Source organism: Romboutsia sp. D33t1_170424_H2, from assembly GCF_015669105.1.
Lineage (GTDB): Bacteria > Bacillota > Clostridia > Peptostreptococcales > Peptostreptococcaceae > Romboutsia_C > Romboutsia_C hominis.
The window spans coordinates 1-115,343 of the sequence record NZ_JADOZQ010000006.1; the positions used below are offsets into that span (position 1 = coordinate 1).

General features: G+C 29.4%; 105 protein-coding genes, 1 tRNA gene, 1 rRNA gene, 3 riboswitches and 1 other annotated feature (1 of these 111 running past the window's edge). Of the genes, 17 read left to right on the plus strand and 90 right to left on the minus strand.

The annotated features are described in order from the left end of the window. A 16S ribosomal RNA gene (locus I4U66_RS08460) occupies positions 1 to 404 on the minus strand; the annotation flags it as partial. A gap of 581 nt (positions 405 to 985) precedes the next feature. Between I4U66_RS08460 and I4U66_RS08465 the strand changes: the two genes are divergently transcribed. Beyond that, the gene (locus I4U66_RS08465) at positions 986 to 1,774 is read left to right on the plus strand and encodes a threonine/serine exporter family protein (protein WP_092923813.1); all 789 of its coding nucleotides are present in this window, start codon (positions 986 to 988) and stop codon (positions 1,772 to 1,774) included. Further along, entirely contained in the window at positions 1,774 to 2,250 is a 477-nt protein-coding gene (locus tag I4U66_RS08470) for a threonine/serine exporter family protein (RefSeq protein ID WP_092923811.1), read from the plus strand. The genes I4U66_RS08465 and I4U66_RS08470 overlap by 1 nt, the downstream gene beginning before the upstream one ends. Before the next feature lie 106 nt (positions 2,251 to 2,356). Here I4U66_RS08470 and I4U66_RS08475 read toward each other — a convergent pair whose 3' ends face one another. Both I4U66_RS08475 and I4U66_RS08480 read right to left on the minus strand, forming a co-directional pair. Continuing rightward, positions 2,357 to 2,806, minus strand: a complete 450-nt coding sequence (locus I4U66_RS08475) for a SoxR reducing system RseC family protein (protein WP_092923808.1) — start codon at positions 2,804 to 2,806, stop codon at positions 2,357 to 2,359. 10 nt (positions 2,807 to 2,816) lie between these two features. Continuing rightward, entirely contained in the window at positions 2,817 to 3,107 is a 291-nt protein-coding gene (locus tag I4U66_RS08480; protein ID WP_092923805.1) for a metal-sensitive transcriptional regulator, read from the minus strand. Between the two features lie 303 nt (positions 3,108 to 3,410). On the opposite strand from I4U66_RS08480, the gene I4U66_RS08485 reads away from it, so the two are divergent. Then, positions 3,411 to 3,683: a hypothetical protein gene (locus I4U66_RS08485; protein WP_092923802.1), complete on the plus strand. Its 273-nt coding sequence runs from the start codon at positions 3,411 to 3,413 to the stop codon at positions 3,681 to 3,683. A gap of 131 nt (positions 3,684 to 3,814) precedes the next feature. Here I4U66_RS08485 and aspS read toward each other — a convergent pair whose 3' ends face one another. From aspS to I4U66_RS08590, 21 genes are all read right to left on the minus strand, one after another. Beyond that, on the minus strand, positions 3,815 to 5,599 hold the full coding sequence (aspS, locus tag I4U66_RS08490; protein ID WP_092923800.1) for an aspartate--tRNA ligase: 1,785 nt from the start codon (positions 5,597 to 5,599) through the stop codon (positions 3,815 to 3,817). A gap of 244 nt (positions 5,600 to 5,843) precedes the next feature. After that, a complete protein-coding gene (hisS, locus tag I4U66_RS08495; RefSeq protein WP_092923797.1) occupies positions 5,844 to 7,106 on the minus strand; it encodes a histidine--tRNA ligase in 1,263 nt (420 codons plus the stop codon). Then, positions 7,096 to 8,568 (minus strand): coproporphyrinogen dehydrogenase HemZ, encoded by a 1,473-nt coding sequence (gene hemZ, locus I4U66_RS08500; RefSeq protein ID WP_092923794.1) that lies wholly within the window; start codon positions 8,566 to 8,568, stop codon positions 7,096 to 7,098. Before hemZ ends, hisS begins: the two co-directional genes overlap by 11 nt. Before the next feature lie 130 nt (positions 8,569 to 8,698). Then, the gene (locus tag I4U66_RS08505; RefSeq protein WP_092923791.1) at positions 8,699 to 9,322 is read right to left on the minus strand and encodes an MBL fold metallo-hydrolase; all 624 of its coding nucleotides are present in this window, start codon (positions 9,320 to 9,322) and stop codon (positions 8,699 to 8,701) included. 12 nt (positions 9,323 to 9,334) lie between these two features. Continuing rightward, positions 9,335 to 9,784, minus strand: a complete 450-nt coding sequence (gene dtd, locus I4U66_RS08510) for a D-aminoacyl-tRNA deacylase (protein ID WP_092923788.1) — start codon at positions 9,782 to 9,784, stop codon at positions 9,335 to 9,337. Between the two features lie 11 nt (positions 9,785 to 9,795). Beyond that, the gene (locus tag I4U66_RS08515; protein ID WP_092923785.1) at positions 9,796 to 12,006 is read right to left on the minus strand and encodes a RelA/SpoT family protein; all 2,211 of its coding nucleotides are present in this window, start codon (positions 12,004 to 12,006) and stop codon (positions 9,796 to 9,798) included. 192 nt (positions 12,007 to 12,198) lie between these two features. Then, a complete protein-coding gene (locus tag I4U66_RS08520; RefSeq protein WP_092923782.1) occupies positions 12,199 to 12,711 on the minus strand; it encodes an adenine phosphoribosyltransferase in 513 nt (170 codons plus the stop codon). 14 nt (positions 12,712 to 12,725) lie between these two features. Further along, on the minus strand, positions 12,726 to 15,233 hold the full coding sequence (recJ, locus tag I4U66_RS08525) for a single-stranded-DNA-specific exonuclease RecJ (protein WP_195928757.1): 2,508 nt from the start codon (positions 15,231 to 15,233) through the stop codon (positions 12,726 to 12,728). Between the two features lie 13 nt (positions 15,234 to 15,246). Then, positions 15,247 to 16,911: an ABC1 kinase family protein gene (locus tag I4U66_RS08530; protein ID WP_092923776.1), complete on the minus strand. Its 1,665-nt coding sequence runs from the start codon at positions 16,909 to 16,911 to the stop codon at positions 15,247 to 15,249. A 74-nt stretch (positions 16,912 to 16,985) separates the two neighbouring features. Then, the gene (locus I4U66_RS08535) at positions 16,986 to 17,486 is read right to left on the minus strand and encodes a gamma carbonic anhydrase family protein (protein ID WP_092923773.1); all 501 of its coding nucleotides are present in this window, start codon (positions 17,484 to 17,486) and stop codon (positions 16,986 to 16,988) included. 1 nt (position 17,487) lies between these two features. Next, positions 17,488 to 18,861 carry a thioether cross-link-forming SCIFF peptide maturase gene (gene scfB, locus I4U66_RS08540; protein WP_092923770.1) on the minus strand — a complete coding sequence of 458 codons (1,374 nt, stop codon included), beginning with the start codon at positions 18,859 to 18,861 and terminating at the stop codon, positions 17,488 to 17,490. Positions 18,862 to 19,105: 244 nt separating this feature from the next. Beyond that, positions 19,106 to 19,249: a six-cysteine ranthipeptide SCIFF gene (gene scfA, locus I4U66_RS08545; protein WP_092923767.1), complete on the minus strand. Its 144-nt coding sequence runs from the start codon at positions 19,247 to 19,249 to the stop codon at positions 19,106 to 19,108. A gap of 64 nt (positions 19,250 to 19,313) precedes the next feature. Next, a complete protein-coding gene (locus I4U66_RS08550; RefSeq protein WP_092923764.1) occupies positions 19,314 to 19,676 on the minus strand; it encodes a TIGR04086 family membrane protein in 363 nt (120 codons plus the stop codon). A 66-nt stretch (positions 19,677 to 19,742) separates the two neighbouring features. Beyond that, on the minus strand, positions 19,743 to 20,021 hold the full coding sequence (gene yajC / locus I4U66_RS08555; protein ID WP_092923761.1) for a preprotein translocase subunit YajC: 279 nt from the start codon (positions 20,019 to 20,021) through the stop codon (positions 19,743 to 19,745). A 183-nt stretch (positions 20,022 to 20,204) separates the two neighbouring features. Beyond that, on the minus strand, positions 20,205 to 21,326 hold the full coding sequence (tgt, locus tag I4U66_RS08560) for a tRNA guanosine(34) transglycosylase Tgt (protein WP_092923758.1): 1,122 nt from the start codon (positions 21,324 to 21,326) through the stop codon (positions 20,205 to 20,207). Between the two features lie 28 nt (positions 21,327 to 21,354). Continuing rightward, positions 21,355 to 21,852, minus strand: a complete 498-nt coding sequence (locus I4U66_RS08565) for a phosphate-starvation-inducible PsiE family protein (protein ID WP_092923755.1) — start codon at positions 21,850 to 21,852, stop codon at positions 21,355 to 21,357. Positions 21,853 to 21,862: 10 nt separating this feature from the next. Next, on the minus strand, positions 21,863 to 22,888 hold the full coding sequence (queA, locus tag I4U66_RS08570; RefSeq protein WP_092923752.1) for a tRNA preQ1(34) S-adenosylmethionine ribosyltransferase-isomerase QueA: 1,026 nt from the start codon (positions 22,886 to 22,888) through the stop codon (positions 21,863 to 21,865). A gap of 192 nt (positions 22,889 to 23,080) precedes the next feature. After that, a complete protein-coding gene (gene ruvB / locus I4U66_RS08575) occupies positions 23,081 to 24,097 on the minus strand; it encodes a Holliday junction branch migration DNA helicase RuvB (protein WP_092923749.1) in 1,017 nt (338 codons plus the stop codon). A 160-nt stretch (positions 24,098 to 24,257) separates the two neighbouring features. Beyond that, complete coding sequence (ruvA, locus tag I4U66_RS08580; RefSeq protein ID WP_092923746.1) at positions 24,258 to 24,860, minus strand: Holliday junction branch migration protein RuvA; 603 nt, start codon at positions 24,858 to 24,860, stop codon at positions 24,258 to 24,260. Beyond that, on the minus strand, positions 24,853 to 25,362 hold the full coding sequence (gene ruvC / locus I4U66_RS08585) for a crossover junction endodeoxyribonuclease RuvC (protein ID WP_092923743.1): 510 nt from the start codon (positions 25,360 to 25,362) through the stop codon (positions 24,853 to 24,855). The genes ruvA and ruvC overlap by 8 nt, the downstream gene beginning before the upstream one ends. Before the next feature lie 124 nt (positions 25,363 to 25,486). Further along, the gene (locus tag I4U66_RS08590) at positions 25,487 to 26,086 is read right to left on the minus strand and encodes a hypothetical protein (protein ID WP_092923740.1); all 600 of its coding nucleotides are present in this window, start codon (positions 26,084 to 26,086) and stop codon (positions 25,487 to 25,489) included. A 161-nt stretch (positions 26,087 to 26,247) separates the two neighbouring features. Here I4U66_RS08590 and I4U66_RS08595 point away from each other — a divergent pair, with 161 nt between their 5' ends. Together I4U66_RS08595 and I4U66_RS08600 are read left to right on the plus strand one after the other, a co-directional pair. Continuing rightward, positions 26,248 to 26,568 carry a hypothetical protein gene (locus I4U66_RS08595; RefSeq protein WP_092923737.1) on the plus strand — a complete coding sequence of 107 codons (321 nt, stop codon included), beginning with the start codon at positions 26,248 to 26,250 and terminating at the stop codon, positions 26,566 to 26,568. A gap of 92 nt (positions 26,569 to 26,660) precedes the next feature. Beyond that, positions 26,661 to 26,975, plus strand: coding sequence for a DUF1540 domain-containing protein (locus tag I4U66_RS08600; protein ID WP_092923734.1), 315 nt, complete (start codon positions 26,661 to 26,663; stop codon positions 26,973 to 26,975). Between the two features lie 53 nt (positions 26,976 to 27,028). On the opposite strand, the gene I4U66_RS08605 is transcribed toward I4U66_RS08600, so the two are convergent. The 3 genes from I4U66_RS08605 to I4U66_RS08615 all read right to left on the minus strand — a co-directional run bounded on the left by I4U66_RS08605 (position 27,029) and on the right by I4U66_RS08615 (position 28,968). Continuing rightward, the gene (locus I4U66_RS08605; RefSeq protein WP_092923731.1) at positions 27,029 to 27,751 is read right to left on the minus strand and encodes a YebC/PmpR family DNA-binding transcriptional regulator; all 723 of its coding nucleotides are present in this window, start codon (positions 27,749 to 27,751) and stop codon (positions 27,029 to 27,031) included. A 133-nt stretch (positions 27,752 to 27,884) separates the two neighbouring features. Then, entirely contained in the window at positions 27,885 to 28,640 is a 756-nt protein-coding gene (gene nadE / locus I4U66_RS08610) for an NAD(+) synthase (RefSeq protein ID WP_195581635.1), read from the minus strand. A gap of 139 nt (positions 28,641 to 28,779) precedes the next feature. After that, entirely contained in the window at positions 28,780 to 28,968 is a 189-nt protein-coding gene (locus I4U66_RS08615; protein ID WP_092923725.1) for a ferredoxin, read from the minus strand. Positions 28,969 to 29,166: 198 nt separating this feature from the next. Between I4U66_RS08615 and I4U66_RS08620 the strand changes: the two genes are divergently transcribed. Further along, on the plus strand, positions 29,167 to 29,535 hold the full coding sequence (locus I4U66_RS08620) for a sulfite exporter TauE/SafE family protein (protein WP_195238293.1): 369 nt from the start codon (positions 29,167 to 29,169) through the stop codon (positions 29,533 to 29,535). Between the two features lies 1 nt (position 29,536). Next, a complete protein-coding gene (locus I4U66_RS08625; RefSeq protein ID WP_166505991.1) occupies positions 29,537 to 29,929 on the plus strand; it encodes a sulfite exporter TauE/SafE family protein in 393 nt (130 codons plus the stop codon). A 29-nt stretch (positions 29,930 to 29,958) separates the two neighbouring features. Here I4U66_RS08625 and I4U66_RS08630 read toward each other — a convergent pair whose 3' ends face one another. From I4U66_RS08630 to hflX, 5 genes are all read right to left on the minus strand, one after another. Continuing rightward, a complete protein-coding gene (locus I4U66_RS08630) occupies positions 29,959 to 30,873 on the minus strand; it encodes a DUF2935 domain-containing protein (protein WP_195581634.1) in 915 nt (304 codons plus the stop codon). A 424-nt stretch (positions 30,874 to 31,297) separates the two neighbouring features. Next, positions 31,298 to 31,942 (minus strand): YigZ family protein, encoded by a 645-nt coding sequence (locus I4U66_RS08635; protein ID WP_092923713.1) that lies wholly within the window; start codon positions 31,940 to 31,942, stop codon positions 31,298 to 31,300. A 141-nt stretch (positions 31,943 to 32,083) separates the two neighbouring features. Next, on the minus strand, positions 32,084 to 32,521 hold the full coding sequence (locus I4U66_RS08640; RefSeq protein WP_092923710.1) for an NUDIX domain-containing protein: 438 nt from the start codon (positions 32,519 to 32,521) through the stop codon (positions 32,084 to 32,086). 173 nt (positions 32,522 to 32,694) lie between these two features. Then, a complete protein-coding gene (locus I4U66_RS08645) occupies positions 32,695 to 33,360 on the minus strand; it encodes a HEAT repeat domain-containing protein (protein ID WP_166505993.1) in 666 nt (221 codons plus the stop codon). A gap of 8 nt (positions 33,361 to 33,368) precedes the next feature. Next, complete coding sequence (gene hflX, locus I4U66_RS08650; RefSeq protein ID WP_092923704.1) at positions 33,369 to 34,664, minus strand: GTPase HflX; 1,296 nt, start codon at positions 34,662 to 34,664, stop codon at positions 33,369 to 33,371. 113 nt (positions 34,665 to 34,777) lie between these two features. On the opposite strand from hflX, the gene I4U66_RS08655 reads away from it, so the two are divergent. Next, positions 34,778 to 35,041, plus strand: a complete 264-nt coding sequence (locus I4U66_RS08655) for a cysteine-rich small domain-containing protein (protein ID WP_092923702.1) — start codon at positions 34,778 to 34,780, stop codon at positions 35,039 to 35,041. A 23-nt stretch (positions 35,042 to 35,064) separates the two neighbouring features. On the opposite strand, the gene I4U66_RS08660 is transcribed toward I4U66_RS08655, so the two are convergent. The 4 genes from I4U66_RS08660 to I4U66_RS08675 form a co-directional block, all read right to left on the minus strand. Continuing rightward, on the minus strand, positions 35,065 to 35,700 hold the full coding sequence (locus tag I4U66_RS08660; protein WP_195928759.1) for a TIGR01906 family membrane protein: 636 nt from the start codon (positions 35,698 to 35,700) through the stop codon (positions 35,065 to 35,067). Positions 35,701 to 35,750: 50 nt separating this feature from the next. Continuing rightward, a complete protein-coding gene (locus I4U66_RS08665; protein ID WP_166505995.1) occupies positions 35,751 to 37,301 on the minus strand; it encodes an ABC-F family ATP-binding cassette domain-containing protein in 1,551 nt (516 codons plus the stop codon). 148 nt (positions 37,302 to 37,449) lie between these two features. After that, positions 37,450 to 38,160 (minus strand): zinc dependent phospholipase C family protein, encoded by a 711-nt coding sequence (locus I4U66_RS08670; protein WP_195928761.1) that lies wholly within the window; start codon positions 38,158 to 38,160, stop codon positions 37,450 to 37,452. Positions 38,161 to 38,174: 14 nt separating this feature from the next. Further along, complete coding sequence (locus I4U66_RS08675) at positions 38,175 to 39,011, minus strand: N-acetylmuramoyl-L-alanine amidase (protein ID WP_092923690.1); 837 nt, start codon at positions 39,009 to 39,011, stop codon at positions 38,175 to 38,177. A gap of 203 nt (positions 39,012 to 39,214) precedes the next feature. Here I4U66_RS08675 and I4U66_RS08680 point away from each other — a divergent pair, with 203 nt between their 5' ends. Next, positions 39,215 to 39,541 (plus strand): hypothetical protein, encoded by a 327-nt coding sequence (locus tag I4U66_RS08680; RefSeq protein WP_092923687.1) that lies wholly within the window; start codon positions 39,215 to 39,217, stop codon positions 39,539 to 39,541. 314 nt (positions 39,542 to 39,855) lie between these two features. Further along, entirely contained in the window at positions 39,856 to 40,839 is a 984-nt protein-coding gene (locus tag I4U66_RS08685) for a SpoIVB peptidase S55 domain-containing protein (protein ID WP_195581631.1), read from the plus strand. A gap of 40 nt (positions 40,840 to 40,879) precedes the next feature. On the opposite strand, the gene yunB is transcribed toward I4U66_RS08685, so the two are convergent. Beyond that, entirely contained in the window at positions 40,880 to 41,554 is a 675-nt protein-coding gene (yunB, locus tag I4U66_RS08690; protein WP_207741720.1) for a sporulation protein YunB, read from the minus strand. Positions 41,555 to 41,792: 238 nt separating this feature from the next. Here yunB and I4U66_RS08695 point away from each other — a divergent pair, with 238 nt between their 5' ends. Further along, positions 41,793 to 44,573 carry a transglycosylase domain-containing protein gene (locus I4U66_RS08695; protein ID WP_195581630.1) on the plus strand — a complete coding sequence of 927 codons (2,781 nt, stop codon included), beginning with the start codon at positions 41,793 to 41,795 and terminating at the stop codon, positions 44,571 to 44,573. A 115-nt stretch (positions 44,574 to 44,688) separates the two neighbouring features. On the opposite strand, the gene spoVAE is transcribed toward I4U66_RS08695, so the two are convergent. From spoVAE to I4U66_RS08745, 10 genes are all read right to left on the minus strand, one after another. Continuing rightward, positions 44,689 to 45,051, minus strand: a complete 363-nt coding sequence (spoVAE, locus tag I4U66_RS08700; RefSeq protein ID WP_166505999.1) for a stage V sporulation protein AE — start codon at positions 45,049 to 45,051, stop codon at positions 44,689 to 44,691. Positions 45,052 to 45,057: 6 nt separating this feature from the next. After that, positions 45,058 to 46,074, minus strand: a complete 1,017-nt coding sequence (gene spoVAD, locus I4U66_RS08705; RefSeq protein ID WP_092923672.1) for a stage V sporulation protein AD — start codon at positions 46,072 to 46,074, stop codon at positions 45,058 to 45,060. A 12-nt stretch (positions 46,075 to 46,086) separates the two neighbouring features. Then, positions 46,087 to 46,527, minus strand: coding sequence for a stage V sporulation protein AC (spoVAC, locus tag I4U66_RS08710; RefSeq protein ID WP_092923668.1), 441 nt, complete (start codon positions 46,525 to 46,527; stop codon positions 46,087 to 46,089). A gap of 3 nt (positions 46,528 to 46,530) precedes the next feature. Then, positions 46,531 to 46,947, minus strand: a complete 417-nt coding sequence (locus tag I4U66_RS08715) for a stage V sporulation protein AB (protein ID WP_092923665.1) — start codon at positions 46,945 to 46,947, stop codon at positions 46,531 to 46,533. 8 nt (positions 46,948 to 46,955) lie between these two features. Then, positions 46,956 to 47,543: a stage V sporulation protein AA gene (locus I4U66_RS08720; RefSeq protein WP_092923662.1), complete on the minus strand. Its 588-nt coding sequence runs from the start codon at positions 47,541 to 47,543 to the stop codon at positions 46,956 to 46,958. 176 nt (positions 47,544 to 47,719) lie between these two features. Continuing rightward, the gene (sigF, locus tag I4U66_RS08725) at positions 47,720 to 48,484 is read right to left on the minus strand and encodes an RNA polymerase sporulation sigma factor SigF (protein WP_092923659.1); all 765 of its coding nucleotides are present in this window, start codon (positions 48,482 to 48,484) and stop codon (positions 47,720 to 47,722) included. A 25-nt stretch (positions 48,485 to 48,509) separates the two neighbouring features. Continuing rightward, positions 48,510 to 48,938: an anti-sigma F factor gene (gene spoIIAB / locus I4U66_RS08730; protein ID WP_092923656.1), complete on the minus strand. Its 429-nt coding sequence runs from the start codon at positions 48,936 to 48,938 to the stop codon at positions 48,510 to 48,512. Between the two features lie 13 nt (positions 48,939 to 48,951). Continuing rightward, positions 48,952 to 49,284, minus strand: coding sequence for an anti-sigma F factor antagonist (spoIIAA, locus tag I4U66_RS08735; protein WP_092923653.1), 333 nt, complete (start codon positions 49,282 to 49,284; stop codon positions 48,952 to 48,954). Between the two features lie 288 nt (positions 49,285 to 49,572). Beyond that, on the minus strand, positions 49,573 to 51,192 hold the full coding sequence (locus I4U66_RS08740; RefSeq protein ID WP_092923650.1) for a DEAD/DEAH box helicase: 1,620 nt from the start codon (positions 51,190 to 51,192) through the stop codon (positions 49,573 to 49,575). A 130-nt stretch (positions 51,193 to 51,322) separates the two neighbouring features. Next, the gene (locus I4U66_RS08745) at positions 51,323 to 52,282 is read right to left on the minus strand and encodes a calcium/sodium antiporter (RefSeq protein WP_092923647.1); all 960 of its coding nucleotides are present in this window, start codon (positions 52,280 to 52,282) and stop codon (positions 51,323 to 51,325) included. Between the two features lie 342 nt (positions 52,283 to 52,624). Here I4U66_RS08745 and pflB point away from each other — a divergent pair, with 342 nt between their 5' ends. After that, the gene (gene pflB / locus I4U66_RS08750) at positions 52,625 to 54,856 is read left to right on the plus strand and encodes a formate C-acetyltransferase (RefSeq protein ID WP_092923644.1); all 2,232 of its coding nucleotides are present in this window, start codon (positions 52,625 to 52,627) and stop codon (positions 54,854 to 54,856) included. Between the two features lie 326 nt (positions 54,857 to 55,182). Next, the gene (gene pflA, locus I4U66_RS08755; protein ID WP_092923641.1) at positions 55,183 to 55,917 is read left to right on the plus strand and encodes a pyruvate formate-lyase-activating protein; all 735 of its coding nucleotides are present in this window, start codon (positions 55,183 to 55,185) and stop codon (positions 55,915 to 55,917) included. A gap of 80 nt (positions 55,918 to 55,997) precedes the next feature. Here pflA and thiI read toward each other — a convergent pair whose 3' ends face one another. Together thiI and I4U66_RS08765 are read right to left on the minus strand one after the other, a co-directional pair. After that, entirely contained in the window at positions 55,998 to 57,170 is a 1,173-nt protein-coding gene (gene thiI / locus I4U66_RS08760; protein ID WP_092923638.1) for a tRNA uracil 4-sulfurtransferase ThiI, read from the minus strand. Between the two features lie 52 nt (positions 57,171 to 57,222). After that, positions 57,223 to 58,374, minus strand: coding sequence for a cysteine desulfurase family protein (locus I4U66_RS08765; protein ID WP_092923635.1), 1,152 nt, complete (start codon positions 58,372 to 58,374; stop codon positions 57,223 to 57,225). Between the two features lie 972 nt (positions 58,375 to 59,346). Here I4U66_RS08765 and I4U66_RS08775 point away from each other — a divergent pair. Next, the gene (locus I4U66_RS08775) at positions 59,347 to 60,342 is read left to right on the plus strand and encodes an asparaginase (RefSeq protein ID WP_092923629.1); all 996 of its coding nucleotides are present in this window, start codon (positions 59,347 to 59,349) and stop codon (positions 60,340 to 60,342) included. Positions 60,343 to 60,358: 16 nt separating this feature from the next. Here the strand turns inward: I4U66_RS08775 and I4U66_RS08780 are convergent, their stop codons facing one another. Together I4U66_RS08780 and I4U66_RS08785 are read right to left on the minus strand one after the other, a co-directional pair. After that, on the minus strand, positions 60,359 to 60,814 hold the full coding sequence (locus I4U66_RS08780; protein ID WP_092923626.1) for a hypothetical protein: 456 nt from the start codon (positions 60,812 to 60,814) through the stop codon (positions 60,359 to 60,361). 99 nt (positions 60,815 to 60,913) lie between these two features. Next, positions 60,914 to 62,956: an ATP-dependent helicase gene (locus I4U66_RS08785; RefSeq protein ID WP_195581627.1), complete on the minus strand. Its 2,043-nt coding sequence runs from the start codon at positions 62,954 to 62,956 to the stop codon at positions 60,914 to 60,916. Positions 62,957 to 63,069: 113 nt separating this feature from the next. Here I4U66_RS08785 and I4U66_RS08790 point away from each other — a divergent pair, with 113 nt between their 5' ends. Then, positions 63,070 to 63,984: a ribonuclease H-like domain-containing protein gene (locus tag I4U66_RS08790; protein WP_092923621.1), complete on the plus strand. Its 915-nt coding sequence runs from the start codon at positions 63,070 to 63,072 to the stop codon at positions 63,982 to 63,984. Between the two features lie 76 nt (positions 63,985 to 64,060). On the opposite strand, the gene I4U66_RS08795 is transcribed toward I4U66_RS08790, so the two are convergent. The 24 genes from I4U66_RS08795 to I4U66_RS08910 all read right to left on the minus strand — a co-directional run bounded on the left by I4U66_RS08795 (position 64,061) and on the right by I4U66_RS08910 (position 93,903). Beyond that, positions 64,061 to 65,626 (minus strand): ClC family H(+)/Cl(-) exchange transporter, encoded by a 1,566-nt coding sequence (locus I4U66_RS08795; RefSeq protein WP_092923618.1) that lies wholly within the window; start codon positions 65,624 to 65,626, stop codon positions 64,061 to 64,063. 78 nt (positions 65,627 to 65,704) lie between these two features. Continuing rightward, positions 65,705 to 65,795, minus strand: a tRNA-Ser gene (locus tag I4U66_RS08800). A 265-nt stretch (positions 65,796 to 66,060) separates the two neighbouring features. Beyond that, positions 66,061 to 66,366, minus strand: a complete 306-nt coding sequence (locus I4U66_RS08805; RefSeq protein ID WP_092923615.1) for a zinc transporter — start codon at positions 66,364 to 66,366, stop codon at positions 66,061 to 66,063. 12 nt (positions 66,367 to 66,378) lie between these two features. Continuing rightward, a complete protein-coding gene (locus I4U66_RS08810; RefSeq protein ID WP_092923612.1) occupies positions 66,379 to 66,798 on the minus strand; it encodes a DUF3842 family protein in 420 nt (139 codons plus the stop codon). Positions 66,799 to 66,831: 33 nt separating this feature from the next. Then, positions 66,832 to 67,017 carry a CooT family nickel-binding protein gene (locus I4U66_RS08815; RefSeq protein ID WP_092923609.1) on the minus strand — a complete coding sequence of 62 codons (186 nt, stop codon included), beginning with the start codon at positions 67,015 to 67,017 and terminating at the stop codon, positions 66,832 to 66,834. 222 nt (positions 67,018 to 67,239) lie between these two features. Next, a complete protein-coding gene (gene acsV, locus I4U66_RS08820; protein ID WP_195928763.1) occupies positions 67,240 to 69,180 on the minus strand; it encodes a corrinoid activation/regeneration protein AcsV in 1,941 nt (646 codons plus the stop codon). A 225-nt stretch (positions 69,181 to 69,405) separates the two neighbouring features. Next, a complete protein-coding gene (gene gcvH, locus I4U66_RS08825; RefSeq protein WP_092923603.1) occupies positions 69,406 to 69,780 on the minus strand; it encodes a glycine cleavage system protein GcvH in 375 nt (124 codons plus the stop codon). Between the two features lie 24 nt (positions 69,781 to 69,804). Beyond that, positions 69,805 to 71,931, minus strand: coding sequence for an acetyl-CoA decarbonylase/synthase complex subunit alpha/beta (gene acsB, locus I4U66_RS08830; protein ID WP_092923600.1), 2,127 nt, complete (start codon positions 71,929 to 71,931; stop codon positions 69,805 to 69,807). Between the two features lie 41 nt (positions 71,932 to 71,972). Further along, the gene (gene acsE, locus I4U66_RS08835; protein ID WP_166506006.1) at positions 71,973 to 72,785 is read right to left on the minus strand and encodes a carbon monoxide dehydrogenase/acetyl-CoA synthase methytransferase subunit; all 813 of its coding nucleotides are present in this window, start codon (positions 72,783 to 72,785) and stop codon (positions 71,973 to 71,975) included. A gap of 126 nt (positions 72,786 to 72,911) precedes the next feature. Continuing rightward, positions 72,912 to 74,288, minus strand: coding sequence for an acetyl-CoA decarbonylase/synthase complex subunit gamma (gene acsC / locus I4U66_RS08840; protein ID WP_166506007.1), 1,377 nt, complete (start codon positions 74,286 to 74,288; stop codon positions 72,912 to 72,914). 28 nt (positions 74,289 to 74,316) lie between these two features. Further along, positions 74,317 to 75,261, minus strand: coding sequence for an acetyl-CoA decarbonylase/synthase complex subunit delta (gene acsD / locus I4U66_RS08845; RefSeq protein WP_092923591.1), 945 nt, complete (start codon positions 75,259 to 75,261; stop codon positions 74,317 to 74,319). A 19-nt stretch (positions 75,262 to 75,280) separates the two neighbouring features. Next, positions 75,281 to 76,051 (minus strand): ATP-binding protein, encoded by a 771-nt coding sequence (locus I4U66_RS08850; RefSeq protein ID WP_092923588.1) that lies wholly within the window; start codon positions 76,049 to 76,051, stop codon positions 75,281 to 75,283. A 60-nt stretch (positions 76,052 to 76,111) separates the two neighbouring features. Beyond that, on the minus strand, positions 76,112 to 77,503 hold the full coding sequence (lpdA, locus tag I4U66_RS08855; protein WP_166506008.1) for a dihydrolipoyl dehydrogenase: 1,392 nt from the start codon (positions 77,501 to 77,503) through the stop codon (positions 76,112 to 76,114). Positions 77,504 to 77,596: 93 nt separating this feature from the next. Then, positions 77,597 to 78,478, minus strand: coding sequence for a methylenetetrahydrofolate reductase (locus I4U66_RS08860; protein WP_166506009.1), 882 nt, complete (start codon positions 78,476 to 78,478; stop codon positions 77,597 to 77,599). 32 nt (positions 78,479 to 78,510) lie between these two features. Further along, a complete protein-coding gene (locus I4U66_RS08865; RefSeq protein ID WP_092923580.1) occupies positions 78,511 to 79,188 on the minus strand; it encodes a methylenetetrahydrofolate reductase C-terminal domain-containing protein in 678 nt (225 codons plus the stop codon). Positions 79,189 to 79,212: 24 nt separating this feature from the next. Beyond that, entirely contained in the window at positions 79,213 to 80,085 is an 873-nt protein-coding gene (locus I4U66_RS08870) for a bifunctional 5,10-methylenetetrahydrofolate dehydrogenase/5,10-methenyltetrahydrofolate cyclohydrolase (RefSeq protein WP_092923577.1), read from the minus strand. A gap of 67 nt (positions 80,086 to 80,152) precedes the next feature. Then, positions 80,153 to 80,785, minus strand: a complete 633-nt coding sequence (locus I4U66_RS08875; RefSeq protein ID WP_092923574.1) for a cyclodeaminase/cyclohydrolase family protein — start codon at positions 80,783 to 80,785, stop codon at positions 80,153 to 80,155. A gap of 87 nt (positions 80,786 to 80,872) precedes the next feature. Beyond that, entirely contained in the window at positions 80,873 to 82,549 is a 1,677-nt protein-coding gene (locus I4U66_RS08880; protein WP_092923570.1) for a formate--tetrahydrofolate ligase, read from the minus strand. Between the two features lie 136 nt (positions 82,550 to 82,685). Further along, complete coding sequence (locus I4U66_RS08885; RefSeq protein ID WP_092923567.1) at positions 82,686 to 83,465, minus strand: ATP-binding protein; 780 nt, start codon at positions 83,463 to 83,465, stop codon at positions 82,686 to 82,688. Positions 83,466 to 83,680: 215 nt separating this feature from the next. Next, positions 83,681 to 85,603 (minus strand): anaerobic carbon-monoxide dehydrogenase catalytic subunit, encoded by a 1,923-nt coding sequence (cooS, locus tag I4U66_RS08890; RefSeq protein ID WP_092923564.1) that lies wholly within the window; start codon positions 85,601 to 85,603, stop codon positions 83,681 to 83,683. A 343-nt stretch (positions 85,604 to 85,946) separates the two neighbouring features. Beyond that, positions 85,947 to 86,858: a bifunctional enoyl-CoA hydratase/phosphate acetyltransferase gene (locus I4U66_RS08895; RefSeq protein ID WP_195928765.1), complete on the minus strand. Its 912-nt coding sequence runs from the start codon at positions 86,856 to 86,858 to the stop codon at positions 85,947 to 85,949. A gap of 136 nt (positions 86,859 to 86,994) precedes the next feature. Beyond that, on the minus strand, positions 86,995 to 90,162 hold the full coding sequence (locus tag I4U66_RS08900) for a SpaA isopeptide-forming pilin-related protein (RefSeq protein WP_195928767.1): 3,168 nt from the start codon (positions 90,160 to 90,162) through the stop codon (positions 86,995 to 86,997). 72 nt (positions 90,163 to 90,234) lie between these two features. Then, a riboswitch (cyclic di-GMP riboswitch) is annotated at positions 90,235 to 90,318 on the minus strand. Between the two features lie 149 nt (positions 90,319 to 90,467). Further along, positions 90,468 to 90,551, minus strand: a riboswitch (cyclic di-GMP riboswitch). Positions 90,552 to 90,700: 149 nt separating this feature from the next. Continuing rightward, a riboswitch (cyclic di-GMP riboswitch) is annotated at positions 90,701 to 90,783 on the minus strand. 97 nt (positions 90,784 to 90,880) lie between these two features. Continuing rightward, a complete protein-coding gene (locus tag I4U66_RS08905) occupies positions 90,881 to 92,023 on the minus strand; it encodes a tetratricopeptide repeat protein (protein WP_092923555.1) in 1,143 nt (380 codons plus the stop codon). Between the two features lie 122 nt (positions 92,024 to 92,145). After that, positions 92,146 to 93,903, minus strand: coding sequence for a B12-binding domain-containing radical SAM protein (locus I4U66_RS08910; protein WP_195928769.1), 1,758 nt, complete (start codon positions 93,901 to 93,903; stop codon positions 92,146 to 92,148). A gap of 163 nt (positions 93,904 to 94,066) precedes the next feature. Between I4U66_RS08910 and I4U66_RS08915 the strand changes: the two genes are divergently transcribed. After that, positions 94,067 to 94,267: a hypothetical protein gene (locus tag I4U66_RS08915; protein ID WP_092923549.1), complete on the plus strand. Its 201-nt coding sequence runs from the start codon at positions 94,067 to 94,069 to the stop codon at positions 94,265 to 94,267. Here I4U66_RS08915 and I4U66_RS08920 read toward each other — a convergent pair. The 4 genes from I4U66_RS08920 to I4U66_RS08935 all read right to left on the minus strand — a co-directional run bounded on the left by I4U66_RS08920 (position 94,264) and on the right by I4U66_RS08935 (position 100,275). Beyond that, entirely contained in the window at positions 94,264 to 95,220 is a 957-nt protein-coding gene (locus I4U66_RS08920; protein WP_240294285.1) for a hypothetical protein, read from the minus strand. The genes I4U66_RS08915 and I4U66_RS08920 overlap by 4 nt on opposite strands. Before the next feature lie 267 nt (positions 95,221 to 95,487). Next, positions 95,488 to 97,188, minus strand: coding sequence for an arginine--tRNA ligase (argS, locus tag I4U66_RS08925; RefSeq protein WP_195928771.1), 1,701 nt, complete (start codon positions 97,186 to 97,188; stop codon positions 95,488 to 95,490). 167 nt (positions 97,189 to 97,355) lie between these two features. Beyond that, positions 97,356 to 97,799 carry a DUF523 domain-containing protein gene (locus I4U66_RS08930; protein ID WP_092923543.1) on the minus strand — a complete coding sequence of 148 codons (444 nt, stop codon included), beginning with the start codon at positions 97,797 to 97,799 and terminating at the stop codon, positions 97,356 to 97,358. A 97-nt stretch (positions 97,800 to 97,896) separates the two neighbouring features. Next, positions 97,897 to 100,275, minus strand: coding sequence for an endonuclease MutS2 (locus I4U66_RS08935; RefSeq protein ID WP_195928773.1), 2,379 nt, complete (start codon positions 100,273 to 100,275; stop codon positions 97,897 to 97,899). Positions 100,276 to 100,557: 282 nt separating this feature from the next. Here I4U66_RS08935 and I4U66_RS08940 point away from each other — a divergent pair, with 282 nt between their 5' ends. Next, positions 100,558 to 102,012: an aminoacyl-histidine dipeptidase gene (locus I4U66_RS08940; protein WP_092923536.1), complete on the plus strand. Its 1,455-nt coding sequence runs from the start codon at positions 100,558 to 100,560 to the stop codon at positions 102,010 to 102,012. Positions 102,013 to 102,193: 181 nt separating this feature from the next. On the opposite strand, the gene I4U66_RS14645 is transcribed toward I4U66_RS08940, so the two are convergent. From I4U66_RS14645 to I4U66_RS08995, 11 genes are all read right to left on the minus strand, one after another. Further along, complete coding sequence (locus tag I4U66_RS14645) at positions 102,194 to 102,973, minus strand: hypothetical protein (protein ID WP_207743625.1); 780 nt, start codon at positions 102,971 to 102,973, stop codon at positions 102,194 to 102,196. 73 nt (positions 102,974 to 103,046) lie between these two features. Then, entirely contained in the window at positions 103,047 to 103,439 is a 393-nt protein-coding gene (locus I4U66_RS08950) for a DUF3887 domain-containing protein (protein ID WP_195928775.1), read from the minus strand. Between the two features lie 327 nt (positions 103,440 to 103,766). Beyond that, positions 103,767 to 105,200 carry a potassium/proton antiporter gene (locus I4U66_RS08955; RefSeq protein WP_092923521.1) on the minus strand — a complete coding sequence of 478 codons (1,434 nt, stop codon included), beginning with the start codon at positions 105,198 to 105,200 and terminating at the stop codon, positions 103,767 to 103,769. A 367-nt stretch (positions 105,201 to 105,567) separates the two neighbouring features. Continuing rightward, on the minus strand, positions 105,568 to 106,695 hold the full coding sequence (locus tag I4U66_RS08960; protein ID WP_195928777.1) for an XRE family transcriptional regulator: 1,128 nt from the start codon (positions 106,693 to 106,695) through the stop codon (positions 105,568 to 105,570). A 266-nt stretch (positions 106,696 to 106,961) separates the two neighbouring features. After that, the gene (locus I4U66_RS08965; protein WP_092923509.1) at positions 106,962 to 107,531 is read right to left on the minus strand and encodes an HD domain-containing protein; all 570 of its coding nucleotides are present in this window, start codon (positions 107,529 to 107,531) and stop codon (positions 106,962 to 106,964) included. 100 nt (positions 107,532 to 107,631) lie between these two features. Continuing rightward, entirely contained in the window at positions 107,632 to 110,043 is a 2,412-nt protein-coding gene (locus tag I4U66_RS08970) for a DUF3656 domain-containing U32 family peptidase (protein ID WP_195238323.1), read from the minus strand. Positions 110,044 to 110,150: 107 nt separating this feature from the next. Then, positions 110,151 to 110,750 carry a cell division protein ZapA gene (gene zapA / locus I4U66_RS08975; protein WP_092923503.1) on the minus strand — a complete coding sequence of 200 codons (600 nt, stop codon included), beginning with the start codon at positions 110,748 to 110,750 and terminating at the stop codon, positions 110,151 to 110,153. Between the two features lie 18 nt (positions 110,751 to 110,768). After that, a complete protein-coding gene (pheT, locus tag I4U66_RS08980) occupies positions 110,769 to 113,159 on the minus strand; it encodes a phenylalanine--tRNA ligase subunit beta (RefSeq protein ID WP_195581623.1) in 2,391 nt (796 codons plus the stop codon). Positions 113,160 to 113,174: 15 nt separating this feature from the next. Further along, on the minus strand, positions 113,175 to 114,194 hold the full coding sequence (gene pheS / locus I4U66_RS08985; RefSeq protein WP_195581622.1) for a phenylalanine--tRNA ligase subunit alpha: 1,020 nt from the start codon (positions 114,192 to 114,194) through the stop codon (positions 113,175 to 113,177). Positions 114,195 to 114,248: 54 nt separating this feature from the next. Then, positions 114,249 to 114,479: a binding site (T-box leader), on the minus strand. 54 nt (positions 114,480 to 114,533) lie between these two features. Next, positions 114,534 to 115,331: a TrmH family RNA methyltransferase gene (locus tag I4U66_RS08990; protein WP_166506022.1), complete on the minus strand. Its 798-nt coding sequence runs from the start codon at positions 115,329 to 115,331 to the stop codon at positions 114,534 to 114,536. A gap of 2 nt (positions 115,332 to 115,333) precedes the next feature. Beyond that, positions 115,334 to 115,343, minus strand: partial view of a potassium channel family protein gene (locus tag I4U66_RS08995; protein WP_166506023.1) — the final stretch only. The gene runs 662 nt beyond the window's last position; only the last 10 of its 672 coding nucleotides appear in the window; its start codon lies beyond the right edge, outside the window; its stop codon occupies positions 115,334 to 115,336.

The window sequence follows — 115,343 nt, forward strand, 5'->3', positions numbered from 1 at the left end:
CCTTCATCGCTCACGCGGCGTTGCTGCATCAGGCTTTCGCCCATTGTGCAATATTCCCCACTGCTGCCTCCCGTAGGAGTTTGGACCGTGTCTCAGTTCCAATGTGGCCGATCACCCTCTCAGGTCGGCTACTGATCGTCGCCTTGGTAAGCCGTTACCTTACCAACTAGCTAATCAGACGCGGGTCCATCCTGTACCGCGAAAACTTTGATATTTTTACCATGCGATAAAATCATATTATCTCGTATTAGCATACCTTTCGGTATGTTATCCGTGTGTACAGGGCAGGTTACCCACGCGTTACTCACCCGTCCGCCGCTCTTCTCCGAAGAGAATCGCTCGACTTGCATGTGTTAGGCACGCCGCCAGCGTTCATCCTGAGCCAGGATCAAACTCTCAAAATAAATTCTTCGAATTTATATCGCCAACGAAATTGTTTCACATACGTTCAACAACATCCGTTGCTAAAATAAATTTGACTACCTGCTCAGACTATCATTATCTGAATATCTGGCTTGGTTTGTTTTCGATTCTTTAAGAATCAGTTATATAAATTAACCTACTGTTTAATTTTCAAAGTTCTTACTGTCCTCTCTTGGACAAGTACTACTATATCATCTTATTTTTATATGGTCAACACTTTTTTTAAACTTTTTTATTTTTTTCATTTTTTCTCAATATTTTGTATCAATATTTTTTATAAAAAGCAAGTAATAATCTAGATTTAGGTTATTTTTATTATATTATGTATTAATAAAATTTTTTAAAAATATTTTTATTTGTATTTTTAAATTCTATAAGTTTTTTAATATAAATAAAAGATGAGTATTTTGACAAAATAGATATAATAATTATTATTATTTAATCTATATAATGTATAAATTTAAAGCTTTATTTTAAATTCATATATTTAACTATAGTTTTGTAAACATATGTCAAAAAAGATGTTATAATGCTTATAATAGGTTAGTTAGGAGGGAATTTTATGTATAACGACAGCAATCAAGAATACAAAAAAGACGTACTTAGGTTAGCTTTATTTCTTGGTGAACTTATGCTAATAAATGGGGCTGAAACTTATCGTGTAGAGGATAGCGTTATTAGAGTTTGTAAGTCGAGGGGTTTTAATCATATTAGCGTATTTGCAACTCCTACCGCTATCATCATATCAGATGATAGATTTGATGGTTTATCCTTCATGAAAACGATTAGAAACCGTGGAATAAACTTAAACAAAATTTCTCTACTTAATAATTTTTCTAGAGAGTTTGTTAATGCAAAGGATATGCCTATAAAAGATGCTTTAGCAGAGCTTAAAGTTCTTGGGGAGACTCCTGAACATCCGCCTAAATTAGTTTACATAGCCACAGGTTTAGCATCTGCTTCTTTTGCTTGTGTTGTTGGGGGTAATAATTTAATTAATTTCATATTTACAACTATAATATCTATACTAGCAGTTATATGTTATAAAAAAATTATGAAGATAAGTAATATACCAGCCTTTTCTAGTTTAATAGCTTCAGTATTTATAGCTTTAACTGGGGTTTTAATAACAGAACTTGGTTTCTTAGCAACACCTAAAACCCTAATAGTTGGTTCTATAATGCCACTACTTCCTGGAGTATCTTTTATAAAAGGTATACGTGATTTAATTGCAGGGGATTTAATTTCAGGAGTAGCACGTGCTTTTGATGCAGGCTTAACTGCTATTTCTATAGCTTGTGGTGTTGGTCTTGTTCTAGATTTATGGCTTAAGTTTGGAGGTGCATTCTAATGACTGATATGAGTTTAGTTTGGCATTTTATATTTTCAGCATTTTCTACTGTTGGATTTGCTGTATTTTTAAATGGACCTATATCTACACTAGTTCCAGCAGGAATTACTGGAGGTATAGGGTGGACAATGTATTATTATTTAATGGGAATTACTTCTAATGCAATAATTTCAAACTTCATAGCTACTCTAATTGTTGCTTTTATAAGTGAAATGCTTGCTAGGAAATTAAAACATCCTGCAATATTATTTGTAATACCAGGTATAATACCTTTAGTTCCTGGACTTGGAATGTATAATACTATGCTTTATCTAGTTCAAAGAGATTATGATATGGCTGTATCAGTTGGTACAGATGTATTATTTTCTGGGGCCGCTATAGCACTTGGAATATTAGTTATGACTTCTTTTGTTAGAACTATAAATATATTCAAACTAAAGAAAATGGCAGCATTAATTCAAAAGGTTAATAAATAATTGCTTAGATTTTAATTATAAAACCTTTATAAAAAAGCTATGAAAATAGAGTTTAATTCTATATTCATAGCCTTTTTATTAATATATGAGCATGATTGACTATATACTATAAAGAAATATCTTTTCCACTTGATACTATATCCGTAATTATAGGTATATACTCTCTGCTCTCTCTAAATTTTTTATCTCTTTTTTTAAGTATAAAAAAAACAATCATCATAGTAGTAATACCCACTATAAAACTTATAACTTCTATACTACTTGTCATACTTATGCTATTTAATATAAAATATGTAGCTATTGTTCCAATCAAAAGACCTGCTAATGGAGTAAGATATACTAAAAAGGCTGCTTTTAATACATTTACACCATCCATATTTACTTTTACCCTATCTCCAACTTTAGCACCTATGTTATTATCAACTTCTACCACTATGTCTTTTGATTCTGAACTAGTAACACATTTTCCACAAGCTGCACAAGCAGAATGCCTTTGCATTTTTAGCTTAGCAGTATTTTTATCTAAAATCTCTATTATATACCCTTGTTGTTCCACAAAACCACCCCTATTTTGTAAACTTAGTTATAGTACCCATTAATTCATTTATAACATCTTCTGTAACTTCTTCATTACCGCTTTTTATGGTGTGAGAAACACATCCTTTTATATGATTTTCAAGCACTATTGTACCCACTTTGTTTATAGCAGATCTAATTGCCGATATTTGGACCAATATATCTACACAATACCTTTCTTCTTCTATCATATTTTGAATACCTTTAACTTGTCCCTCTATTCTTTTAAGTCTTTTTATAAGAGCTTCTTTATCATTTGACTCAGCTAATTTTCTTTCCATATGTTCACCTCTTTTATTGATATATATATTATAGCTTATTTTTATTTTTTCGATGTGGATTTAATTCAAACTATCTAATACTTTATACGAATTTTTTAGAAAATATAGCCTACTAATCATTTTTAATTACAAAATAAATAGTTTTTAATAATGATTAGTAATTATATTATATAATATAATTATTAAATTCTAAATATTTTTCATATTTATATCTTAATTATAATACTATTTTACTCTTTTAAGTATAGTTTTAGCTTATTATGTTGATTATATTAATAGATTACTTTTAAAGGAGATTCTAATATGGATACTAATTCTAAATCAAATGCTAAAAAAGCTTTAAATAACTTAAGAATGGAAGTTTCATCTGAACTTGATTATTACGATAGCTCAGATAATAAAACAACTAATAAATATTCACAAGATACTTTAGATGATCATGCTAAAAATTTATTATCTGGAGATAAAGCATATAACATGGAGGGTACTAAACCTTATGCGGGTGGAGAAAGATCCGTTGAAGGTGGAGAAAAGATGCTTGTAAGCAAGTACTATTCTCAAAATAATATTAAATAGTCAAACTTAAATTATAATTTTTATGTATCCACTAGGTTTATACCTTGCTCAAAAATAAATAAATAAAGAAAGTGCCTCTTAATAATCTATCTTGAGGCACTTTCTTTGCTATAATATACAAAATTTGTATATTACTTGTTTATTTCAACTTTTATATTTAATTCTTTTAATTGCGCTTCTTCAGCTACTGCTGGAGCATTAGTCATTGGACATACTGCACTTTGGTTTTTAGGGAATGCTATAACATCTTTTATGTTAGTAGTTCCTGCAAGTATCATAACTAATCTATCAAGTCCAAATGCAATTCCTGCATGAGGAGGAGTTCCATACTTAAATGCATCTAATAAGAATCCAAATTTCTCTCTAGCTTCTTCTTCAGTAAATCCTAATGCTTTAAACATTTTTTGTTGAACGTCAGCGTTAAATATTCTAACACTTCCTCCACCAACTTCGTATCCGTTTATAACTATATCGTAAGCCTTAGCTCTTAAAGATGCTTTGTCATCTCCTTCAAGCTTTTCTATATCTTCATCCATTGGAGAAGTGAATGGATGATGTTTAGCTACCATTCTTCCAGTTTCTTCATCTTCTTCAAATACAGGGAATTCAGTTACCCATAACATTTTGTATTCATTGTTGTCTAATAAGTTAAGTCTTCTAGCAACTTCAAGTCTAACTTGACCTAATGCATCAAATACTACAGAGTTTTTATCAGCAACGAATAATAATAAGTCGCCTTCTTTAGCATTCATTCTGTCAAGTATAGCTGTTAATTCTTCTTCTGTGAAGAACTTAGCTATTGGAGAAGTAACCTCTCTGTTAGCTCCTATTCTCATCCAAGCAAGACCTTTAGCTCTGTAAGTCTTAGCATGGTCTTCTATTTTACTTAATTGCTTTTTACTTATTTCATCAGATTTACCTTCAACATTTATACCTCTAACGCTCATTCCATCTTTAGTAGCATTAGCAAATACTCCAAATCCACAGTTTTCTACTAAATCAGATATATTAGTTAATTCGTATCCAAATCTAGTATCAGGCTTATCACTTCCGTATCTTTCCATAGCTTCAGCATATGTCATAACTGGAAGTGGTAATGCTACATCTACATTTAATATTTCTTTAAATATAGTTTGCACCATTTTTTCCATTATTGCCATAACATCTTCTTGTTCAACAAAAGACATTTCACAGTCTATTTGAGTAAACTCAGGTTGTCTGTCTGCTCTTAAGTCTTCATCTCTAAAGCACTTAACTATTTGGAAGTATCTATCCATACCACTTACCATTAATAATTGTTTGAATAATTGTGGTGATTGTGGTAAAGCATAGAATTTACCTTCATTAACTCTACTTGGTACAAGATAATCTCTAGCACCTTCTGGAGTTGGCTTTATTAAGAAAGGTGTTTCTATTTCACAGAAGTTATTTTCTGTTAAGTAGTTTCTTACTATATTTGCAACCTTACTTCTTAACATTAAAGTCTTTTGCATAGATGGCTTTCTTAAATCTAAGTATCTATACTTAAGTCTTAATTCTTCTGATACATTATCATCATCTTTTATATATATTGGTGGTGTTTGAGATTCATTAAGTATTCTAAGTTCAGTAGCAAATACTTCTATATCACCAGTTGGCATGTTAGGGTTTTTAGATGATCTTTCACAAACTTTTCCCTTAACAGCTATAACATATTCAGAACCTAACTTTTCAGCCTTAGCAAAAGCTTCAGCATTAACGTCAGTATCAAATATTATTTGGCATAATCCACTTCTATCTCTTAAGTCAACAAATACTAATCCACCTAAGTTTCTTTTCTTTTGAACCCATCCCATAAGGACAACTTCTTCATTTATATTGTTTTCTCTTAAGTCCCCACAATAGTGAGTTCTCTTTAATCCGTTTAGAGTTTCCATTATTTACCCTCCAGGCTTTCTTTAAATTTCCTATAGCACATAATAAACTATATTTATTTAAAAATTATTGATATATAATCTTTGTATATGTGCTTCAAAAGTCTTTCTTTAAGACCTTTTGTATAAGACTTATTATAATTTAATATTTTATCATTACTGCAATTTACTTGTCCATTTAAAATTGGCTTTCTATAATTTATGATATATCATTTATTATATTTAAAATTGTATAGTAATTTATAAATTATAATCTTTCCTTTAATTCTTTAACTATATCACTTAGTTTTATAGTAGTTTGCTCTGATGTAGCCATATTCTTAAGTGTAGCACTATCATTTTCTAACTCATCATCACCTATAACTATAGTGAATTTTGCATTTATTTTATCTGAGTACTTAAATTGTGCCTTAACGCTTCTATCTAAGTGGTCATTTTCAGCACTTATATGTTCACTTCTTAAATCTTTTAATATTTTAAAGCTCTTAGTTTTAGCTTTATCTCCTATTGTTACTATGAATATATCCATAGCATGTGGATTTTCGATTTCTATATTATTATTTTCTAAAGTTAATAATAATCTTTCAACTCCTAGACCAAATCCTATACCACTAACTCCTTTAGGTCCTCCAATTTGTTCTACTAGTCCGTCGTATCTTCCTCCACCACAAACTGTACTTTGAGCACCAATATCATTTGATATTATCTCAAAAGCAGTTTTCTTGTAGTAATCAAGTCCTCTAACAATTTTTTTGTCAACTACATAGTTTATTTCCATTTCACTTAAGTACTCTTGTACTTTTGCAAAGTGTTCTCTACAATCATCACATAAGTGATCTACCATAAAAGGTACATCTTGTAAGTTTTCTTGACATGTAGGATTCTTACAGTCTATAACTCTCATTGGGTTTTTATCTTTTCTTTCTAAGCAAGTTTCGCATAATACATCTGCTTTTGAATCTAAGTATGCTTTTAGTATTTCGTTGTATTTAGCTCTACAAGTTGGACATCCAACAGAGTTTATGCTAACCACTAAATCTTTAAGACCAACTTCATTGAAAAATTGAACAGCTAAAGCTATTACTTCTGCATCTAATGATGGTTTGTCACTTCCTAAAGCTTCTATTCCAAATTGGTGGAATTGTCTTTGTCTTCCTGCTTGTGGTCTTTCATATCTAAAACAAGGTGTCATATAAAATAACTTTGTTGGTTGAGTTTCTGCATATAATTTATTTTCTATAAATGCTCTAACTACACCAGCAGTTCCCTCTGGCTTTAAAGTTATATCTCTTTTACCTTTATCTTCAAAAGAATACATTTCCTTTTGTACTATGTCAGTTGTATCTCCAACACTTCTTTTGAATAATTCTGTATGTTCAAATATTGGAGTTCTCATTTCTTCGTATCCAAATAATGCACATACCTCTCTAAATTTATTTTCAACATAATTCCATTTGTAAGCATCTTTTGGAGTTATGTCCTTAGTTCCTCTTGGAGCTTTAGTTAACATTTTTGTATATCTCCTTTCTCTTTCTTTCTATCATTTCATCAACTCTGTCTATATATTGCTCTACATTTTTAACATTGTCAACTCTTTCTATTCTATCTTCATCAACATATACAAATTTTGATATAGATCCAGCACCTACTGCATAGTTACTTTGCTTTTCTTCCATTATTTGAATGTTATATATACATTCATAACCTTCTTTAGCATATCCTATGTTTTCTAGATTTCCTAACATATGCTTTTGACGGTACATATAATATGGATTAAGTCCCATATCACGAGCATATTCCATTGATAAATCTATCATTTTTATCATTTCTTCATATCTTGTAAGTTCGTATTTATCTAGATTTTCTTTTAGATTAGATGCTCTTTTTACAGCTAATGTATGTACTGTTAAACTTTCTGGTGAAAGTTTTTTGATTTCTTCTAAAGTATTTCTAACCATATCTAAATCTTCATCTACAAGACCTAATATGATATCCATATTTATATTATCAAATCCTATTGCTCTTGCCATATTAAAACAATCTACTATATCAGCTACAGTATGGTCTCTACCTATTTTAGCTAATGTTTCATCATTCATAGTTTGAGGATTTATACTTATTCTATCTACATTATGCTTTTTAAGAACTTCTAATTTTTCTCTAGTTATAGTATCAGGTCTTCCTGCTTCTACTGTAAATTCTTTTATTGTACTTAAATCTAACTCTTTAAATAAAGCAGTTATTAAAGTATCTAACTCTTCTTTTTCTAAAGCTGTTGGAGTTCCTCCGCCAATATATAGTGTTTCTATTTCTTTATTAGTGTCTTTTAATATTTTAGAAAGTCCCTTTATTTCTTCTATAAGCTTATCTACATATTCTTTTCTTAAATGTCCAAATTGCTTTAATGGATTTGCTGGGAATGAACAATAATAACATCTTGTTGGACAGAATGGTATACCTACATATAAAGAAATTTTATTTTTATCTATTGGATATATAAATATTCTTTCTCTCTTTGCAATTTCTAAGCTTAAGTCTATTTTTTCATCCATTATATAGTATTTTTCTTTTAATATTTTTCTTATAGACTCTTCATCTACACCTTGATCTAATAGAGTGTGTACTATCTTAACAGGTCTTATACCTGTTAGTATCCCCCAAGGTACATATGAGTTTAATCTATTTTTTAAAACTTTAAATATACTTCTTTTTATAGTTTCTTTTGTAGCTTTTTTTATTTCTTGTTCATTTAATCCACTTATGTTTATATGGTCTCTAAACTCATACTTTAAATCATAATTTTCATAGTATTCAGTTTTAGCGATTATTGTATCATTATATTTTAATAATGTATTTGTTAATATTCTTCCGAAGCTTTTTCTTTCTACAAATTCAAAATCCGTAGTAAATAGTTTTATTAATTCAGCTACTTCGTATTTATAATCATGTCCTTTTAAAACTACACCTATCATTTTCTTGCTCCTTCTTAACATAATAGTTAAATTTACTTTAAGTTACTTAAATGCCTAAAAGATAGCTAATATAGCTATCTTTTAAAACTTTAGTTATATATTATCCATAAGTTATTGGAGCAATTATTTTTTATCTGCTCATATATGGATTGCTCGTCTTTTCTATTCCTAAAGTAGAACTTGGTCCATGACCTGGATAAATTTTAACGTCATTTTCATATTTTGATAATTTCTTAAGAGATTTTTCTAACTCTTTATAACTTCCTCCAATAAAATCTGTTCTACCTATACTTCCTGCAAATAAAGTATCTCCAGTAAACATATCATCATTGACTCTTATACACATTCCACCTTTTGTATGTCCTGGTGTATGTATAAATGATAGTTTTAAATTACCTAATGTTAATTTCTCTTTATCATTTACATATATGTCAGCATCTAATTCTTGTGGTCCGCAATGAGGCATCATACAACTTAAATTTTTTCTATTATCATTTAATAGCTCTTTTTCATCAGTATGTGCAACTACCTTAGCACCTGTCTTTTCTCTTATAGATTTTACTGCACCTATATGATCTCCATGTCCATGAGTTAATAATATATACTCAAGTGTTAAACCATTATTTTTTATATAATTTAATATCTTATCTTCTGCTCCACCTGGGTCTACTACTGCACATTTTTTAGTTTCTTCATCTACTAATATATACATATTTTCACCAAAGCTTGGTTCAAGTATTTTTTCTATTTTCATTTTTAAATCCCCCTAGAAAGCTTTATTTGACTCTAATAATATTGTAACTGGTCCATCATTAGTTAAATCTACCATCATATGAGCACCAAACTCACCAGTTCCAACTACTATATCATTATTCTTTGCTTTTTGTACAAACTCTTCATAAAGTTTAGTTGCAACATCTGGTCTTGCTGCATTTGTAAAGCTTGGTCTTTTTCCTTTTCTACAATCACCATATAAGGTAAATTGTGAAACCACTAAAAGTTCTCCACCTACATCTTTAAGAGATAAGTTCATTTTTTCATTTTCATCTTCAAAAATTCTTAGGTTTAGTATTTTATCTATCATGTAATCAACATCTTTTGATGTATCTTCATGAGTCACTCCAAGTAAAACAAGTAGTCCCTTGTTTATTTGGCCTGTAACACGATCACCTACTGTAACTTTAGATGATGATACTCTTTGTACAACTGCTCTCATAGTCCTTCCTCCTAGTTTATTACTCTATATACATCTTCTATTCCTGGTATAGATTTTATCTTTTTCATTAATAAATTTAGCTCATCTATATTATCAACTTCAATAAGTAGATTAACATTTATAATACCTTCTTTTCCTTTTCTGGCATTTATACCATTAAATCCTACTTTTTCAACTGCTACAGCATGAGTTATATCATTAATTATACCTTTTCTATCTACACCTTTTATTTGAATTTCTGCTTCAAATCTACTACTTTCCGAGTTACACCATTCAACTTCTAATAATCTATTTTTAAAGAAGTCTCCATTTACATTTGCATTAGGACAGTCTTTTCTATGAACAGCTACACCTCTACCTTTTGTAACATATCCTACTATTTCATCACCTGGAAGTGGATTACAACATTTTGCAAATCTAACTAATATATTATCAAGTCCTTTTACTGTTACTCCTTGAGATGTATTCTTTCTCTTTTTCTTATATTCAGAATCTGTTAAATTGTGATTCTTTAAGTCCTCTACAGCATTTGCTTCTTGTTCTTTTTTAGTTTTTTTGACTTCTTTTTCGTATAATTCTCTTACCTTTGGAACAACTTGTGATGCCATTATTCCACCATAACCAATAGTAGCTATTAAATCCTCTACAGTTTGTTGATTGAATTTTTTAGCCACTTGACCTAGGTACTTTTCTATACAAGCTTCTTTTGCTGGTATATTATATTTTTTAAATTCTTTTTCAAGTATTAAATTTCCACGTTCAATATTTTCTTCTCTTCTTTCCTTTTTAAACCACTGTCTTATTCTACTTTTAGCATTTGGTGTTTTTACTATATTAATCCAGTCTCTACTTGGTCCATTTGAATTTGAAGAAGTTAATATTTCTACTATATTTCCGTTTTGTAATTTATAATCGATAGGAACTATTCTTCCGTCTATCTTAGCTCCAACGCATTTATTACCTACATTAGTATGCACTCTATAAGCAAAATCTATTGGAGTTGCACCTGCCGGAAGTTCTATAACGTCCCCCCTTGGAGTGAATACATAAACTTGACTACTAAATACATCATCTTTAAGAGCATCTAAAAACTCTTGAGGATCTTTTAAGTCTTTTTCCCACTCCATCATTTGTCTTAACCATTGAAGTTTCTCTTCAACATTTTGTCTTGTATCTTGAGTTTTACCTTCTTTATATTTCCAGTGAGCTGCAATCCCGTATTCAGCTATTTGATGCATTTCTTTTGTTCTTATTTGTATCTCTACAGGCTCTCCATCTGGCCCTATAACAGTGGTATGAAGACTTTGATACATATTAGGTTTTGGCATTGCTATATAATCTTTAAATCTTCCTGGAATTGGCTTCCATAATGTATGTACCATTCCAAGTACTGCATAACAATCTTTAACATTATCTACTATTATTCTGACTGCTGTTAAATCGTAAATTTCTTCAAATCCCTTGTCTTTGTTTTTCATCTTACTGTATATACTATAAAAATGCTTAGGTCTTCCATATACATTGTATGGTATATTTACAGATTTTAATTTTTCATCTAGTATACTTAAAACTTTTTTTATATACTCTTCCCTTTGACTTCTTTTTTTAGCTACTTTTTCAACTAATTCATAGTATCCATCTGGATCTATATATCTAAGTGCTAAATCTTCTAATTCCCATTTTATTTTAGAAATACCTAATCTATTTGCTATTCCCCCATAGATTTCAAGTGTTTCTTTTGCTTTTGATTTTGCTTTTTCTGGAGGCATAAATTTTAAAGTTCTCATGTTATGAAGTCTATCTGCTAATTTTATAAGTATAACTCTTATATCCTTAGCCATAGCCATAAACATTTTTCTTAGATTTTCTGCCTGTGTTTCTTCTTTTGATTGATACTTAATTTGTCCAAGTTTAGTTACTCCGTCCACTAAATTGGCAATTTCTTGAGAAAACTCTTTTTCTATATCTTCATAAGTATAGTCCGTATCTTCAACAACGTCATGTAATATTCCTGCTGCTATAGTTTCTATATCAAGTTCCATGTCTGCTAGTATATTGGCAACTGCTAGAGGATGAATGAAATAAGGTTCACCAGACTTTCTAAATTGACCTTCATGTGCTTTTTTACCAAGATAATAAGCTTTTTTTACTAAATCTATATCAGCATTTGGAGCATAACCTTTTATTTTTTCTATTAATTCTTGTAATTCCTTATCATGCATAATACCACCTATTTTACATATGTAATTTTATAAAGCCTCATTCATTTACTCAAAGAAACAAAACCCTATATTAATTTAATACCTTTTTAATCCTATTGTATAAACATTTTAATTCTTTATACTAAAATAGTTGGTATAATACCAACTATTTTAGTAATGCCTTTAAGCACCTTTGTAAAATAATCTAATTTATTAATATTTTATTAGAGAATTTACATCGTATTTAGATAGCTTTTCTCTTCCATTTAAGGACTCTAATTCTATTAAGAATTGCATAGATACAACTTCTCCACCTAATTTTTCTATTAGAGCCGCTGCAGCTTCCATAGTTCCTCCAGTAGCTAGTAAGTCATCAACTATTGCTACTCTTTGTCCTGGCTTTATAGCATCTTTATGTATTTGTAAAGTGTCACTACCATATTCTAATCCGTACTGATAGCTTTCTGTTTCATATGGTAATTTTCCTGGTTTTCTAACTGGGACAAATCCAACTCCCATTCCATAAGCAACTGGAGTTCCTGTTAAGAATCCTCTCGCTTCAGGTCCTACTACTATGTCTATGTTTTTATCTTTTAAATTTTTTATAAATTCGTCTATAGCATATTTAAAAGCTTCTCCGTCTTGCATTAATGTAGTTATATCCTTAAAACTTACTCCTTCTTTTGGGAAGTCTTTGATTTCTCTTATCTTTTGTTTTAAATCCATTACAATTGCTCCTCCTAATAACTTTCTCTGTATTTCTCGTTAAGAGTTTTTAAGTTTTTAAGTATTTTACTTTCATCTAAGTTTAATTTTTTGTCTGGTTTTGGTAATAACTTTATATGTATAGATTTTGTATTTAGTAAGTTATCATATACAAACTCAAAATCTAATAGTAACAATTCTTTAAACACTTTTAATATTGTAAATACTTTTAAAGGTATCATGTTAAATACCTTCTTTATATCCTTAAAATCAACATTTATTTCTTTATTTGAAAGCATAAATTTATATACGTATATAAATTCTTCTCTTTCTGGAATTAAATTATTTACAATATTGTTTAGATATAGTAAATCCGTTTGACTATAATATTTGATAATTATAGCCTCATTATTCGCTTTTTCGTATAAATGAGAATAGTCCCCCATATTATACAAATAATCATAAAGAATAATATTATTATATCTTTTTATATTAATTTTTTCAATATTTGGAGAGAATATAAGCTGCAGTTTATCACTATTTGACATAATTTCGTTGTAGTTTATATCAAATCCATCTATTATATCTTCATCTACTAATGATATATCTGATATAGCTTTATAAAACCCATTTATAGTATTTGCTATAACTAATGTATCTTTAGTTATGTAATCAAATATATTAATATCTTTATTTCCACTTATCATTTCTTCTATATTATCAAATCCAAATTTTTCATATAATGAATTTTTATCAACTTCTTTTATATCGTATAAGCAATTTTCATTAGGTATAGTCTTTGAAAATAGTTCAATAATATCTTCATTTGTACTACTATTTTTAGGATAAGACATTCTTATATCTTTTAATAAAAGCTGAATACTTCTTCTTCCCATAAAATTATTTTCATCTAATTGAAAAAGTACATCTACCTTATCTCCTGGCATATATCTTTCTTTAAGGTATGCCATATTAAATCCTATACATTCATAAGACTTTTCTTTTTCTATAGTAAACTTTATATGTTGTTTATTTTTACCCATAGTTATTATACTTTTAAGTATTGCATCTCTTACTATGAATCTAGGGTTAGGGTTATTTAATCCATATGGCTCTAGCTTATGAAGTTCTTCTACTAATTCTAAACTTATAGATTCTTCTTTTAATTCAAGTTCAGCTTTTACATTTTCGATTAAGTCTTCTTCAGTAAGTTCATACTCTGCAAACTTATTAACTTCATTAGAAAGCTTGTCTATGTTTTCTTTATCTAAAGATAAACCTGCTGCTTGTTCATGCCCACCAAACTTATTTAATAAATCTTTACATCTTACAAGTGCATCAAATATACTAAACCCTTTTATAGATCTAGCTGAACCTGTAGCTTCACCATTTTCTATAGTTAATAGTATTGTTGGCTTGTAATATTTTTCTGTAAGCTTTGATGCAACTATACCAATAACTCCATGTTGCCACCCTTCATTAGCTATAACTAAAACTTTATCAGTCTTGTACTTTTCATTAGCCTCTATTATAGCCTCTGCTTCTTGATACATTTTTCCTTCTATTAACTGTCTTTCGTTATTTTTCTCTTCTAGTAACATTGCTATTTCTTTAGCTTTTTCTGTATCTTTTGTAGTAAATAATTCAACACCTAACATTGAGTATCCAAGTCTACCTGATGCATTTATTCTAGGTCCTATAGAAAATCCTATATGAGATGAACCTATTTTTTCTGTTTCAACTCCACAAACCTTTATAAGCTCCCTTAAGCCTATATTATTGCCCTTAGACATAAGAGTTAAACCATTTTTTACTATTATTCTATTTTCGTCTACTAGCGGTACTATATCACATATAGTAGCTAGGGTTGTTATTTCTAAATATTTATATAAACTATTTTTAAATTCTTCTTTAGGAGTAAGTGCTTGTATTAATTTAAAGGCAACACCGCATCCACAAAGCATATCAAAAGGATAGTTACAATCTTCTTGTTTTGGATTTATAACAGCTAGAGCATTAGGTATTTCACTTTGACACTCATGATGGTCTGTTATTATAACATCTATACCTAATTCATTTGCTATTTTTACTTCCTCTACAGATGTAATACCACAGTCTACACTTATCATTAGGTTACATCCTTGATTATGTATGTGTCTTATAGCTTCTTCATTTATGCCATATCCTTCTTCTAATCTATTTGGTATGTAATAATTAACTGGATAGTTAATAGAGTCAAAATATAAACATAATATTGAGGTAGAAGATACTCCATCTACATCATAATCTCCATATATCCATATGCTCTCTTTATTGTCTATAGCTTTTTTTATTCTATCTACGGCTTTATCCATGTCCTTCATTAAAAATGGGTCTCTTAAATATTCTAATGATGGATTCATAAATATTTCTGCATCTTTTTCGTTATTTATTTCCCTATTTTTTAAAATTTGACTAATTTCCGGGGAAATTTTTAATTTTTTACTTAATTCGCTTTCACATACATCTCCCGTATGTTTAAGTGTCCATTTTTTATTGAACATAACTTATCCCCCTCTATTTCTTTTTATATTGAATTCTTATAATTTTGACTACTATTAATATACCTATTATAAATGATATAAAGAAACCGCTTAATGCAGTAAACCTTATCCATATATTATTAGTTATATTAGGTGATGAAATTATAAGTGAGGAACCGACTATTATAGCAGCTAATACTAAACTTAAAGACACTTGTGTAGTTAGATCCCTCATTATTTCCTCTAGTGAAGCAAACTTTATGTCTTCTAATTGAATTTTTATATTGTTTTTTTCTATATTTCTAAGTATACCTCTCATTTGCTTAGGTATAGTTTTCATATCTGATATTATCTCTTCTGTCATATGTTTTGACTTTAAGAAAGCATTTTGAGGATTAAATTTATTTATATAATAATGCTTCATAAATTCTTTACCTATAGATGACACGGAGAAGTTTGGATTTAAATCTCTTCCAGTTCCTTCTAGGGTTATTACTGCTTTTGCAAGTGTAGAAAGCTGTGATGGTATTGATACTTTATATCTTCTAAAGAATCTAAATACTTCATTCATAATATCCGATATATTTATTTTTTCTATTGGAACATCATAATAATAATGAATTAAATATAATAAATCTTGTCTTAGCCCAATTATATCCACTTCATTATTTATAACATCCATCTCTGTTAATATATATATTACCCTATCTACATTCTTCTCTACCAGAGCTACTGCAATTTCATTTAAAGCATTTAGTGTATTTCTATCTACTATTCCTACCATCCCAAAATCAATGTAAGATATAGTGTTTTGACTAACCACAAAAATATTGCCTGGGTGTGGGTCAGCATGAAAAAAGCCATACTCAAATACTTGCTTAAATAAAGACTTAATCCCTATATCACTTATTATCTTTGTGTCCCAATTAAGTTCCTTTATTTTCTCTGCATCATTTAGTTTTATACCTATAATTTTTTCCATTACTAATACTTTTTTTGTAGTAAATTCTCCATAGATTTTAGGTATATAAACTTCTCTACTATTTTCAAACATTTTCCTAAACTTCATAGCATTTATAGCTTCAAAGTTGTAATCTAGCTCTCTCATTAATTGAGTTTGAAACTCTTCAATTATCTGTATAACGTCTATAGAGCTATGTTTATTTGAATCTTTAAATGCTAAAACCATTCCCTTTAGTATTTCTAAATCTGATTTTATCCTACTTTCAATATTAGGTCTTTGTATCTTTATTATTACATCTTCTCCATTTTGAAGCTTGGCTTCATATACTTGCCCAATAGATGCCGCCCCTATTGGATTAGGATTAAATTCATTAAATACTTTTTCTATATCTAGACCTATTTCTTCTTTAAATATCTCTTTAGCAATATCCGTATCAAAAGGTTCTACACTATCTCTAAGCAAAGATAATTCATCTATTATATCTTGGTCTAACAAATCTTTTCTAGTACTTAAGATTTGTCCTAACTTAACATAAGTAGGTCCTAACTCTTCAAAAGCTCGTCTTATCTTTTCCCCCGTAGACATTTGTTTTATTTCTTCAGATGGATTGGTTATAGGTATTTTATATGCTACACCTTCAATATTTAATTTTTCTACTATATAAGAAAACCCATATTTAATTAATATGCGTATAATTTCTTTGTATCTTTTTATATTTCTGTAACTTATTCTCACTCTTATCAGCTCCATCTTTTATTGACTTAAGTAAACAATAAAAGGGCAATATTAAAATTGCCCTTTTAGTTTTCTTATTTATGATTATTTGCAGTTTCTACATATTTTAATGCTGATTTTTTAAGATTTTCTTTTTCTTCATGTGTTAGTTCTCTTATTACTTTTGCAGGTGAACCCATAGCAAGTACTCCTGATGGTATTTCTTTACCTGGAGGTACTAAGCTTCCAGCAGCAAGTAGTGTACTTTCTCCGACTTTAGCACCATCTAACACTATTGCCCCCATACCTATTAATGTATTATCTCCTATTTTACATCCATGTATAAGAGCTTTGTGTCCTATAGTTACATTGTTTCCTATTATAGTCGGTGCATCATGACAAATATGAACTACACATCCATCTTGAATATTTGTATTTTCTCCTATAGTTATGCTACTTTCATCTGCTCTTATAACTACGTTATACCATATGTTAGCATTTTTTCCTATAGTTACATTACCTATTATATCTGCACTATCTGCTACAAACACATTTTCATGAATATTAGGTTCTATTCCTTTGTACCCTTTTATCATCTTATTCTCCTTCTAACATTAATTTTGCTTGTATCATTATTGAACATTCTGTACGTTTCTTTTGCATTTCGCATCCTAATTCATATGGCTTCATTATGTCATTGTTAAAGTTTATTGCATTTGCATGACATCCACCTGAACAGTAGAATTTATTCCAACATTTTTTACAATCTTCTTTGCTGTATACGTGAGCATCTCTAAAGCTCTTTACAACTTCTTTAGGGAATACTATTTCTTCTTCCATTATGTTAGATAGTTTGTAGTCTTCATTTCCAACGAATTGGTGACATGGATACATATCTCCATTTGGAGTTATAGCAAGATATTCATTTCCTGCTCCACATCCTGTTACTCTCTTTATTACACATGGACCTTGATTTAGGTCTATTATAAAGTGGAAGAATTTAAAATCTTTACCTGATTTTAACATATCAGCATATTTTACTGCTAAGTTTTCATATTCTTCAAATACTCTTGGTAAATCTTCCTCTTTAAGAGCATATGGATTTTCATCTGCATCTACAACAGGCTCTATAGATGTAAGAGCAAATCCTTCGTTAGCAAAATGCATAACGTCTTTAGAGAAGTCTAAGTTTTCTCTTGTGAAAGTACCTCTTATGTAGTAGTACTTATCTTTATCTCTACCTTCTACAAGTTTTTTAAACTTTGGTAATATGATGTCATGACTTCCTTTATCGTTTAAAGTTGGTCTCATATTATCATTTACTTCTTTTCTACCATCTAAACTTAAAACTGCATTATGCATATGCTTGTTTATATATTCTATCTTTTCATCATCTAGTAATATACCGTTAGTAGTTATAGTGAATCTTATATTTTTATTGTGTTCTTTTTCTACACTTCTTCCGTACTCAACTAATTGCTTAACTACATCGAAGTTCATTAATGGCTCTCCACCAAAGAAATCTATCTCTAAGTTTCTTCTGTTTCCAGAGTTAGCTATAAGGTAATCTATTGCTTTTTTACCAACTTCAAAACTCATCATTTCCTTAGCTCCACCAAAGTCACCTTGTGCTGCAAAGCAGTATTTACATTTTAAGTTACAATCATGTGCAACATGTAAGCATAATGCCTTAACAACTTTCTTTCTATCAACAAATGCTGGGTGTAATTCATAGCTATCTTCTGTATATAAAAGACCTTCTGATTCTAAAGTAGCTATTTCTTCATATGCTTCTTCTAATTGCTCTTTAGTGAATTCTTCACCTAGAATCTTAAATAATTCTTCCTTTGTATTTTCTTTGTAATGATCTAATAATCTATACGCTACATCATCAACAACATGAACAGCTCCACCATTTACATCTAAAACTATATTATATCCGTTCATTGAAAACTTATGTATCATACTCATTTTGCGTCCTCCCAAGTTTTATTATTTATTCATCTATATCAACAATTTTCCTCATTGTATTTAAACTCTATCCTTCATTATATAACTTAAATAAAATATAGGCAATACTTCAAAAAATTAGCTTAATTTATATCTAAAATAATATTTATGTATATAATCTATGCTAAATCACACTCATTAATTAAAATTAAAATAAGACGTCATAAGTTATGACGCCTTACTTTTTATGTTTATCCTAAACTTATTATCTTTCGCACTCTTGGTTTGCTACTGTACAAGAAGTTTTGCAAGCAGATTGACAAGAAGTTTGACATTCTCCACATCCACCTTTAGCAGCACTTTGCTTTAATGTAGCTTGAGATAAAGTTTTAACATGTTTCTTTTCCATTTTAAGTACCTCCTAGTTAAATTTCCCTATTGATTATATCACAAAATGTATTTATGTAAAACTTCTATTTGAAGTTTACACCCAAAACCCCTCCAATACCACCAGATAAGGATACTAAAAGTGCCTTATAAAGCATACCCATATCAAACATAAATTGATCTTTAGCTAAACAAACTAACAATATAAGAAACACTATATAAACTAAACCTACTAATAATCCATATATAAGACCCTTTTCTTTTATATGTTTAGTAGCATAAAAACCCCCAAACGCTGAAGATGCTGTAGTTATAACTGAAGATGCCATAGCTATACTGCTTCCTGACATATCTGTAAATGTAAGTATTAAATTATATATAAGTAAAGTAGCTAATGTTAATATGTACGCATATCCAAGACCTTTTAAGATATGATTTGTTTTTTCCATAAAAAATACCTCCCCTCAGTAATATATATATATTCTAGGAAAGGTATTTAAATTACTATTATTTAATTATTTCTCATCTTGTGGCTGAACAGTTCCTATAGCCCATTTTTCAAATGGAACTTTACTTCTGTTTGGTCCAAGTTCTAATACTACATGATCTTCTTCAACCTTTGCAACATGAGCTATTATACCACCTATAGTAGTTACCTTATCTCCTGTTTTTAGGTTTTCTCTCATTTCTTTTAATTGCTTTTCTTTTTTCTTTTGAGGTCTTATTAATAGGAAGTAGAATACAGCAAATACTGCTACCCACATAACTACAGCCATTATCATTTGTTGTGGCATTACCTTCACTCCTTTTTATTATACTAAATTCTATAATACTATAAATATTATAGATTACCCTCCTTGGATAATCTATTTATTTTTAATTAGTATTTATATAAACTATACCCCTAAAATATAGGAAGAGTTTACCTTTTCATTAATAATTATATATTAAAAATACTTTATTTCATAGTACAATTTCTATAATTTGTATCCGTATTGCTTAAAGAACTCTTCTTTAAAGTCTAATAGTCTATCTTCCATTATAGCTTGTCTTACTTGCTTCATTAAGTTTAATAGGAAGTGTAAGTTGTGAGTCGTTATTAGTCTTGCTGCTAATATTTCATTAGCCTTAACAAGATGTCTTATATATGCTCTAGTATAATTCTTACAGCAGTAACAATCACAATTTGGATCTAATGGAGTAAAGTCTTTTGCATATTTTGCGTTTCTAACTACTATTTTACCAACACTAGTCATAGCTGTACCGTTTCTAGCTATACGAGTAGGTAAAACACAGTCAAACATATCTATTCCTCTTATAACACCTTCTAATAAGTCGTCAGGACTTCCAACACCCATTAGATATCTTGGCTTATCTTCTGGCATTAGAGGTACTGTATAATCTAATACTTCATACATTAATTCTTTAGGCTCTCCAACACTTAGACCACCTACTGCATATCCTGGTAAATCTAATTCTAATATTTCTTTAGCAGATTGCTCTCTTAAATCTTTGTACATTCCACCTTGAATTATACCAAATAATGCTTGTTTTTCAGTGTTTTTATGAGCTTCTTTACATCTTTTTAACCATCTTGTAGTTCTTTCTAAAGAGTTTTTAACATACTCTCTATCCGCTGGATATGGAGCACATTCATCAAAGGCCATCATTATATCTGAACCTAGAGCATTTTGTATTTCCATAGCTTTTTCAGGACTTATAAAGTGTTTAGATCCATCTATATGAGATCTAAAATGTACACCTTCTTCTGTTATCTTTCTAAGTGGCCCTAAACTAAATACTTGGAATCCTCCACTATCTGTAAGTATTGGCTTATCCCAGTTCATAAACTTATGAAGCCCACCAGCTTCCTTAACTAACTCATGTCCTGGTCTCATATATAAGTGATATGTGTTACTTAATATTATTTGAGATCCTATTTCTTTTAACTCTTCTGGAGTCATTGATTTTACTGTTGCTTGAGTTCCAACAGGCATAAATATAGGTGTTTCTATAACTCCATGTGGAGTGTGAAGTCTTCCTAATCTAGCTCCACTTTGCTTACATGTTTTTATAAGCTCATATCTTATTGCACTCATAATTTTGTCTCCTTACTATCTATTCATTTTATACGTTGTGTTGCTTCATTCTTTCTCTACAAGCTTCGCATTCTTCACATTCTTGACCTTCTTCACAGTCTTCATAGTGAATACTGGTTATATTCATAGTACTGTTATCCTTAGCTATTAAGTATTTTCTAATAATAAACAATCCTGCTATTGCTATAACACCTAATAATACTTCTGTCATACCTTCACTCTTTGGAAGTAATAGCATTTTTCTAGCTATTGCATATAGTAATACCTCTAAAAGAGCACCTGGAATATGAAGTGATAACATTACTACAAGCTCTACCCCTATAACTAAAAGTAAAATCTGTCCTAATATATCATTTAGTTGACCATAATCAACCGGTGTATGAAAATCTACTATATAGGCTGTCCATATTACTCTTAAAACGTCTATAGTTCCTAAAAATACAGCAAGTAGAACCACCATTGCTAAAATTGATTCAAAAACATAGGCTATTCTTAAAGATAAATTATTTTTATCTATATTTTTCATCAAATTCCCCCTATTTTATAATCATGGCATCTCCGAAACTAAAGAATCTATATTTTTCTTCAACTGCAACATTATATGCATTTAATGTTTTGTCTTTTCCACATAAAGCACTTACTAACATTATTAAAGTTGACTCTGGTAAGTGGAAGTTAGTTATAAGTCTATCTACTACCTTAAACTTATATCCTGGGTATATAAATATATTAGTCCATCCACTAGACTCTTGTACAACTCCATCTTCACTACTTGCAGACTCTACAGTTCTACAGCTAGTAGTTCCAACACATATAACTTTCTTTCCATTAGCTTTTGCTTTATTTATTTTGTCAGCTGCCTCTTTATCTACCATATAAAACTCAGAGTGCATCTCATGATTTAATACATCTTCTACTTTTACTGGTCTAAAAGTTCCAAGGCCAACATGAAGAGTAACAAATGCTATATCTACACCTTTTGCTTTTATCTCACTAAGTAGCTCTTGTGTAAAGTGTAACCCTGCTGTTGGTGCTGCCGCTGAACCATTGTGTTTTGAATATACAGTTTGATATCTTTCTCTCTCTTCTAATCTTTCTGTTATATATGGAGGAAGTGGCATATTTCCTAGTTCATCTAAAACTTCTTCAAATATTCCTTCATAATAAAACTTTATTATTCTAGAACCCTCTTCAGCAAGTCCCACTACTTCTCCTATTAGCTTTCCATTTCCAAAAGAGAATTTAGCTCCTACCTTAGCTCTTTTACCTGGCTTAACTAGAGCTTGCCAAGTATCCTCTTCTGTTCTTTTAAGTAAAAGAAATTCTATTTTTCCTCCAGTATCAAGTTTTTCTCCTATCAATCTAGCTGGTATAACTCTAGTATTGTTAAGAACTAAGCAATCTCCTGGATTTAAATAATTTATTACATCTTTAAATATCTTATGCTCAATTTCTCCGCTTTCTCTATCTAAGACCATAAGCCTTGAGCTTGATCTATCCTTTATAGGTACTTGCGCTATTAATTCTTCTGGTAGGTCAAAGTAAAAATCACTTGTCTTCAATTTAAACGTCCTTTCCATAAAATTTATATAATTATCATAATAACAAAAATATCATATTTTTTCTATATTCATATTCCTAGCCATTATTATAACTCTATAAATTAATGATTTTTTATTTCGTCTTTATTTTACTTTTCTATTTTACCCTAGATTTCTTTTTAAAACAAAGCCTAGTTTTTATTTTTAATAGCTTTATTTAGTAGGGTAAGGAATTTTTAGGTGCTCATAGGCAAGTGGCATTGCCACCCTTCCCCTTGGCCCTCTATTTAAAAATCCTAATTGTAATAAATAAGGTTCATATACATCTTCTATAGTATTTCTATCTTCTCCTATTGATGCAGCTAATGTATCTAGCCCTACAGGTCCACCCTTAAACTTTTCAATTATTGTCATAAGTAACTTTTCGTCTACATAATCAAGACCTAAACTATCTACGCCTAAAAGTTCTAGTGCCTTATCTGCAACTTCGTTAGTTATATCTCCATCTGCTCTTACTTGTGCATAGTCTCTTACTCTTTTTAAAAGTCTATTTGCTATTCTTGGTGTTCCTCTAGAACGTCTTGCTATTTCTATTGCACCACCTTCCTCTATAGTAGCTCCTAATATTTCAGCTGATCTTATGACTATTTTTGCTAATTCATCAACAGTGTAATAATCTAGTTTTGATATAACTCCAAATCTATCTCTTAGTGGATTTGTAAGCATACCAGCTCTAGTTGTAGCTCCTATTAGTGTAAATTTTGGAAGGTCTAGTCTTATACTTCTAGCTGATGGACCTTTTCCAATTATTATATCCAAACAAAAATCTTCCATTGCAGGATATAATACTTCTTCTACACTTCTATTTATACGATGTATTTCATCTATGAATAATACGTCATTTTCATTTAAGTTAGTTAGTATTGCAGCTAAATCCCCTGCTCTTTCTATTGCAGGACCTGATGTTATTCTTAGATTAACACCCATTTCATTAGCTATTATACTTGATAAAGTTGTCTTACCTAATCCTGGAGGTCCATATAAAAGTACATGGTCTAATTGTTCATTTCTAGACTTTGCAGCCTCTATAAATATTTTTAACTGTTCTTTAGCTTTTTCTTGACCTAAATAATCATCTAGAGATTTTGGTCTTAAGCTATTTTCTATATCTACATCTTCATTTTTCATGGTAGATGTAATTATTCTGTTTTCATCTTCAAAATCGTACATAATCCTACCCCCTTACATTTTATTGTCTGTAAACAATTTATTTAAGTTAAATTCCTTCAATCAACTTAATTTTTAGTATTTAATATAAAGCCTTGTAAATATACAATATTAAATATCTTCATTGATTCAATTTTCAACTAATATATCATATTTTATAAATTTATCTTAATGCCTTACTCATTAGATATGTTAGTGATTTCTTTATTATGTCTTCTGTATTAAGTCCGTCTTTTTTACATTTATCTACTGCTTCCTTTGCCTCAGCACTTGAGTACCCAAGAGCAAGTAATGCATCTACTGCTTCGTCTTTTGATATAGCAACTGGAGCTTGCGTAAGTAGAGTTGGTTCAAATTCTATATTATTTTTATCTACTTTATCTTTTAACTCAAGTATTATTCTTTCAGCTGTCTTTTTACCTACACCTGGTGCTTTAGACATTTTTGCTATATCTTCACTTAATATATAGGCTCCTAATTGTCCTGGTGTTGCAAAAGATAATATACCAAGTCCAACTTTAGGACCTATTTTTGATACAGATGTTAATAATTCAAACATATGCATTTCTTCTTTTGTTGAAAATCCACAAAGACTCATATCATCTTCTCTTACTATAAGTTTTGTATATATCTTTGCCATACTTCCTATTTCTAAATCTTTTATAGTGTTTGATGATGCATTTATTTTATATCCTATATTATTATTATCTATTACTATATGGTCTAAATATATTTCTTCTATTGTTCCTTTTATATAACTATACATACTTACCCCCTATATTTTTTAATGTTTTTTCCAATCTATTGGCATGAGCATGACATATTGCAACTGCTAAAGCATCTGCTACGTCATCTGGCTTTGGTACTGCTTTTAGGTTTAAAAATGAAGTTACCATTTGCTGAACCTGTGCCTTTTGTGCCCTTCCATATCCTACTACACCTTGTTTAACCTGAAGAGGTGTGTATTCATATACAGGCTTATTATTGTGTGCGCAAGCAAGCATAGTTACTCCTCTAGCTTGTGCTACACTTATAGCCGTCTTAACATTTTTATTAAAGAACAATTCCTCTATTCCAACTTCATCTACATTGTATTTTTTTATTATTAAATCAATTCCTTTGTAAACAAGTTCTAATCTTTTTAATGTATCCATTCCTGCAGGAGTCGTAACTGCTCCATAATCTATTACTCTAAATTTCGAATTTTTATACTCTATTATTCCAAACCCAACTATTGCTATTCCTGGGTCTATGCCTAGTATTATCAAATAAAACTTCCTCCCATTAATCTTTGTAACTCAAATAAAACTTATGTTCTTATACATTATAGCATAAGTTTTATTTACGTTACAAAAATAACCACAACATATACACTACGTTGTGGTTATTTCATTAACTTCCGAAGTTTTCAAGTCTTGAGTAAGCTTCTTCCTGTGAATCTACGACCACTCCCTTTTGAATTTCTTCTTGTACTGATTTTGGAAGTGAATTTATATGTATTTGAGTATCCTCTACTAATTCTCGATTTCCATCATCATCATATTTATAAAGTCCTATAAGATCATCATCTGCTTCTAAAGCATACTTATTGCTTCTAGATGCATCTTTATGTGTTTGAATTTCTGATAAAACTATCTCATATTTACTTATTTTTTCTACTTCTCTTTCTGGATATTTATTTTTTAAATATTCCCTTATTTCTTTCTCATTCATTTCTACTAATGATTTATCTACTGTTCCTACCATCATAGGAGTCTTATCTGATTCGCTACCATCTTCATTTTTCGTATGAACCCATATTTCACAATCCTTACTCAAACCAAATACTTCTTTAACCTTTTGTTCTTTTTTTATTTCTTCTTTAGCATTCACTTTTTGAGCATCTGCACCATTAGTTTTTACTCCTATATAAATACCACCTGTTAAAGCAACCACTCCTGCTATTATCATAACTGGTATTTTCCAATTAAATGGGTCTCTTCTTTCAAACATTAAAATACCTCCTTCTACATAATTTATTGTTATAGATATAAAATCTTTTATATTTAGGTAATTTTTAGTAATTATTTATATTTGAATTTTTGTCCCATTAATTGTTTTTTATACATATTATATATATCATTATTAAATTTATTTATAAGGGGGGTATTTATGTGAGTTCATACGTTAAAGAAATTTCCGATAGACTTGATTTTATAGAATTTAAGCAAAACATTTTACTTTTAAAACAACCACAACATAAGGCATCTATATTTTATGACCTTACCTTAGATGATTTTTTAAAGATAAAAAGCTTAACTGCTAAAGTTTCTGATATCATGACACGTGGAGAAAAATATACTATATATGATTTTGAAAAAGAATTATTTGTTATATGGCCACCTATAAAAAGCTATCCATCATCATCAACATTGGTTGCAAAAGCGCTTATGGATACTCAATATTTTGATCAATTATTTATGCACGATAACTAATATATTTATTTTTATTGTTAAATAATGATATATTTTCCTTATTCTTGGAAATACTCCTAATAGATTTATTAATTTATTAGGAGGTTAATTTTATGTCTAGTGTAAACTGTAATGTAATAAATTGTTCACATAATGATAGCGGAATGTGTTATGCAAATAAAATTGCTGTTAATGGCAAAAAATCTCATACAAGCACTCATACTTGTTGTAGTTCCTTTGTAGAGTCTAGTGATAACTTATCTAGTTCTAATAATGATCATCCATGTTCATTTATAGGATGTAATGTTAAAACATGTACTCATAATGCAGGTGTCATATGTGCACTTAATAATATAGCTGTTACTTCTAAAACGCCTAGACCAAATGAGTTATCTGAAACATATTGTTCTAGTTTTAAATGCAAATAAATACATAAAAAACCTAGACCAAATATTTTGGCCTAGGCTCTTATCTTTATAGATTATTCTTCGATTTCCCAGTTATGAGCTATAGATTGAACATCATCATCTTCTTCTAACATATCAACTAATTTTTCCATGAACTTTAATTGTTCTTCATCAGTTAATACTGTTGTAGTTTGAGGTATTAATTTTACCTCAGCAGATATAAATTCATATCCCTTAGCTTGTAACTCATCTCTTACAGCTGTAAAGTCTTCTGGAGCTGTTATTACTTCAAATCCATCTTCTTCTGTTATGAAGTCTTCTGCACCAGCTTCTAGAGCAGCATCCATTAATTCTTCTTCTGAAACTTCATCAGTAGCTTCTATTAACATTTGTCCTTTTTTATCGAACATAAATGATACACATCCGCTAGTTCCTAAGTTTCCACCGTTTTTATCAAAATAATATCTTACGTTACCAGCAGTTCTGTTTTTGTTGTCTGTTAAAGCTTCAACTATAACAGCAACTCCACCTGGTCCGTATCCTTCATAAACTATAGTCTCATAGTTCTCGTTAGCTCCACCGCCTGCTCCTTTAGCTATAGCTCTATCTATGTTGTCGTTTGGCATATTATCAGCTTTAGCTTTTTCTATAGCAGTTTTTAAAGTAGCATTGTATTCTGGATCTCCTCCACCTTCTTTAGCTGCAACAGCTATTGCTCTAGCATGCTTAGTGAATATCTTTGCTCTTTTGGCATCTTGCTTACCTTTTCTATTTATTATGTTTCCTATACGTCCCATACTTTCACTCCTTACTACGTATGATTAATTTTATATTATTTAGAAATATATATATATATTTCTAATCATTTAATAAATTCTCATAAATTTATTATTACTCGTAAATTTTAGCATATATATTCAAATTAGTAAATTAGAACTTAGGAGGACCTGCTGGCGTGTGTCTTTTATGCTCACTCACTCTGTGGAGTCTGTCGATTATTTCCTTATCTTTTTGTGGAACTTCATCTAACCTTCCTTCCACTACTGCATCTATCATATCATAAGTTGTACCCATTTCATTTTCATCAGTTTGTCCTTCCCAAAGACCTGCTGATGGTGCTTTATTTATTACATCTTCATGTACGCCTAATACTTTTGCCCACTCGTATACTTCTTTTTTAGTAAGGTTTGATAACGGCACTAAATCTACTCCTCCATCTCCATATTTTGTGAAGTAACCTGTATGTATTTCCGCCGCATTATCTGTTCCTACTACTAAGTATCCTAAATTATTTGCCACTGTATATACAGTACTCATTCTAACTCTCGCTCTTAAATTTGCATCTGTCATTTTTAAATAATCTTCTTTATATAAATTCTTTTCTTTAAGAGAATTTATTACTGTACTTAATATTAAGTCTTGCGGCTGTGTTAAATCTAAGTCAAGAAATTCTATACCGCATCCATTTATAACTTTAAGGGCATCTTCTCTATCATTTGGATTGCTTTTTATGCTCATTATTACACCCATAGAATTTTCAGGAAATGCTTTTTTTATAAGGTAAGCTACTACAGCTGAATCTATCCCACCAGATACTCCAACAATTAAGCCTTTACTATTAGCTTCCTTAACTTTTTCCCTTAACCACTCTACAGTTTTTTCTATCTTTAACTTTATATCTTTCATATTTATCTCCTATCCACACTTTACATATTTTGTATATTTTCATTATATCATATGTTTATAAATAAAAAAAATCCATCTATTTAGAACTAATTAATTACTTAAATAGCTATCTAAAAATAGATGGATTTTTTATTTTAAATTAGTCTACGCTTATTGCATCAACTGGACAGCTTTCTTCAGCTTCTTTAGATGCATCTTGTTCACCTTCTGGAACTTCGCCACTTATTGCCACTGCTTTTCCATCATCGTCCATTGAAAATACTTCTGGACATATAGTTGGACATAGGCCACATGATATACATGTATCTTTATCTACTACTGCTTTCATAATTGAACTCTCCTACATAAATATATTTTCAGATGATTTTCTGAATTTCTCCTTCTAATTGAAGGTATTTAAGCTCGTTTAATCATAGTATAACCATATATATAAATTAAAATTCAAAATTATTTTCTCTTAATTATTATATATTACATAAATATAATTTAGCATTTCTGTAAAAGCTATCTTTAAAAGGTGATTATAATGAAAAATAAACATTTTAATTTTAATATTAAAAATACATTAATAGGTCTTATAACAGGGTTTATAAATGGGGTATTTGGATCTGGAGGAGGTACTTTATTAGTTCCTATATTAAACAACATATTAAAGGTTGAAGAACACAAGTCCCATGCTACTGCATTGGCGATAATAGTTTTTCTTACAAGTGCAAGTTCTGTTGTATATATTTCTAATGGTACCTATGATCTTGAGCTTACATTTAAAGTGGCTGTAGGAAGTGTTATCGGTGGAATATTAGGAGCCAAGCTTTTGTGTAAAGTAACCGGGCGTTTTTTACGGATTTCATTTGGGCTTATTATGATTATTGCATCTTTAAGGATGGTGTTTTAGATTGCTGTATTTAATAGGATTTTTAGGTGGGATAATAGGTGGAATGGGTATGGGCGGCGGAACTATTTTAATACCAGCCCTAATCTTATTCCTAAATATTGATCCAAAGATAGCTCAAAGCATAAACTTACTTTCTTCAATTCCAATGACAATATTTGCATTAATGGTTCATATAAAAAATAAAAACACTATTTTAAAACTTATAATTCCAATTGCAACCTTCGGTGTTATTGGTGCTGTTATTGGTTCTCTAGTAGCTAACCACCTTTCATCAGAACTACTTAGAAAAATATTTGGAGTATTCCTTTTATCCATAGGATGTTTAGAGATTTACAAAGGTATAAAATGCCCTCCTAAATCTTGTAAATGTAGTTTTAAGAAAATAAAAAAATGAGTTCTAATAAATAGAACTCATTTTTTTATTTACATGTTTTGGTAAGATTGTAATAATCTTATATAATGATTAGCTTCTCTTAATACATGATCTCCAAGAAGTGGAAGTATTATAGATCTTATTTTACAACTTGCAATCCCCTCTGTTCCTGCTTGTTTGAAGTTTCTAAGTTGAATAGTTTGATTTAATGTTTTATTTGTAATACTATTTATCGTTGCATTCATCATATTTTTTGCATCTTCTATTAAATCCTCAAAATCATCTGCAAATTCATCTGCAGTTTCAATTAAGTTATTTTCAGAAGGATCAAGTAGTCCCCTTATAAATAGTGCATGTTCCATCATTATTCGATCCCAGAATAACTCTGTTTCTCTAGCATCTTTAGAATCAATATCAACTCTATTATCAAGATCTTCCACTAATGAAAGATATAATTTTGCCTCACGAAGTATATGTTCAATAAGTAATGGGTAGTTAACTGTAAACAAGTTACAAGATAATACTCCATCTAATAATCTTTCCTTAAAACCAATAAGTCCCTTAAGTAATCTCTTTGCATTGTCATTAAGTTGACCTACATAATTTACTAAATTAGCGCTAACATTAGGATTATTTCCACTACGTAGCCTTGATTCTGATCTAGTTATATTTTGGTCTATTTCTATTCCTGTTAAATTTTGTGTCTTTTCTTCTGTACCTAATGTATAGTTAGTAATAATTTCTCCAGATTGTAAGACATTAGGTCTAATTATTCCATTACTAGCACTCACTGCAAATGATAGTAATTTTTCAAATTCCCTTTTGTAATGTTCTGCCTCATTAGCAAGGTCTGAGTTTTTAGGTGTAAATCCGGCCGCTAAAAAAATAGAGTGCTCCTTCATTATTCTTGCAAAAAATAGATGTAATTCAAGCGATAAAATAGCATACTTTTGATCGTTTATCATATTTCCTCCTAAAAATCAATTTTATATATAATATGCATTTAAATATCACTTAGTGAATAGAAAATTTAATTCTCTTAAGTTACAAATCAAAAATTTTGGCTAATATTTTAAGTAAAGTAAAAATCCTATAATTAATGCATTACATCTTTCTTTATTTTCATAATAATTGAATATCAATAAAAAGTTTACATATTAATACTTTAGTATATAAAAATAGAGTAAGTCAAAATACTTAATCTATTTGGTTTATAAGAATATCACTAAAATTATTTATGGATTTATTTTAGATTCTCCAATTAAAAAACAACCGATGTACAATAAGCTAAAGTTATAATAATCTCTTATATTATAAGATTTTTAAAATGTAAAATTAGTTAATAAACCTAGATTAAAACTAGTTTTTTATATGGCAATTTAATATATACTAAACTATTATTTGACCATCTTTTTCTGATAAATAAAATTCCTCACCTAATGTTATATCTGCCGTAGCACTAGTTATATCTGTCATTCTTGATGTAAGTGCATCAACCTCATTAAGTCTTGAATAAACTATCATCTCAACACTATCTTCATAAATAGTATCTTTTACAAAATACCCCATGTTCATTATCTCATTTTGTATTTTTCCAAGTTGATTGTAATCTATCTTTATTCTAACCTCTTTATACATAACCTTATCTATAATTTTACCAGCTTCAAGGCCTATCTTAGCACCTTTAGTATATGCTCTAACAAGTCCTCCTGCACCTAGCTTAACTCCTCCAAAGTATCTAGTAACAACAACTACCACATCCCTTAAGTCTTCTTTTTTTATAACTTCTAAGCTTGGTATTCCTGCTGTTCCTTGCGGCTCTCCATCATCACTATATCTTTGTATGTTCATACTTTTTCCCACTGTATATGCCCACACATTGTGAGTTGCATCCTTATGCTTTTTCTTTATTTCGTTTATAAATTCTACTGCTTCTTCTTCTGTTTTTATAGGCTTTGCATACCCTATAAAAGTTGATTTTTCTATTATAACTTCATCCATTCCAAATTCATGCAATGTTTTGTATGTACTCATAAAAGCCTCCATCTATCTAAATATTAGTTCTTAATTTACTAACTTTATTTTATACTTTTTATAATATATTATATCGAATAAGCTATTATAAATCAAAAAAGAAAGGGCTAAACCCTTTCTCTTATTTATATTTAATATATATTATATACTTGCACTAGTTTCAACTACTTCTTTTTTTAATTCTTTGTACTTTTTATAAGATATTTCTACTAATGATTTTTCCTTTTTATGTGTTAGTTGTTCTATAGCATCCTTTACCTTAAAGAATCCACCATCTAATAATTCTTTATTTAATACACAACTAGTATCTGATGTTTCCATTATATACCAAGTAACTGAGTTGCATACTTGTTGTTGTCTGCTTCTAGAGAAAAATTCATACATACTATCTCCGGCTACCCCTAAAACTTTTCCTTCTACACCTGTTTCTTGCTTTACACTTAATATTGCACTTTCTGTTTTTAGTTCACCATTAAATATTTTACCTTTTGGAAGTGTCCATTCTCCTCTATCGTTTTTTATCAAAAGAACCTTATTTGCATAAAATACTACTCCACCAGCACAATGTCTTACTATCATTTAAAACCCCTCCTATTTAACTTTCTATAGCATGTAATAAATTTTTAGATATTTTGCTTAAAAAGTAATGTTTCAAAGTTTTTATTAGATTTTCTAATGTTAGGTTTTTAATGTCTTATAGATAAATAACTAATTTGTTAATTATATGTAAAATATTTTTCCTTTATGTTAAGTTATTTATCTATATTTTCTAAATTATAAATAGCGTCTTCATATGCTCTTAATACGTAGTCTTTCTCAAATTGTTTTTTGCTTTTTAGTTGTTTTAACATCTTTAAGCTATTTTCATTTCCAATTTTAGCAAGTGCTTTTGCACAGTATTGTCTAGTTTGAGGATTGGTATCATATAATCCCCTTTGTAAGTACTCTCTACTTTTAGGTGATTCTATCTTCCTAAGGGCTGAATATGTTATCCTTCTTACGTCCGAATGTCTATGACTTGTAAGAGGATGTAGTAATTTTAGGAACCTATCATCCTTTAGCTCTCCTGTTGTCCAAATCAATATCATTAAGTCTTCTGCATTTTTTTCTGTCAGTATTCTTTTGTATAGCTTTCTTTTAAAGTCTATTAAATTTTCTTCACTTAGGCTACTTATAAAATCTAATCTGTCATTTTTGTTTTTCCCTAAAAATTTGTCTATTATGTCTTTTGATAACTCAATTTTTTCTTTTAACATTGATTTTATTTCTAGCTTTGCCTTTATTAATTGGTCATTTACCTCTGTAACTGATATATTTCTTATTTTACTGATTTGAGAAACTGTTTTAGATTCTTTGTATAGAAGATAAGTTATATAATGGTCCTCTAAGTTGCCTATATTGTCCCAACTTATATTCATATTATTACCTACTTTTCTAATATATACTCCTTATATATATTATAATCCTCTTCTAACAAATTAACATCAACTGTTATTCCATTTTCTACATATTCAAAATTTTCTACATTGTATTTATTTTTAAGTTTACTAAATATATCTCCTCTTTCATAAGGTAATAAAAGCTTAACTTGATATGTAGCTTCGCTTAGGGCATTTTCTATAAGTTCTAATAACTTATCCATGTTCACACCTTTTTTAGCAGATATATATACTACATCATCTCTGTTTTTAGGGTATATATCTAGGTCTAATCTGTCTATTTTGTTATATACAAGTATTGTATTTTTATTATCTGCTCCTAATTCCTTAAGAACTTTTTCAGTTGTTTTCATTTGTATTTCATAATTTGAGTTTGTAGCGTCTACTACATGAAGTATTAAATCAGCATATTGAACTTCTTCTAGAGTTGCTTTAAATGCCTCTACTAAATCATGTGGAAGTTTACTTACAAATCCAACTGTATCTACTGCTAAAAATTCTTTTTTGCTTGGAAGTACTGCTTTTCTTAAAGTTACATCTAAAGTAGCAAACAGCATATCTTTTGCAAATACTTCTTTTTCAGCTTCATAATCTTTATGTGTTTTTATTAATTCATTTAATAATGTTGATTTTCCTGCATTAGTGTAACCCACAAGTGCAACTATAGGTATATTTGATTTTATACGTTGTACTCTTTGAGTTTCTCTTATTTTTTTAACTTCTCTAAGTTCACGTCTTATGTCAGCTGCTTTGTTAAGTATATTTCTCTTATCTATTTCTAACTTTTGTTCACCTGGTCCTCTAGTACCTATACCTGCACCAGTTCTACTCATTTGGCCACCCATTCCATATAATCTTGGAAGTCTGTAGTTTAACTGAGCTAGTTCAACTTGAAGTTTACCTTCTTTACTTAATGCCCTTTGTGCAAATATATCAAGTATTAAAGTAGTTCTATCTATTATTTTTATGCCTACTATTTCTTCTATATTTCTTATATGAGCACCTGATAATTCATCATTAAATATTACCATTGTAGCATCTAAAGATTCACAGTATGCCTTTATTTCTTCTACTTTGCCTTTTCCTACATAAAATGCAGAATCTCTTGATTGCCTATTTTGAATTAAACTTCCTACAACTTCCGCTCCTGCAGCTTTTGCAAGTTCTTTTAATTCCTCCATTGATTCATTTATATCTATATCATCTGTTCTTTTTGCTGTAGAAGTTATATTAAGTCCTACAAGCAAGGCTCTTTCTTGTTTTTTTTCTTCTATATGTTCCATTATAACACCTCATTATCTTACTGATTTTCCAAAGATTTTAATGTTTTTATTATACCACTAATAGAAATATTTAGTATAATTATCTTAGTTTAATTAATTAGGAGGTTAGTCTCATGAGTGAAAATTATAAGTTTTTTAACCATAAAAATTGCGAGTATTTTCCTTGTCATAAAACTAATAAACCCGAGGAATTTAATTGTTTATTTTGCTACTGTCCTTTATACGCTCTAGGAAAAAACTGTGGTGGAAATTTTAGATATACAGACAAAGGTATAAAAGATTGTTCTCAGTGTCTACTTCCTCATAATAAAAACAACTATGACTATATTATGAGTAAATTTCAAGATATTATTAAAGTAGCTAGTGAAAAAGAGTAATATACTAAAGAGAGAGCATAATACTATTGCTCTCTCTTTCTTTTTAAAAGTCTATATATACCCTGAATAATTATACTAGATGCTAATATCAAACCTAATATCATCAAACCTGAATTCATAAAAAATTCTGCTGGCAAAATTTTTATAACAGGATCTAATATTGGATCAAATATCCAATAGTCATTGTCAAATAATAGCTTATGAAATACAACAAAGCTGCTATCAAAATCTATGACTATAGGTATAGCCAACGCAACTGGCATAATTATTAATAATATTGATGTTAAATTTAAAAATCTTATATTTTTATTTCTTATGTTATAAACAATTCCTAATACAGAAATTATAAGACATACATTAAATATTTTATTAACATTTTGATATATTTCTCTAACTTCTTCAAAATGTATTTTACCTTCTTTTGAAGAAGTTAGAGTAGGCATTTCAAAATCATTTTCTTTTTTACTTGTAATATACTCTATTAAATAGTCATAATTTAACTTTATGTCTTCCTTAGAAATATTAGTTAATTCTACTATATTAAGCTTATCTACATCATAGTAGTATAAAGGCTTAAAACCTACTGTAAATTTTATTACACCAGTTATTATTAATATGCTAAAGCACAACGAAAATATTATATTTATAATCTTTTTCATTAATCATACCCCTTAGTCTTATAAAATACTCTATTCTCTTAAATACATAATTATACTATTTTAGTTGTAAAGTCCTCTATATTCCATACATCATCAACTATATCACTATAAAACTCTGGCTCATGGCATACTAATAATACAGTTCCTTTAAATTCTCTTATAGCTTTCTTTAATTCATCTTTAGCTTCTACGTCTAAGTGGTTTGTAGGTTCGTCAAGAACTAATAAGTTTATATCTTTTAACATTATTTTACATAATCTAACTTTAGCTGCTTCTCCTCCACTTAAAACTCTCATTTGGCTAGTTATATGTTCATTAGTAAGACCACATTTAGCAAGATTTTGTCTTACTTCAAAGTTTGTAAGGCCTGGGAATTCCGCCCATACTTCATCCATTGGAGTAGCTGTGTTTTCTCTTGAACTTTCTTGTTCAAAATATCCAACTTCTAAGTAATCTCCTAACTTAACTTCACCATCAAATGGTTTTATTATACCAAGTAATGTTTTAAGAAGTGTAGACTTCCCTATACCATTCATACCTTTTAAAGCTATTTTTTGATTTCTCTCTAGTGTAAAGTTTAATGGCTTTGTTAATGGTTCATTATATCCTAATACTAAGTCCTTTGTTTCAAATATAAATCTACTTGGAGTTCTTGCTTCTTTAAATCCAAATGTAGGCTTTATCTTTTCCTTTGGTCTTTCTAATATTTCCATTTTATCTAATTGTTTTTGTCTACTATTAGCCATTCCACGAGTTGCAACTCTCGCCTTATTTCTAGCTATAAAGTCTTCTAATTTCTTTCTTTCCTCAACTTGTCTATCATAAGCTTGTTCTTCTTGACGCTTTTTAATTTCATGAAGTCTCATAAACTCATCATAGTTACCTTTGTATCTATTTAATTCTCCACTTTCCATATGATATATAACATTACATGTATTATTTATAAATGGTATGTCGTGAGAAACTAATACAAAACTATTTTCATATTCTTGTAGATATCTTGTTAACCATACTATATGTTCTTCATCTAGGTAGTTTGTAGGCTCGTCTAGTATTAATATAGTTGGATTTTCAAGTAATAATTTAGTTAAAAGTACTTTTGTTCTTTGCCCACCACTTAAATCCGTAACATCTCTATCTAATCCTATTTCTCCAAGACCTAAACCATTTGCTACCTCTTGAATTTTTGCATCTATCATATAGAATCCACTATTTTCTAATATTGTTTGAATCTCAGCTGTTTCTTCCATAAGCTTTGACATTTCATCGTCATTAGCTTCTCCCATTTTATCATACATAGCTAACATTTCTTGCTCTAAATCAAACATAGGCTTAAAGGCATCTCTTAATATATCTCTTATAGTTTTACCTTTTTCAAGTACTGTGTGTTGGTCTAAGTAACCTACACTTACTCTAGATGACCACTTTATATTACCTGCGTCTGGCATAAGTTTTTTAGTTATTATATTTAAAAATGTTGATTTTCCTTCTCCATTTGCTCCTACTAAAGCTATATGTTCACCTTTTCTTAATCTGAATGAAACATTCTCTAGTATAGTCCTCGCTCCGAAACCATGACTTACATTTTCTACTACTAGCATTTTCACACCTCTTTTGTTATTTTATCTTTACATTCTATAATATAATATATTCTTTTTAAAGTTAAATCAAGTAAATAGCAAACCTTTAGCATCTATAAAAAAAGAATGCTCTTTTATGAAAATTCATACTAGAACATTCTCTTCTTTATTAGTTTAAATGCATTACATCTTCAAAAAACATTACCATACATCCTGCAGTAGTTCGTTGAGCTATATTTATACTTTTTACTGCTATCAAATAAAATTTTGTATTTAAGTCAGTGACATTTTTATACATATAGTCAACATTTAAGGCATACATTGAATTATAATCAGCATATTCTTTTATACTATTTAATAAAATAGGCTCTTCATGTGCTTTAAATCGCTTTATTTTCTTATAGTTATTTTTTACATACACTTCAAACTGTCTATGATTATCTAAAAGCCTTCCTTTAGCATGTTGTGGTATTGTCAAATCTTGTATTATATGACACGCTGCCCCAAAGAAAAACATACTTCTTGTGTAATTACCTGCCTTAAAATATTTCTTCGCTTTATCGTAATATCCTATAGCTACTGTTAGAGCATTATCTTCATACCCATACTTACCTTTACCTTCTTTTGGATTATAAAAATGGTGGTATGATTTAAAGTCTTGATCAGCCCATACAAGACCTCTTTCTATATCATTTACATATTTCTTAAAAAAATTATATATTTCATAATTTCCTTCTTTTTTTAATATTTCTAGTGAATTTTCATTTATAAATAAATGTACTTCACAAGTTGTTTTTATTATACTTTTTTTTATTGGATTTACAAACTTAAAAGTATTTGTTAGTGCTTTGGCATAAACACCTTCTATTTTTTTTTTCATTGTCCTCACCTAATCTAATTAGTCAAAAAATACTCTTCCACCCCGTCAGCTACACTTTGCATAAGCTTTCTTTGATATTCTGGATTTGACATCATCTGATCTTCACTATGATTACTTAAGAATCCCATTTCTATTAAAATTACTGGTACCTTAGACCAATTAAATCCTGTCAAATCATTTCTTTCAAATATACCATTTATATTTATACCATCATTTTTCATCTTTTCCTGTACTAAATTTGCACACTTACTACTTTCTTCGTATATTGAAGTTGTATATTTACCATCCTTAGCTGGTATTAAAATCGACGCTCCTGTTTTTGATGGATTACTTATACTATCTGCATGAATTCTAATTACCATTTTGGCATTTTTATCATTTGCTAACTGAGCTCTTTCTGCATTGCTTATATTAACATTATGAGATTCTCTAGTCATCACTATATTGTATCCTTTACCCTCTAATATATGCTTTAAAACCATGGATGCTTCTAAATTTAATATGTATTCTGGTTTTTTTGTTGAAACACCCGTCGCACCAGATGACACTCTTGCCTTTGTTTGACCCGAACCAGGAGCTACCTGTTCTGGCCTTCTATCTCCTTTTTCTTGGTGTCCTGGATCTATGCATATTAATATTTCTTTTTGATCAGCTTTATTCTTTTCTTTTGTACTATTGTCATTAACTTTATTATCTTTTGCTTCTTTTTCATCATTAGATTGTTCATTTTGTTTTATGATGTTACCTATTAAACCTGTCCCTTTATTTAAATTGCTCATTGGGTTTGAAGTAAATATTATTATAATTGCTATGGTCATTATGGATAATACTAATATTCTATATTTTTTCAACTACATACACCTTCCTAAATTTCAATTTATATTAAAACTAATATCTTTATATATTTTTACATTAAATGTACTCTTATATTCATTTTTAGTTAAATATTACATATTTTACTTTTTGAAATTTTTTATACTTTTATATTATGGTTTTATTTTTTTATTGAACTCATATATATTTATATGACCTTTTATAGGAGGTGGTTATAAAAATGAATGATAAGTGTAATGATAAAAATAAGCCTAGACTATGTAAATTTGGTTATGTTGATTATATAGTGTTAGCTTCAACTATATCCATTGCCCTTGCAGAGGAGTTTGATACTCAAGATTTGAGTATCTTAGCTTCTTTTTTTGCAGTATTGTCTGATGAACTTGCTTTAATTTCATCAGTTGAAGCATGCTTTTCAGAAGATGACTCAGAACCAGTTCCATCTCCTATTCCAGATGTTGCTATAACTAATATACCTACTAAAAAAATTAGAAATAAATCTTATAAAAGGAAAGTTTATAAAAAAGTAAAAAGAAAAAACACTTAACAATTTTTGTATAAGTGTTTTTATTTTTTTGTGAATATTTTTTATGTAAATACTTTAACTGTAATTATTTTTTATTTTATTTTTAAAATACCCTATATTATGAACTATAAATGAATACTTTTTATTTTTATTTTGATATTTGATTATGTATTTATATTTTAAAAAGTATTTTTTTCTAGGTTATTGATTAATTATTTATTTATGTAATCTAAAACTATATTGCTTCTATTTTACAAGGATTAAAAGAAAATTAGTGTGCAATATATTATTAAGGCACCAAAATCAATCAAGTATAGACAGAAAGAAGGTGTTTTATGTATAAATTTTTAGATTTAAAAAATAAAAGTTTATTAAAGTTAAAATTTATCTTATTTGTATCATTTTTATTATATTTTCTCTCAACTAATTTAATTTATTCACATTCTATCCAAAAAGATGAAGATTACCTAATTCCTATGGGAAATCTAATCCAGATAGATGCTGAATTAGAAAATTTAGTTGTTAAAAATTTTATTGAAGGTTCTTCATTTTGTGTGGGAGATTCAATTTTAAAAGTTAATGGAACTCAGGTTAATAGTTACAAAGATTTTACAGATTTATTATCTAATTTATCTACTAAAGATGATGTAGTTGTTCTTGTAAAAAGAGGCGAAAATACTTTTTCATTTAAAACTACTAAAAATGAATTAGAAAAGGTAAATTGTAACAACTATATAAGTGGATTTGCTACACTAACTTATATAAATCCTAAAACAAATAGATTTGGAGCTGTCGGCCATCCTATAAGTATTGGTTTAGCAAGAAAAGTTCCTATCAAAAATGGTAATATATATACTACAAAAGATTTAACTATCGACAAGTCATGTAGAGGTCATGTTGGTTGCATTAATGCTGTAAGAAAAGATGTTATTGGTGAGTTTACCCATAACTCAGATTTTGGTATAAAAGGTGAAATAGCTACATTTAAAGATTCTTTGTTAAAACCTTATAAAGTTGCTTCTTTGGATGAGGTTAAACTAGGAAAAGCTCAAATAATCTTACAAACTGGTTCTTATACAAAAGATGCATTTGATATACAAATAGTTGATATACAACTTCAACATTCTCCTAAAGCTAAAACTTTTAAAATAAAAGTAGTAGATAAAGATTTATTAGCTCTTACAGGTGGTATTGTTCAAGGTATGAGTGGAGCTCCTATTGTTCAGGGTGATAAAATTATCGGAGCTGTATCACATGCTATTGAAAACAATCCTGCTCTTGGATATGCAGTTTATATAAAGTGGATGAATGAAAATTAATGTAAAGATAAGTCAGGTTAATCCTGGCTTATCTTTATATTTAAGGAGATACATTTAGTAAACCTTTTTCTGGTAAATTAATAAAGCTATTTGGTACATCTCCTACTATTATAGTTTCACATATAGGTACTTTAGCTTTAACTTCTTTAGTTGATGTTGTAAGTGGTATTACTACTCTTACTTGTGTCTTAACTTGAAGATATATTGTATGTCTAGTTTGATTTATACCAGATGATTCAAACTTAGTTTCAAAATCTACTGATACTGTTCCTATTGGTTCAATAGATACCTTAATTTGAGGACCGTATTTAGCAAGTATGGGACTTTTAAGAGCTGTTCCTATAGGTATGTATGCAGTTGTTGATTTTACCTTTTTTAATTCTTCTTGAATTTCTAAAGCAACATCTGAAGCTATTTGATTCATCATTATAGTGTTGGCTTGAATCATAGTTATTTTTCCCTGAGAATCCATATTTGTATTCATTAAATCTGAATAATTAATCTTATCTTTTACAATGTCTCCAACAGCTTTATTTATAGATCTGTTTGCCAGTTCTATCGCTTTTGTTTCTGCAAGAACTGTTATTGTTGGTCTTAAATTTTTATCTACATATATAAAGCTTCCTATTAATATAGATAATATAGATATAATTAAAAATATTATTAGTGGTTTTTTAATAAAGCTATTTTTTAAATCATATCTATTTTTATTCAAAATATCACCCCCATAATATTTTATGCAAACAAAGTATCACATATTTTTTATATTATTAGATAAAAATAATTATTATTAAAGTTATAATAATTTTTTAAATTATATAATTAATAACATGTTTGTTTTGGAAGTATTTTGCAGATTTTTAGTATATATAAATTATGACTATTTTATTCTGTAATTAGAAAATTTCATATATATATGGTATAATATTGCATTAAGTAAGGAGGTTAACTTAATGAATAATGATAATAATGAAAATAGAAATAAAATAAGAAGAAAGAAAGCAAGTTCTTCTTCTTCAACAGCTACTCGTAATTCATCTACCACTCGTAGTTCATCTACTTCTCGTGGTTCATCTACTAGTAGCTCAAATAAAAAAACTAAACCAAAAAAGAAAAAAGATAAGTTTAAGACTCTCAGGTCTATTTTGGTAGTTTGTTTAGTTTTATTAGTTGCTGGAGTAGCCGTTGGAACTGGTGTAGTCTTTGCTTCATTAAGAAACGCTGAGCCAATATCAAAAGCTCTTTTAGAAGAAAAGACTTATCAAACAACGCGTATATACTATGCTAATAATGATCTACTTTCTAATGCCCCTAGTGTAAATAAAAAGCAACCTGTACCTCTAAAAGATATGGGTAAATATCTTCCTAAGGCAATAGTAGCTATAGAAGATGAGCGTTTTTATGAACATGGTGGAGTAGATATAAGAGGATTGCTAAGATCTGTAGTAAAAACTCTTACTGGAGATAAGCAAGGTGGTAGTACAATACCTATGCAGGTATCAAAAATGTTACTAACATCTACTGAACAAAGCCTTCCTCGTAAAATAAAGGATATATACTATGCTCATGAAATGAGTAAAGTCTTAAGTAAAGATGAGATATTAGAACTTTACTTAAATAACTTCTTCGTTGGTAAGGGTCTAGCTGGTGCTGAGGCTGGTGCTAGAGGATATTTTGATAAAAAAGCATCGCAACTTACTCTTGGTGAGTCAGCATTACTTGCAGGTTCTACTCAAAACCCGTCAAGATATTCAGCTTATATTACTGCTAAGCTGGAAGGTAATGAAACTAAGGATGATGTTGCAAATAGATTACTATTTTTCATAAATACTCCTGATGATACTCTTGATGATCCTACTCCAATGGAATTAGATATGGTTGAAAAGTTAAATTCTTGGGGACTTATTCCTAACGATGATACTTACAAGCAATTAAAAGCTGGTACTATGGTTGTTAGAAAAGCTGTACCTAATCCTAAGGCTAAAGAAAGACGTAATATTGTTTTAGGTAAAATGCTACAAACTGGAGCTATAACACAATCAGAATACAATGAGGCTGTGGCTGAGGAAATAAATATAAAACTACCTAAGCCTAAAGAAAGTGTTTCTTCTTCAGTTGAGGATTTAATAGAATATAAAGTTATAGATGCTTTAGTAGCACAAGGTAATACTAAAGACGAAGCATATAATATGTTCTATAATGGTGGTTTAAAGATACACACTACTATAGACCCTAAAATGCAAAAAATATTAGAAAAAGAATATGATAATGATAATAACTTCCCTGGTAGCCGTCATAGCAATGGAATGACTCAACCTCAATCATCTATGGTTATATTAGATTACAAAACTGGTGAAATAAAAGCTTTAGTTGGTGGTAGACATATAACAGGAAGAAAAACTCTAAATAGAGCTACTACTCCTCAACAACCAGGTTCAACTATAAAGCCATTATCAGTTTATACACCTGCTATAGATACACTTAAATTAACTCAAGCTACTGCATTAAGTGATACTACTGCAAATCTTACACCTTATAAATTTAAGGAAAATAATAAGTGGAATCCAAATACGACTACTCCTGGTAAAGATATCATGAGTTTACGTAAAGCTTTAGCTTACTCATCAAATACTATAGCTATAAGAACTGCCGAACTTTTAGGTGATTCTTATAAAGACTGTGTTGATATAATGATGGATTACTTAAAGAATTTTGGTATAACAACTTTAGTTGATAGTAATACTGCAAATGCAGAAAGTAATGATAGAAGATTCCCAGCATTAACACTTGGAGGTATGACTCATGGTATATCACCTCTTGAAATGGCTTCTGCTTATGGAACTTTAGCTAATGGCGGTGTTTATATAGAGCCAACTATATTTACAACTATAACAAGTTATGATGGACAATTAATAGTTAAAAATACTCCTGAACAACACAAAGTTGTTGATCCTGATGTTGCTTACGTAATTACTGATATGCTAAAGGCAGTTATAACTGAAGGTATCGGTGGTAAAGCTGCTATACCTGGTGGAATGCCTGTTGCTGGTAAAACAGGAACAACTAATAAAGCTTTAGATGCTTGGTTTGTTGGTTACACTCCATACTACGTTGGTGCAACTTATATAGGTGATGATGCAGGTAGAAAAAATCCTACTACAGGAGAATTTATACCTCGTGAAAGTGTTGAAGGTGGAAGTGGTTCAGCAGCAAAACTTTGGTCTATAGTTATGAGACAAATTCATGAAAACTTAAAGAAAGTTGATTTCAAAGTTCCTGATAAAGTATACTTTGCTAAAATTAACTTAATAGATGGTGGAAGATCTTCATCTGGTGTTAAAGCAGCATTTATAGATGGAACATCTCCAACTAAATATACTTCTAGAGCCAATGCTGTAAAGCCAAAACATGAAGAATCTACTACACCTCCTGAAAGCCAAAATAATGAAGGTACTGTAGATAATAATACTACTCCTCCTGCTGATAATGGCGGTGGAAATACTACTCCTCCTACTGATAATGGCGGTGGAAATACTACTCCTCCTGCTGATAATGGTGGCGGAAATACTACTCCTCCTGCCGATAATGGTGGCGGAAATACTACAACTCCTCCTCCTAATAATGGCGGCGGAACTGCAACTCCTCCTCCTAGTAATGGTGGTGGAAATACTACTCCTCCTGCCGATAATAGCGGTGGAGCTACTAATCCAGCTAGTAATCCAACTGGACAATAGTTTAATATATATAAAAAAGACTATTCTCTATTTTGAGATAGTCTTTTTTTATTTATGCCTTATATTATAATATTTTATATAACTTAAATTATTAACTTATATACATTTATTAATTTTAAGGTTTAGCTTTTGGTGTAAAAATAAGTGCCATCATATATCCAAAAAATATAGCTCCTGCTATTCCTCCTGCAGTTGCAATTGTACCTCCTGTGAATATTCCCATAAACCCATCAGTCTCTATTGCTTTTTTTACGCCATTTGCTAATGAATATCCAAATCCTATTATAGGTACTGTCGCTCCTGATCCTCCAAACTTAACTATAGGTTCATATATCCCTAAAAATGTTAAAATTACTCCGCTAGTAACATAAGATACCATTATATAGGGCATTTGTACTTTAAAGTAATCAAGAAGAATCTGACCAATAAGACAAATTATTCCTCCTACTATAAATGCCCTTACATAATCCATAAGCATATTTAATCACTCCTTATTTTCAATAATTACTGCATGAGCTACACAGGGTATTGTTTGTTTTTGTAAAGTACTAGTTGGTGATAATAAAGCCCCTGTTGATACTAGCATTACTTTATTGAATTCTTTATTTTTAAGTTTTTTGTAAATATATCCACAGAAAACAGTAGCTGAACATCCACATCCACTACCTCCACAGTGTACATCTTGTTTTTCCATATTAAACATTTCTATTCCACAATCCATATATACTTTTGATATATCAAGTCCCCTTTGAGCTAATAATTCTTCTGTTATTTCTTTACCTAGTTTTCCCAAATCTCCTGTAGCTATTACATCAAAGCTATTTGGGTCATCTTTTGTATCATTAAAATATGAGTATATAGTATCTACTGCTGCAGGAGCCATAGCTGCTCCCATATTATTACCATCATCTATACCCTTATCTATTACTTTTCCAATAGTTACATGGGTAACCTTAGGCCCTTGCCCTTTTGGAGATATTAATACACTACCTGCACCAGTAACGGTCCATTGAGCTGTCATAGGTTTTTGATTACCAAATTCTAGAGGAAACCTAAATTGTCTCTCTGCTGCACAAAAATGACTAGATGTTCCAGATAGTATCAAGTCTGCAAATCCTCCGTCTATAAGCATAGAGCTTATACACATACCTTCTGCCATAGTAGAACATGCTCCATATATTCCTATAAATGGTATAGATAAGTCCCTAGCAGCAAAAGATGCAGGAAATATTTGATTGAGCAAATCTCCACCTATCATATAATTTATATCTTCTAATTTTTTATTAGCTTTTTCACATGTTTTTTTCATAGCAGTTTTTACCATATCACTTTCTGCTAATTCCCATGATTTTTGACCACATAAGTCATCCTCAAGTATAATATCAAAATATTCTCTTAATGGTCCTTCTCCTTCTTTGGGACCAACAACTGAACTAGCTGATATAATAGTTGGCTTATTTTCTAGTTTTACTGTTCTATTTCCAATTCTTTTACTTTTCATATTTTAGTCTCCTTATTTTATAAGATTGAAAATATAGTATATAAATCCACATAGAATAGATGAGCCTATTCCATATACTAATACTGGACCTGCAATTTTAAATAAGTTTGCTCCTACTCCAAGTACATAACCTTCTCTTTTAAACTCCATAGCAGGTGATACTATAGAATTTGCAAATCCTGTTATAGGTATAGCTGAACCTGCACCTGCCCTTTTTCCTATAAGGTCATACACACCAAGACCTGTTAATAAAGCTCCTATAAATATCAAAGTTATTGATGTAGCGCCTGCTGCATCTAGTTTACCAAGCCCTACAAAATTCATATAAAAATCATTTATACCTTGTCCTATTACGCATATTATTCCACCAACTATAAATGCTAATATATAGTTTTTCGCGTATGTTGGTTTTGGGCTTTTTTCTTCAACATACTTTTTGTAATTTTTATCCATAAATTAACCTCCTTGAATTATAGACCATCCTATTAAAGATCCAATTACTTTTCCCACAAGCATTGCTATAATTATATATTTTAAATACAAAGCAGGTATTTTTAATCTTCTTGCAACTACAGGTATATAATCTAATATCTCTGTTAGGCCCGAACTTAAAAAACCTACGAATACTCCATAAGCAAGCCCTGCTACTAAAGCACCCATTTTACCTATGCGTATATTCATGCCTTGAATTGAAATTAAGCTTCCAAATAAAGTTCCTATAACCAGTAGACTTTCATATGCCCCTATAAATTCTTTTGTCTTACTTATTTGTGCCATTCTAGGTATTATACCTACAAGTATTAGTAAAGAAACTACTCCTGACCCAACAACTACTCCTGATGATATTCCAAATATTATTAAAAATAATTTCACAAAATACCTCACTGTTTTTTTCTTAGTTGATTTTCTATTTCTTTATTTAATGAAACCATCTTTAAATCTAAAGGACTAGGCTCTCCTCTAGAATAATTTGGTATGAATTTATTAAAAAATAATGCTACGCCAATTCCTATACCAATTGAGTATGGTATTTGAAAATATGGCATATAAGACTTTGCATCTTTTGTGATTGCATTTACCATCATAAATTGCGAATGAGCCATATTTACATCTGCATGAAAGTTCATTATTCCCATTATAGAACCCATAAGTACTACTACTGCTACTATGAAAACTCTTATGTATTTAGTTCTATCTTTTTTGTAGCTGTCAAAGAAGATTATTATATCTTCAGGTTTCAAAAAATTTAACCTTAATTTTGGAAACCTATTATTTACTTCTTCTATAACTTCACCTAAATGTATTACATCATATTTAGATGTATTATTGTCGTAGCTTCTTAAGCATATATCTTTTATTTTCGCTTCATAAGCCTCTGGATAGATAGTATATATTTCACCTAAATAAATCTCTTTTTTTGATATGTTAAAAGGTTTTATACTCTTAGGTATTAAGTAAATATCATCCATATATAATACCTCCTTCTTACTTTATTATTTGTTTAAGCTAATAAAATATTCTAATATATTAAAACTTAAGCAACATTTATATAAATTTTAACCTAGGTTGTTTTTACCTATAATTTATTTCAAATAAAAAGCACCCACTAAACAAATATTTGTCTATTGGGTGCTTTTTATTTTTATTAACTAATATATGATTTTAATTTAGCTAATACTTTTTTCTCTATTCTAGAAACTTGTACTTGAGATATATTTAACATATCCCCAATTTCACTTTGAGTTTTATCTTCAAAATATCTAAGCATTATTATCTGTCTTTCTCTTTTTTCTAATTTGCCTAAAACTTCTTTTAAAAGAAGATTATCTATTACTTTCTCTTCTTCACACTCTCCCTTTAAGCTAATCTTATCTATTAAGCAAATTGGATTTCCTTCTTCTTCATGTATAACTCCATGTAAATACTCTACAGAAAAATTAGATTCCATTGCCATAACTAAGTCTTCTTTTTCCACTTCTAATACATTAGCTATTTCTTCTATACTTGGTTCTCTTCCTAGTTTCTTGCTAAGTATTTCACTTTGTGTTTTAGCTTTTATAGCTATTTGCTTTAAAGACCTAGATACTTTTACCATTCCGTCATCTCTTAGATATCTTTTTATTTCTCCTAATATCATTGGTACAGCATATGTAGAAAACTTTACATTAAACTTAGGATCAAACTTATATATAGCCTTTATTAAACCTATTGACCCTAATTGAAATAAATCATCTCTATCATAACCTATATTTAAAAATTTAGTTACAACACTTCTAACTAATCCTAGATTGTTAGTTATTAGTATTTCCTTAGCTTCCTCATCTCCATTTTGTGCTTTATCTATTAATTTTAATGTTTCTTCATGACTAAGCAATACTCTCTTTTCTTCTTTTATTGCAATTATCCCCATAATAAAACCTCTATTCTTTTGGACTTTATTGTGGTAAGTTTATTTTTTTAGTCATTACAATTTTAGTCCCTTCACCCTTTATTGAACTTACCCATACATCATCCATAAAACTCTCCATTACAGTAAATCCCATTCCTGATCTTTCAAGCTCTGGCTTTGATGTGTAAAGTGGTTGCATAGCCATTTGAACATCTTCTATACCATTACCTCTATCTTCTACTACTATTTTTATAGTATTTCCTTCTATTTCACATCTTAAATATACGAATTCTTCTTCATTTTCATCATATCCATGAATTATTGAATTGGTTACAGCTTCTGATACTGCAGTTTTTATATCTGCTAGTTCATCTATAGTCGGATCTAATTTCGCAGCAAATGAAGCTACTATAACTCTAGCAAAACTTTCATTCTCAGATTTAGCAGAAAATTTAACTTCCATAATGTTCTTCATTTTGTATTCCCCCTTATATAGAACTTACTACTTCATCTGTATTGTTTATGTCTATAATTTTATTCATTCCAGATAAATTAAATACTTTCTCAACTCTTTCATTTGCATTTATTATAGATACTTTTCCACCTTCAGCTGATATTTTTTTGTATCTACCTATAATTACACCTATCCCTGATGAATCCATAAATTTAATATTTCTAAAATCAAATATTATGTTTTTTATAGGCTTAGATAGTAATATATTATCTATTTCATCTCTAACCTCATTTGTTATATGGTGGTCTAGTTCTGTAAATACAAACTCTATTGTTAGAGTTTTTTGTTCTAAGTAGTAGTTTATCATTTGTATCCCCCCTGATTATTGAGTATATTAACTCTTAATCAATTCTATTATATTTACTTTTTATCCTTCAACAAAATTTAACTACTTTTGTTTTATTATGTCTTAATCAACATCAGACATAAATTATATAATTAATGATGTTAAATGTTGGCAATCCACATATTTATTATTTACATATTTTTTATTAATATACATTTTTTTCTATTAATTTATTTATCTTTATATAAAGTAATAATTAATAGAAAATTTTTGCATATAAAAAAGCATAGCTTTTGCTATGCTTTTTATCTATCTTCTTTTGTTGTTTGCTTTTTCTATGTTTATCTTGTTACCTTTTATTTTTATATCTTTCATCTTTTCTAATACTTTTTTAGCATTTTGCTTAGGTACTTCAACGAAAGTATATTTGTCATATATATCTATAGTTCCTATAAGTTTTCCTGGTATCCCAACTTCTCCAGCTATTGCGCCTAATATATCTTTAGCTTGAACTCTTTGGTTTCTACCTACATTTATAAATAATCTAGCCATACCTTCTTGAGCCCCAGTTGATCCACCTTTAGAACGCGCTTCTCTACGTTGTCTTGGTTTTTCTTCTACTATTTCTTCTTTAAGTTCTTCACCTAAAGCTAATTTTAAAAGTGCAGCAGCTACGTCAACTGTAGAGTAATCTTCTTCTTGACAGAATGTTTCTAACCATTGCATTTGTTTAGTTAATTTACCTTGTTCCATAGTTGATTTAACTTCTTTGAAGAATGCACTTACTTTCTTTTCTTCAACATCAGCTATTGAAGGTATACCATGCTTAATTAACTTAGTCTTAGTATATCGTTCTATATCTTTCATCTTTCTCATTTCTTTTCCAAATACAAAGCTGAAAGATATACCTTCTCTACCAGCTCTACCAGTTCTACCTATTCTATGAACATAGTATTCTTCATCTTGAGGAAGATCATAGTTAAATACCGCTTCAACATCATCAACGTCTATTCCTCTAGCTGCAACATCTGTCGCTACTAGTATGTCTATAGTTCCCCCTCTAAACTTATCCATAACTATATCTCTTTGAGTTTGCTTTAAATCCCCGTGTAATGCATCTGCAAAATATCCTCTAGCTTGTAATTCACTAACTAATTCATCTGAACCTCTCTTAGTATTACAGAATACTACTGATAATTTTGGATTATAAACATCTATTAATCTACATAATACTTCTAATTTATTTGCAGATCTTGTTTCTATATAATATTGCTTTATATTAGGCACTGTAAGTTCTTTTCTAACAACTTTTATGTGCTCTGGATTTTTTTGGTATGCCTTTGTTAACTCTAATATCCCTTTTGGCATAGTAGCTGAGAAGAATACTGTTTGTCTATCTTCTGGAGTTCTACTTATTATAGTTTCTATATCTTCTCTGAACCCCATATCTAACATCTCATCCGCTTCATCTAATACAACCATCTTAACATTATCCATTTTTAATGTTTTACGGTTTATATGGTCTATAACACGACCTGGAGTTCCTATTACTATTTGAACTCCCCCTTTTAAAGACTTTATTTGTCTATCTATTGGTTGCCCACCATATATAGGTAAAGTTTTTATTCCGTGCATGTATTTAGATATTTTTCTTATTTCTTTAGAAACTTGTATTGCAAGTTCTCTAGTAGGACAAAGTACCACCGCTTGTAAACTTTTGTCCTCTGGATTTATAGTTTCTAGTATTGGTATACTGAATGCTGCTGTTTTTCCCGTACCTGTTTGTGCTTGACCTATAACATCTTTACCTGATAATACAACAGGTATAGATTGAGCTTGTATTGGAGATGGCTCTTCAAACCCCATGTCCGATATAGCTTTTTTTATATCATCACTTATTGGTAAGTCTTCGAATTTTATTGTGTTCATATATTATTTCCTTTCCGTTATCTAATTATATTAACTTATCTATTATATATTTAATTCGAATAATATGCAATTAGTATTTTATCCCTTACTCATCTATAATATTCAAGATAATACAACTTGTTTTATACCATTAAGCAACGATATATATATAATATAGTGTAGCCATATATAAAAGATATGTTGAAAGCATTAGCATTCCCTGCCATCTATGTAATTTATGTTTTTTAATAGTTGGTATTATTAAAATCAAAAGTAGAGCTATCATAAAAGGAAAATCTATTTTTGCTGTTTGTGCCAAAATTGGTATATCATTTGGTATTGCTGATATTCCTATTACAGATACTATATTTAATATGTTAGCACCTAATACATTTCCCACTGATATAGCATGATGCTTTTTCCTTATAGCAGTTATTGATGATACTAATTCAGGCAGTGACGTACCTAGTGCTATTACAGTAAGACTTATTATTCCTTGTGGTATGCCTATAATTTCTGCTATTTTTATCCCATTATCTACTAATAATTTTGAGCCTAAAACCATCATTACTAATCCAAGTATAAAAAAGACAGCTATTTTCAATGTTTCCTTTATATTTATACTTCCTCTATTATAATTTTTGCTTAAGTCTGTTTTACTATCTTTTTCTACACTTTTATAATTTGTATACATATATACTAAAAGCATTAAAAGAAGCAATAATGCATCTATTCTATTAATATTTCCATCTATACTAAGCAATATTGTTAAAAATACTGATATTAAAAGAATTATTGATTTTGAAAAAAACATATTTTTATCTACTTTAAATGGACTTATAAATGCTACTAACCCAAGTACTAAGCCTGTATTACAAATAATAGAACCTACTGCATTCCCTAGGCTCATTGTTGTATGCCCTTGTAAAGATGCTACTGTTGACACTGTTAACTCTGGAAGAGTTGTTGCAAAACTTACTATCGTAGCACCAAGTACCAATTCCGATATATTAGTCTTCTTCCCTATTATTACTGTATAGTTTATAAATATATCTGCTCCTTTTGTTATTAATATAAAACCTAAAATAAATAGTATAATAATAAATAACATAATATCCCTCCCCTATATAAGATAGATATTCATTATTTGGACATATATACTATTTTTTTATTTTAAAATTTTTTTGTTTTAGCATAAAAACACTTGGGTATTATATGATTATAAGGAAAACAAATTCAGATTAAATTTAAAAATTATCGACAATATTTATGCGAAAGGTTGTATACAAAATACCTTTTATATGTTATGATTATATTGTCTAAAAATTATCTAGCTAGATTAATAATATAAATTTTTTAAATATTTGAATTTAAATAATAATATTAAATATTTAAATTTAAATAACAATAAATAACTTTACAAATTTTAAACCCTAACAAGGAGGCTATTCACATGAATGCATGGCAAGGATTTAAAGAAGGTAGATGGACTAAAGAAATAGATGTTAGAGGGTTCATCCAAGAAAACTACACTCCATATGAAGGAAATGATTCTTTCTTAGCTGGAGCTACTGAAAACACTAAAAAATTATGGGAAGAAGCTATGGCTCTTTTCAAAAAAGAAAGAGAAAATGGCGGAACTTTAGACGTTGATACTAAAACAGTATCTATGATAGATGCTTATGCACCAGGATACTTAGATAAAGAATTAGAAACAATAGTTGGTTTCCAAACTGACGCACCATTAAAAAGAGCTGTTATGCCTTTCGGTGGTATAAAAATGGTTGAAAATTCTTGTAAGGCTTACGGATACGAATGTGATCCTGAAATAAGCGAAATATTCACTAAATATAGAAAAACTCATAACCAAGGGGTATTCGATGCTTACACTCCTGAAATGAGAGCTGCTAGAAGATCTGGTATAATAACTGGTTTACCAGATGCTTACGGAAGAGGTAGAATAATAGGTGACTACAGAAGAGTTGCTTTATACGGTATAGATAGATTAATAGAAGATAAATTAGCTCAAAAAGCTGAATACGAAGTAAGATGCATAGACGAAGAAGTTATAAGAGCTAGAGAAGAAATATCTGATCAAATAAAAGCTTTAGAAGCATTAAAGAGAATGGCTTTATCTTACGGATTCGATATATCTAAGCCAGCTACTAACTCAAGAGAAGCTGTTCAATGGTTATACTTCGGATACTTAGGAGCTATAAAAGATCAAAACGGAGCTGCAATGTCATTAGGTAGAACTTCTACATTCTTAGACATATACTTCGAAAGAGATTTAGCTAACGGAACAATAACTGAAGAAGAAGTTCAAGAAATAATGGACCACTTCGTTATGAAGTTAAGAATGGTTAAATTCTTAAGAACTCCAGAATACAACGATTTATTCTCAGGAGACCCAACTTGGGTAACTGAATCAATCGGTGGTATGGGTATAGATGGTAGAACATTAGTAACTAAAAACTCATTCAGAATGTTAAATACTCTTTACACTCTTGGACCATCTCCAGAGCCAAACTTAACAGTATTATGGTCTACTAGATTACCTCAAGGATTCAAAGACTTCTGTTCAAAAGTTTCAATAGATACAAGTTCTGTTCAATACGAGAACGATGATTTAATGAGACCATACTGGGGAGATGACTACGGTATAGCTTGTTGTGTATCTGCAATGAGAATAGGTAAACAAATGCAATTCTTCGGAGCTAGAGTAAACTTAGCTAAGACTTTATTATACGCTATAAACGGTGGTGTTGATGAGAAGTCAGGAGTACAAGTTGGACCTAAATTCGAAGCAATAACTTCAGAATACTTAGATTACGATGAGGTTATGGCTAAGTTCGAACCATTCACTGATTGGTTAGCTAACTTATACGTAAATACATTAAACATAATCCACTACATGCATGATAAGTACTCTTATGAAGCATTAGAAATGGCTTTACATGATAGAGAAATATTCAGAACTATGGCTTGTGGTATAGCTGGTTTATCAGTTTGCGCTGACTCATTATCTGCTATAAAACATGCTAAAGTTAAAACTATAAGAAACGAAGCTGGTATAGCTGTTGACTTCGAAATAGAAGGAGATTATCCAAAATTCGGAAACAACGATGACAGAGTTGACCAAATAGCTTGTGACTTAGTAGAAAACTTCATGAATAAAATAAGAAAGAACAAAACTTACAGAGATTCTTACCATACTCAATCTATATTAACAATAACTTCAAACGTTGTTTACGGTAAGAAGACTGGTAACACTCCTGACGGAAGAAGAGCTGGTGAGCCATTCGCTCCAGGAGCTAACCCAATGCACGGAAGAGATAACAGCGGAGCTTTAGCTTCATTATCTTCAGTTGCTAAATTACCATACGAGCATGCTCAAGATGGTATATCTAATACTTTCTCTATAGTACCAGGTGCTTTAGGAAAAGATATGACTGAAAGAGTAAACAACTTATCTTCAATGATGGACGGATACTTCTCTCAAGGAGCTCATCACTTAAACGTTAACGTATTTGATAGAGCTACATTAGAAGATGCTATGGAGCATCCAGAAAAATACCCTCAATTAACTATAAGAGTTTCAGGATACGCTGTAAACTTCATCAAGTTAACTAGAGAGCAACAATTAGACGTTATAAACAGAACATTCCACGGAAAAATGGCTTAATTTATAACATCTATAATCTTACATCAGATAGTTTAACAATTATCAAAAATCAAAGTATATAATTTTTCAGAGTGTAAGTCTCATCAACTTACACTCTTTTTTTATTTATTTTAAAATCAATTATATATAATAACATTATAATCTAAAATTTTTTTACATTTATAGTTTGTATAGGTACTTACTGGGTATAATTAAAATATAAGGAATTATACATTACTTAAACAATATAGACTTTAAAGATATAATAATTTATAATATATTTAGATGATATTATGTATACAGTATATTTAAAACGCAATTTATAAAACGACTTAGAGGTGGATATTATGATAAAAGGAAGAGTTCATTCAATAGAAACATTTGGTACAGTAGATGGTCCAGGAATAAGATTTATAGTATTTATGCAAGGATGCCCATTAAGATGTAAGTATTGCCACAATAGAGATACATGGGATGCAAAAGGTGGAAAAGAATATACAACTGACGAATTAATCACTGAGGTGCTTAAGTACTCATCTTATATGAAATTCTCTGGGGGTGGTTTAACTGTTTCAGGTGGTGAAGCTACACTTCAACCAGAATTTGTAGCAGAATTATTTGCTAAAGCTAAGAAAAATGGTATACACACTTGCTTAGATACTTCTGGATTTGTAGATATAGATAAAATAGATCCAATACTTGATAATACTGATTTAGTTTTACTTGACTTAAAACATATGATAGATGATAAAGCTAAAGACTTAACAGGTGTAACAATACAAAAAACATTAAAGTTAGCTAAACACTTAGATGAAAGAAATATACCTGTTTGGATAAGACACGTTTTAGTTCCTGGTATAACAGATGATAGAGAAAACTTAGAGGCATTAGGTAAATTTGTATCTACTCTTAACAATGTAGATAGACTTGAATTATTACCATATCATACAATAGGTGTTCACAAATGGGAAAGTATGGGAATTGAATATGAGTTAAAAGGTGTTCCTGATGCTACTCCAGAAGATATTAAAAAAGCTAGCCAAGTTTTAAAAGAATTTGGTGTTGAGGTATTTAATAAATAAGCCCTTAAATTTCTTTGAATAATTTATATATAACAAAAAAGAAGTCCTAGGGCTTCTTTTTTTTGTTATATATTTTAGAATTAGAATTCTAAATCTTCTACTTCTATGTTATCTATAGCATCTTGTATTAATTTTTCTACATCTAATGCATTTTCTGACTTTTCTATTCTCTCTAATCTAGGCTTAGTCACAGGTTTTTTAGGAGCAAATACTGTACAACAATCTTCTTCTGGAAGTATTGATGTTTCAAATGTTCCTATTTTTTGAGCTATATCAACTATTTCAGTTTTATCCATAGCTATAAGAGGTCTAAATACAGGTATACTAACTGATGCATTTGTACAAGTTAGTCCTTGTATAGTTTGAGATGCAACTTGTCCTATACTCTCTCCTGTAACTAAAGCATCACAGTGTCTTTTTTCTGCTACTGCTTGAGCTATTCTCATCATAAATCTTCTTGATATTATAGTCATTTCTTCATCTTTACAATTTAGACCTATAGCTTTTTGTATTTCTAACATATTAACTTTATGAAGTCTTACTCTTCCACAATACTTAGCTAATATTTTTCCTAAATCTCTTACTTTCTCTTGAGATTTTTCACTAGTAAATGGATAACTGTGGAAATGTATACATTCTAGTTCCATACCTCTTTTTGCTACCATCCAAGATGCAACTGGTGAATCTATACCTCCAGATAATAAAGACATAGCTCTACCGTTTGTTCCAAGAGGTAATCCTCCATAACCTGGTATAGTATCGCTGTATACCATTACATGATTTTCTCTATATTCACAACGTATTCTAACTTCTGGATTTCTTATATCTACTGCTATTTTGTCTTTAACTTGAGATACTAAGTAACCTGCTATATCTCTACTCATTTCTTGAGAAGTAAATTTAAAGCTCTTATCTCCTCTTTTACTTTCTACTTTAAAGCTCTTTGCTCCTGCGTCTATTTTTTCTTCTAATACTTCTAACGCCAATTCCTTTAATTTAGTATAATCTTTTTCAGCTCTTATTGCTGGACATACTCCTACTATACCAAATACTTTTCTTACTTCTTCTGCAACTTCTTCATAATCATAGTCTTCTAAGTCTACATATATTCTTCCAAATTCTTTATAAACTTTAAATTCACCTAATGGCTTAAGCATATTTTTTACATTTTTTATTAACTTATTTTCAAATAAGTATCTATTTTTTCCTTTTACACCTATTTCCCCGTACTTAACTATTAATATATTATACAAATGTATCACCTCATATTTTGATTATCGTCTTCTTGTTGTTTTTCTTAAAAATTCAACTTCTTCTTATTATTTTTCTTAAAGATTCAACTTCCTCTTTAAGTATTTTTACAGCTTCTAAAATCTCTTCTTCTGTATTTAAATCTGATAAGCTAAATCTTATAGCTCCTTCTATTTCTTCATTAGTTAATTTCATTTGAGTTAGTACATGACTTCCTTTTTTCTTAGAAGAACATGCAGAACCTGTAGATACATACATACCTTTTTGCTCTAAGCAATGAAGTAACACTTCTCCTTTTATATCTTTAAATGAGATATTAAGTATATGACACACTCCATCTTCTGGAGAATTTATTTTTATATCTTCTATATTTTTAGATATTTCTTCTTTAAGTAAATTCTTTAAAGAAGATATTTTTTCTATTTTAGAATTTAAATCATCATTTATAATTTTTATAGCCTCGCCTAATCCATATATACCAGGTGCATTTTCTGTCCCTGCTCTTACACCGATTTCTTGTCCCCCACCAGTTAACATAGGTTTTATCCTGTTAGTTTCCTTTATATACATAAATCCTATACCTTTAGGCCCGTGGAATTTATGCCCACTAACACTCATAAAATCTATATTATATCTTGATGGTCTAAAGTTTATCTTAGAATATGATTGAACTGCATCTACATGTAAATAAACTTTGTCTTTTAATGACTTAAGGTACTTACCTATTTCTTGGATAGGTTGTATGGATCCTACTTCATTATTTACGTGCATTATAGTTACTAAGCATGTAGTAGGCTTTATAGCTTTTTTAAGTTCCTCTAAATCTATTTTACCTTCTCTATCAACATCTAAATATGTTACCTCACATCCATCGTTTTCTAAATCCTTTAATGTATTTAAAACTGATGGATGCTCTATACTCGTAGATATTATATGGTTTTTTCTTTTTTTATGTAGATTGACTACACCTCTAATTATAGTATTATTAGATTCTGTTCCTCCTGATGTAAAGTAAATTTCTTTATCCTTAGCACCTAAAGTTTTAGCAATCTCACTTCTTATGGCTTTTATATTCTTTTCTACCTCAACACCCTTTCTATGTAAAGATGATGGGTTTGCGTAATCATGGCTAAGTGCATAAACAACTTTTTCAATAACCTCACTATATGGTTTAGTTGTTGCACTATTATCTAAATATATTTCCATATTTTTCACCAGCTTCCTGTATTAAGTATTTATATAAATTCAAAATTATTCAAATATGTTTTATTTATTCTTTCCAATTTATAAATTATTTTATCAAATTGAAATAAAAATTTTATCTATTATATATTAACCTAAATAGACTTATTTATTATATCATATTTACGTTATTTTTTAAGGTTTAATAATAATATTACTAAATATATATTAAATATAATTGTTGTTTTATTTTATATATTCACTTATAATTTTAACTTAATAATTATAAATTATCACTATTTTGTAGAATTGTAATTTTTTTCAATATTTTTCTTTAAAGTATTGATTTTCATGTCGAAATTTGATAATATATAAACATGGTTATCCCCCTGATAACCTTAGTAAAATCTCTATTCCCAATACCCCTTTTAAATGAATATTTAATTCATTTAAGGCCTACTTCAGATCGGAAAAGAAGTAGGTTTTATTTTTATAATTTTCGTTTGACAATAAATTAACTTTCTTGAAAAGTATTGATTTTTATGTCGAAATTTGATAGTATATAGACATGGTTATCCCCCTGATAACCTTAATTAAAATCTCTATTCCCAATACCCCTTTTGAACGGATAAACTTTATATCCATTTTATCAAGTTGATAACGGAAATCAACTTGATAGCAAAAAAGAGCTTCCCCGAGCTCTTTTTTTTTATATAATAAAATATAAATTATTTTAATGAGTATATATTTTACTAAAATTTTTGACTTTGAATATTTTCTTATAAATTTTAAAAGTTCTTTATATACTAAGTATAATTTCATTTTTATTTTACATTTATCGTCTTTTTTTGCAATCCTCTAACTTTTTATCTATATTTCTATGAGTTTTACTTTCTTTTTAATAAATAATTAACTTTATTTAACATGCTTATATAGTTTTTTTTTGATATAATTTACTTATGATATATATGTATATATTTTTAAGGAGGGACATTCATGACTAAAAAGAAAAAAGTTGCTATAGTTTTCACAGGTGGAACTATATCAATGACTGTAGATAAAGAAATTGGAGCTGCTATTCCTACTTTATCTGGTGAGCAAATAATGTCTATGGTAACTAATATAGATAAAGTTGCTGAAATAGAAGTTTTAAACTTTGATGAAATACCTGGTCCTCATATGACTCCTGAAAGAATGATGGAGTTAAAGGATTATGTTAATGATTTACTTATTAGAGAAGATATATGCGGTGTTGTTATAACTCATGGTACTGATAGTTTAGAAGAAACTGCTTATTTCTTAGACTTAACTATAACTAGTATAAAACCTGTTATAGTCACAGGAGCTATGAGAAGTAGTTCAGAGCTTGGATATGATGGTCCAAGTAACTTATCTGCTGCTGTTTGTACTGCTATATCTGATGATGCTATAGGAAAAGGTGTTCTTATAGTTTTAAACAATGAAGTACTTTTAGCTTCTGAAGCTACTAAAACTAATACATTATCATTAAATACTTTTAAATCTTTAACATCTGGACCTCTTGGTATAATAGATTGTAACGAATTAGTTTTATATAAGGATGTTGTCAATAGATCTATAATAGATACAGATAAAGTTGAGTCTAAAGTTGCTCTATTTAAATCTGGAGTTGGTATGGATGATGAACTTATAAAATTCGCTACTGATAATGGATACAAGGGTATTGTCATAGAAGCTATGGGTAGAGGTAATATACCTCCTAAGATGTATGAAGGTGTAAAATATGCTAGGGAGAAAGATATACCTGTTGTAATAGTTTCTAGATGTCATTCTGGAAGGGTATTTGATAGTTATGGATACTTAGGTTCTGGAAGAGACTTAAAGAACTTAGGATGTATTTTTGGAGGAGAGTTACCTGGTCAAAAGGCTAGAATAAAGCTTATGCTAGCTTTAGGAAAAACAAATGATTTAGATGAGATAAAAGATTTCTTTGAAAAAGGTATATATTATTAAAATAAAAAATAGGACTTTATAAAGTCCTATTTTTTTGTTTATTATCTATATAAAATGTTATACCTACAACCAACATCTGTATAAGTAATACTAAAATAAATGTTATTATGAAATAATGATAAGCTAACATACCTATAAAGTAATTACTACTTATAACCATACTAACTATTATACTCATTATCATAGATATAGTAATTTGATATCTAATAAATGTATTTTTCTTATTCTTAATACAGTGCATAAATATCGTTCCAAATATTATAAATAGTATTATCGATATTATTTTTATCACTTGTAGGTTATTTGTATTTAAAATTCCATGTTCAAATACAAACTTATTATATCGCACATATTGCATAATTCCAGCATTTTTGTTAGTTAAATACTCTATTATAAAGATAGATACGGCTAATGCTATCTGAATAAATAATGTTAGACTATATGCTAATTTTCTTAATACTTTCTTACTCATACTCTCTCCTAATATATATTTCTAGTTACTTACCTCCAATCAAGTAATTTTGCTTATTGACAAGATATTTAAGTTATCTTATTTTATATTTGACTAAAGCTATATTTTATAAATTACATTTTTTATTGAACACACTTTATAATCTAAAGTTCTTTCTCCATCACTAAACTTAACTTTAACTAAGTTATTATTTTTTTGTACTATTGTACCTTCCTTAAATCTTTTATGATAAATTTTGTCTCCTATTGTTAAGCTTTCTATTTCTTTTTTAGTCGCTCCTTTAATATCATCTATAAATCTAGATTTAGATACTTTTTTTCCATATTTATTAGATGGAGAGCTTATATATATATTCTCCTCAGCTCTTGTTATAGCCACATACATAAGCCTTCTCTCTTCCTCAATCTGATTAACTTTTTTTTCTTCATCATTTATATCATAAGACTTTTCATGAGGAATAGTTCCTTCTGTAGCTCCTATTATATATACATTTTTAAATTCTAATCCTTTAGCACTATGCATAGTAGTAAATATTACTCCATCAGAATTTTGATTATTTTTATTTTCTATCAATTCTGACTTTACTCTTTCTATATGATCTAAATATTCTTGTATTGTATTGAAATTTGTAGCAGAACTTTCTAGTTCATTTAATATTTCTATTAAACCATTTGTCTTTATTTTTCTATTTGTACAATAATCTAGTATATATCTATCATAATCTAAACTTGTTCTTATATAAGAAATTGCATTTTTAGGATTTAATGTTTTTAAATAACTTAAATCTATATCCAAATCATTTATAGTCTTAACTTGTTTTGGATGAAGGTTACATTTATTTATTAAAGCATTTATAAAGTTTTTTTCATCCTTAACCATATTCACATGTTCTTTTGATATATATCTAAATGGTTTATTTATTATCCTAACCCAATCTTTATTTGAATCTGGATTTACGCCTATTCTTAAATAAGCTAATATATCTTGAGATGCCCAATGATCATATATAGTAATTATCGAATCTTTCACTATAAAAGGTATCCTCATATCCATAAATACATCTACTAATGCTCTTGATTGTATATTAGTTCTATATATTACAGCAAAATCAGTATACTCAACATAATCTTTTTTCATTTCTTCTAGTATATCTTTAGCTATAAATACTGCCTCTTCTTCTGAATCATTAGGAGATATATATTTAACATTTCCACCTTCTCCTTGATGACATTTTATAACTTTTTCATATCTATTCTCATTTTTTTCTATCAGTCTATTAGCTATATTTATTATTTCATCTTTTGACCTATAATTTATATCTAATAGAACTTTTTTAGTTCCTTTAAAATATTGCTCAAACTCCAATAAAAAGTCTGGTCTAGCACCTCTAAATCCATATATACTTTGATCTTCATCTCCCACTACAAATATATTATTGTTGGGATTAGCTATTAATTTTAGTACCTCAAACTGAACCTTATTTATATCCTGGAACTCATCTACTAATATATATCTATATATTCCACGAACCATATCTAGTGCCGATTTATTGTGCTTTAATAAATGGTATGTCTTTATTAACATATCATCAAAATCTATTTTATTATGTTGATTTTTGTGTTCTTCATATAGATTATAAGTTTTTAAAAATTCATCACTAGTTAATAGCTCGGATGTAAAGTCTCTAATATCCATCAATTCATTTTTTACATAGGATATTTCATTTATTACCTGTCCTATAGTTTCATCATCATCTGCATTTTCTATATTTAAGCTTTTCAATATGCCTTTTAGTAGTAGCCTCTTTGATTTTTCATCAAATATATTGTCTAAGCTATATTTCTCAAAGTACCTAAGTATTCTAAAAAATACAGAATGGAATGTTCCATATGTAACCTTATTCATTCTATGATCATCACTTAAACTTAACGCTCTATTTTTCATTTCTACTGAGGATGCTTTTGTAAAACTTATAGCAAGTATACTACGAGGGCTTATACCTTTATTTACTACCATATTTGCTATCCTATATGTTATAACCCTCGTTTTACCTGATCCAGGACCTGCTAATACCATACAAGGTCCATCTACATGTTCTACTGCAACCTTTTGATTTTCATTTAATTTATCTATACTTATCATAACTTACCACCTTGAAGTATTCTTTCATTAATCTATAATATAAATATAACTTTTTATATTAGTTATATAGCTAAACTATATTATAATATATAATTTCAAAAAGGAGAAATTTTATGGAAATCATAACTAAGACATTAGATAATTTCGTAAATATTCCTTCAGATTCCTTCGTATTTGATATAGAAACTACAGGTCTTAGCCCTAAGTTTTGTAAAGTTATACTTATAGGAATTTTATTTAATAAAGATAATAAAACCATAATTAAACAATATTTTGCTCAAACTGAAGATGATGAAAAAGATTTATTATTAGCATTTATAAATGATATCAGTACCTTTGATACTCATATAACCTTTAATGGATTAGCCTTTGATATTCCATTTTTAAATTCTCGTTTTAATAAATATAATATTGATTTTGAGTTAAATAAAAATGATGATATTGATATTTTAAATATTGTAAGGCCATTTAAAGGCTTACTATCTCTTTCTGATTGTAAACTAAAAACTATAGAAAAATACATTGGTATATCTAGAGAAGATACTATTTCAGGAAAAGAAAGCGTAAAACTATACAAGGAATTTGTGTCTTCTAAGTCTGATGATTTAAAAAGCAAAATATTACTTCACAACTATGAAGATATATACTATTTAGGGTACCTTTATAAAATAAAAGATATATTAGAAGAGAAACTAAAGCCCATTGTAATTAATAATAAAGATTTATTCTTAAAACTTATACCATTATCCTTTAAGATAAATAATTCTAAATTAACACTTAAATATAATATATTTGATGGTAACAAAGTACCTATAAATATTTATAGCGATAATTACTCTATATTATCAGATGATAAGCACATTTTACTTAGTATAAGTTTGAATAAAGGTATAGATAAAGACAATAATATAGTTTTATTTTATCAATTAAATAAAATAATTCCTTTAAAAGTTAACGATAATTTTTTAGACTCAAATATTTATAACCTATGTGAGTATATAATAAAAAAAGAACTAAAATCCTTATAAGGATTTTAGTTCTTTTTTTATTATAACTTAGTTATTACGATAATTTATAATTTGAAATATATCATATTATACAATTTTAATTTTGCGCTAAATTGACTACATCATCTAATACATTCGAGCATTCACATTGGTTTGCCATTATAGTTAAATAATCACCTGCCATTATCTTTGTTGAACCTTTAGGAATTATCTCAACATCTCCTCGAGTTATCCCTACTATTAAACAATTTTTAGGCCAAATTATATCTTTTACACATTTTCCATCTAAATCACTATTAATATGGACCACTGTTTCAAATAATGTCTTTTTATTTACACCAGTCTCACATTCATATTCCCCACCTTCAAGAAGTCTTTCTAAAAGACTTTCATATATAGGATGAGAATTAAGTAAATCTGATGTCAATTGAGCTATTATTACAACTATCGAAAGTGGTAACAAATGATCAAGAGATCCCGTCATTTCTAGTATTAATATAATTGCTGTTATAGGTGCCTTTACTATTGCTGCAAAGTGACCTGCCATTGCTAGAACTACAAAGTTAATTATATAAGTTGATGGTATTCCCATATACATAGCACTTATAATTCCTACTATATTACCTACTATTGACCCTAATGCTAACAATGGGAAAAATATCCCTCCTGGAGCCCCTGATCCAAAACATATAAATGTAAATATAAATTTTGCTATAAGTAATATCATTAGTAAATTTAATGTAAAGTTCTGTTCTTGCAATGTCATAATAAGTTCATGACCTCCACCTAATAAAACTGGTGATATAAGACCAATAATTCCTGTTAATATGAATGGAATCATTATCTTTACTTCTTTGCTTAATTTACTATTTTTAAATATAGTTTGAGTTTTTAATATACCACTATTAAATAATACACCACTTATTCCTACTACAATTCCTAATATTATTAAGACCCAGTAGTATTTTAAAGGCATTGCATTTAATTTTGCGGTATGTAATGATGGCATTAATCCAAAAAATTGCTTTGACACAAAATCTGCTGTTATAGATGCTGTCATTGCTGATGCTAAAACTAATGGAGAAAAGTTCTTGTGAGCTTCTTCTAATGCAAACATAACTCCTGCTAAAGGTGCATTAAAAGCTGCTGATAAACCTGCACTAGCTCCACATGTTACAAAATACTTTTCCTCATTATCTAATTTATCTAATCCTTTAGATATACCTTCTCCTACACATGCACCCATTTGCACTGATGGACCTTCTCTACCTACTGAAAAACCTACTCCTAAACAAAGTAAGCCTCCTATAAATTTATTTACTAAAACCCTAAACCAGTTAATCTTAATTCTTCTGGTAAGAATCCCCTCAACTTGAGGTATTCCACTTCCCGATATCATCGGCTCTCTTTTTACCTGTTGAGCTACAATATATCCTAAAGCTATTAATATCATAAATATAACCGGTATAAATAGTATATCTTCTCTACCCTTAGAATATAGACCCTTGAATAATTCCATTAGTTTTGAACCCAGTATTCTGTATACAACAATTATTAGACCTACAGCTATCCCTACAAGTAAAGAATCTCTTATTAACCTATACTTAGAATTTTGACTTCTCTTTAATATATTATAAGCTCTTTCCTTATTAGTACTTATCATAAAATTGCTCCTTTCATTTATATTATATTCACTGAAAAGGAAAAAAGACTATCGCTTAAAAAAATCGATAGTCTTTACTGGCGGAGAAGGAGGGATTCGAACCCTCGCACCGGTTACCCAGCCTAAACCCTTAGCAGGGGTTCCTCTTGAGCCACTTGAGTACTTCTCCATATTTGTTACGTATTTATCTATATTTTTATTATATATTTTTATATAATTTTAGTCAATACGTTTTCTTTAATTTTTATGATTTTTTTACAATATATCAAATAATATGTATTTAAAATTATCAACAAACACAAATTTCATAATTTAAGCTAAAATATACATTATTAGTGTATAAAAATTTACTATAAACTTTATTGTCATATCAAGTATATAGCATACTTTTAAATTTAATTCTTCTAAGTATGCTATATATCTATTATATTTAATTACATATGCTTTTTAGCTTCTATAAGCATCTCATTAGCTTTTTGCATATATTCTATAGCTTTCTCTATACTATTAGCTGTTTCTTCTTTTCCTATAGCCCTAGCCTTGTCTACCCACTCTCTAAATCCTTCTTCATGGCTTTCATTATGATTTACCCAATGAAGCAGTAATATTTTTAAAGTTTTTTCGTCTTTACTTTCTCCATCTTCACCATGTGTATGTGGGTGTGAATGATCATGACAATGCCCATGTGGGTGATCATGATCATCTGCATGATGTAATTTTATTCTATCATTAGTTAACATATATACTCCCCCTTATTTTTTTATGTTAAATTCTTTCTTTATTAAATCTATACTATCCTTTATTAACAGCGCTAATGGCTTGTTTTCTACTCCTACTACTTCTATATTTTCAGGCAATATAGGTAAAAATATCTTTAGAGCTTCACTATCTACTATAGCTTCACTCATTTTACAAGTTACTTCACCCATCATAGAATTTGGCATTGAAACAGATACTGGTGCTACTATTATATTTGCCTTCTTTACAGAAGTTACTATTGCATTTTCCCCTGTAGCTCCCTTATTTGCATGAGATTTCATCATAGAGCTCGTTGCTATTGAATTAGTACCTAGTGCATATATGTCTATGTATGATGGTAATTCTTCTCTCAGATTTGATACTATCTGGGCCCCTATACCTCCACCCATTCCATCTATAACTGCTATTATCATACTATCTTCCCCTGTTTTTCTTATGTTTATTTTTTACTCTGATATTATTATTTTATGTTCCATTAGCCTTATCTCTTTTATACTTCCATCTACTATTTTCTGTTCTCCTAATAAATCAGTTAAGTACACTTTCCCTTCAAATGGATCTACACTTACTACATTTTCCATTATTCTTTCTAATTTATCCCCTTTTTGTACATAAGCTGCTGATTCACACATAATAACCCCTCCATGTTTTAACTTAATATTAAATTATTATTGTTTAATTTATAACTACCCTCTTGAAAACGTTTGTGATTTTCTTCAAAAAAAGGTCTCTTTTAGTATTTAATATTTCAATACTATAAAGAAACCTTCATGATTTCAAATCACTATACATTATATACTTTGAGTATATCACCTTGTACTATATAACGCAATTGATTTTAATTAATTATATACTTATATTTTCACTTTATTTCCTAACAGTTCTTTAACTGTTGGGAACTGTTCTATGTTAGTGTGTGGTAAGAAACATGCAGATATAAATTCATCCATATATGTTGGATAGACACTTAATTCTACATAGGTCATTTCATTACCTATATCTTGTAGTTTCATTTTAGCATCTTTGCTTACAAGAGCAAGATAAGAACCAACTAATGAACTATTTCCTATATATGCAAACTTTTCTCTTTCTATATCTGGAAGTAATCCTATTAAAATAGAATTTTCTATATTTAAATTATTTCCTATTCCACCAGCTATATATACCTTATCTATAGCACTAAAGTCCATCCCTAAGCTTTCTATTAGTGTTGCAGCTCCAGAATATATTGCACCCTTGGCTCTTATAAAGTTATCTATATCCACTTCTGTTACTGTTATATCATTTTCAATACCATACTCTTCTTTAAATGCTAATACGTACTCCCCTATTTCATGTTCATTAAATCTTATTCTGTCATTGTTTAAATCTTTATTTATCTTACCTCTTCTATCTACCACCCCACTAAGTAACATTTGGCATATTAAGTCTATTATCCCTGAACCACATATACCAATAGGCTTATCATCTCCAATAATAGATAGCTTTGGATATAAAGTTTCTTTATCTATACTAACTTTTTCTATAGCACCATTTGATGCTCTCATTCCACAACTTATACCTCCACCTTCAAATGCAGGTCCTGCAGAACAAGCACAACTCATCATATAATCTTTGTTCCCAAATACAATTTCTCCATTAGTTCCTAAATCTATAAATAATATATTTTCTTCACTTGTCCATATTCCCGCTGATAATACCCCTGCTGTAATATCTCCTCCTACATAACTAGCTACTGATGGCGCTAAGAATATATATGCACTATAATTTACATTTAAACCTATGTCTTTTCCTATTAATTTTGGTGATTTTAAAAATGGAGGTATAAATGGTTCTTGTCTTAAATAATCTGTGTGAACTCCTAAAAATAAACTAGACATAGTTGTATTTCCTGCTATTACAAGGCTTACTACATTATCTTTATCTATATTATTTTTAATATAGATAGATTCTAATAATGGATTTATAGTTTCGTCTATAACAGCATCTCTTAAATGCTTAAGTCCATTTTTCTTAGTCGAGTATATAATTCTATGTATAACATCTGCACCATATTTTATTTGTGCATTACCTGATGATGCCTTATCTACAATCTCTTTTGAATATAAATCTACTAAACATACTACAACTGATGTAGTCCCTATATCTATAGCTACTCCGTATAATTGTTTTTCATTGTTCCCTGGTTCTATATTTAATATAGTTATTTTATTCTTCTTTTTAACATAAGTTATAGTTACATTAAAATCACTTTCTCTTATAATCTCTGGAACTTTTCTAAGTAACTCTACTGTATAGTCTATTTCATCGTATCCTAAATTATTTCTAACATATCTCTCTATTCTATCAATATCACATATATTATCATCTATAGTTGGTTTATCTAATTCTATATATGTTTTTTCTATATTAGTTTTAAAATCAAAATTATTATCTTCTATTATTTTTTTTGCTCTATCAAATATTTCCTGGTCTTTTTTCTTATCGCTACCTTCTATTTTCATACCATGCATAGATGAAGATAATTTTGATGGAACTTCTATTTCTATATCTTCTATTACTTTAGTATTACATGCGAGTATATATCCTTGTTCCCATTCTTCATCTTTTATATGTAGTGTTTTTTCTGTATCTACTTTTCCTTTTAATAGCTTAACCTTACATTTCCCACAAGACACGTTTCCGTTACATGGAGCATCTATAAATATTTTATTATTTCTTGCTATTTCTAATAAATTTTCTCCTTTACTGCATATAACTTCTTTATTGTGCGACTTAAAATTTACTCTAATCATATACCTATCCCCCAATATGTTATATAGTATAATTTTACCCTAATCCAACTTATAAGTACTCAAATTCATAATATTATAAGTATCTTTTGTGTGTAAAATTATAGTACTATCAATTTAAAAACCTATGCCTTAAATTTAATAAAATTTACTACATTTATTTTGTATAAAATCAAAGGAGTACAGATGTTTTAGATTTACTAAATCTTCTGTACTCCTTATTTATAACTACTCAGCTATAGCTTCGTATTTCTCAGCAGTTAATAAGTTTTCTAATTCATCTGCATCAGATATTTTAACTTTTACTATCCATGCATCATATGCATCTTCATTTACATACTCTGGCTCATCATCTAATTTTTCATTTATTTCAACAACTTCACCAGATATAGGAGCTATTAAGTCAGATGCTACTTTTGAAGATTCAACAACACCAAATTCTTCACCTTGAGTTAATTCATCTTCAAGTTCTGGCATTTCAACAAATAATATTTCTCCTAATTGATCTTGAGCGAAATCAGTTATTCCTATATAAGCAAATTCTCCTTCCACTCTAACCCATGTATGTTTATCTGAATATCTTAAACTTGGTATAACTTTCATTTGATTATCCCCCTTATTAGTTGATTACATTACACATTCCATTGCTAAAGCTGGATGACCTTTTTCCTCTAAGAATGCTAATACTCCTTCAGAATCACTAGCTATAGTTTCATCACATATCATATCTGTAAAGTTTTCTATACCTGTTAATTCTTGAACACTAGCATTTAACTTATCTGCTACATATTCTTTTAACTCTTTTGGCATCCAAACTATTCTAGTTGGTCCACCCTCAGCATAAGCAAACTTCTTAGAAGATATAAAGTGTCTTCCGTGACCCATGAATCCTGGAGTTTGAACTCCTCCACCTGTCATAGAAGCTAATTCTCCAAATGTCATACCAACAGGAGTTTCACCAGAGAACTCTCTATTAACTATAACAAATCCATTTGCTTCTGGCATTATACCGCATATACACTCGAAGCATCCGCAAGAAGTCATTGGATCTTCTAATATAGAATATAATGTAACATTTTCAACAGCACCTTGAGATATTTCACATACTGTTTCATTAACTGCTTGCCATATTCCTGTTCTTTCATCTAAGCATTCACCCTTAACTATTGGTTGGCATGGTCCTGTTGGATCTAGTTCTTTAGTAGCTTTAGCATCTAACCAGCTAACTGCTCCACATAATCCAAGTCTTTCAGGAGTAACAACACAAACGTGTGCAGGTGCAAATGATTGACAAAGGTTACAAGAATAGAATTCCTCAACGCTTTCATCAACTAATGAAGCTAATCTTTCATCTCTAGCATTATATCTATCTATAGCTTCACCCTTCATTTCTGATACTTTTTGTGCATCAGTTACTATAGTTACTTCGCATTTATCAACAACTGATTCAAATTCATCTAGCATCTTAGCATATAAAACTTCTCCTATATGCTCTAATCTGAATCCTTTTTCAAAAGCATCTTTAGATATTCTTACCCAAGACATATCTCTTTGACCAACATGCATTACACCTTCTATATAGTTTAAGAAGTAGTGTAAACGTCTTTCTAAAACTGGTTCGAAATCTTCTTGCATTGCTTTACCAGCTATTTTAACTATAACAGCAAGTGGTAATCTTACAACACCGTCAGACTCTATTTCATCTATATTTGGACCTATAACCTCTATTTTATGGTCTTCAACTTCACTTAATTCTTTTTTAACAACAAGTTCCCAAGCTTCAGTTTTATTTCCACCAAATTCAGCAAACATGTCATTTTTTCTTATTCTTTCACCTTCAAATGCAGCAGCAAAAGATACTGGTATAGGTATTTCAGTTACCTTTATCTTTATTCCTCTAGCTTCTAATGAAGTAGCTACAAACTTATCATAATCTTTTTGAGTTAATAAATTCATTGGAACTTCTAATACTGTTTGATCAGTTATAACTGGGAATCCTAAAGCTATTGCTCCAGCTCCACAAGATACAACTAATTCACTTAATGGTCCAAATGCATTAACAAATGCTGGAACTCTCTTAGCAGTATAATCTAATAATCCTGCTAAATCTCCTGGATTTAATCCTCCAAATATCAATGCTGCTCTTACTGCTACAGATACAACATGGATAACAGAAGTTACATCATATCCTAGAGGGATAACTCTTAGTTCTAGACCCATCTTAACATCAGCTTCTATAGCTTGATCTATTACTTTTCCTACTAAGAAAGTAAGTAATCCTTTAGATTGGTAATTTTTTATAATCTCAGCTGCAGTTTCTGCATCTGGGCATTCTCCAAGTACAACAGCAACCCCTGGTATATCTCCTGTAACTAGAGGTACACCTAATGATCTTATTATAGGGTCAGTTATATGACCCGCACAAGGTTCACTATATGGTGCATCTATTGTAGCATATTTTACAGCTTCTATAACTTCAGCAGATAAAGCTGTAGCTAAACCAGCATTAAGTGCATGCTCTAATAAATGAGTTCTATTTACTAAACCTTCTACTATAGTTAAAGCACCTTCTAAATCACCTAACGTATTCATTTTTTGTCCTGTTGCTGCGTATATACAAGGTAATGAATATGCAGTATCAGGGAATGCTACATTATGTTCTCTTCCATGTTTTTCTATTGCTTCGCTTACAGCGCCTTTAGCAGCAGCCAAAGCTTGTTCTGAACCATTAAAAATAGTATTATATAAATTCACTCTATTTTCCCCCTTTTTAAGCTTCTTATCTCTTTTCTTTATTATGCATTAAATGCAAATCCACCTTCATTAAGCTCTAAATATGAGTCAGCATATAAAGAGGCATTTCTTATTATGTCACAAGATTTTACTGTTCTCATTATTTCTTCGTCACATGGGTTTACTATAGCTGAACTAAATCCATTTGCCATTGCCATTGCAAGCCAAGTACTATCAAGTATTGGTCTAACATGCTTTGGACAACCATTAGATACGTTAGATAATCCACCTGTAGTTAATAATCCCATTTCAGTCATCATTCTTATAGATTCTAAAACGTCCATTTGTTGATCTTGCATACCTTTTATAACTAAGCATAATGGGTCAAATAACATGTCTTCTGGCTCTAATCCAGCCATTAAACCTCTTTCTAACATTTCTTGACAGTAAGCCATACGCTCATCATTATCCTTTGGTATACCTTCTTTAGCACATAAAGCTATTACTTTAGCTTGGTATTCTCCTGCTAAGTCTATTAAATCTATTCTTCCACCTGCGTCTGCAGAGTTTATTATAGCTTTACCATTTATAGGATTGTAAACTTTAAGACCTGCTTCTATAGCTTTTCTATTAGCAGTATCTAATGCTAATGGAACATTGTTAAATTCTTTTTGAAGTAATTGAACTCCCCAAGTCATTAACTCTTCTCCATCTCTTTCAGCTGGCCCTATATTAAAATCTATATAGTGAGCTCCTGCTTCTAATTGCTCTTTAGCTCTTTTAAGTATTGGCTCTGGATTTCTTTCTTCTAATGCTTTTCTTATTACTGGTGATATACAGTGTATTCTTTCCCCTATTATCATGAACTTTTCCATAGTAATTATCCCCCTTAATTAGACTCTAAAAGTCTTTTTCGTTAAATTTTATACTAGCCAATTCACTATATACCTCTATTTGAGTATATGTAGTTCATTGACTAGCATATGTTATTGATTTTAATATTACGCGTTAGCTAAAGCTTCATCTTTCTTAGCTTTGTATTCTTTTAAGAACTTTGGTAATTCCATAGATTCTTCAGGTCCTATAACTACATTCCATCCTGGTAATGCCTCTTCTATATCTCCCTTAAGAACTGCAACCTTACCTGGTATTATTAAATCTCTATTATCAGTAATTTCTGCTACATTAGATTCTTTTATGAAGTTAGCTATAGAACTTCCACTAAACTTACCAGCAGACCAAGCTGTTAATACTGAGTACCCTCCAGCATCTGGGATAGCTAAATGTACAGGAACTTTAGATCTTTCTACATCTCCCGATACTATGAAATAAGTTAAAGCGAAGTCAACAGTAACTATTACTGGAGAATTCTTATCTGGATTATTTATTGGATAAACTTTTGTTTCAACTCTCATTGGTTTTTGTGGGTCAGTGAATATGTTTTGTCTTAGAGCAAATAATGGTAATGCTTTAGAATAGTCTATATCATCTATTACGATTATAGAACCGTATTTAACTGTGAATACAGATGATAAAGCAACTTCCATATTAGGATTTTCTTTAGCTAATTTATTTGCAAATACTATTGATGGGTATCCGAATGTTCTGTCTTGTTCTTTTAATGCTATTCTTCTAACTTGAACAGCATTTGTAAATGTATCTTTTATATTTTCTCCTGTTACATCTAATATTAATTCTCTATATCCTGCAGCTTGTATAGCTTCTACTGTAGAGTACAATTCCTCTAAACTAGATGCTTTAACACCTAAAGCTAACTTATCTCCTTTAACTACATCTATCATAGCTTGATAGTTGTCTTTAGTAGCTCCGTATACTACTGGTTTTTTATCTTTTAATATTTCAACAGCTTCTTTAGCAACTTCAGCATCTTCACATACTAATATGTAAGCTAAATCTAATCCGCTATCTTTAACTCTGTTAACTACCCTTAAGAATCCTTCTTTATTTTCAAAGTATTCTATTAGAGCCATTTCAACTCTCATTTCTTCACCTATTCTTACGTAGTCAACAGCTTTCATGTTAGCAAGTTTTGCATCTACTTGCTCATCAGTCATACATTCACAGAATGCTACTGCAAATCTATTTCTATTTACTAATGTTTTTTCATGTCTAAATAATACAGTTTCTGCTCCTAATTCATATTCAGAATTTCCAGCTCCAACTTTTACACCTCTCATTAATGGTGCAGTTGCTTCTGATAATTTTGCTAATGCCTCATCAGACATATGTGGACACTTTTCTACCTCTACTGCTCCTGATGCAACTTTCATACAGAAAGCCATACAAGTTGGAAATCCACAGTCCTTACAGTTTTTCTTTGGTGTTAATTTGAATATATCTAAAGCTTTTAATGCCATGATTTTTTCCCCCTAACCTTACAATTTATTAAGCTAATGCGCTAACTAATTCTTTTATAGTTTCTACTGACTCTGGATGGCGAAGTATAACTGCATTTGATCCACCAACTAATGCACTTGCAGCAGTTGATATTTCCATTGCTATACCTCTTTTTTCTACACATCCCCAAGCTGGTTCATCTTCAACACTTGCTATAGATTCTTTAACATTCCAAGTTTCTTTTGAAACTGGAGTTATTATTGGCATTTGTAATGTTTTATCATTTTGACCAAATGCAGCAAGTCTGATTCTGTCCATAGTTGATGCAACATACTCATATCCATATCCTACAGCTGATGAACCTATGTTCATAACTATATTTTCAGATTTAACGCCTAATTGTCCTAATAATACGTTTAATTGTTTAGCTAGGTTTATATCAACTGAAGACTCAGCAGACACTTTATGACTATAAGCCATACTAGCCGCAGCCCCTACTGCCTTGTAGTTGTCTTCTGTAGCTGATAAGAATAAACAATTATGCCCATCTACTGCTTGCGCTACTTTTTCAAATAACTTAGCATCCTTTTCATGGTTTCCACATCCAGCTATAATTACTGGTACACTAACAGCCTCAACAACTTTTTTAGCTACCTCAGCACACTCTTCTGGAGTTTTATCTAATCCATTTGGATCTGCACTTTCAAGCTTTAAGCATATAAAGTCTGCTTTTGTATTTTCTTCTACATGCTTAGCCCACTTAACTGGACAATCACAAACATCTTTATACATTTCTTTAAAAGCATCGCTCCATCCTTCTGGATATATGTCAGTTATTTCTATTCCTATTTTTTGAGTATTTCCACCATTCCCATCGAAGTTATAAAATGGTAGAATATTCTCTCCACCTATTTTTATCGCTTTTTCTCCTGTCCCTATTTCTACTTCTGATATTTTACCAGAATACTTTTGAACAGACATCTTGAATGCCATAGTTTACTCCCCCTTAAGCCTATTTTAATTCTAATTTAGTTACTATATCATTTATAGCAACTTTAGCTTTTGATTCTTTTGGTAATTCTACTAAAGGTATACCATTAGAATCATATTCATATATCATTTCATCCATAGGTACTACACCTATAAGACTTAGATTATGCTTTTCAATTTCCTCTTTTATCCCATCATTTAATATTCCATTTGGAACTTTATTTACAATTAAATATATATCTGAAACACTTAGCTTTAATTCCCTAGCTAAATCTCTTATTCTAGCAACAGCTTGAACACTACGTCTAGAACAATCACTAACTAATAGCAATTTGTCTATGTGCTTAGTAGTTTTTCTACTTAAATGTTCCATTCCAGCTTCGTTATCTATAACTAAATATTCGTAAGAATCTGCTAGTTTGTCTGTTTGCTCTCTTAATATCCCATTAACATAACAATAACAACCTTCACCCTCAGATCTTCCCATTACTATTAAGTCATATCCTTCGCCTTCTGACATACAAGTATTTAATCTATATTGTAAATATTGAGCCTTAGTCATTCCTCCTGGAAAAGCATTACCTTGTTTTTCCCTTTGATTTACTTCTTCTCTTATAGACCCTATCGTATCTTCAACATCTATACCTAATACTTCATTTATGTTAGCATTAGCATCTGCATCTACAACTAATACTGGTCCTTTTTTATTACTTACTAAATTATTAATTAAAAGCCCTGTAAGACTAGTCTTACCAGTTCCACCTTTTCCTGCTACTGCTATGTTATATCCCATACCAAGATTTCCCCCTTTATTTGTCAAAACAGAGCTTTTCCCCTTTACTCTGTTTTTATCTTATGCTTTTGCTAATTTAGGAGCTGCATGAACACATTCTCCATGTACATCATGAAGAGCTTCCATTAACCCTTCTGATAATGTTGGATGTGCATGTATAACATCTCCTACTTGCTCTACTGTTAATCCTAAGTGTACTGCAAGAGATAATTCTGTTAATAGGTCTGTAGCATGAGGACCTACTATAGATGCTCCAACTATTTTGTCTTCTTTATCTGCAAGAACCTTTATAAATCCTTGGAAGTGACCCATAGCTTGAGCTTTACCTAATCCTCTAAATTCAAACTTACCAACATGATATTCTATACCTTGTTCTTCTAATTGTCTTTCTGTTTTCCCAACAGCAGCTAGCTCTGGCTCTGTATATACACATCTTGGAACTGCTGTATAATCAACAGTTTTAGATTTGCCTAAAGCGTTTTCCACAGCTACTATACCCTCTTTAGAAGCAACATGTGCTAAGAATGGTGTATCTATTAAATCACCTATTGCATATATACCTTCTATATTAGTTTGTAAGTTTTCATCTACTACAATCTTACCTCTATTAAGCTCTATACCTATTTCCTCTATTCCAGAACCTTCAAGATTTGGTTTTCTACCTATTGCCATTAAAACATATTGTGTTTTTATCTCTTTTCCATTTGAAAGTGTAGATATAACCCCATCTTCTACAACTTCACATTTCTCTACTCCACTATCTGTTAACACTTTAATTTTATCCTTTTTAAACTGTCTCTGCAACTGTTTTGCTACATCTTTATCCTCAAAAGGTAATATTTGATCTCCTCTTTGAACTATAGTTACTTCAGTTCCTAAAGCTCTTAAGAATTGACCTATTTCACAACCTATAACTCCACCACCAACGATTAACATAGACTCTGGTAATTCTTCAAGTCCTAGTACTTCGTCACTAGTTATAACTCTCTTTTTATCATATGGGAACATTGGTAAAACTACTGGAACAGAACCGTTAGCTAATATTATTTTATCAGCCTTAACTATTTCTGAGCTTCCATCTTCTTTAGTAACTTCTATAGTATTTTTATCTACTAATTTTCCGAATCCATTAACTAAGTTAACTCCTCTTTTTTCAAATAAAAATTCTATACCACCTATTAATTGGTTTACTATTTTATCTTTTCTTCCCATTATAGCTTTGAAATCTGCATTGATTTCACCATCTATATTTATTCCATAATCTTTAGCTTCTTTTATATTCATTAACATAGAAGAAGATGCTAATAATGCTTTAGTTGGTATACACCCTACATTTAAGCAAGTTCCTCCAACTCTCTTTTTCTCTATTACTGTTACTTCAGCACCAAGCATAGCTGCCTTTATTGCAGCAACGTATCCTCCTGGTCCACCACCTACAACTGCTATTTTCATATTTTTTCCCCCATTTATATCCGTTAATAAAATCTATTTATACTATGTTACTTAAGTTAGAAAACTTAAGCAACATAGCTATTTATCTATATATTATAAACCTGCAGCATCTAATATAGCTGGAACATTTTCTTCTGCTCCTATAGCCATTATGTGAACACCATCACATAAATCTTCTTCTTTTAATTGTCTTATGAACTCTCCAGCCATCTTTATACCTTCTGATACCCAATTTTCTTTTCCTGCAGCTCTTAATCTTTCTATTTGATCATCTGGAACAAATATACCAGGAACATTAGCAGTCATAAACTTAGCCATTCCTGGAGATTTTAAAGGTACTATACCAGCTAATACCTTGCAATCCATATCTCTAGTTAACTTTCTAAACTCTCTCATATGTTCTATATCATATACAGCTTGAGTTTGGAAGAACTTAGCTCCAGCATTTATTTTCTTTTGCATTTTTAATAATTGTACTTCTATTGGAGCATATTCTGGAGTAACAGAAGCTCCTAAGAAAAATTCTGGTGATCCTTTTAATGCGTTACCAACTAAGTCAGTACCCTTCATTAAAGTTTCAGCAGTTTGAAGTATACCAACAGCATCTAAATCAAATACTCCTTTAGCTTGTGGATGATCTCCAACTACTGTATGGTCTCCTGTTAAAGCTAACATATTGTTTATTCCAAATACACCAGCAGATAACATTTCTCCTTGTATTGCTATTCTATTTCTATCTCTACCAGTCATTTGTATTACTGGTTCTAATCCTACATCTTTTAATAATTTACATGTAGCAAGCGAAGTAGTTCTCATAACTGCAGATTGGAAGTCTGTTACATTTGCAGCGTGAACTCTTCCTACTAATGGTTTTGCACACTCTATTAAGTGAGAAAGATCTGTACCTTTTGGTGGTGCCATTTCAGTTGTTACTGCAAACTTCCCACTTTCTAATGTTTCTCTTAATAAGCTCATGAAAAAATCCCCCTTTTAACCTTTTAAACGATCTAAGCCTCAGCTGAAGCTTCTTCTTCTTTTTTCTTTAAGTTTAAGTGTCTTGGATTGTTTTGCTTTGAATAATCCTTCATTGGTCTCATCTCAACCATATTTTCTAATTGATCTAATTCCTTTAACTTTTCATATATCATTATCCAAGCACAATCATTTTCTGGGCTAACTTCGCATTTTCCATTTTTAGCTCCACCACATGCACCATTTATTAATCCCTTAGCACATACAGTTACTGGACATATTCCTCCAGTCCATCCAAGTTCACATTCTCCACAAGCCTTACAAGACTCTTCGAATTCTCCAACTCTCTTTGTTTCCCCGATAAACATAGTGTTATTTGCTGGATATACTGGTAATTTCTTTATATTTTTAACTATGGTTTGAGTTCCATCTCCACAAGCCATAGATAAAACAGCATCAGCTTCTTTTAATTCTTCTTTTAATACTTTTAAATCCTTTTTAGATTTTAAAAGATTACATGCAGGTTCTAGTAAAGTGTATCCTAAAACAGTTTTTCCTTCTGACTCTAAAGCTTCTTTCATTTTTAAAACTTCTTCTTCTCCACCACTTTTACAAGTAGCTGCACATTCATTACATCCAACTATAACAACTTTTTGAGCTTTCTTTAAGAATCCTAAAATTTCTTGCATTGATTTATTTTCAGAAACTATCATCTCTATTCCCCCTAAAAACTTATCTTATTTGTTGTTTTGTAACTTACAAGCTTTAACTACATGCTTAGCAAGTATAGATGTAGTTACAGAACCTACTCCTGCTGGAACTGGAGTTATCATAGATACTTTATCAAGTACTGCGTTAGTATCAACATCTCCACATAAGTTTCCTTCTGCATCTACGTTTATACCAACATCTATAACAACTGCTCCTTCTTTAACGAAATCTTCTTTAACCATTCTCGCTCTACCAACAGCAGCAACTAATACATCAGCTTCAGAAGTTACTTTAGCTAAATCTTTAGTTCTTGAATGGCATATAGTAACTGTTGCATTTTCATTTAATAAAAGCATTGCAGCAGGCTTTCCAACAACCATTGATCTACCTAATACAGCTACCTTAGATCCACTTAATTCAACACCATAGTGCTTTAATATTTCAACTACTGCAGTTGGTGTACATGGAGGGAATCCAGTTTTATCTCCTTCCATAACTTTAGCAGAGTTTATTGGGCTGAAACTATCTACGTCTTTTTCTGGAGATATTATGTACTTTATAGCTTCTTCATCTAATTGCTTTGGAAGAGGTCTAAAGCATAATATACCATTAACATTTTTATCTTCATTTAATCCCTTTAATGTTTTTATGTATTCTTCTTGAGTTACATCTTCTGGTAATTCAACAACTTGAGTTTGTATTCCTATGCTTTCACATCTTTTTAATGCTCCTCTTTCGTAAGCTAAGTCACTTCCATTTGCACCTACCCTTAATATAGCTAACTTAGGATTTATACCCTCTTTAACTAATTCATTAACTTCTTTTATTAAGTTTTCACTTATTTGGTCAGCAACTGGCTTTCCTTTTATTATTTGTCCTTTTGTTATAGTTGTTTCCATGGATCCAATTCCCCCTATTAATTTATATTTATATACTTTATGTAATTCTTGATTTCTATTTAAATAATTACTTACCTAATGCTTTTTCAACTTTAGCGTAAACTTCATCACATATCTTTACGCCTTCTTCAACTAAAGTATCAACTTCATTTTTAACTTTAGCTACATATTCTTCGTCTTTTATTGAATTAATATTTATTACTACATTTAATTGGCCACTAAGTATAGCAGCTCTTAAACATTGTACTCCAACACCTACATCACTTATTGCAAGTCTTGAACCTTTATCTACTAAATCTTCATGTAATTTTATTGCATCAAAGCATACTCTTACTATATTTATTGGAACTTCGCAAGCTACCTTTAAAGCTTTCTCCATTGTTTCTTCTTTTATCTTCTTTTCTTCCTCAGTTGATGTAGGAAGACCGTAAGCTTTTGAAAGAGGTAAGAAGTTTTCTGCATCTTCATCTATCATGCTTAATAATTTCTTTTCTATATCTCCTGCTTTAGCTAAGATTTCTTTTATGCTTTCTTCATATTCAGCATATTTTTTCTTACCTATTGTTAAGTTACAAACCATGCTACCTAAAGCCATTCCTATAGCTCCAACTAGACTAGCTGCTCCTCCTCCTCCAGGTACTGCTGATTTAGAAGCTAAAACTTCTACAAATTCAACACAAGTTTTTTCTGATATTTTCATTTTCTTCCCCCTTGAATCATCTAAGGTTTTTATATGTAATCAGTAGGGTATGACTATAGTCATACTCTACTGTTTCATTCTCCTTTATTAGAATAATCCTGAGATTACTCCATTTTCATCAACATCTATTCTTTCAGCTGCTGGAACTTTTGGAAGTCCTGGCATCTTCATTATCTGCCCAGTTAAAGCAACTATAAATCCAGCACCTGCTGATACTGTTAATTGTCTAACTGTTATTCTAAATCCTGTTGGTCTTCCTAACTTAGTCTGATCATCAGTTAAAGAATATTGAGTTTTAGCCATACATATTGGCATTTTTCCGCATCCTATTTTTTCTAATTTTGCTAATTCTTTTTGAGCTTGTGGAGTAAAATCTACACCATCAGCTCCATATATCTTAGTAGCTATAGCATTTATTTTTTCTTCTATTGATAAATCATCTTCATAGCAGAATTCAAATTCATTTGGCTCGCTAGTTAATCTTATAACTTCTTTAGCTAGCTCAATTCCACCTTCTCCACCTTTTGCCCATACTTGAGATAATGCAACGTTAACACCTAGTTCTTGGCATTTAGCTCTTACTAAGTTAACTTCTGCTTCTGTATCAGTTGGGAATTCATTTATAGCCACTACTGCTGGTAATTTAAATACTTGAGTTATATTTTCAACATGCTTTAATAAGTTTGGAATTCCTCTTTCTAAAGCTTCTAAGTTTTCATTATTTAATTGATCTTTTGGTACTCCACCGTTATATTTTAATGCTCTTACTGTAGCAACTATTATAACAGCATCTGGCTTTAAGTTAGCCATTCTACATTTTATATCTAAGAATTTTTCAGCACCTAAGTCAGCACCAAATCCTCCCTCTGTTACTACATAGTCAGCAAAGTGCATAGCCATTCTTGTAGCTATAACAGAGTTACAACCATGAGCTATATTAGCAAATGGTCCACCATGTACAAATGCAGGTGTTCCTTCTAATGTTTGAACTAAATTTGGCTTTAATGCATCTTTTAATAATGCAGCCATAGCTCCATTAGCTTTTAATTGCTCAGCAGTTACAGGATCTCCATTAAAGTTGTATCCAACTATTATTCTTCCTAATCTAGCTTTTAAATCAACTATATCACTTGCTAAACAGAAAGCAGCCATTACTTCTGAAGCAACTGTTATATCAAATCCATCTTCTCTAGCTACACCATCACCTCTTGATCCTAAACCGTCAACAACATTTCTTAGTTGTCTATCGTTCATATCAACACATCTTCTCCAAGTTATGCTTCTAGAGTCTATTCCTAATTCATTTCCTTGGTGGATGTGATTATCAAGCATAGCAGCTAATAAGTTATTCGCAGCTCCTATTGCATGGAAATCTCCTGTAAAGTGTAAGTTTATATCTTCCATAGGAACAACTTGCGCATATCCTCCACCAGCTGCTCCACCTTTAACACCAAATACAGGTCCTAAAGAAGGCTCTCTTAATGCAACTAATACATTTTCTCCTAATTTAGCTAATCCATCAGCTACACCTATAGTTGTAGTAGTTTTTCCTTCTCCTGCTGGAGTTGGGTTTATAGCTGTAGTTAATATTAATTTAGCTTTTTTCCCACCATTGTCTCTTTTTAATAAGTTGTAATCTACTTTAGCTTTGTATTTACCATATAGTTCTATATCATCTTCTGATAAATTTAATTTTTTAGCTATCTCTCTTATATCTTGTGGCTTAGCTTCTTGTGCTATTTCTATATCTGATTTAAATCCCATTACTCAATCTCCTCCTACAAATTTAATAATTTTATATTTCACTATGTATGTATACCACAAAGTTAATGGTTTTAAATACATATAGTGTTTAACATAATTATTATGACACTTAAAAGTTAGATTTTTGACATTTCAGTTATATATTTTGCAATTTAACTAGATGGTTTTTAATTGCTTTTATCTGATTTTTAGTCTCTTCACTTGTGTCATATGGAGATTTGTTTGATCTATCTGCGTCTATAACATCTTGGTTATAGTATATAAATCCTAATGGTTCCCCATCCTCTAGGTTAGATATTATGAATTCCTCGTCTTCTTTATTTCTAATTTTATTTCCTACGACAAATACTTTTTTAACTCCTATATCTTGTCCTAGCTTTTTTACTTTTCTATAGGTCTGAAGACTTCTTTCTCCAGGCTCAACAACTACTATAAATGCATCTACACTTTCAGCTGTTCCTCTCCCTAAATGTTCAATACCTGCTTCCATATCCATAACAACTACATCTTTATTTTGTAATATTAAGTGTGAACATAGCCTTTTTAGTAGTACATGTTCTGGACAAACACATCCACTACCACCAGAATCTACTGTTCCTAATGTAAGTAGCCTTACTCCATTATGTTCTTTACATAAATTTTCTGGTATGTCATCTACCTTAGGATTCATTTTAAACATTTTTCCAAATGATCCTACTGATGCAGCAGTCCTATCTGAAACAAGTTTTTTCATTTCTGAGATTGGAACTATTGACTCATAGACTTCTCTTGGAAATCCTAGTGCTAAAGCTAAGTTTGCATCTGGATCAGCATCAACTGCTAGTACTCTATATCCATCTTCTGCAAACATTCTAGATAGCATTGAAGAAAAAGTTGTTTTACCTACTCCGCCCTTACCTGTTATTGCTATTTTCATATTATACCACCTTTTGTCATTAGTTACTTTATTTTTTAATGTTTATTTCTGTTTTTCTTTATTTAAATCTGGTCAATCCCTTTGTATGTCTACATTTATTTAAATTTAATTATTTTTAGTCTTTTATTTATATTAAACGATAAGTAGATATTTGTTATATTTATATCCACTTATCGTTTTTAGACTAATAAATAATTATTACTTATTTTGCATTATTAAGCTTCAACAGTAGCTTCTTCATTCATTTTTTCTTCTACTAATTTTTCAAAATGAACACGTTTCTTTTCTATATCTTGTATTATCATTTGAGCTAATTCTTCAGGATTTTCATTTACCTTGAATGTAGCTCCTACTGAATCTTGTAATGTTTGAGTCAATATCTCAACAGTTTTGTCAGAACCAGCAACTGGAGGCATAATTCCTAAGTATGTATCTATCCCTGATGCTACAACATAAGTACCTATAGCAACAGCTTTTTCTGACATCCATTCTGGTGCTACACCTGCTACTGGAATATCACACATATCCATATCTAAGAACTTAGCAACTTCTGACACTACAGATAATATACGACTACAGTCAACACAAGAACCTAAGTGTATTACTGGAGGTATATCAACTAACTCACAAACTGTTGCAAGCCCCTTACTAGCCATACTTCTAGCTTCTTTAGTTAATAGTCCAAATTTACCAGCAGCTGAAGCACCACAACCTGTAGTAACTACAAGTATATCGTTTTTAATTAATTCTTTCATTATAGTAACATGAGCTTTATTTGAAGTACTTCTTGCATTGTTACATCCAACAACACCAACTACCCCTCTTAATACTCCTGATTTTAAGCAGTCTACTAATGGTTTAACAGTTCCCGCTTGATCTATTTGAGAGTTTACAACTCTATCTAATTGACCTATTATTGCTTGTTCACTGAATCCTACAGTTGTTGAAGATTTTAACTGTGGTATTTCAACTTTTTCTTTATCTCTATTTTTGAAGTTTAGTATAGCTTCTCTTACTATTCTCTTGGCATCATCAAGAGCTGTTTCTTCTGTGAATTCTATATAAGTTGATCCTGCTATTTTTGCCTTTGGAGATGTTGTTATGAATTTAGTGTGATAACATTCTGCGACTTTTGCTAATGCAGGGAATATACATTGAACGTCAACTATCATTGCTTCTACAGCACCTGTTACGATAGCTAACTCTTGTTGGTGGAAGTCTCCTGCAGTTCTTACACCATGTCTCATTGTAACCTCATTACCAGTACAACACATACCAGCTAAGTTTATTCCATCTGCTCCCATTTCTTTAGCTAATGCTACTAATTCTGGATCTTCAGATGCTAAAACTATCATTTCTGATAATGATGGCTCATGTCCATGTAATATTATGTTTACTTTATTATCTTCTAATACTCCTAGATTTGCTTCTGATTGTCTAACTGTTGGTGTTCCGAATAGTATATCACTGAATATAGTTCCTATCATTGATCCACCCCATCCATCTGATAATGAAGTTCTCATTGATAAGTTTATTAAACTATCTATATCAGCTGTACATCCCATATGAGTTGAGTGCATTATTGTGGCTATTTCTCTATCTATAGCTCTTGGTTCTATTGCGTATCTTTTCCATATTTCTTGTCTTTGCTTTGGAGCACGACTTAAGAAGTTTAATACTCCATGTGGTTTACCAAACTCCATTAAAGCTATATCTGCAACTTCATGAGCTATATCATATATATCTCGATCTTCAGTCTCTACTCCCCATTCTTTAGCTAAATTAACTAATTTAACTTCATCTTTTATAGTGTAGTTTCCATCTCTGCTAGATAAAGATAATGTATGAGCTATACCCCTTGCATGATCAGAGTGAGCTGCAGTCCCCGCTGCAACCATTCTAGCAAAGTTTCTACCTACTATTACATGCTCATCAGCTCCACATAATCCAAGTGGAGTTTTAGGAGTTATTCTACAAGGTCCAGCTGCACATATTCTACAACAAGTTCCTTGAAGACCAAATCCACATTGAGCCTTCATAGAAAGCTTTCTATCATACATAGTTTCTACACCATCTTTTGCCGCCTTATCTAACATAGCTTGACTGTTCAAATCGATAGTCATCATTTTTTTATCCATATTCCTATCCCCTTTTTCCTTGATTTTTAATCCTAGAGGTGATAAAAAATTATGTCCATTGTAAGACTAAAGTTATTGATTCCCTAATTTGATTATATACTAAATTTTGTTAATTTGGTATTCTTTTAAATATTTTTTTAACAAAATTAGTTTGCTCAATATAAGTTATTTTTTTATATAAAATATACTTCTTGTATAAAGTTTTATATAAGAAGTATATTTTATATTTTCCCCATATTATCTATTGAAAAATATATATTAATTTAAAATTTTTATTAATTTGAATTTTTCTAAAAACGTTTACCTATTTATATTATAATATTGTTTACATTATTTGTATATATTATTTCATGCTCTTGGCAATAAGTGCTCCATATGCTATAGAATATAGCTTAGATTCATGACTATCTGCTCTTGATACCAATACTACTGGGGCTTTTGCTCCCATTATAATTCCTGCTGATTTCGCATTCGCCATATATGTAAATGATTTTCCTATTCCATTTCCAACTTCAATATTTGGAACTAATAATATATCTGTATCTCCACTTACTTCACTTTTAAATCCTTTTACTTCACTTGCTTCTTTTGATATAGCTAAATCAAATGCAAGCGGACCTTCGACTATAACGCCTTCTCCAAATTTACCTTCTTTACAAGCTTCTTGTAATAGTCTAGCATCTACTGTAGCTTGCATTTTTGGATTTACTTTTTCTTTTGCTGCTAAACATGCTACCTTTATCTCATCCACACCTAAACATTTTGCCGCTTGTATTGCATTTTTTAGTATTTTTTCTTTTTGTTCATAATCTGGAGATATGTTCATTCCGCCATCTGTTAATATTAAAAGCTTATGGTAGTTTTCAAGTTGATATATCATTACATGACTAAGTAAACTCTCTGTTCTAAGTCCATACTCTTTATTGAGCACTGACTTTAATAGTATTGATGTATCAAGTAATCCCTTCATAACAAAATCAGCTTCTTGTTTAGACACTAACTCTACGGCAATCTTTGCACTTTCTTCTATACTTGGCGAGTCTATTATAGTTATACCTTCTAACTCAAAGTTTATGTCATTTGATATAGACTTTATTTTATCTGCTTGTCCTACTAATATAGGTTGTATAACTTCTTTATTAACTGCATCCTTTATAGCTAATAAAACTTCTCTATCTTCTGCTGCTGCAACTGAAAGTATTACTTTTTCTTCTTGCTTTAGTTTGTCTAACATATCGTGTAAATCTTTTATCATCTCATACTCCCCCTTGTTATATATATTTAAATAATATCACATTTAGTACTAAAATAGTTTTCTAGTAGTATAGTCTAAATATTCTATAAAATTAAAAAAATAGTATTAGCATAATACACTAATACTATTTTTTTATTTACTTTCTCTTGTTTATAAATACAATCCCCACTAAAGCTAATATAACTAATGCAGTATATCCTATTATAGATTCTTCTCCTGTTTTAGGAGTATTAGTAGTTTTATCTAATACTTTATTATCATTATTATATTTATGCTCTAATTCCTTTGTCTTGCTATTAGTATTTTTTTCAGACACTTCATCTTTCTCATTTTCAAAAACTAATTTTACATTTTCTTTTTGATTAGACTTTATCTCAAAATTTTGTACTTCATTTGTTAATGGGTACCCTTCTGATGATTTTGTTTCTACTGCTTTATACTTGCCTGGTTCTAGACTTACTGTAGCTGTTCCGTCTTTTCCAGTTGTTGTTGTTGTCACATTTTTTCCATCTTGTGTTTGGATTTCAAACTCTGTTCCTGGCAACATTTTACTTGGATTGTCTTTATCAACTTCCTTTATTTCTACTTCTCCATTTGTTTTTTCATCTACTACTTTATTATCATTATTATATTTATCTTCTGATTCACTTTGCTTATTATTAGTATCTTTTACAGGCAATTCTTCCCTCTTATTTTCAAAAACTAATTTTATATTTTCTTTTTGATTAGGCTTTATCTCAAAATTTTGTACTTCATTTGTTAATACATATCCTTCTGATGCTTTTGTTTCTACTGCTCTATATTCTCCCGGCTTTAAAGTTGCTCTTGCTATACCGTCTTCTCCAGTTATTATCGTTGTCACCTTTTTCCCATCTTGTGTTTGGATTTCGAACTCTGTCCCTGGTAACACCTTACTTGTATCATCTTTATCTACTTTCTTTATTTCTACTTCTCCACTTGATTTATTCTCTGATTCATTTAACTTATTGTTAATTTTTTCAGTAGGAATTTCTTGCTTCTCATTTTCAAATACTAATTTTGCATCTTCCTTTTGATTAAACTTTATTTCGAAGTTTTGTACTTCATTTGTTAATATATATCCTTTGGATGCTTTTGTTTCTACTGCTTTATACTTTCCTGGCTTTAGACTTGCTCTTGCTATTCCGTCCTTTCCAGTTATTATCGTTGTTACCTTTTGCCCATCTTGTATTTGTATTTCAAACTCTGTTCCTGGTAACACTTTACTTGTATTATCTTTATCTACTTTCTTTATTTCTACTTCTCCATTTGTTTTCTCATTTGTTATAGTTCCTATATTTTTAACAGTTCCTATATCACTTTTTTCTATAGTAAACTTTATGTCTTTTCCATCTACTGAATATCCCTCTGGAGCTTTTACTTCTTGTAAATAATATGTTCCTACATTATCTACATCTGATTTAATTAATCCATTCTCATCACTAGTTAATTTTCCTATAACTTTCTTATTAGAATCTTTTAGATTAAATATAGCTCCACTAAGCTTACTTTCCTTATTTTCACTATCAACTTTAATAGCTTCAAAAGCATATCCCTTTTTAGTTTCAACTTTATTACTTGGATTACCATTTATTTTAGCTATATTTGATACAGTTGTTCCATCTTTTACATTGCTAAAATCAGTATATATTTTTACTTCTAAATTTTCTTTGTAATTTATTTGTCCCTTATCATTGATAATATTGACTGTATTATTTGCTTTATCTATTTTACTAGAAAAAGCATCTGGAACTTCAACTTTTACGATCTTTACGTTCGGATCTAATTTATCTACTAAATCTATATATCCCTTTTGGAATACACCAAAACTCTCAAAGTTTATAGAATATACAACACTTTGGTCATCATCTTTTTCTAATTTAGTCTTATCAACAGATTTGTGAGCATTTATAGCTCCTGCATTGTATTCATATTTAACCGTATCATCAACACTATTTCTAGTTCCATTGTATGATAACTTTGCAGTATTTGAGTATGAATCTTCAACATTTGTAATCTTCATGTCGTAACAAACAATATAGTAATCATCTACGTTTCCAAAATTTATAGTTAAATTTCCATTATTAGTGTTTATTTTATCTTTAAATTGATCTGTTACCCACTCAAAGCTTTCATCTTTATTGTATTTACCTATACTTATACTGTCCTTTAAAAGTTCCATTCCTTTAGGTGTAAAGTCATTTAAAGTTACATTTTTAAGATTTGACCTATTTTCATTAATATCTATTCTATATCTTACATTTTCGTTCATAGATGCTACATTTTTACCTTCTGAATTTTTAGCAGAAGTATAACTATACTTACTTATAACATCTTTTGCTTCATTTTTTTGTTTTAATATAACAGTACTATTTAACTTACCATCGCTTTTATTAAATACTGCTGTATTCTTATAAGAACTCAAATTTTGAGTAATCTTTGTCTTATAAGTTACAATATATTTATCTTTAATATTTCCAAAGTTTATACTAAGCCTATTAGATGATTTGCTTATATTTAAGCTATCTGTGACATCTGTTTCTGCGCTATCTCTTTCTATTTTAATTACATTTACAGAGCTTGGTATAAGCTCCATTCCTTCAGGCATATTATCTGTTAATACTGCATTTGATATATTTGAAAATTTCTCATTAACATATACTCTATATTGTTGAGTTTTTCCTAGTACTGGATAATATATATTTCCTACCGTATTTCCATCTGAATCTACATGGTCATAATTATTTATAGTTTTAAGAATCTGTCTATCTATTATAGGCTCTGTTTCATTAGATGGTTTTATAGCTATTTCTATGCTAGTAACTGGTTTTCCATCAACCCATACCTCTATCTTCTGATTATCTACTTCTTCCGTTTTATCTGCATATGCTGATACATTAACATATCCTCCTATTGCATCATAAACATCATCCCCAAAAGTTGCTACTACTTTATTACCTTCCATTTGTACACTTTTAAAATGCTCTGGGGGGAATTTAAAGCTAAATCTTTCAAGCCAACTAGGCATTTCAAATTCTATAGTATCACCTGGTTTTATACTCCCTGGACCATATTTAGCCTTATACTCTAGTTTAAAATTCAATTTTTCTCCAGGCTCAATCTCTTTTTTATCACATGTTATAGATACTTCTATTGTATCCCCTTGATTATCTGTCTTAACTTCTTCAGCATACGCAAAATGTGTATTAATTAACACATTTATAACCATTAGTACTGACGTAAGTATCGATATTATTTTTTTTCCTAACTTGTATTTATTTTTCAATAAATTTCACCACCCTTTTTAAATCTTTTTATTTTAAAATAAAAAAGACTATTCAAGATAATGATGATTTATTATCTGAATAGTCGGTTGCACTATTAACTCCATATACCTCAAGTGCCCATATACAAGGTATACTTCTTCATTCCTATTTTTAGCTTATATGTATTTATGCCCTTTTAATAATTTTGCTTTGTGTGCATTTATGCTATATAAAATTGTTAGCTTTCATTTGATTTTCATTAATGTCTTATCAATAAACTTTTATTTTAAAATAAAAAAGACTATTCAAGATAATAATGATTTATTATCTGAATAGTCGGTTGCACTATTAACTCCATATACCTCAAGTGCCCATATACAAGGTATACTTCTTCATTCCTATTTTTAGCTTATATGTATTTATGTCCTTTTAATTATTTTAATTTGTTCGCATTTATGCTATATAAAATTGTTAGCTTTCATTTAATTTTCATTAATGTCTTATCAATAAACTTGTATCTTAAAATAAAAAAGACTATTCGAATAATATTTAAATATTATCTGAATAGTCGGTTGCACTATTAACTCCATATACCTCAAGTGCCCATATACAAGGTATACTTCTTCGCTCCTAATTTTAACTTTTGAATATAATTATATAATCTCAGTGATTTATTATACCCTTTAATTTAGTTAAAGTCAATTTTAGATTTTTTTATAGTAAATTTTAACTTATTTTTTATCTATATTTATCAAGTTCTCTTAAACATGCCACTGTAATTTCATCTTGTGGATCTAATTCATAAGCTCTTTCTATATAATATATAGCATCATCTATATCACCTTTGTTTAGATATGCCATCCCTAAATTGCATAATATTTCTGGATCTTCTTTTATTTTAGCTGCTTGTTCAAAGTGTTCTATAGCTTTATCTATATTGAACATACTAGCTTCACAAAGGCCTAGTTCAACCATTGTATCTACTTGATGTGGTTTAGTTATAAGTATTTTTTCAAAATATTTCTTAGCTTCTTCAAATTCACCCATATTTTTATAAGCTAATCCTATCATAAATAATAAGTTCCACCAATCAGGATGATCTTGTTCAAGAGGTAATAATTTTTCTAGTCCTTCTTCACATTTTCCTTGGAATACTAAATTATAACCTTCTTCATATTGAACTTTAAAGTCCATCTTTCCTATATTTTCTTGAACCTCTGCCATTAAGTCTGCATCTAACCCTAATTTTTGTGCTTCTTCCCATATAACTCTAGCCTTTAAATATTGACCTTGATTGTAGTAATGATATCCTAAATGATAGTAAGCTAAAGCAAAGTTTTCATCTAATTGTATAACCATTTCCAACTTTTCTAAGGCTTCTAATAAAAACTTATTCATAGCTTCTTTGTCCATATCTTTTTGATACTGCTTTGCTAGTTCCTGGCAAACTATTGAATAATGATATAATCCATCTATGTCATTTGGATACATACTTATCATAGCTTTTAAGTATATTAACGAATCAGTTATCTCACCAATATCAAAGTATTTTTTAGACATATAGCCCATATATTCTTTTATATTTATATTTACTTTTTTGCTAAAAGCATCTAAAAATTTTCTGTATTCTTCATTATACTTAAATTGGCTATCAATACCCATTATATATATCATAGCATCTGCTATAGACATTGTATTTATCTTATCTTGCGCTGTCTTTTCTTTTATTCCTTTAACTAATACCTCATTTTTTATAGGTACATCTAATCCACCCTTAGGTATAGTGTAACCTTCTAAGTTAAATTCTCCACCATGTTTTATAGTTATAAAAGATAATTCTTCTGTTTTCTTTAATAAATACTTCTCTATTTTAAACTTCATCTTTTCCTCCTTTGTAACTTCACATAATAATTTTTAATCTATTAATGTTTATACCCATTAAAAATTTATGTGATATGTTTTCATAATATATAATACCAATATGTAATAATTAGCATTTAATATTATATGTTAACACTATATGACTTTGACTTTTCAAAAACTTTGTTATCATCATCATAGACAAATAAAATTATATTTTTTATCTCTTTTATATCAGCATGTATATCTTCTTTTAACTTTAATATATCGAATCTAAATGGTTCAAAATGAACATATTTTATTATATGCTTAGCTGGTTTATTTTCAAACTGTGGTATATATTTTAATATGTTATCTTCATTTTGTAAGAACATATGACATCTATTTTTAAAATCTTCTACATCTTCTTTATTGAATATTTGAGGTAAATTTGAAGTTTTACCTAATGATATATAATCATACTTTAATATATCATTAAATAATTCATTTTTATCATTTATCTTATCGTTGTAGAAATCTAATAATATTTTATATAATTGATTCTTACCTTGTGCTACATCAAAATACCCATTTTCATCAAAGTAAGTTGCAAATTCTTCAAAGAATTTAAATGGACTTTGCTCATAATAATTATGTATTATGTATCTCATTGACAATACAAAGTTTTTAGAGTTATAGTATCTTTCTAGTATTTCTTCTATATCTTTTAACTTTATCATTTCGCTATAACTTATATAATCATTATATAATACTTCATATGGTGTATAATCTTTGTATCTATATCCATGTTCTTTTGCAGTATTTCTTATACCAGTTCCTTTTATCATCTTTAAGAACCCTAATTGTATATGCTCTATACCTAAATTAAATACATCATTAAATGAATTTTCAAAGCTTGCATAATCTTCATATGGAAGTCCCGCTATTAAATCTAAATGTTGATGTATATTTCTATACGATGCTACTTTTTTAACTGCATAAGATAATTTTTCAAAATCATCTCTTCTTCCAACTGCATCAAGAGTTTTCTGGTTTGTACTTTGTACTCCTATTTCAAATTGGAATAACCCTTCTTTGCAATCTTTTAAGAAGTTTAATGTTTCCTCATCTAATAAGTGTGCTGTGACTTCAAAATGATATGTTGTATAACCATTGTCATTTTCCATAAGGAAATTCATTATTTCTTGTGCAAACTTCTTGTTAGCATTGAAAGTTCTGTCTATAAACTTTATTTGAGATACCCTTGCATCTATTAATGCCTTTAAATCTTTTTTTACTCTATCTATACTAAAATATCTTAATCCTTCAAGTGTTGAAGATAAGCAGTATTGGCAATTAAAAGGACACCCTCTAGATGTTTCATAGTAAACAATTCTATTTTCATATTCTGCTGGATTTAAATGATCATAAGGACTAGGTATTTCATCTAGATTTTGTAATAATTCCTTAGGTTTAGTTACAACTATCTCATCGTTATTTCTATAAACTATACCTTCTACATATTCTAAAGATTTTTGTCCTTTTAGATACATTACTAAATCTCTAAAAACTAATTCTCCCTCTCCATAAAGTATATAGTCTACAAATGAGTGCTTTTCCATAAAGCTTTCGCTATCATAAGTTACCTCTGGCCCACCTAGAGCTATCTTTATACTTGGCTTTACTTTCTTTATATTATGGCATAATCTAACTATATCGTTTACGTTCCATATATAAGTTGAAAATAGTATTACATCATAATCATGTTTGTGTATATCTTTTAATATATAATCTAAATCATTATTTATTGTATATTCTTTTAAATCTACTTCTACTAAGTCTTTTACAAACTCTTTTAAATATCTTATTGCTAAATTTGTATGTATAAATTTTGAATTTAACGTTGTTAATAAAATTTTCAATTATTTCACCTCTTTTTTCATTTATGCTATGATTTTCTGTACATTTTAGGTTAAAATACTATATGTAGTATATTATCATTTTTTTCTTTAATAGAAGGTTTTTTAAACCTTTTTGTAGAATAATAGTATCATAATTATATCTAATTTAGAAAGGAAGTTTTTTATGGAATTAATCGATCAAGTATCTATCAATGCCTTATCAAAAAGGGACTTATTGCTTATTATAAAAGCCTTAGAGTATACAAATGAAAATACTGGACTTAATGAATTTATAGATTTAAGAAACAGTATAATAAAAGAACTATGCTTTTTAACTGATACTAGCGAAGAAGATTTTGTTAATTACCTAGAAAATACTAACTAAGATTTTTTAAATTTAAGATTATATATTCCTGATTTAGCTTTGACTCCTATCTCAAGAATATCATTTTTAAAATCTTTTTTTATAATTTCAATTTGATTAAATATCGGATCTATAGTAATTTCCCCTACTTCTAATTTAATTAGGGATCTTGGATCTACACGATTATTATAAATCTTTTTGTTAATTATATATTTTCTTAGTTTAATTACATATTCAGCCATTGATAAGGTGAAGTCTATATTGTTTATATTTAAATTCTCTTCGAAGTTTAGTATAGATAGTATAGATTTTTTTATACTTAATATTCCATTATCACTTATTTCCCTATCTTCAATATATATATCATACAATACATTTAACATATTTATTAATACTTTATCTTCTTCGTATTCATATACTTTTAAATCTATATACTTGTCTATTATTTGTATTGCTTTAATTCGTTCCATTTGAAACTTAACTACTTGAGATTTATCTAATTCCATTGTAAATCCTATAATTTTTTCTTTTGCACTTTGCAATAATTCTTCATATTCTACATTTTTATTTTCTATTAATTTATGGATTATAATATTATAGCAAATAGCACTTAATATATACTCATATGTATTTTCTTCTATTTTAAGAAACCTTATATACTTACTCACTAAATCAATAACAACTTCTTCACTTTTATCTGCGTTTGTGTTTGAAAGTATTACTGGAAGTAATATATTTATTATATTTTTACTACTTAACTTCTCTCCATAAAATTTATAGTATATTAATTCATCTCTTAGTCTATTGCTATCTATATATACATATCTCTGTATTTTATCATCAATAAGACATTTTGTATTTATTATTATTAAATCTTTTAATGATTTGTCATTCATTTCAAATGCTGATATATATGCATTTTTTATATTATTTTCTATTGTAGTATTAGCTATCATACTCTTAACCTTTCTCATATGAAACTCTATATTACTTTATTGTTATCATCTATTATACTTAATATACTTTGCTTTGACTAACCAAAAAAAAGAGACAGTTTTTCACTGCCATTTCAAAACTTGATTATATTTAATAAACTATATAAATTATTACTATTTATATTTTTACATAGATTTAAAATAAATATATTAGAAAATATTATAGTGGTAACTAGAACCAATAGTTTTAGCTACCACTGTATATTATATCTAAATTATAATATTAATTTTTAATCAATATTATAATTACATTCTTTCTGGTGCATGCATACCTAATAACTTAAGAGCATTCTCTATTGTTTGTCTAGTAGCAGCAACTAAAGCAAGTCTTGCTTTTCTTAATTCAACATCTTCAACTAATATGGCATTGTCATGGTAGAATTTATTGAATGCTTGTGCTAAATCTAATACAAATCTAGTTATTATGTGTGGTTCATTCTTTCTTAAAGCATTAAGTATAGACTTGTTGAAAGATGCTATAACCTTTAATACTTCTGAACTATCTTCATCATTTAATAATTCATAATTTATATCTGTAGTTATTTCTTCATTAGCTTTTCTTAAAACTGCACAACATCTTGCATGAGTATATTGAACGTATGGTCCAGTTTCTCCATCAAAGCTTAAAGTTCTTTCCCATGAGAATGTATAATCTTTTATTCTGCTGTTAGATAGCTCTTGGAACACAACAGCTCCAACACCTACTTGCTTAGCTATTTTATCAACATTTAATGCATTAGGATTTTTAGCTAACATTGTTTCTTTTGTTTTTTCTATAGCTTGCTTTAATACGTCTTCTAAGAATACTACTCTACCTTTTCTTGTAGACATTGTTCCATTTTCTAAAGCAACCATACCAAATGGTACATGTACCATATCTTTAGCCCATTCAAATCCAACTAATTCTAGAACTTTGAATAATTGTTGGAAATGTAAGCTTTGTTGAGAACCAACTACATATATACACTTGTCGAAATCATAATTATTCTTTCTATAAACTGCAGCTGCTAAGTCTCTAGTCATGTATAATGTTGAACCATCATTTTTAGTTATAAGAGCTGGTGGCATATTGAATTCTTCTAACTCAACAACATTTGTTCCTTGAGATTCTTTTAATAATCCTTTTTCTTTTATAGTTTCTATTACTGAGTCCATTTTGTCAGAGTAGAAACTTTCTCCATTATATGAATCAAACTCTATATCTAATAAGTCATAAACTCTAGCAAATTCTTTTAAACTTTCATCTCTGAACCATTGCCATAATGCTTTAGCTTCAGCATCTCCATTTTCTAATTTAGTGAACCAAGCTCTTGCCTCATCTTCCATCTCTGGGTGCTTTTCAGCTTCATCATGGAATTGTATGTATAATTTTAATAATTCTGGTATTGGGTTGGCTTCTACAGCTTCTTTACTACCCCATAATTTGAAAGCTACTATTAACTTACCAAATTGAGTTCCGTAGTCTCCTAAGTGATTTATTCTTACTGTATTGTATCCTTGAGAATCATATATTTTGTATAAAGAATTTCCTATAACAGTAGTTCTTATATGCCCTATATGGAATGGCTTAGCGATATTTGGAGATGAGAAGTCTATTACAACTGTCTTATCCTTTCCTAAATCACTGTGTCCGTATTTTTCTTTTTGAGTTAAAACATCATTTATAACATTTTTAGCTAATTGAGATTTGTCAACGAAGAAGTTAACATATCCTCCTAAAGGTAATACCTTAGATATTGCTCCTTTAGCTTCTATTTTTTCTGCTAATTCTGCCGCTATCATATTTGGAGCTTTTCTAAATACTTTTGCTAATTTAAAGCAAGGAAATGCATAATCTCCCATTTCTTTGTTTGGTGGTACTTCTATAAGACCAACTATTTCTTCTAATGTTAAATCTTCTATGTTTTCTTTTAAGCAGTTTGCTATTTCTATCTTAAAATCTTGCATTATATTTCTCCTCTCATATTCTTATTATTTTATGGTAAATCAATTTATGAGTTTTTTCAAGTTATTTGGTTTATTTATTAACTATATTTTAGCAATATTCTTATTTATAATACAATTTTGTATAAGTTAATTATTCCATTTAAATTTAAAATAAAAATTTACTTTACTTATAGTTCTTTTTCACTTATTACTTTTATTCCATTTTCTATTAATAATGCAGCAGTAACTCCTAAGCCGTCCTTCTTTTTACCTGCAAAACTTCCATCATATATATAACTTGAACCACAAGATGGACTTCCATCTTTTAATATAGCCTCTTTGCAGTTATATAATTTAGCTATTTTTAAAGCTTCATCTGCTCCATTTCTAAACTTTTTAGTTACATCCAATCTTTGCTTATTAATTACACTTGCTTTTCCTTTTATAACATCATATCCATCTAGTTTAACTATTTCTGAAGGTTCTCTTGGTGTGCTCATTCCTCCTAATTGTTCTGGACACACTATTATAAACTCTTTACCTTCTAAGAACTTTTTTACATTTTCATTTTTATTATTTTCTCCATTGTACTTACAATTTATTCCAAGTAAGCATGCTGATACTAAAATCATATTGTACCACCTTATATATATTACTTTTATAAAAAATTTGCTATATCGCAAAATTATATATTTTAAACATCTCACGATATAGTGAACAAATCATTTTTTATTTTAGATTTACGATAGTAACTCCAGCTCCACCTTCTCCATATTGTCCAGCTCTTTGAGACTTAACATGTCTATTTCTCTTTAATACATCTTGTAGTCCAGATTTTAATACTCCAGTTCCTACGCCATGTATAACAGTTACCATTTCAAGGCCAGCTACATAAGCATCATCTAAATATTTTTCAACTTCCATTATAGCCTCTTCTAAATTCATACCTCTTAAATCTACTTCGCTTTTTACTCTTCCTGATTTAGCTTTTATTATACTTCTTGTTGATTTAGTGATTGTTGTTTTAGGGTCTTTTTTAACTTTTTGAAGAGACTTAAACGGTAGATTCATCTTCATTATTCCTATTTGAACAACAGCTTCTTTTTTATTGTTATCAACTGAAACAACGCTACCTTGTTGATTTAAAGTTATAACTTTTACTTCTTCCCCAACTTTTAAGTCTTTTACTTCTTTACTTGATACTTTAGGAACAATCATGCTCTTAACAGTTGGTTGAAGACTTCCCATTGAACTAGATATTTCTTTTCTAAGCGCCTCTATCCTTTGATTCTTTTCTTTAGATGCTCTTTCTTTTTCTAGTTCTCTAAGTTCTTTTACTATTAAATCTACTTCTTCTTTTGCTTGTCTTGTTATTCTAAAGGCTTCTTGTCTTGCTCTTTCCATTATCTTTTCTTTTTGTTCACTCATTTTCGCAAGCTTTTCATCGTACTCAGCCTTTAGCTTTTCTATTTCTGACTTTAATTTTTCGGCTTCTTCTCTATCTTCTTCAGCTTTAATTCTATTTTTCTCTACATTTTGAAGTACATCTTCTATTGCTATATTATCACTATCTATAAACTCTCTAGCTCTACTTATTACATAATCACTTAGCCCTAACTTTCTAGAAATCTCAAAGGCATTTGATTTCCCTGGAACACCTATAAGTAATCTATACGTAGGACTTAAAGTTTCTAAGTCAAAATCAACAGCTGCATTTTCAACACCTTCTTTAGTAAGTGCATAGTTCTTTAATTCACTATAGTGTGTTGTAGCTATACATTTAGCTCCAATGCTTTTTACATCTTCAAGTATAGCTATTGCAAGAGCTGCTCCCTCTATTGGGTCAGTTCCAGCCCCAAGCTCGTCAAATATTACTAAAGAGTCTTCTGTTACTTCTTTTAATATAGATACTATATTTGTCATATGAGATGAAAATGTAGATAAGCTTTGCTCTATACTTTGCTCATCACCAATATCTGCAAATACATTATCATATACACACATACTACTTCCAAAATCAGCAGGTATGTGAAGTCCACTTTGATTCATAAGTGCAAATAAACCAACAGTTTTGATAGTTACAGTTTTACCACCTGTATTAGGTCCTGTTATAAGTAATGTATGGAATTCTCTCCCTAAATAAATCGAGTTTGGAACAACAGTATCTTTATCTAGTAATGGATGTCTTCCCTTTTTTATATTTATAAATTTATCTTCATTTAAAGTAGGTTCTATACCTCTCATTTGTATAGATAATTTTCCCTTAGCAAAAGCAAAGTCTAATCTTCCTAATATCTCTTGGTTAGCTAATAGTTCATTATTTATTTCTCCTACCTTAGAAGATAATTCTGCTAATATTTTTTCTATCTCTTCTTTTTCTTGAAGTCTTAATTGTCTTAATTCATTATTCATATCAACTATACTCATAGGCTCTATAAATAATGTTGCTCCAGATGATGATTGATCATGTACAATACCAGCTACTTGTGATCTATACTCAGCTTTTACTGGCACAACAAATCTATCTCCTCTTACAGATATAATTGCATCTTGTAAGTACTTTTGATATGTAGTTGAAGATATTATTGAGTTTAACTTAGATCTTATAGATTGATTCTTTTGTACTATTCTTCTTCTTATATTTCTAAGCTCACTAGATGCATTATCAGATATTTCTACCTCACTTATTATTGCATTGAAAATTTCTTCTTCTAAATCTCTATATGTGTATAAAGAATTTGATAGGGATTGTATTATTGGGTAGTTAAAATCTTCTTCTTCACTAGATGCTAAATTATTACTAAGCATTCTAGCTACTCTTAAAGTATTTCCTATCATTAGTAAGCTACCTGGGTCTAATGCTGCCCCTACACTTGCTCTCTTTACCTTATCTTCTATATCGTATATTCCCTGTAATCCAACAAAACCTCTTTTTATAAGTATGGCTTGTGCCTCACTTGTTTCCTCTAATCTTGACTTAACTTCATTAAAGTCAGAACTTGGTGTTAGTTTTTCTATGTATCTCATACCTAATGAAGATGATGCTTTGCTTTTCAATAGGTCTATTATTTTTTCAAATTCTAAAACCTTTAGTGCTTTTGAATTCATTATTTCCTCCTTGAATCTATATCTATATAATTACGTTTATTTTATGTATATTTGTATTATACTATTTGTATAGCTAACTAATATTATACATAAATATAGTTGTTTATAATAGGATAAAAACTGTATTTTACTATATATATAAACTTATTAGTTTCAAAACTAACTATTTATTTTGGAATATATTAGATTTAGTGTTATAATATAATTATATTATTTAAGTTTCATGCTTTTTACTTAGCATATACTTAAATATTTAATTTCATCTAAAAGGAGTGAATACTTATGGAAAACGTATTAAAAGGTTTAAATCCAGAGCTTGTTTTTAATTATTTTGAAGAGATATCTCAGATACCTCGTGGTTCTGGAAATGAAAAAGCTATAAGTGATTATCTAAAAAAATTTGGTGAAGACTTAGGCTTAGAAACTATCCAAGATGATGCGTTAAATATCATAATAAGAAAACCTGCTACAAAAGGATATGAAAACTGTCCAGGTGTTATACTTCAAGGTCATATGGATATGGTTTGTGAAAAAAATAAAAACACAGAACATGACTTTACTAAAGACCCAATAAAATTAAGAATAGAAGATGACATGATATATGCTACAGGAACTACTCTTGGTGCTGATAACGGTATAGCTGTTGCTATGGGTATGGCTGTACTTGCATCTAATGATTTAGCACATCCTCAAATAGAAGTTTTAATAACTTCAGATGAAGAGGCTGGAATGAGTGGAGCTATGGCTCTTGACGGTTCTAATCTTAAAGGACAATACATAATAAACCTTGATTCAGAAGAAGAAGGTTTCTTACTTGTAAGTTGTGCTGGTGGGGTTACTGCTCACTCTAAATTAAATGCTGAGTTTACCAATGTAGATGCTAACAAACAAGCTCTACTAGTTGATATAAAAGGACTTCTTGGTGGACACTCAGGAATGGATATAATAAAACAAAGAGCTAACTCTAATATATTAATGGGAAGACTTTTAAACTCATTATGTGTTGACTTTGACTTAGCAAAAGTTGAAGGTGGTTCTAAGAACAATGCTATACCTCGTGAGTGCGAAGCTGTTATAGTAGTTGATAAGAATGATGTAGAAAAAGCTATGGCATGTATAAAAGAAATGGAAAACACTTTCAGACATGAATTTGCTTCTTCTGATCCTGACATAGTTGTAGAATGTAAAGAAACTACTGTTGAAAAGGTTCTTACTAATGATTGTAAAAATAATGTAATAAGAACTTTAAACTTAATACCTAATGGAATCCAAACTATGAGTATGGATATAGAAGGACTTGTTGAAAGTTCTACTAACTTAGGTGTTGTTAGAACTCTTGAAAATGAAGTAACTTTTGAATGTGCTGTTAGAAGTTCAGTTACTTCTTTAAAAGAAAATATAACTAATAAAATGAACTTATTATCTCAAACTTTAGGTGGAGAATTTACTTTAGAAAGTGATTACCCAGCATGGGAATATGCTAAAGGTTCTAAATTAGAAGATATATGTGTCCATACTTATGAAAAATTAAATGGTAAAAAGCCTATTATAAAAGCTTTACATGCTGGTCTTGAATGTGGATTATTATTAGACAAAATGCCTCATGCACAAGCTATATCTTTTGGACCTAACATGTTTGAAGTTCATACACCAAATGAGCATTTAAGTATATCTTCAACTACTCGTACTTGGGAATACTTAGTTGCTATATTAAAATCAATGAATGAACATAACTAAGGTTAGTTTCTTGTTAAATATAAAATAAGTAGGGAATTTTCCCTACTTATTTTATATTTAATCTAAAACTTTTATGAATTTATAAACTTCATTCTTTTCTATATTACTCAAATTAGTATATGATTTTATATATCCCATAAATTTCCCCTTTTGTTTCAATTCCTCATCTTTCGTTTTTAATCTATTTAACCTTATATTTATTATAAATACATCTATAACAAAGTACCATTCCTACTATCATAAATGGAGATAGTATAGCAATAACTATACTTCCTACCATAGAGCCAAGTAATGGTATCAATAAAAATGATAATCCATATGAAATCCACATAATTCCATTTGCCCTATTATATGCTTTTATATTACTTATTTCTTCTGATTTAACTGTAGTCCCTGCCCAAAAGTGCATAGGAGTTTTTCTTTTAAATGAATATATTCCTATTCCTACAAAAATTAAAACTGCAGGCGTCATTGATATAGCTATTACTATATCATCTTTTTGAGTATAGCTTGTTTGGCTAGACTTGAAATTGTTATATTTAACCGAATTTGTGCTACTTTTTAAATTATACTTTTTTATTAATTGATTATATGTTTCTATTGTTTTATTACTATCTTTATCATTGTATATTAGGGTTTTATCGCTTGTTGTGATTTTTATATATGGTTTGCTATTACGATACACATATAAATTCCCCTTTTCATCTCCGTCTATTTGGAAAGTTCCCCTTAAATATGTTGCTGTGCTAGTGCCTTTTATTTTATTTCCTATAGGAACGTCATCTAATAGCTCTACTGCTTTAATATCCTTTATATATATGTTATCTATTTTTATCCTTATTTTATCTTCTTCAAAATGCATTTTATGAGGACTATAGTCTATATTAAAAAATATAATTAAACCTATAATTACAACTATCATTATCCCAAAGACTATCTTTTCATATTTATTAGAAAACATAATATACCCCCTTATATAAGTAAAGATATATAAGTTAACATGTTAAAGCCAACTTATATATCTTTTATATACATTATTTCATATACAACCCCTCTAGCTTCATATCTTCATTATAAGTGATTGTAAACTGTGCTTTACCATTATCAAATTCCACAACTTCTACTACAGTAGCTAAATCTTCATTACCTATTAATTCTTCTTTGTTAATAGACTTAAATTTACCTAGTTTATCTTTCATAGGTTGCCACGCTTCTTTTAATTGTTCTGCATTTATTTGAGTTTTTAAATTTTCACTCATTTTATCTATAACTTTACTATACTCGTCATTACAAATCATATTAACTATTCCTTGAGCATATTCTTTTAACAATTCTTCATCATAAGATTCACTTAATTTTGAAGTAGTACATCCCCCTAGTACAACTCCTGTTAAAAATACTAATAATAGCATTTTCATTTTTTTCATAACACATCCCCCTTATTTTATTAGTATTGCAATATTTTCGTTTGGTAGTTTATTTAATTTTATTATAATTCCTAATACATTTGATAATCAAATAAATATACATAGGACACAGTAAATTGTACTTATATTACAGTTTAAATCTCTTTACTATTAATAAAATTTATTACAAGCAAAAAAATAGGGGCACATACCCCTATCAAATTATTTATTATTTAATAAAGAATTTAAATATAATCCTAAAATTCTTTCCCTATATTAACAAAAAACTATTTTTCGAACGATATTTAAATATATCCTGTAGCATAAATTTACTTATATACATAAATATTAATTGCTTTTACATAATAAGTCATTCAATACCTCAAAATCATTTCCAGCTATAACTAACACATCTTGAGGAAGAATTTGAGTAGATCCATTTGGAATCAATACTTCCTTGTTACGCTTTATCATTACGATAAGTATATCCTCTGGTATATTTGAATCCATTATAGCTTTATTTGCAATGCCACTATTATTTTGAACCGTTATTTCTAATAAATTTGTACCTATCTCTTCCCTGTAATCATTGAATGTCTTTAATACTGGAGACTTATCATCAATTAAGTCGAGCTTTTTAGCTACTGTAGGTAAAAGTGTACCTTGTATCGCAACAGAGAACAAAGCAACAAAAAATACTATATGGAAAATATCACTTTCAACAGGAACTCCATAAGTTACTGCATATATTGCAAAAACTATTGAAGCAGCACCTCTAAGACCTACCCAAGATACAAAAGCTTGTTGCTTTAAAGGAATTTTAAACCAACTTAGTATGCTAAAAATTGCTATTGGTCTTGCTATACAAATCATAAATATAGATATGGAAATACCTTTTATCATTACAGAAGGTATTTGCGATGGGAATGATAGCAGTCCTAATATGAAAAATAACATTATTTGCATAATCCATGAAATTCCATCAAAAAATTGGAACATACTTTTTTTATGTGGTATCTTACTGTTACCTATCATAATACCAGTCATATATACAGATAAATATCCATTTCCACCAAAATGCTCACTTAAAGCATAAGATAGTACTGCTATTCCCATAACAAATATAGGATAAAATCCATCTATTTCAAACTTGGTATTTCTTAATAAATAAATTGTAAGCTTACCTAATAAAACAGCCGATAAAATTCCAACTACAACTTGATTTAAAAGCATTGGTATTATGGTATCATATCCTTTATCTGCCATTAATCCTAAAATAATTATAGTCAACATATATGCTAAAGGGTCATTGCTTCCACTTTCAATCTCTAATATTGAAGCAATAGATCCCTTTAAGTTTAACTTTTGAGAACGTAATATTGCGAAAACTGATGCCGCATCTGTAGATGCAACTATCGATCCTATAAGTAATCCTTCTAATAAAGAAGTATCAAATACCTTAAAGCAAAATATTCCTGTTAAACCAGCAGTTATAACAACACCTACTGTTGATAGAAGTATTGATGGAACAGCAACTGGTTTTGCCATATCCCAACTAGTACCAAATCCTCCATAGAACATTATAAAAACTAATCCTATAGAACATATCTGTCTTGTTAATTCATAGTTATCAAAATATATTCCAACAATACCATCAGATCCAGTCAACATTCCTAATCCTATAAAAATTAGAAGAATTGGGACTCCAAATTTATATAAAATTTTACTTGATGTTATACATATTAATAGAACTAATGAACACATAATCATTAAGTTTATCAAATAATTATTACCTCCTTTATTATAATTAATTAAGTTTAGTGAATTTAAATTTAAGGTTTTAGAATTTTTATAGGCAGGATTTTAAATAATACTGGAATTATATTTAAAAACTTTATTTTTTATCTTACTGTTGTTATATAATTATTTTATGTTAAATTTATTCTTTTATGTTAGGTTCGATTTCTTATCCTTAAGTTTAAAATAACATAAAATTCTATACTTTGTATATGTTTTTTGTGTTAAATATTTGTTAAAAAAATATTCTAATTTTCTACTATTATTTTAAGATATTTTATTTAATAAATTATTACAATTTAAAAGAGTAACAAATGCTTATTATAACTTAGGCTTTGTTACTCTTTTGGTATTATTTTTTATTTTTAAAATTAACCTTTGTTACATTATCTCTCTTAACTTTAGGTGCTAATTTTCCTTCTTTTAGTCCTAATAATGACTCTATTTCATCAGGATAAAGGCTTAATCCACAACTTGCTAAGTTATCCACTAAAGTAGCTCCACTCATAATACCACTTTCAAGTATCATATCCACAGATTTTCTAAGTAAAACTGGACTTGTTGCTTTTATATTAGCATCTAATGGTTCCTTCTTGCTCCAACCTTTCTTATCCATTTGGTTCATTAAGTACATATATTTCTTGTAATTAATAACACCTAGCTGGTATCCTCTTAATATCATAGCCCATATTGGAACTATCCATTTTGCTTTTAATTCTACAAAATCCTCTATCTCATTAACATCTTTTAAATCTGGTAAGAATGTTTCTTCTGGCAATAAAAATGCACACGCAAATTCATCTTTTGAGAATTTTTTAGCTTGTATCCCCGCTTCAACACTAACCATGTATGCTAATTCATAAGCTAAGTCATAGTTTCTTGTAGTCGCTGATTTTTTATCATTTCCTAAAGATACTATATATCTAGTATTTTTATCAGTTGTTTGTTTTTGCGTAAACGCTAGTGCTCCTTTTGTATTTACATTAGTGTCTGTTACTATTATCCCATTATACTCTAACACGCTTAACACATTTCCTATAGGTCCATCACCTAATTCAAAATGTCTTCTTACTTTTGTTGCTAATGTCTCTATATCATCGTTTCTATTTAAGTTAGTTGGTATGTTCATTTCTGGGAATTGTATATATCCTTCTATAAAAGATAATATTTTATGTGCCATTACTAACTTTTCTTTGTATGAAATTTCTTCTACTCTAGGTATTCTCGATTCTGGCTTTATATGAGTACTATCAACTACAACTTTAATGTTATCCATTTGGAAGAAGTATTCTTTTGGAAACCTTAAAGCATTTGCTAATTTCATTTCATTTTCTGGAGTTGGCTTGTACTTTTCCTCTTCAAAAGCAATTATATCTTTTTTATTTATATTTATTTCTTTAGCTAGCATATCTATAGTTTTTCCTCTATACATTCTAGCTATTTTTAATCTTTTACCATTAAAAACTTTTTTTCTGCTCATAATATCCGTCTCTCTTTCAAGTTTATTTTATATATACAAAAGTTAAATTAATAAATTTTATGCAAATCTATATTAGCCATACATAATAAAAATATTTTATATTGGCTAAGTTATACGAATTTACTAAATTTAATTTATACTAAACTTTATATTATATATATTTAAAAATGCTCTGGATACTAATACCCAGAGCATTATTCAACTTTTATACTGTTGATAATATTATCATATTTATTAATTATAGTCAATTTATGTATATTATATCTCTATAGTCCTAGCTCATCACTTATTCCTTGCATTGCCTCTAGTGATAGTTGTGCAAATTCAGCAAATGGAATGCCTAATTCTTCTATGCTTCTCATTGCATCCCTGTTTGCTCCTGCTGCAAATTTAAGTTCTTTCATACGCTTAGTTATAGACTTTACTTTTACACTAGATAATTTCTTATCTGGATAAACTAAAGCTATGGCTGTTATAAATCCAGTTATTGGATCTGCTGCATATATAGCTTTATCAATTGTGCTTATTCTTTTTGTTCCATTATCTTCATTATGAGCTTTTATTGCTTGATATATGTAATCATTTCCAAAACCTTCATTTTTAAGTAATTCGATAGTTTTGATCCCATGCAATTTAGATTCTTCTGGATTATTTTTATAATCTAACATATCTGAATCTAAATCATGTAGTAATCCTGCTAATGCCCAGTCATCAGATTTTTCTGGTTCTAGTTTATTTCCTAAAGCTTTCATTACAGCTTCTACTGCATATGAGTGCTTTATTAGATGTTCAGATTTTAAATATTTATTTACTAATCCTACTGCTTGTTCTCTCATTTCCCAATACCTCCTATATAAATATTAAATCTATTATAATTTTTTAAGTAAATATATTTGATATTGTTGATAATACATATACTTACTATACAAATTTAATTTATTCTACTCCCTTGTAATAATGACCTGCACTTACACCTTTAGCATCTAATTCATTATAAAGTTTTGTAGCTTTACTTCCTAATTTGTAGTTGTTACTTAATACTTCTTGATATGCCTCTATTACCTTCTTAACAGTTTGACTATCTTCTAATGTAAAATCTAATCTAAATGTATTTATACCTATTTCATTTAGTTCGTATAAGTTATCTAACATACAAGTAACATTTGTATTATATATAGTTGTTCTACAGAATAGATCTTGTGATAATCTAAACTCTTCCCCTTTAGAGTTTCTTAGTGCATATGTGCTTTGGCTACATTTAGCAACTCTTTTATCTTTTTTGCAATCTCGAACTACTACTCCCATTGGACAGTATTCTGTTATCATAAGTGGAGTATATCCATAAACCACAGATTCTATATTAATATCTGTATATTTTATTGTTTCTCTTATTTCATTTATGTTTAATTCCTGAGATATACAAAGATTAGTTGCACCTATTTCTTTAAAGTAATTTATAGTTTCACTATTGAATGCATTTAAGTAGTAATCTATATTTAGCTCTTTACCTTTAAAATAATCTATAGCTCCCCATATACCTACTTGTATAGAATTTACTCCTATATTTTTAGCTTTTTCTAATTGCTTGTATTCCTTGCCTCTTATTATTCTAGGAGCTGAATATATAACTTTTATATTATATTTTAGTCCAGCTTTTATAGCTTCTTCTAATGTTTTAGTATCTTCATAATATATTTTATCTATACCGCACTCAAGTGCACTTTGTAATTGTTCTAAATTTTTAACTTTAACAGATAAATTACTTACCGTATCTCGATTAAATTTAATTGGATTATATGATAATCTTCTATTTTTAAAATCTCTATTTTTTATCTTAACCCTTTCTTTGTCTAAAAGTTCTATACAATCTCTTCTCATCTGATTTAGTATACTTATTGGTAAACTTACGTTATCATCTAATTCTATATTTACACTATCCATTTCATAAGGAGTATTACCTAATTTCCTAAGCTGAGTTTCTATTTTTTCCTCACTTAAAGCTACTTTCATAGCCTTTTCAACTACTTTATCTCCTTCTATTGTGGCAGTATTTCCTTTTTTATCAGCTAATGTAAGTATTGGTTTTTTATCTAGCTTAACACTTATATATGAATCTATCATGTTTTTAACAAATTCTTTATCTTGAGTAAATGTAGCTTGTACTCTATCCATAAGTTCGCTATCTGATGTTTTAAATACTATTTGGTTTCTTTTAGCTTCACCTATAAAATCTAGTTCTATTATCTCGCCCTTATATCCTATAGTATCTATCTCACCATTTTTGATAATTCTTCCTATAGTTCCACCACCAAGATTTATTCCATCGCCTTTTTTAAGTGTATTTTCAAGTCTTATCTTTAATCTTTTAGCTTTTTTATTGTAATCTAATACCTTACCTACATATAATCCTTGATTGTTTGGAAGTTGTGAATTCATTACATCTGCGCCAACTTCTCCTAAGATAAGTCCTTTTGTAAATTTTCTATTAAATATAGTGTATAAATCGCTGATTGTTTCATCTGAAACATTCACTTTTTTAGTTTGTAAGTATTCATCTATAGTTTTTCTATAACTCTCTATAACAGTAGCTACATACTCAGGTCTTTTCATACGACCTTCTATCTTAAGAGAATGAACTCCTGCATCTATTATTTTATCTATTTCTTCTATTGTACTTAAATCTCTTGGACTTAATAAATAGTCTCCATTGCTATTTACTACTTCTCCAGTATAAACATCTAAAAGTTCATATCTTTGTCTACATGGTTGAGCACATCTTCCTCTATTTCCTGATCTGTTACCTATCATAGAACTCATTAAACATTGTCCAGAATAGCATACACACAGTGCTCCATGAACAAATACTTCTATATCTGCTTTACAGTTATCGCATATATATTTTATTTCATCTACTTTAACTTCTCTTGCTAGTACTACTCTATCAAATCCAGCATTTTCTAGATATCTAACATCTTCTAAAGAATGTGCTACCATTTGTGTACTTGCATGTATTTCAAAATCAGGTAACTCATTTTTAATAATTCTAGCTATACCTATGTCTTGAAGTATAACTGCATCTACATCTATGTCGTATAGATATTTAGCATACTTTAAAAAATCTTCTATTTCATTTTGTTTTATTAATGTATTAGCCGTTACAAAAACTTGTACTCCTCTTATGTGAGCATATTTTACTGCTTCTCTTAATTCTTCTCTATCAAAATTATTTGCTGATGCTCTAGCACTAAATTCTTTTCCTCCTAAGTAAACTGCATTTGCACCATTTTGAACAGCTGCTTTTAACGCTTCAAAGGAACCAACGGGTGCTAATAATTCTATGTCTTTCATACTTCTCCTCCTATACGTAATATTTTTTCTATATTTATAATGTCCCTAAGTCTTAAAATTAAAACCTTCAGGTCCCCCTGAAGGTTTAATTTTAAATATAAGTAAACTTATTTCATTGCTCTAAGATATTTTAATTCATTTTCTATTTCAATTTTTTCTAATTGTAATTTATATGCATCATTTTGGAATTTAGAAGAAAGTTGTTCTGCAACATTAGCTTTTTCTTCTGCCATTTCAACAGATGATTTAAGCTCTTTTATTTCATTTTTTAAATCTTCAACTTCTTGTTTAGATAAATTAGTACCATTTTTTAGTTGCTCTATTTCTTTCTTTTGTTCCTCTATTAACTTATTAAGTTCTTCTATCTTAGATATATGGTTCTTATTTTCTTTATCTTTGTTTTCTAAGTGGTATTCAAGCTCTTTTATTTCAAGCTTATATTCTTCCCCACTATTTCCAACTTTTTTCTTTAATTCTTCATTTTCTTTTTCTACTTTTTCTAGTGTATCTGCACAATCAAACAATTCATCTGTTATATTTATAGCTGCTAATATAGCTACTTGAGATGAGCTTAATCTTTTATTAGCCTCACCTATTTTATTCATTTCTGTATCTACAAATGCTGCTACACTTATCATATGTTTTTCAGATTTTTCTCCAACCATAGGATACTCTGCACCATGTATCTTAACGGTAACTTTGTTCATACTAATATCCCCCTTGTATTAGTTAGATCTTAGTGTTGCACCTAATTTTTCACTTAACTCATTTAATATTTTATCGTGTACTTTTGCCACATCTTCATCAGTTAAAGTTTTCTCTATACTTCTATATGTTATAGAGTATGCTATAGACTTGTATCCTTCTTCTATTTGAGCACCTTTATATACGTCAAATAATTTGTAGCTTTCAACTAATCCACCTGCATTAGCTTTTATTATATCTTCTATTTCTTTAACATATACTTCATCCTTAACTAATAAAGCTATATCTCTTGATGTAGATGGATACTTAGGTAATGGAGTATAAGTTTTTTCTGTTGATGTATTTTCAAATACAGATTCTACATTCATTTCACAAACATAAACTCTTTGTCCTAAGTTATAATTTTCTATTACGTCTGGATGTAATTCTCCAAATGTACCTATGCATTCTCCATTAAACATAACTTTAGCACATCTTCCTGGATGGAATGTTGGGTTAGTTTTTTCTGGTTCTATTTCATATCCTTTGAACCCTACATTATTTAGTACACTTTCTACAACACCTTTTATAGAGAAGAAATCTACATCTTTTCCATACATTCCTATACAATATTTCTTCGTTTCTACTGGTAATCCTTCTTGTGGTGTGAATGTATTTCCACATTCAAATGCTGATACTTCTTCAACTTTATGAGCTACATTTGTAGATAATACTTCTAACATATTAGGTATTAGTGTAGTTCTCATAACTGAAGTTTCCTCACCTAATGGATTCATTAGTTTTACAAAGTTTCTTCTAGAGTCTTCAGATGATAAATTTATTCTATCAACACCTCTTGGGCTTACAAATGAATATGTTAATATTTCATTTAAGCCTGCTGCTATTGAACTAGATACTATCTTATCTGTGAACTTTTGTTTATCAGTTTTTACACCTGCTGTAGCATTTCCTTCTAAAGTAGCTGTTGGTATATTTTCATATCCGTATATTCTAGCTATTTCTTCTAATATATCTGCATCTTCAGCTATATCTAGTCTAAAGCTTGGAACTTCTAATTCTAATTTTTCAGAAGATATTAGGTTACATTTAAACTCTAATCTTTCTAATATGCTTATAAATTGGTCCATAGGTACGTTAACACCTAATAATTTGTTTATTCTCACAGGGTTAACAGTTATCTTTTGAACTTCTTCTTTTACTGGATAGTAGTCAAGCATTCCATTAAGAACTCTACCGCATCCTAATTCTTCTATTAATTGACATGCTCTATTTACAGCAGTCTCTGCTAAATTAACATCTATACCTTTTTCAAATCTTGATGAAGCTTCTGTTCTAAGTCCTAATTTCTTAGATGTAGCTCTTATACTTTCTTTTGCAAAGCTTGCACCTTCAAGGAATATTGATGTAGTTGTATCTTTAACTTCAGAATTTTCTCCACCCATTATTCCTGCTAAGTCTAAAGTTTTTTCTTCATTTCCTATAACTAACATGTCTGATGTTAATTCTCTTTCAACACCATCTAGCGTAGTAAACTTTTCACCTTGCTCAGCTAATTTAACTGTCATTTTATTGTATTTTATATCTTCTAAGTCAAATGCATGAAGTGGTTGACCTAGCTCTAACATAACATAGTTAGTTATATCTACTATGTTGTTTATTGGTCTCATTCCAGCTTCTATAAGTCTTCTTTGCATCCAGTATGGAGATGGCCCAACTTTAACGTCTTTTACAACTTTTCCACAATATCTCTTACATAAATCTGTTTGAATATCTATTTCAAATTGCATTTCTTCATCAGAACCATTTACTTTTATTCCTGGGAATTTTAATTCTTTTCCTACAGTAACGGCAGCTTCTCTTGCTAATCCTATTATAGATCTACAATCTGGTCTATTAGAAGTTATTTCAAATTCTATTAATGCATCGTTTATTCCTAAAACTTCTCTAACATCTTTTCCTAATTCAAAAGATTCTTCATGGTCTAATATATATATGCCATCTTTTTTATGTTCTTCAACGTATTGAGAAGGTATAGTTAATTCCTCTGCACCACAGAACATTCCTTCTGATAATACTCCTCTTAACTTACCTTTCTTTATTTTGAAATCTCCAGGTAATACTGCACCTATTCTAGCAACTGGTACATAGTCTCCTACTTTTATGTTAGTTGCATTAGTTACTATTTGAAGTATTTGTCCATCAGCTACTTCAACCTTTGTTACTTTTAATCTATCTGCATCTGGATGTTGTTCTATTTCAAGTATTTTACATACTTCAACTCCATTTGTTTCTTTTCCAAAGAACTCTACTTTCTCAACTTTTGATCCTGTCATAGTCATCATATCAGCGAATTCTTGTGTATCTAAATCTATATCAACGTAATCTCTTAACCATTTTAAAGGTACTAACATCTTAAATCCTCCTAATTAAAATTGATTTAAAAATCTCATATCATTTTCAAATAATAGTCTTATATCATCTATTTCATACTTAAGCATTGTTATTCTATCAAGTCCCATACCAAATGCAAATCCACTATAAACTTCTGGGTCAATTCCACAGTTTCTAAGTACATTTGGATGAACCATACCTGCTCCTAGTATTTCTATCCAACCTTCACCTTTACACATTGGACATCCTGCTCCTTCACATTTAAAGCAAGTAACGTCTACTTCTGCACTTGGCTCTGTGAATGGGAAGTTGTGTGGTCTAAACTTAGTTTTTGTATGCTCACCAAATAACTTCTTAACGAACATATCTAAAGTTCCTTTTAATTGTGCCATTGTTACATCTTTACCAACTACAAGTCCTTCAACTTGATGGAACATTGGTGAATGTGTAGCATCTGGAGCATCAAATCTAAAACATCTTCCTGGAGATATTATTTTTATTGGTAATTCCTGACTCTTCATTGTTCTAACTTGAACTGGTGAAGTTTGAGTTCTAAGTAATAACTCTTCATTTATATAGAAAGTATCACTCATATCTCTAGATGGATGATCTTTTGGTGCATTTAATGCATCAAAGTTATTTTCTATAGTTTCAACTTCTGGCCCTTCTGCTATAGAGAATCCCATTCCTATAAATATTTCATTTACTTCATCTATTATTTGAGATATTGGATGCTTTTTACCAACTTTAACTGTTCTTGATGGCATAGTTACATCTATAACTTCTTCTGCTAATTTTCTTTGTTTTTCTGCTAACTTTAACTCTTCTTTCTTTGAAGATATAGCACCTTCTATAGCCGCTCTAACTTCATTAGCAACTTTACCTATTACAGGTCTTTCTTCTGCTGATAATTTACCCATTTCTTTTAGGATTGATGTTATCTCACCTTTTTTACCCATGTACTTTACTCTTAAACTTTCAACAACTTCTATACTAGAAGTATCTTTAATTTCATTTAATGCAGCTTCTTGTAAATTAAGTAATTTTTCTTGCATTATATTAATTCACCCTTTCGCAGTTTTTTGTATAAAAAAAGCCCTTCATCCCTATCTAGGGACGAAAGACTATTATTCGCGGTACCACCCTAGTAGCTTAATAATTATAAATTATTAAACCACCTCTAACAAACTTAACGCGTTTTAACGTTAAAGCCTACTATAATTTCAGCTTTAATACTCCAGAGGGAACTTCTTTTGGATACTTAGAAAGTACTCACAGCCTACGGTACTTATCTCTGTGCTAAGTTAATTCAAAATACTTTTCTCTTTCATAGTATTTGATAATATTGTTTTTGCGTTTAATTATATCATACTATGCATAATATTTACAAGATGTTAAACTAAGTATTTCTTTATTTCATACATTAATATTGCAGAGCTTATAGCTGCATTTAATGATTCTGCATTCCCATATATAGGTATTTTGACCAACATATCTGATTTTGATACTAATTCATCATTTATTCCATTAGCTTCATTTCCTATTACTAAAGCTGTTTTGTAATTATATTCAACTGTGTTGTAGTAATTGTTTGTATTTAAATAACTTGATACTATATCAAAGTTCTTTAATTTTAAAATTCTAAGAGCTTCTTCTTGAGTAGCATGTATTATATTCATATCAAATATAGAACCCATAGTAGACCTTATAACCTTTGGATTGTATATATCTACACATCCTTTTAATGCAATTATTGCATCTACCCCTGCAGCATCTGCTGTTCTTATTATCGTACCCATATTACCTGGGTCTTGTATTCTATCTAATATTAAAACAAATTTATGCTCATCTTTTAAATACTCTTCTATATTTCTTTGTTTAAAGTTTACTACTCCTAAAATACCTTGAGTGTTTTCCGTATCTATTAATTCATTGAATATTTTATTAGTCGTTTTATAAATTTTTATATTATTAGTTTTTAGGGTATCTAAAAATTTAAGATGTTCTTCTTTATTTTCAAAATCTTCATTTATAAATACATAATCTAGACTAGCCTTACATTCTACTGCAAGAGTTAGTATTCTATATCCTTCAATTATAAATTTAGATTCTTTATTTCTATTTTTAGTCTTAAGTAGTGATTTCGTATATTTTACTTTATTATTATCTTTAGCTGTTATTATTGTAGGCATTATTACTTTCTC

Coding starts and splice junctions, on each gene's coding strand:
- I4U66_RS08465 (WP_092923813.1), top strand. CDS start 986: ATGTATAACGACAGCAATCAAGAATACAAAAAAGACGTACTTAGGTTA.
- I4U66_RS08470 (WP_092923811.1), top strand. CDS start 1,774: ATGACTGATATGAGTTTAGTTTGGCATTTTATATTTTCAGCATTTTCT.
- I4U66_RS08480 (WP_092923805.1), bottom strand. CDS start 3,107: ATGGAAAGAAAATTAGCTGAGTCAAATGATAAAGAAGCTCTTATAAAA.
- I4U66_RS08485 (WP_092923802.1), top strand. CDS start 3,411: ATGGATACTAATTCTAAATCAAATGCTAAAAAAGCTTTAAATAACTTA.
- aspS (WP_092923800.1), bottom strand. CDS start 5,599: ATGGAAACTCTAAACGGATTAAAGAGAACTCACTATTGTGGGGACTTA.
- hisS (WP_092923797.1), bottom strand. CDS start 7,106: ATGTTAACTAAAGCTCCAAGAGGAACTAAGGACATAACTCCAAAAGAT.
- hemZ (WP_092923794.1), bottom strand. CDS start 8,568: ATGATAGGTGTAGTTTTAAAAGGACATGATTATAAATACGAAGTAGCT.
- I4U66_RS08505 (WP_092923791.1), bottom strand. CDS start 9,322: ATGAAAATAGAAAAAATACTTGAACCAAGCTTTGGTGAAAATATGTAT.
- dtd (WP_092923788.1), bottom strand. CDS start 9,784: ATGAGAGCAGTTGTACAAAGAGTATCATCATCTAAAGTTACAGTAGGT.
- I4U66_RS08515 (WP_092923785.1), bottom strand. CDS start 12,006: ATGCATGATAAGGAATTACAAGAATTAATAGAAAAAATAAAAGGTTAT.
- I4U66_RS08520 (WP_092923782.1), bottom strand. CDS start 12,711: ATGGATTTAAAACAAAAGATAAGAGAAATCAAAGACTTCCCAAAAGAA.
- recJ (WP_195928757.1), bottom strand. CDS start 15,233: ATGTTCAATAAAAAATGGACACTTAAACATACGGGAGATGTATGTGAA.
- I4U66_RS08535 (WP_092923773.1), bottom strand. CDS start 17,486: ATGATAAAAGGGTACAAAGGAATAGAACCTAATATTCATGAAAATGTG.
- scfB (WP_092923770.1), bottom strand. CDS start 18,861: ATGAGTATGATACATAAGTTTTCAATGAACGGATATAATATAGTTTTA.
- scfA (WP_092923767.1), bottom strand. CDS start 19,249: ATGGAAAAGAAACATGTTAAAACTTTATCTCAAGCTACATTAAAGCAA.
- I4U66_RS08550 (WP_092923764.1), bottom strand. CDS start 19,676: ATGGAAAAAACAAATCATATCTTAAAAGGTCTTGGATATGCGTACATA.
- yajC (WP_092923761.1), bottom strand. CDS start 20,021: ATGCCACAACAAATGATAATGGCTGTAGTTATGTGGGTAGCAGTATTT.
- tgt (WP_092923758.1), bottom strand. CDS start 21,326: ATGAGTGCAATAAGATATGAGCTTATAAAAACATGTAAGCAAAGTGGA.
- I4U66_RS08565 (WP_092923755.1), bottom strand. CDS start 21,852: ATGAAAAATATAGATAAAAATAATTTATCTTTAAGAATAGCCTATGTT.
- ruvB (WP_092923749.1), bottom strand. CDS start 24,097: ATGTACGATTTTGAAGATGAAAACAGAATAATTACATCTACCATGAAA.
- ruvA (WP_092923746.1), bottom strand. CDS start 24,860: ATGTATAGTTATATAAAAGGAACAATAGAAGAAATATATTTAGACCAT.
- I4U66_RS08590 (WP_092923740.1), bottom strand. CDS start 26,086: ATGTTTGAAAGAAGAGACCCATTTAATTGGAAAATACCAGTTATGATA.
- I4U66_RS08600 (WP_092923734.1), top strand. CDS start 26,661: ATGTCTAGTGTAAACTGTAATGTAATAAATTGTTCACATAATGATAGC.
- I4U66_RS08605 (WP_092923731.1), bottom strand. CDS start 27,751: ATGGGACGTATAGGAAACATAATAAATAGAAAAGGTAAGCAAGATGCC.
- nadE (WP_195581635.1), bottom strand. CDS start 28,640: ATGAAAGATATAAAGTTAAAGATAGAAAAAACTGTAGAGTGGTTAAGG.
- I4U66_RS08615 (WP_092923725.1), bottom strand. CDS start 28,968: ATGAAAGCAGTAGTAGATAAAGATACATGTATATCATGTGGCCTATGT.
- I4U66_RS08620 (WP_195238293.1), top strand. CDS start 29,167: ATGAAAAATAAACATTTTAATTTTAATATTAAAAATACATTAATAGGT.
- I4U66_RS08630 (WP_195581634.1), bottom strand. CDS start 30,873: ATGATAAACGATCAAAAGTATGCTATTTTATCGCTTGAATTACATCTA.
- I4U66_RS08635 (WP_092923713.1), bottom strand. CDS start 31,942: ATGAGTACATACAAAACATTGCATGAATTTGGAATGGATGAAGTTATA.
- I4U66_RS08640 (WP_092923710.1), bottom strand. CDS start 32,521: ATGATAGTAAGACATTGTGCTGGTGGAGTAGTATTTTATGCAAATAAG.
- I4U66_RS08645 (WP_166505993.1), bottom strand. CDS start 33,360: ATGAATATAAGTTGGGACAATATAGGCAACTTAGAGGACCATTATATA.
- hflX (WP_092923704.1), bottom strand. CDS start 34,664: ATGGAACATATAGAAGAAAAAAAACAAGAAAGAGCCTTGCTTGTAGGA.
- I4U66_RS08655 (WP_092923702.1), top strand. CDS start 34,778: ATGAGTGAAAATTATAAGTTTTTTAACCATAAAAATTGCGAGTATTTT.
- I4U66_RS08660 (WP_195928759.1), bottom strand. CDS start 35,700: ATGAAAAAGATTATAAATATAATATTTTCGTTGTGCTTTAGCATATTA.
- I4U66_RS08665 (WP_166505995.1), bottom strand. CDS start 37,301: ATGCTAGTAGTAGAAAATGTAAGTCATGGTTTCGGAGCGAGGACTATA.
- I4U66_RS08670 (WP_195928761.1), bottom strand. CDS start 38,160: ATGAAAAAAAAAATAGAAGGTGTTTATGCCAAAGCACTAACAAATACT.
- I4U66_RS08680 (WP_092923687.1), top strand. CDS start 39,215: ATGAATGATAAGTGTAATGATAAAAATAAGCCTAGACTATGTAAATTT.
- I4U66_RS08685 (WP_195581631.1), top strand. CDS start 39,856: ATGTATAAATTTTTAGATTTAAAAAATAAAAGTTTATTAAAGTTAAAA.
- I4U66_RS08695 (WP_195581630.1), top strand. CDS start 41,793: ATGAATAATGATAATAATGAAAATAGAAATAAAATAAGAAGAAAGAAA.
- spoVAE (WP_166505999.1), bottom strand. CDS start 45,051: ATGCTTATGGATTATGTAAGGGCATTTATAGTAGGAGGAATAATTTGT.
- spoVAD (WP_092923672.1), bottom strand. CDS start 46,074: ATGAAAAGTAAAAGAATTGGAAATAGAACAGTAAAACTAGAAAATAAG.
- spoVAC (WP_092923668.1), bottom strand. CDS start 46,527: ATGGATAAAAATTACAAAAAGTATGTTGAAGAAAAAAGCCCAAAACCA.
- I4U66_RS08720 (WP_092923662.1), bottom strand. CDS start 47,543: ATGGATGATATTTACTTAATACCTAAGAGTATAAAACCTTTTAACATA.
- sigF (WP_092923659.1), bottom strand. CDS start 48,484: ATGGGGATAATTGCAATAAAAGAAGAAAAGAGAGTATTGCTTAGTCAT.
- spoIIAB (WP_092923656.1), bottom strand. CDS start 48,938: ATGAAGAACATTATGGAAGTTAAATTTTCTGCTAAATCTGAGAATGAA.
- spoIIAA (WP_092923653.1), bottom strand. CDS start 49,284: ATGATAAACTACTACTTAGAACAAAAAACTCTAACAATAGAGTTTGTA.
- I4U66_RS08740 (WP_092923650.1), bottom strand. CDS start 51,192: ATGAACACAATAAAATTCGAAGACTTACCAATAAGTGATGATATAAAA.
- I4U66_RS08745 (WP_092923647.1), bottom strand. CDS start 52,282: ATGTTATTTATTATTATACTATTTATTTTAGGTTTTATATTAATAACA.
- pflB (WP_092923644.1), top strand. CDS start 52,625: ATGAATGCATGGCAAGGATTTAAAGAAGGTAGATGGACTAAAGAAATA.
- pflA (WP_092923641.1), top strand. CDS start 55,183: ATGATAAAAGGAAGAGTTCATTCAATAGAAACATTTGGTACAGTAGAT.
- I4U66_RS08765 (WP_092923635.1), bottom strand. CDS start 58,374: ATGGAAATATATTTAGATAATAGTGCAACAACTAAACCATATAGTGAG.
- I4U66_RS08775 (WP_092923629.1), top strand. CDS start 59,347: ATGACTAAAAAGAAAAAAGTTGCTATAGTTTTCACAGGTGGAACTATA.
- I4U66_RS08780 (WP_092923626.1), bottom strand. CDS start 60,814: ATGAGTAAGAAAGTATTAAGAAAATTAGCATATAGTCTAACATTATTT.
- I4U66_RS08785 (WP_195581627.1), bottom strand. CDS start 62,956: ATGATAAGTATAGATAAATTAAATGAAAATCAAAAGGTTGCAGTAGAA.
- I4U66_RS08790 (WP_092923621.1), top strand. CDS start 63,070: ATGGAAATCATAACTAAGACATTAGATAATTTCGTAAATATTCCTTCA.
- I4U66_RS08795 (WP_092923618.1), bottom strand. CDS start 65,626: ATGATAAGTACTAATAAGGAAAGAGCTTATAATATATTAAAGAGAAGT.
- I4U66_RS08805 (WP_092923615.1), bottom strand. CDS start 66,366: ATGTTAACTAATGATAGAATAAAATTACATCATGCAGATGATCATGAT.
- I4U66_RS08810 (WP_092923612.1), bottom strand. CDS start 66,798: ATGATAATAGCAGTTATAGATGGAATGGGTGGAGGTATAGGGGCCCAG.
- I4U66_RS08815 (WP_092923609.1), bottom strand. CDS start 67,017: ATGTGTGAATCAGCAGCTTATGTACAAAAAGGGGATAAATTAGAAAGA.
- acsV (WP_195928763.1), bottom strand. CDS start 69,180: ATGATTAGAGTAAATTTTAAGTCGCACAATAAAGAAGTTATATGCAGT.
- gcvH (WP_092923603.1), bottom strand. CDS start 69,780: ATGAAAGTTATACCAAGTTTAAGATATTCAGATAAACATACATGGGTT.
- acsE (WP_166506006.1), bottom strand. CDS start 72,785: ATGGAAAAGTTCATGATAATAGGGGAAAGAATACACTGTATATCACCA.
- acsC (WP_166506007.1), bottom strand. CDS start 74,288: ATGGCATTAAAAGCTTTAGATATATTCAAATTAACACCAAAGAAAAAC.
- acsD (WP_092923591.1), bottom strand. CDS start 75,261: ATGGCATTCAAGATGTCTGTTCAAAAGTATTCTGGTAAAATATCAGAA.
- I4U66_RS08850 (WP_092923588.1), bottom strand. CDS start 76,051: ATGGGATATAACATAGCAGTAGCAGGAAAAGGTGGAACTGGTAAGACT.
- lpdA (WP_166506008.1), bottom strand. CDS start 77,503: ATGAAAATAGCAGTTGTAGGTGGTGGACCAGGAGGATACGTTGCTGCA.
- I4U66_RS08860 (WP_166506009.1), bottom strand. CDS start 78,478: ATGAGCTTATTAAGAGAAACATTAGAAAGTGGGAAGTTTGCAGTAACA.
- I4U66_RS08865 (WP_092923580.1), bottom strand. CDS start 79,188: ATGATAGTTTCTGAAAATAAATCAATGCAAGAAATTTTAGGATTCTTA.
- I4U66_RS08870 (WP_092923577.1), bottom strand. CDS start 80,085: ATGGAAACAACTATAACAAAAGGACAAATAATAAAAGGAAAGCCAGTT.
- I4U66_RS08875 (WP_092923574.1), bottom strand. CDS start 80,785: ATGAAAATATCAGAAAAAACTTGTGTTGAATTTGTAGAAGTTTTAGCT.
- I4U66_RS08880 (WP_092923570.1), bottom strand. CDS start 82,549: ATGGGATTTAAATCAGATATAGAAATAGCACAAGAAGCTAAGCCACAA.
- I4U66_RS08885 (WP_092923567.1), bottom strand. CDS start 83,465: ATGAAAATAGCAATAACAGGTAAGGGCGGAGTAGGTAAAACAACTTTT.
- cooS (WP_092923564.1), bottom strand. CDS start 85,603: ATGGATAAAAAAATGATGACTATCGATTTGAACAGTCAAGCTATGTTA.
- I4U66_RS08895 (WP_195928765.1), bottom strand. CDS start 86,858: ATGATAAAAGATTTACACGATATGTTAGACAAACTAAAGCAAGAAGAA.
- I4U66_RS08905 (WP_092923555.1), bottom strand. CDS start 92,023: ATGAAGTTTAAAATAGAGAAGTATTTATTAAAGAAAACAGAAGAATTA.
- I4U66_RS08915 (WP_092923549.1), top strand. CDS start 94,067: ATGGAATTAATCGATCAAGTATCTATCAATGCCTTATCAAAAAGGGAC.
- I4U66_RS08920 (WP_240294285.1), bottom strand. CDS start 95,220: ATGAGAAAGGTTAAGAGTATGATAGCTAATACTACAATAGAAAATAAT.
- argS (WP_195928771.1), bottom strand. CDS start 97,188: ATGCAAGATTTTAAGATAGAAATAGCAAACTGCTTAAAAGAAAACATA.
- I4U66_RS08930 (WP_092923543.1), bottom strand. CDS start 97,799: ATGATTTTAGTATCAGCATGCTTACTTGGAATAAATTGTAAGTACAAT.
- I4U66_RS08935 (WP_195928773.1), bottom strand. CDS start 100,275: ATGAATTCAAAAGCACTAAAGGTTTTAGAATTTGAAAAAATAATAGAC.
- I4U66_RS08940 (WP_092923536.1), top strand. CDS start 100,558: ATGGAAAACGTATTAAAAGGTTTAAATCCAGAGCTTGTTTTTAATTAT.
- I4U66_RS14645 (WP_207743625.1), bottom strand. CDS start 102,973: ATGTTTTCTAATAAATATGAAAAGATAGTCTTTGGGATAATGATAGTT.
- I4U66_RS08950 (WP_195928775.1), bottom strand. CDS start 103,439: ATGAAAAAAATGAAAATGCTATTATTAGTATTTTTAACAGGAGTTGTA.
- I4U66_RS08960 (WP_195928777.1), bottom strand. CDS start 106,695: ATGAGCAGAAAAAAAGTTTTTAATGGTAAAAGATTAAAAATAGCTAGA.
- I4U66_RS08965 (WP_092923509.1), bottom strand. CDS start 107,531: ATGAGAGAACAAGCAGTAGGATTAGTAAATAAATATTTAAAATCTGAA.
- I4U66_RS08970 (WP_195238323.1), bottom strand. CDS start 110,043: ATGAAAGACATAGAATTATTAGCACCCGTTGGTTCCTTTGAAGCGTTA.
- zapA (WP_092923503.1), bottom strand. CDS start 110,750: ATGAACAAAGTTACCGTTAAGATACATGGTGCAGAGTATCCTATGGTT.
- pheT (WP_195581623.1), bottom strand. CDS start 113,159: ATGTTAGTACCTTTAAAATGGTTAAGAGATTACGTTGATATAGATTTA.
- pheS (WP_195581622.1), bottom strand. CDS start 114,194: ATGCAAGAAAAATTACTTAATTTACAAGAAGCTGCATTAAATGAAATT.
- I4U66_RS08990 (WP_166506022.1), bottom strand. CDS start 115,331: ATGCCTACAATAATAACAGCTAAAGATAATAATAAAGTAAAATATACG.